The following is a 113,493-nucleotide window of genomic DNA, read 5'->3' as shown; positions in this document are numbered from 1 at the left end:
GGATGCGGGTGCGCGGGTCGTAGGCGGCGAGGGCGTTGCCTGCGGCGAGGGGCGCGGTGTCCAGCGCCTCGGCGAGGGAGGTCCGCTGGTCGACGAGGGCCTGGGTGAGGGGCACCAGATCGGCGACGCTCGCGCGCAGTGGGGCCCGGTTCTCCTCGATGAAGCCCCGTACCAGCCGCAGGGCGGTGCCGAGTTCGCGCAGCGCGGCGGAGAGGTTCTCCTTGTCGTCGGCGAGGAAGCCGGTGACGGTGGCGAGTTGCCGCTCGGCCCGGACCACGGTGCTGTCGTTCTCCTTGAGCATGGTGGTGAAGGTCTGGAGGTGTTCCAGGGTGGTGAAGAGGTCGCCGCTGCTGCGGTCGAGGGTGCGGGCGGCCTTCGCGAACTGGTCGATGGAGTCGCCGATGGCCTTGCCGTTGCCCCGGAGGTTCTTCGCGCCGACGTCCAGCAGCCGGGTCAGGGCGCCGTCGGCGTTGGCGCCGCGCGGGCCGAGGGCGGTGGCCATCTCGGTGAGGGAGGCGTAGAGCTGGTCGATCTCCAGGGGCAGGGCGTTGCGGTCGGCGGGCAGCACGGCGCCGTCACGGAGCCGGGGGCCGCCGGTCCAGGCGGGGGTGAGCTGGACGTACCGGTCGGCGACCACGCTGGGGGCGACGACGACGGCGTGGGCGCCCCGGGGGACGGGGACGCCCTCGTCGACGAGGAGGGTGAGCCGCACCTGTGCGCCGGCGGGTTCGACCGCGTCGACGCTGCCCACCCGGACGCCGAGGATCCGCAGGTCGGAGCCTTCGTAGACGCCGGTGGCGCGGGGGAAGTAGGCGGTGATCCGGGTGGCGCGGGCGTCCTGGACGGCGTCGGCGGTCCAGATCCCGGCGGCGGCGAGGACGGCCAGGGCGACGGCGACGGCGAGGACGCGGCCACGGGTGGTCGGCCGGAGGCGGTCCGTCAGGCGGCGGATCAGGGCGGCCGGTGCTGTGGTCTTCGCGGGTCCGGGGTCCTTCACGGGTCCTGGGGTCATCGGCCGTCTCCTCGGGGCGCGGACCGGGGCGGCTTGCAGGACGTCGGGGGCGGTGTCCCCGGGGGCAGGTAGTAGTCGGGCGGGATGAGTCCGCAGACGTACACGTCGAACCAGCGGCCGTTGCCGACGGCGTTGTTGAGGAGCCGGTAGTACGGTCCGGCCAGCCGCAGCGCCTCCTCCAGGCTCTCGCGGTTGCGGACCAGGACGGCGGTGACCTTGCGCAGCGAGGTCAGGGCGGGCTCCAGCTCATCCCGGTTGTCCCGGACGACGCCGCTGAGCTGGACGCCGAGGTCGCGGGTGCCGGTCAGCAGCCGGTGGATGGCGTCCCGGCGGGCCTGGAGTTCGCCGAGCAGCAGGGAGCCGTCCTTGAGCAGGGTCTCGACGCTGTCCTCCTTGGTGGCGAGGGTGCGGGTGATCCGTCTGCTCTGGGTGAGGAGTCCGGCGAGCTGGGCGTCGCGTTCGGCGACCGTGCGGGAGAGCGCGGCGAGCCCGCCGGCGGCGGTGCGGACGTCGGGGGCGGAGTCCTCGAAGGTGTCGGAGATGGCGCGGAAGCTCTCGGCGAGCTGGTCGGTGTCGATCTCCCCGAGGGTCTCGCCGAGCCCGGTGAACGCCTGGGTGACGTCGTACGGGGAGGTGGTGCGGGAGGTGGGGATGGGCCGGCCGGGGTCCTGGGCGCGGGTGCCGAGCGGGTCGACCGCGAGGTACTTCTCGCCCAGGAGGGTCTTGATGGCGATGGCGGCGGTGCTGGCGTCGCCGATCCAGGCGTCCTCGGTGCGGAAGCGGACCCGGACCCGGCCCTGGTGCAGGCCGACGGCGGTGACCTGGCCGACCTTCACTCCGGCGACACGGACCTCGTCGCCCTCGGTGAGCCCGGCGGCCTCGGTGAAGTCGGCGGTGTAGGTGGTGCCGCCGCCGAGTGCGTCGACGTTGTACGCGCCGGTGGCGAGCAGCGCGAGCAGCAGCAGGCCGGTGAGGCCGACGGCGACGGGGTTGCGTTCGCGCAGGGGCCGCCGCAGCCACGCGGGCGGCTTCCAGGACGTCTTCCGCTTCGGCTTCCCGGTGGGCCGCGCGTCTTCCGGTTCTGTCCCGTCCGGGTTCTGTGTCGTGTCCCTGGTCATCCTCGGCACCTCGGCTCGGTGATGGCGATGCCGGTGGGCGGCGGGCTGCCATCCTCGGTGGTGACCCCGGAGAGCCGCAGTTCGCACTGGTAGAGGTTGAGCCAGGAGCCGTACGACGTGAGCACGGTCAGGGCCCGCATCTTCTGGGGCGTCCGGCGCAGGAAGTTCTCGACGGCGGGCCGGTGCTCGTCCAGCTGCCGGGTGAGCCGCCCCAGTTCGCGGATGTCGCGCCGGAGCGGGGCGCGCCCCTCGGCCAAGAGCCCGGCGGTGGCGGTCGTCAGCTCGCCCATGGCCTCGGTGGCCTCGCCGAGCGGGGCCCGGTCGGCGGCGAAGCCGGTGACCAGCCGGCGCAGGGTCACGATGAGGTCGTTGAAGCCCTTCTCGCGCTCGTTGACGGTGGCGAGCACCGTGTGGAGCCGGTCGATGACCTCCCCGATGACCTTGTCCTTGGCGGCGACGGTGGTGGTGAGGGAGCCGATGTGGCGGATGACGCTGTCGACGGTGCCGCCGTCGCCCTGGAGCACCTTGACGATGGAGCCGGCCAGGTCGTTGATCTCCTTCGGGGAGAGTCCTTCGAAGAGCGGCTGGAAGCCGTTGAAGAGCTGGGTGAGGTCGAGGGCGGGGGTGGTGCGCTCCAGCGGGATGAGCGCCCCGGCGGGCAGTGAGCGGCCGACGGCCCCGGTGCCCTGGTCGAGGTCGATGTAGCGCTGGCCGACCATGTTCAGGTACTTGATGGTCGCGGTGGTGGAGGCGGGCAGCGCGCGTCCCTTCCGGACGCTGAAGCGGACCTCCGCCTCCCGGCGGTCGGCGACCGCGACGGATTCGACCTGGCCGACCTCGACGCCGGCGATCCGTACGCTGTCGCCGGGGATCAGCCCGGTGACGTCGGAGAACCGGGCCCGGTAGGGGGCGGTGTCGCCGACGCCGGTGTTGGCGATGCCGAGGGCCAGGGCGGTGGTGGCGAGCACGGTGACCACGATGAAGATCAGCGATTTGACGAGCGGCGCGGTGAGGGAGCGGCGGGCGGTCACTTCAGCCCCACCTCCGTCCCCCGGTACAGGGGCCCGGTCAGGACGGTGCTCCAGGTGGGCAGCCGCTCCGGGGTGGTGCGCAGCCGGGGTGCCATCAGTTCGTTGAGGAGCCGGGCCTCCTCGGGCGAGTTGGGCAGGCCGAGCGCGGGGGCGCTGCGGGCGGCGGGCGCGGCGCGGCCGGTGAAGGGCACGGAGTAGCAGCGGGGGGCGGCGCCGCCCGGTCCGTACGCGGGCAGGTCCCGGGGGTAGTGGTACTTCCCCAGGGTCTCGACGGGCCGGACCTCGACATGGATGCCGGGTTTGCCGGTGCCCTTGCCGAGGGCCTTGTCCATGGCGGGGACGAAGCCGGAGAGGGTGCGCAGGGTGCACGGGAAGGACGGCGAGTGGCGGGCGAGGAGTTCCAGGGTGGGGCGGCTGACGTCGGCGAGCCGGATCAGGTGTTCCTTGTTGCGCCGGAGGAAGGCGGTGAGCCGGTCGGCGGTCGCGGTGGTGGTCCGGTGCACGGTGTCCAGGGCGGCGCGCTCCTCGGCGAGGGTGGAGCTGGTGGTGGTGAAGTCGGTGAGGGCCCGGACCACGTCGGGGGCGGTGTCGGCGTAGAGGTTGCTGACTTCGACGAGCCGGGCGATGTCCCGGTTGAGGACCGGCAGTCGCGGGTTGAGCCGGCGCAGATGTCCGTCGAGGGTGACGAGGGTGGCGCCCAGTTTGTCGCCGCGTCCGTCGAGGGCCTGGGCGACGGCGGTCAGGGTCGCGGACAGCTTCTCCGGTTTGACGGCGGTGAGCAGCGGCAGCAGCTGGTCGAGGACCTGTTCGAGTTCGATGGCGTTGCGGGAGCGGTCCTGGGGGATGGTGGCGCCCGCGCTCAGGGTGCGGTCGGCTGGGGCCCCGGCGGGGGGTACGAGGGCGACGAACCGCTGTCCGAACAGGGTCGTCGGCAGCATCTGGGCGGTGACGTCGGCGGGGATGCGGCGCAGTTCGCCGGGGTGCAGGGCGAGGGTGAGCCGGGCGCCGGAGCCCTCGGCGCGGATCTCGCGGACCGAGCCGACGACGACGCCCCGCATCTTGACCTCGGCGCCCCGGTGCATCTCGTTGCCGGCGGCGCCGGTGAGCAGGGTGACCGTCACGTCGTCGCTGAACTCCTTCTCGTACACGGCGACGGAGAGCCACACCAGCAGGGCGGGCACGAGCAGGAAGACGACTCCGGCGAGCCTTCTGCGCACGGTCGCGGTCGTCATCCGGCCACCTTCACCGTCGTGGTCGCGCCCCAGATCGCCAGCGACAGGAAGAAGTCGGTGACGCTGATGAGGACGATGGCGTTCCGTACCGAGCGGCCGACGGCCACGCCCACCCCGGCCGGGCCGCCCTCGGCGCGGAAGCCGTAGTAGCAGTGGGCGAGGATCACCATCACGCTGAAGATCAGCACTTTGAGGATGGAGAGCAGGACGTCGTCCGGGGAGAGGAAGAGCTGGAAGTAGTGGTCGTAGGTGCCGGCGGACTGGCCGTTGAAGACCACGGTGATCCAGCGGGAGGCGACGTAGGAGCTGAGCAGCCCGATCGCGTACAGGGGGATGATGGCGACGACGCCGGCGATGATCCGGGTGGTGACGAGGTACGGCAGGGAGCGCACCCCCATCGCCTCCAGCGCGTCGATCTCCTCGTTGATCCGCATGGCGCCGAGCTGGGCGGTGAAGCCGGCGCCGACGGTGGCGGAGAGCGCGAGCCCGGCGACCAGGGGCGCGATCTCGCGGGTGTTGAAGTAGGCGGAGACGAAGCCGGTGAAGGCGGAGGTGCCGATCTGGTTGAGGGCCGCGTACCCCTGGAGTCCGACGACGGTCCCGGTGAAGAGGGTCATGGCGACCATCACACCGATGGTGCCGCCGATGACGCCGAGGCCGCCGCTGCCGAAGGCGACCTCGGCCAGCAGCCGCTGGACCTCGCGGAGATAGCGGCGCAGGGTGCGCGGGATCCACAGCAGCGCCCGGAGGTAGAAGGTGAGCTGGTCGCCGGAGCGGTCCAGCCAGCCGAGGGGGGACACGGCTCAGCCTCCCTTCGGCGGGACGACCTGGAGATAGATCGCCGTAATGATCATGTTGACGAAGAACAGCAGCAGGAAGGTGATGACGACGGACTGGTTGACGGCGTCGCCGACGCCCTTGGGGCCGCCGCGCGGGTTGAGGCCCCGGTGGGCGGCGACGACGCCCGCGATGAAGCCGAAGACCAGCGCCTTGAACTCGCTGATGTAGAGGTCGGGGAGCTGGGCGAGGGCGGAGAAGCTGGCGAGGTAGGCGCCGGGGGTGCCGCCCTGCATGATGACGTTGAAGAAGTAGCCGCCGAGGGTGCCGACGACGGAGATCATGCCGTTGAGCAGGACGGCGACCAGCATGGTGGCGAGCACCCGGGGCACCACCAGGCGCTGGACGGGCGAGACGCCCATGACCTCCATCGCGTCCAGCTCCTCGCGGATCTTGCGCGAGCCGAGGTCGGCGCAGATCGCGGAGCCGCCGGCGCCCGCGATCAGCAGGGCCACGATCAGCGGGCTGGCCTGCTGGATGACGGCGAGGACGCTGGCGCCGCCGGTGAAGGACTGGGCGCCCAGCTGCTGGGTGAGGGAGCCGACCTGAAGGGCGATCACCGCGCCGAAGGGGATGGAGACCAGGGCGGCCGGGAGGATGGTGACGCTGGCGATGAACCAGAACTGTTCGACGAACTCCCGCAGCTGGAAGGGGCGGCGGAAGATCGCGCGGGTGACCTCGGCGGTCAGGGCGAAGAACCGGCCGGTCTCGCGCAGGGGGGCGAGCGCGCGGAGCGGGGCCGGGGGCGGGGGCGGCATCGCGTCGACGGGGGCGGGCTGCTGCTCCGGGGGCGGGGCGGGTCCGTCCCCCGGCACGGGTCCGTCCCCGGGCACGGGCGTGGCCCCGACGGCGGCCGGGTCCCCGGAGTACGGGCCCTGGGGTCCCGGCCCGGGCGTCGGCCCCGGCCCCGGCCCCGGCCCCGGCCCCGTCATCGAGCCACCCCGCCGACGCCGCCGCCCGCCGCCGCCTCGCTCTGCCGGATCGCGGCCCGGGTGGCCTCGGGCAGCTGGTGCCACATCGCCAGGACCCTCTCCCTGCGCCGCGCCACGGCCCTGCGCTCCGGCAGCCCGGGCGAGGGCTCCAGCTGCGGCACCAGCGGGCGCGGCGCTGGCGGCGGCCCGGCCCCCAGCTCCCTGGCGAGGGTGGCGGCGTCCTTCTCCTCCGACATCCCGATCGGCCCCTCCCTGCGTCCCCCCAGGAACTGCGCCACCACCGGTTCCTCGCTGGTGAGCAGGGCCTCGCGGGGGCCGAAGGTGACCAGCCTGCGGCGGAAGAGCATGCCCATGTTGTCGGGGACGGTGGCGGCGATGTCCAGGTTGTGGGTGACGATGAGCATGGTGGCGTCGATCTGGGCGTTGAGGTCGATCAGCAGCTGGGAGAGGTAGGCCGTGCGGACCGGGTCGAGCCCGGAGTCGGGCTCGTCACAGAGGATGATCTGCGGATCGAGGACGAGCGCCCGCGCCAGCCCGGCCCGTTTGCGCATCCCGCCGGAGATCTCGCCCGGCAGCTTCCCCTCCGCGCCGACCAGACCCACCATCTCCATCCGCTCCATGACGATCCGGCGGATCTCCGTCTCCTTCTTGCGGGTGTGCTCGCGCAGCGGGAAGGCGATGTTGTCGAAGAGCGACATCGAGCCGAAGAGCGCGCCGTCCTGGAACATCAGCCCGAAGACCTTGCGGGTCTCGTAGATCTCCCGCTCGGAGCTGTTGACCATGTCGACGCCGTCGATGAGGACCCGGCCGTGTTCGGGTTTGAGCAGCCCGATCACCGACTTGAGGAAGACCGTCTTCCCCGTCCCGGACGGGCCCAGCATGACGCTGACCTCTCCGGCCGGCAGGGTGAGGCTCACGTCCTGCCAGATGTTCTGCTTGCCGAAGGACTTGGTCAGCCCTTCGACGACAACTTCGATTCCCATGGTTCTCCCGCTGCGCTGATGAAGGCTGAGGCCTGTTCGACCGGTGCGGTCGGCCGGTGGAGCTACGGCAGCACGGCGGAGTGCCGGAACCGGGCGAGCTGGCGGCCCGCGTCCGGCAGGAACAGGCCCGGGGCGGTGAGCCCCGCGCTGTACGTGGCGGCGCCGTTCAGCACCAGGCTGTTGCGGCCGGCGGCCGAGGGCAGCCCGGTCTTGAGGTCGATGGCGCCGTTGAGGATGCCGAGGAGTCCGCAGCCCTGGGCGCGCGGGACGGCGAAGGTGCTGTCGCCCTGGGTGTTGCCGGTGAGGGCAAAGCGCAGCATGTCGCCCTCGTCGTCGGGCGTACCGTCGCCCTGGAAGCGCTGGACGGCGAACGCGGGCGCGGTGGTGTTCGCGGGACGCAGCCGGATCGGGTCGGCGGCGGAGCCGATGTAGCACTGGGAGCCGAGGAACGGGTTCTGGAGCCGGACCCGCACCGGCAGGGTGACGATGGGGCGGCCGGTGCCGAGCCCGGCGCCGAGGTCGAAGCCGGTGGGCGCGCCGGCGGATTCGACGGTGGCGGTGACCCGGTTGAGGCTGTTGTCGGTGAGCAGCCGGCAGATGTCGCTGACGACGGGGATGCCACCGGGGCACATCAGTCCGAGGAGCCCGCCGGGTATCTCGGTCGGGGCGCCGCTGATCGCCCCGCCCGGCGGGGGCACGACGGTGAACTCGCCCGTCGTCGTGTTCTGCACCACGCCGAACTGGAGGTCGGTGGCGCCGGTACGGGCGGTGGTGCGGCCGAGGGTGATGGAGCCCGCGGGGGAGGTCGAGGAGACGCAGCTGGCGATGGTCTCCTCGCCGTCGGCGGCGAGCATCGCGGGCGCGTCGACGGGACAGCGGCCGAAGGGGCTCCAGTGGCCGTTGAGCCGGTCCCCGGTGGGGCCCGCCAGGAGGGCCGGGGCGGCGGCGGGTCCCGGCGCGGGCGCGGGCCGGTCGGCGGCGCTCGCGGGGGCGGTGGTGACGAGGGGAAGGGCGGTGACGGCCGCGGTGAGCGCGGCGAGGACGGCGGTACGGATCCGGCGGCCTGCCGGGTGTCCGTCGGGGGCGAGTCTCATGGTGTCCCTCGATCGTGTCGGTTCCGTGGGGTGCGACGGGCCGGGCGGGGTGGCGGGGTGGCGGGGTGCGGCCGCTTCACCGCTCCGCCCGGGGCACCTTGGCGGGTTCATGGCCGGGGGTGCAGTACTCCGGGTCGGGGCGGGGGTTGCCCGAGGCGCAGGGCGCCCCCTGGACCTGTTTGAGGTAGTTGCCGGGGCCGGAGACGGCGGAGGTGAACAGGGGGTCCAGGTCCTCGTCGGCGCCGCAGCCGGTGAACGGCGGGATGGTCACGGTGCCACTGAGGACCCCGCCGGTGACCAGCTGGTAGCCGTCGCCGGGGCCCTTCAGCTCGCCGGTGAGCACGACGTGGTCCCGGGTGTCCCGCGCGGGGTCGGGGTCCTTCGAGTACAGGGAGCCCCGGGTGCGGCAGTTCGGGCCGACGTCCAGGGGGACGCCGTTGACCTCGACGTCGTACAGCCGCAGCGCCAGCGGCACCCGGACCAGGGTGCGGCCGGTGGACTTGGCGAGCAGGATGTCCGAGTCGATGGTCATCGTCTTGAGCTGGGTCAGTTCCATGGTCGCCGTCGTGGGCACCGCGCCGTAGGTGAGGAAGGTGGCGCGGGACGGCGGCATCATCGGCCTGCCCCGGTAGTCGAGTTCGCCGGTGGCGTGCTGGACCAGGTGGAAGCCGTCGGGCCTGGGTTCGATGCGTTTCCACACATCGAGGAGCTGGGTGCAGGAGACGGGGACCCGGGCGGCTCCGTCGAGCTTCTCCACGTTGGAGTAGCCGGTGACGTAGGCGACCATCGCCAGCTCGTCGACGGTGTCGCCGACGCAGGGCGGCGGCTTCGGGGCCCGTTCGGCGGGCAGGGGTTCGATGGCGGGGGCGCGCGGCCGTCCGGCGGAGGCGGAGGGGTCCTGGCCGGGCGCGGGAGCGGAGGGCTCGTCACCGGTGACGGCGACGGTGACGGTCGCGAACGGCCGGCCCGGGTCGCGGGGGGCGCAGTCCACGGTGAGGGTCGCGGGCCGGGTGGGCCTTCCGTCGGCGGTGTACGGGGTGAACTCCAGGGTCAGCGCGCCGGCGGTCAGGGTGAGATCGCCGCCGGCGGGCGGGGTGACGTCGGGGACGGGACCGGTGAACTCCAGCTCCAGCGGCGGGGTCGGCGCATCCGTGGGGACGGGGGTGGCGGGCGGCGCGGAAGGGGGTGCGGGAGGGGGCGACTCCGCGCTGACGGCCTCCGCCGGCTCCTGGGCGGGCGGCCCCGGGGTGCCCCCCGGAGTCCCACCGGCCGCTGTCTCCGACGCTTCCGGCACGGGCGGTGCTTCCGGCACGGGCGGTGTCTCCGGTGTCCCGGGCCGCTCCGGAGGGGTGGGTACGGGGTCGCCCGGCGCGATCGGGACCGGCCCGGCCGCGCCGCCCGTCCAGAGGGCCTCGGCCCGCTGCCCGCCCTGGGCCACGCCGACGGCGAGCCGGCTCGTCACCCCGGCGGTGACCGCCCCGGACCGCGCCAGTTCAGCACGGAAGGCACCCGGCAGGGTGACCGTGACGCTCACCCCGGTGGCCCGGATCCGCTCCCCCGCGCGGGCGGCCGCCGGCAGGGTCGCCCGGATCCGTACGGTCGCGGGCCGCTGCCCCGCCGGGGACGCGCAGAGCCGGTCGGCCACGGTGTCGTACCCCTGGGGGGCCGTGGCCGCGCCGTCGGCGCGGGCCCCCGGGATCACCCCGGCGAGCAGCAGCGCCGCGGCGGCCAGAACACCCCGGGCGCTCCGGCCGCTCCGGACGCCCCGGCCCCTTTGAACCGCCGTGCGGGAGCCGCCCGACGTCTGTGGGCCACGCCCCATCCCGCTCCCCCCTCGCACCGTTGCTGCCGTTCATGCCGTCGCACCGCTCGACAGCGGGGATCGCACGGCGGCCTGGCCGGGCCCGCCGTGCGATCCCCCGGTTCCGGTCCGGCCGGATCAGGTGCCGACGACTGTCGGGCTGGTCGTCCCGCCCACCGGTCCGATCACGCGGTAGCTGCTGGTGAACGTCGGGTGGTCACCGTTGGCGGCGATGCCCGCGCAGCCCGCGCTGGCGTTCGCGACCGTCAGCTGCCGGGTGGCGTTGTTCGAGACGGCCAGCACACCGGTGGAGTTGCGGTAGGTGACGTGCACCTGGCCCACCACGTCGAAGGTGCAGGTCAGCACCGTCAGCCGGGCGTTGATCCCGGAGATGAACCCGGTGGTGGTGCCGGTGGTGGCGTTGTAGTCGGTGCCCCGCAGCTGCCAGGGCGGCGTGGTGTCGGCGATGGGCCGCACCGGACCGATCGGGCTGGTGCAGGGCCGGGCGGTGCTGCCGAAGCTCGCGGTGGTGATGTTGCCGATGTGCCCGGGGTTGCCGGTCGCGTTGAAGAGCGACCCGCCGGCGGCGGCGGTGGGACATGTCAGCGGAATGCCGTTGAGCGACAGGACGGTGTTGGTGGAGGACGCGGAGAAGGTCACCGGTGAGGTGGGACCGACCGTCCAGGTGGTGGGTGCCGCCAGAGCGGGGGCGGCGGAGAGGGCGAGGGCGGCGGTAGCGCCGGTAACGGCTAACGCGGCCTTGGCGAGGGGGTTGCGCACGGGAGGGTCCTTCCGAATTCGTCGGTGAGCCGCACTGTTTGGCCACGCGTTCCACCGCGGTGTGGGGGGAGGGGAGCGGCGGTTCGCGGCACGACCGAATCCCATCGAGCGGTGAGGCAGGGAATCGGCCACCCAGGATCTGTGACGCCGCCAGACGTTACTTGCGGGAAACATGCCGCACAATCCCGCCGTTCATGATTCTCCCGAGGAGATTTTTTCCTCGTGCCCGGGTGAGTGATTCGATGGCGCTCTTTGTCATTCGGTGCGCGTTTTCCCCGTCCGGGCGGGTCTCTCCCGGCGTGGGGCCCGCGCTCCCTGTCACTCGTGGACAGTGCTTCCGCATACGGCCGGACGCCGGAGCCGGCCGGCCGGCAGGAGTGGCGGCACCGGTGGCGCGGCCCGTGGTGCGGACGCGCAGCGCCGGGCCCCGACCACACCGGGTCACACCCGCCGAACCGACCCACGAGTAAGAAGTGGCCGGAAATCTACGCTGCTTTCGATGGAGTCCCGTCGGATTCCCGCGGCGCCCGCCGGGAATTCATCCGAATCGACCGGCCTTCGGCGCCTACGCCCCCTGTTCCCGGCCCCGGCGGTGGCGCGCCCCACGGCCGGGGAGAGCGGTTTCCTGCCCCTTGCGGCCCTGCGGCCCGGAAACGGTGTTCTCGACATCGGCGTTGGTCTATGTTCACCTGCCGTAGCGAAGGGGAGGCAGTCATGCCGGGAACGGTCGGCCCGTCCGACACCGCGGAATCGCTGGGACCGCTGCCGCAGGAGTTCGCGGCGATCATCCGGCCCGAACTGCCGAGCCTGATCAAGGAAATCGGAATCGAGGTCACCCGCGCCTATCCGGAATACGCGCGGCTGCTCAACGGACCGTTCGGGCACGGCATCCGGGTGGGTCTGGAACAGAGCATCCACGTCTTCGTGGACCAGGTCGCCGAACCGTCGGCGCCGTCCGCGCTGCGGGACGAGATGTGCCGGAGATTCGGGCGGTACGAGGCGTACGAGGGCCGCACCCTCGACAGCCTCCAGGGGGCCTACCGGCTGGGCGCCCGGGTGGCGCTGCGCCGGGCCAAGAAGGTCGGCCGCAGCTACGACCTCTCCCCCACCATGATGCTCTCCTTCGCCGACGCCCTCTTCGCCTACGTGGACGAGCTGGAGTCGCTCTCCCGCGAGGGATACCTGGAGGTCCGCTCCCGGGCCGGGGAGCAGAACCAGGTGCTGCGCCGCCGGCTGCTCCATCTGCTGCTCGCCGGGCCGCCGGTGCCGCGCACCGCCGTCGCCGAACTGGCCGACCAGGCGGCCTGGCCGTTCCCCACGCACGTCACCCTGGTCGCGCTGCGCGCCCCCGCGGTGCTGGACCAGGCCGATCTGGACCCCGATGTCCTGGTCGACCCCGGCGATCCGCAGCCGCATCTGCTGGTCCCGGGGCCGGTGGAGGGGGAGCGCAGACGGATGCTGGACCGGGCCCTGTTCGGCAACCGGGCGGCGGTGGGGCTCACGGTCCCCACGGCCGAAGCGCACGACTCCATCCGCTGGGCCCGGCGGACCCTGGAACTGGTGGACGGTGGGGTGGTCGAGGACGGGCCGCTGGTGTTCAGCGCGGACCATCTGGTCCAGCTCTGGCTGCTCTCGGACCCGGCGCTGCTGGACCAGCTCGCCCGGCGGGAGCTGGCCCCGCTGGCGGCGCTCACGCCGTCGCGGCGCGACCGGCTCGTCGACACCCTCCGTATCTGGCTCGACACCCGGGGCACCGCGGCGCAGATGGGCGAGCTGCTGGACGTGCATCCGCAGACCGTGCGCTACCGGATGCGGAATCTGGACGCGGTCCTCGGTGACCGGCTGCGGAACGCGGAGCGGCGGTTCGCGATCGAGGTCGTGCTGCGCGCGCTGCGGCTGGGGGCGCGCTGAAGCAGGGGCCCGCGCGCGCCGGTCGGCCCCGTACCGCGCGGTACCGCCCCGTACCGCCCCGGCCGGGCCCGGTGGCTCGTACGGGGCCACCCCGCCCCGTACCGCCGTGTCCCGGTCCTCTGTGTCCCGTCTTCCGTGACGGCGCCACCGTCCGCCGAGGTCACGGCGGGCGGCCCCTTATCACCGCGTGCCCGTACGGGACAAGCCGCGAAGTGATCGATTCGGGGCCGCCGGAACCACTCGCGTAGGGTGAGTCGTCGTACTGCCGGGGGCAGTGCGCGCGCCGCGGCCGGTCCGCGGGCCGCCCTGTGGCCCGTGCCCCACCGATGCCGCCCCACCGATTTCCGCCCGCCGTCGAACGCGGAGCGGCCGTGCCGGGTAGGGAGGGGTGGGGGCCCGTCCCCCGGCGGCCGCCGGAACAGGCCGGCGGACCGCAGGAACAGAACCGCAGCAGTACCCGGAGCAGAGAAGGACCCGTGCCGTGATTCCCTCGCCCCTCGTCCCCGTGCCCATCCCGGACCGGATCGCCGTGCTCATCGGCGCCTGCATGCCGGAGCGTGTCCTGCGGGCGGAGATCGAGGCGGAGTGCGCCGTCCGCGAGGTGCACCGGTTCCGGGGGCCGCTCTGCGACGAGGACCGGGCCGACCGGGAACACGCCCTGGCCCATCTGGCGCGGGCCAACAAGGTGCTGGGGGCGCACCACCCCGGTCTGGTGATCGGCGCCCGCCGGGGCCACTGAGCCCGGGGCGCCCGCGCCGCCGAAGCGGCCGGGCTCAGTCCAGGAAGGTGCCGTCCACGTAGACCCACGCGCCGTCGACGCGGGCGAAGGTGCTGCGCTCGTGCAGCGCGCCCCGCTGGCCGTGGTGCCGGTAGCGGGCCCGGAAGGTGACCGTGCCCGTGCTGTGGAAGGGCGTCCCCTCGGTGGCGCCGTCGATCTCCAGACCGCTCCAGCGCATGCCCGGGTCCAGCTCCAGTTCCGCCGGCCGGGTCGCGGGGTGCCAGGTGCGGAGCAGGTACTCCGCGTCGCCGGTGACGAAGGCGCTGTAGCGGGAGCGCATCAGGGCCTCGGCCGTGGGGGCGGCCTCCTCCCCCGTGTGGTAGCGGCCGCAGCAGGCGCCGTAGGCGGCGGGCAGGCCGCAGGGGCAGGGCGACAGGGCGGTGAGCGCGGGGGCGGCGGTGCGCCGGGGCCGGGAGCTGCGTCGGGACATACAGCCATTCTCGGCCATTGGACGAACGAGCTGTCCGGTGCCTTCCGGGGCTCCTGGTGGCTCCGTATGCTCCTGCGCCAGTACACCCGGCGTTACCAACGGTAAGGGGTGAGGGGATGGGACGTGTCAGCAGCACTCGGCGCACCTTCGTGACCACGGCCGCGGCGGCCGGCACGGCGGCGGCCGTCACCACCGCCGCGGGACCTGCCCGCGCGGCCGTGCCCACGGCGGCGCCGGGACCCTCTGTCGCCGTCCTCGGCGGCGGCGTCGCCGGGCTCACCGCCGCGCACGAGTTGGCCGAGCGCGGCTTCGCGGTCACCGTGTACGAGCGCCGGGCCCTCGGCGGCAAGGCCCGCAGCATGGGCGTCCCCGGCAGCGCCCGGGGCGGCCGGGCCGAACTGCCCGCCGAACACGGCTTCCGCTTCATCCCCGGCATCTACCACAACCTCCCCGACACGATGCGGCGCGTCCCCTTCCCCGGCAACGCGAACGGCGTCTGGGACAACCTCGTCGCCCCGCCCGAGATGGCGATGGCCCGCACCGGCAAGGAGGACCTGCGCTTCCCCCTCCCGTGGCCGGGGCACCGCCCGCCGGACCTCACCCTGGACGACATCCGGCGGGCCCTGACCGCGCTGCTGGAGACCTTCTCCTCCGTCCCCGTGTGGGAGAGCGCGCACTTCATCAACCGGATGCTGGTCTTCTGCACCAGCTGCGACGAGCGCAGGAACGGCCCGTGGGAGGAGCGGAGCTGGTGGGACTTCACCGGGGCCGCCCGGATGAGCTACGACTACCAGCGGCTGCTGGCCGTCGGCGTCACCCGCAACATCGTCGCCACCAGGGCGGAGGAGGCCAGCACCCGCACGATCGGCACCGTGCTGGAGGCCCTGCTCCTCAACTCCCTCGGCCGGGGCGCCGACGGCCCCGTGGACCGGATCCTCGACGCCCCGACCAACGAGGCGTGGATCGACCCCTGGGTCGCCCACCTCACCTCCCTCGGCGTCGGGTTCCGGGTCGGCTGGACCGTACGGGAGGTGCTGTACGGGTCCGGCCGGGTCACCGGGGTCGCGGTCGAGGACCCGGACGGGGCCCGCCGTACCGTCACCGCCGACCACTACGTCCAGGCGATGCCGGTGGAGCACGCCCGCCGCACGTGGGGCACGGCCCTGCGCGCCGCCGACCCGCAGCTGGCCCGCTGCGACGGGCTGCGCACCGACTGGATGACGGGGATCCAGTTCTATCTGACCGAGCGGGCGCCCCTGGTCGACGGCCATCTCAACTGCGTGGACTCGCCGTGGTCGCTGACCGCGATCCAGCAGGCCCGGCACTGGGCGTCCCACGACTTCCCCGCGGACTTCGGCGACGGCACCGCCGTGGACTGTCTCTCCGTCGACATCTCGGAGTGGAACAAGCCCGGTGTCCTCTACGGACGCACCGCCCGCCAGTGCACCCGCGAGCAGGTCGCCCGCGAGGTGTGGGCGCAGCTCAAGGCCGCGCTGAACGACACCGGGCGCACGGTCCTCAAGGACAGCGCGCTGCACTCGTGGTTCCTGGACCCGGGGGTGTCCGGGCTCGGCACCCCGCACCCCGTCAACGAGGACGAGCTGCTGATCCACCCGGTCGGCACCTGGCGGCTGCGGCCCGCCGCCGTGACCCGGATCCCCAACCTCTTCCTCGCCGGGGACTATGTGGCCGTCGACATCGACCTCGCGACCATGGAGGGCGCCAACGCCTCCGCGCGGGCCGCCGTCAACGGGCTCCTGGACCGGGTGGGGTCGGCGGCCGAGCGGTGCGCGATCGTCCCGCTCTTCCGCCCCCCGGAGCTGGCGGCCGCCAAGCGGCACGACCGGCTGCGGCTGCGGCTGGGCCTGCCCAACCTGCTCGACCTCGGCTAGGCCGTCTCTTACGGATCCTGCGCGGCGAAGGCCCGGGCCCGCTGCATCAGTTCCGGCGGTACGGAGGCGAGCTGGCCGCCGGCGGGCAGTGTCTCCAGCACGGAGGCGATCGCGCTCCGCAGTGTCCGTGTCGCCACCGGGGAGACGGGCCGGTGCGCGCACAGGGCCAGCAGCCGCACCGGCGCCGTGTTCGCGAGGAGGACCAGCGCGTCCCGGGCGCAGGCCCGTACCCCGCCGTCACTGCCGTGGGGCCCGAGCGCCGCCAGCGCGGCCCGGGCCCGCAGCTCCCAGCAGACCGGTTCCAGGGACTCCGACGCCGGGGTCGACAGGACCTGGCACACCACCCGGGCCGGGAGCTTGCCCACGTCGCGGACGAGCTGCCCGAAGACCAGCTGCGCCACCGACGACAGGCTCTCCTGGTCCAGTCCGCTGCCGGGGGCGATGTAGGCGGCGCAGTGCTCGTACTGGACGGAGAGTTCGCCGTCGGGGGCGGCGAGGCCGCTGGCGAGCCAGAGCGAGAGCAGCCCGTGGGCGACGGAGGTGACCCCGCCGGGGGTGCCGACGAACCGGGTGACGGCGGGCGGCAGCCACATGAAGAAGGGGGCGAGGCCGTGCAGGACGACGGCGTCGTTGGGGTCCCCGGACATGGCGAGCCGGTGGGCGACGAGATCGCCGTAGCTGCGGCTCCAGCTCACCCGGCGGCGGCGGTCCTCGTGCTCCGGGGAGCGGCCGAAGAGCCAGTAGGGGTCGACGGGTTCGGCGGAGACCATGCTGACCATGTGCCAGCGGATCGCGAGGTCCCGGCGGTCGCCGTCCCAGGTGCGGATGACCTCCAGGACGGCGACGAAGTCCATCCAGTCGGGCTCCCAGAAGGCGGAGCGCCACTGGAGCACCTGCCGGTTCCAGGCGGCGGCGGGGTCCTCCTCGCCGGCGAACAGTTCGCTCGCCCGTACCTCCCCGGTGACCAGCACGGTCAGGATGAGGATGTTCGCCGAGTAGAGGCCGTGGCGGGCCGAGGTGGTGCGCAGGGCCGGCCGGTAGCCGGCGTACCGGTGCTCGGTGCGGTGGCCGTGTTCCGCCAGCACCGCGATGAGCAGGTCGCCCAGCCGCCGCCGTGACTCCGGCGGGATGGCCTGGATCCGGGCGTGCGCGAACCGCAGGATCTGCCGGGAGGACAGCGGGGCGTACGACAGCAGGACGTACAGGAGGTCGTCGTCGATGGTGGTGCGGCCGACGGAGAGCGCGGGCCGCTGGGCGAGCAGCCCCTCGGCGAGATGGACGGTGAGCCGGGCGGCCAGGTACTCGCCGAAGGTGGCGTGCAGGAACTCGTAGGTCGCCAGCCGCTGTTCGTCGCGGATGGCCTGGGCCCGCTGGACGAAGAAGAACCGGCCGAGGGCTATCTGGCCCTGCCCGAGCGGGGCACGGAATCCGCTCTCGGCGCCCTGGACCGGCGCGGGCCGCCCGAGCAGGGCGGAGAGATCGGACTCGGCCTCGGTGGACGTGAGCCACTGCCGGCTGCGGTTGAGCATGCCGAAGGAGATCAGCGAGAGCCGCTGCAACTCCTGCTCGGCGCGGTCCCGCAGTTCGCGGTCGGTGCAGACGACGGTCGACTTGCGGACCTCGCGCCGGGCGAAGGAGGTCAGCAGTTCCTCGTAGAGCTGGGCCTCGCCGAGGGGGGCTTCACCGTCGGCGTGGCGCTGGAGGGCGTTGTCCGCGCCGTCGTAGAGGGCGAGCATCAGCAGCAGCAGCGGCTGGGAGGCCAGGGTCTCGTGGCGGATGACGATGTCGGTGGGGAGCGGCAGCAGGCCGCGTTCGGTGAGGCGCATCTCGTTGACGCCGTTCCACAGGTCGAGCCAGCGTTCGATCTGGGCGCGGTCGAAGGGCTCCAGGCGCAGCACCACCGAGCCGTCCGGGTAGCGGGCCCGGTCGGCGACGGCGGTCCGGCTGGTGACCAGCGTGTACACGGGCCGCCCCTGGTCGGCCTCGCGCTGCTGGAAGCGGGCGAGGCGGGTGAGGAAGTCGGACTGGCTGACCCCGGTGGCCTGGAGCAGTTCGTCGAAGCCGTCGAAGAGGAGGACGGGGACGGCGCCGCCCGCCGCGCGGACCAGCTCGGGCCAGGTGGCGCGCTCGCCGGTGCCGGCCCGGATGGCGTGCTCGATCTGGTCCTGGACATCGGTGTCGGCGGGCACTTCGCGCAGGATGATCCGCACCGGGAGGAAGCCGGCGGTGGACAGCCGGGCGGCGAGGATCTTCGTCAGGACGGACTTCCCGGCGCCGGGCTGGCCGAGGACGACGAGCGGGGCGTGGGTGCCCGCGAGGGAGGTGAGGGTGCCCGCCAGGTACTCGGTGAGGTCGGTGCGGACCCGTACGTCCTCCCACCACTCCTCCTCGGCGGGGCCGACGGGGTCGTCGGCGACCTGGCGGACCCGGAAGCCGGGGTCGACGTAGCCCTTGCCGAGGGTGGGCAGGGCCACCCCGGCGGGGGCCTGGCCCTCGGCGAGGATGGCCCGTTCGAGGGCGGCCCGGTAGCCGGTGGCGAGCGCGTCGGCGACGCTGTCCAGGGGGCGGTCGGCGGTCAGCCCGGCGAGCGCGGTCTCGATCCCGGTCAGCGCCCGGCGCAGTGCGGTACGGGTGGCCTGGTGCTCGGTCTGCCCCGACCAGAAGCCGAACTCGGGGACGTCCTGGGCGAGGCGCGCGTACAGCTCCTCGTACCGGTCGAGGGCCCGGCCGAGGAACGGCCCGTCGAAGAGGGCGCCGTGGGTCGCCTGCCGCTGGCCGTCGGAGAGCCGCTCCCAGACGGCGAGGCCGCTGAGGAACATCAGCAGCCGGTTGGAGCAGCGGTCGTACCAGATCTCCAGGTCGCGCAGGACGCTCTCGTAGGGGCGGTGGGGCGCGGGCCGGGGCAGGGACGCCATCGGCAGCCGGTCGAGCAGGTCGCCGCTGCCGCCGTCGCCGACGACGGTCAGCTGTTCGTCGCGGGTCAGCTCCAGGTCGGCGAGCCGGAAGGGGAGTTCGACCTCGCCGAGGACCTCGAAGTAGGCGGTGATCACCAGTACGGTGTGGGCGGCGGCGAGCCGCTGGGTGCGGGTGGCGCGGTCGGCTCCGGCGAGCCGGTCGCCCAGGCCGGTGGTCAGATCGCGCCCGAGGCGCAGGATCCTGCCGCGCGCGTCGAACATGGTGAGCACGGCGTCGCTGACTCCGCCGGTGGCCAGCGCCAGCGCGCCGCCGAGCGCCCGGTCGGCGGCGACGAGCCCGCTGCCGTCACCGGTGAGGATCGCGACCGCGTCCCTGTAGTCGAGCAGCCTCCGCCCGCGCACCGGACCACCCCTTGCCTCGCCGTACCGCGTTCGGCGTCCGGTCTACCACGGTGGGTGGACGCCGCGCGGGTCAACGGGCCATCAGGGGCGGCGATGTGCCGGGAAGCACACCGCCGCCGGTGGGCGGGGCCGGGTGCGCGGACGGACGCCGGGTCAGCGGCCCCGGGCGCGCGGATGGCCGTGGCCGACGCGGATCTCGTCGATCTGGAGCTGCCGGTGGAAGCGGGGTACGGACGCGCTCGCCCAGGTGCTGTCGACATCCAGCCGGATCAGGCGGGCGCGGTGGTCGCCGAGGTCGATGAAGCGGACGCCCCGGGCGCTCTCCAGGACCCCGGCGCGGACGGTCTCCCACGTGGTGCCGTCCCGGCTGAGGGAGACGCGGTAGTCCTTGATACGGGCGGAGTCCTCGGCCCGGCCGAAGGTCTCCCGGTTGTACGTGGGGGACCACTCGCGCTGCTGGACCGCCAGGAAGCGGGCCTTCCGTACCCGTCCGAGATCGAGGGTGACGGTGACGGGGACCTGGGCGGCGGAGTCCCAGTAGGTGGTGAAGTCGCCGTCGCTCAGGGCCCCGGCGGGGAAGCCCTCCTTCTGGGAGGTGGCGCCGGCCCGCACGGACCGGGCCGGGTGGAGGCCCTCGCGGCGGCGGTGGGTGTCCACGGTGAAGACGGTGTCGTAGGGGTCCCAGCGGGTGACGCCCTTGATGGTGAGGGTGCCGTCGCGCTGGTCGAAGGCCATGCGCTCGCCGGTGCGCAGATCGGTGACGCGCCGCACCCGGTGGCCGTTGTCGCGGATGCGGATCTCGTCGGCGGTGGCGGGCCGGGTCGTCACATGGACATAGGAGCGGGTGCGGTCCGCACGGCTGACGGTGAGATAGCCGTACGCGCCGTCGTTCCAGGCGCCGGGCTGCATCCCGCCGTGCATATAGCCGCCGCCGTCGACACCGGAGAGCGACTTCCAGATCGGCGGCAGATAGTCCTGCATGAAGTCGGTGAACCGCTGCTGCTGCGGCGGGAAGCGGCCGTCGACCATGGCGGTCAGGTTCATCAGCGACTTGATGGACGTGCCGGCGTTGGCGACGTAGCGGCCGACGTTGAGCCCGGTGGACACCGGCCGGTCCTGGCCGTCGTACCACCAGGCGCCGGTGTCGGGGACCTTGTAGCAGGACTCCGTCAGCCGGGGCATCGGGGTCCAGATCGCGGAGGGCTGGTCGTAGGGCGGGACCATCCCGGTCTTCTGCTCATGGGAGACCATGTCCATGGCAGGAGTGTCCTCGTTGTTGTTGCTGAGCGTCATGTCCGGGCGGAGCCGGCGGATCTGCTCGTAGAGGCCGTGCTGCTCCCAGTACTCGTTGTCGTTGTCGATCCAGAAGCCGGAGAGCTTCGGGTACTCCCGCATGACCTCGAAGAACAGGTCATAGGAGTACTCGCCGAAGCCGGGGCGGGTGGTGAGGTCGACCGGGCGGCCCTTGTGGGCGGAGTAGGCGGCCGAGTCGAGGGTGGTGAAGCCCTGCTCGCTGTGCCACTTGGGGTCGTCGGTCATATAGAGGATGACCTCGACGCCCCGGGCGCGCGCGGCGCGGATCAGCTCGCCGAGGATGTCCCGTTCGGTGGCGCAGCTGCCGGGGATCCGCGAGGGCCAGGGGCGGGCGTAGCCGAGGCGGGAGTGGAAGGTGGCGAGGACGATGTAGCCCGCCCTGAGCTTCCTGGCCTCCTCCACCCAGTAGCGGGCGTCGAAGCCGCCGTCGGTGACGGCCCGCTCCCAGGCGCGGCAGTCGCGGTGCAGGGGGCGGGTGAACATGCCCCAGTGCAGGAAGAGTCCGGCGGTGGCGTCGCGGAGCATCCGCTGGCGGGCCGGGTACGCGGGGGCCTGCGGCGGCGCGGCCCCGGTGGCGGCGGGCCGCGCGGGGGCGGCCCGGGGTCCTGCGGCGGAGGGCGTGGCGAGCAGCAGCCCGCCGAGGAGGGCGAGGACGACCGCCCACAGGGGCCCGGTACGGCGGTTCACGGGTACACCACCTCGGATCCGTTGACGAGGACGTCCCGGATCGTCAGATCGCGGGCGAAGCCGATGCTGTTGGGCTGGGCCATGTTGGTGAAGCGGCAGCGGGCGATGTGCACCCCGGTGAAGGGGTCGGAGTCCAGGCCCTCCAGGTTGATGGCGCGGCGGGCCCCGTCGTGGACCATGTCCTCGACCCGGATGTCCCGGATGACCGCGGGCCTCCCGCCCTGCTGGCCGCCGTAGCGGGTGGTGAGGTAGACGCAGTCCCGGTCGATGGCCCGCCCGGTGAAGCGGCGCACGTACACGCCCTCGATGGAGCCGCCGCGCTTCTTGTTGGTCTTGATGAAGACGGGGTGGCGGGGGTTGAAGCGGCCGGGGAAGTCGAGCGGGTTGATCCGGCAGTCCTCGGCGAACACATTCCGTACCCCGCCGGACATCTCGCTGCCCACCGCGATCCCGCCCCAGCGGCCGGAGAAGACGCAGTCGCGGACGACGATGTCCTCGCTGGGGACGCCGACGCGGTGGCCGTCCTCGTCGCGGCCCGACTTGACCGCTATGGAGTCGTCCTCGGTGTGGAAGCGGCAGCCCGTGATGAGCATGTCGGAGGTGCACTCGGGGTCGACGCCGTCGCTGTTGTTGATGCGGCCGACGACATCGACGTTCCGGAGGGTGACATTGCGGCAGAGGACCGGGTGGATCGTCCACATCGGGGGTTCCAGGATGGTGACGTCCTGGATCAGGATGTTCCGGCAGTCGTAGAACTGGATCATGTTGGGCCGCAGATGGTGGCCGTCGCCGAAGATCCGTTCCGCGACGGGTACGCCCTCGGTGCCCATGCGGCGCAGCTCGGCCTGGTCGGCCAGGGCGTTGCCGCCGGGGTCGCGCCAGCTCTTCCAGGGGCCGTCCATGCCCTGTCCGTCGAGGGTGCCGGGGCCGGTGATGGCGATGTCGTGCCGGCCCCGGGCGTAGACGAAGGACGAGTAGTTCCAGCACTCGGTGCCCTCCCAGCGGGTGAACACCGCCGGGAGGTAGTCCTTCGGGTCCTTCGAGAAGAGGATCGTGCCGCCGCTTTGGACATGGAGTTCCACATTGCTGCGCAGATGGACGGCGCCGGTGAGGAACCGGCCGCGCGGGACGACGACCCGGCCGCCGCCGGCCTGGTGGCAGGCCTTGATGGCGTCCCGGAACGCCTTGGTGTTCTTGGTGCGGCCGTCGCCGACCGCGCCGTGGCGGGTGATGTCGAAGCGGCGGCCGGGGAAGGTGGGGGGACGGATCCGGGCCAGGATCTCCGGGACCCGCTCCCAGGGGTCGCGGGCGAGGCGGTCGACGGTGCTCCGGGCCGCTGCGGCGCCGGGCGCGAGGACGGGCGGGAGCAGCCCGGCGGCGCTCACCGTGCCCGCGACCGCGAGGAAGGTGCGTCGGCTGGTGGAGGGTGTGGACACAGGTCGCCTCTCAGTCGGTCGGCCGGGGGACGGCGATGTTGTCGTAGCGGTCCCAGCCCTGGGAGATCCGGGTGCGGTACTTGTCGGCCTCGGCGGCGTCGCGGATCCATTCCCACTCGCCGGTGGCGCCCTGCTCGGGGTGGGCCCGCATCTCGGCCGTGATCCGCCCGGCCTCGTCGAGACCGGCCCAGATCAGCCGCTGGAGCTTCCCGGTGCGGTGTTCGGCGCCCCGGGTCCAGACGCGGTAGCCGAAGTAGGCGGCGCTGATGGCCTCGTGGAGGCGGGCGGTGAGCACGGTGCGTTCGAAGTACGCGGCGAGCTGCGCGTAGTGGGCGGGGGCCAGGTCGCGTTCGGCCCGCCGGATGTCGCGCAGTGCGGCGCGGGCCACTGTCACCCCGTACCGCTTCTCCTTGAGCACGTCGCGGAGGTAGGCGGTGTTCATGGTGTTGCGGTCGGTGAGCCAGCCGTTGGCGAGGGCGTGGGGGTTCTCGCGGCGCATCACGGCGGAGGTCTTGCAGTAGGCGGGGGCGAGGTGTTCGATCACCCCGGTCCAGAAGTGGTAGCGCTTGTTCACCGTGTGGCGGACGACGGTGTACGGGGGTTCGATCCACTTGCCGGAGTTGCTGCGGTCCCAGCTGTTGCAGTACGGGTCGTAGTCGAGCCGGGAGTGGTTGGCGTTGTTGGTGCCGAGGGTGTACATGACCGAGGTGATGATCTCGGTGGAACGGGCGAGGGCGGCGCCGACCCGGTCGGCCGCGCGCCGGCCGTAAGCGCGGGCGGCCCATGCGCGGTAGAGCGCCTTCGGCCGTACGCGGGGGTCGCGGTCGGCGCGGGCGAGGGCGTAGAGGTTGATCTCGCCGGGGGTGCCGGTGATCCGGGACTCCTGGTAGCGGTCGGTGCGTGCCACATAGCCGATGACGTTCGGCTGTCGCTGGTAGTAGCGCAGCCGGCCGATGTGGTCCTCCAGCAGGGCGCCCGCGATCTTCCCCTGGCCGTGGTACTCGCCGGTGGTGTCGTACTCCACGAGGACGGGCCGCCCGATCCGGGTCACGGTGGTGTCCACGGGGTGGGTGAGGAAGAAGTCGTGCGGCATCGCCTTGATCATGACCTTGGCGGCCCGGTTCTCCACCAGGTCGATCGCCTTGATGGTGCGCTCCATCTCCTGCGGGAAGTAGCCGAAGGTGCGCAGGTAGAGGCCGAGTCCGCGTTCCTCGTCGACGACGTCGGCGACCTGGTCGACCAGATACGCGAGCTTGGCCTCCTCGGTCAGCAGCCGGGTGGAGTGCTGGCGCTCCACGCGGGCGCCGGTCTCGATGAAGGTGAGGACCACGGCGTCGATGTCGGGGACGAGGTCGAGCATCTCCCGGTAGTCGTTCCTGAACCACTCCCAGAAGGCGGGGTTGTCCAGGTCGATGGTGCCGCCGGGGCCGGTGCGGAAGCGCTCGGGGTAGTAGTCGAGCCGGTAGAGGGCGTGGTCCCAGATCGCCACCTCGCCGATGCCCTTCCGGTGGGCGGCGGCGGTGATCCGATTGGCCTGGACGCGGCGCCGCTCCTCCCGTACCTGGCGGAGGTCGTGCACGATGTGGTGGCTGATCTGGAGGTGGTTGATCCGGTACTGGGGTGCGGCGGCCAGGATCTCGTCGGCGCCCCGGTCGCTGTCGGAGAGGATGGTCCAGCCGCGGACGGCGCCGGGCCGGTGGGTGGGGGTCCCGGCGGTCGCGTTGGTCCCGGTGGTCCCGGCGGTCGCGGTGGGCTGGGCGGCCCCGGCCAGGACCAGTACGGCGGCGGCCAGCACGGCGGCCCATGGCCGTGAGATCATGCCCATGACACTCCTCATGGCATCTCGACCCCGTTCACGGTGACCTGGTGCCGGGTCAGACCGTCGGTGAAGACGACGGTGTCGGGCCCCCGCACCCCCGTGAAGTCGCACCGGGAGAGCCGGACCCCGCGCAGCCGGTCCGTCTCAAGGCCCACCAGGTTGAGCACCGCGCGGGCCCCGTCGATCGTGGTGTCGGAGAGCTGGATGTTCCTGACGGAGACGGGCAGGGTGCCGCCCTCGCCGTTGTTGTAGTCCATGGTGACGAAGAGCACGTCGCGCTCCACGGCCCGGCCGGTGAAGCGCCGCACGTACACCCCGTCGATGAAGCCGCCCCGCTTCCGGCTCGCCTTCAGATAGACGGGGTACTTCACGGGATAGTGGCCGGGGAAGTCGGGCGGGTTGATCCGGCAGTCCTCCGCGAAGACGTTCCGTACCCCGCCGGACATCTCGCTGCCCACGGTGACGCCGCCCCAGCGGCCCGAGAAGTCGCACTTCTGGACGACGATGTCCTCGCTCGGTACGCCGACCCGGTGGCCGTCCTCGTCCCGGCCCGCCTTCACCGCGACGCAGTCGTCGTTGGTGTTGAAGCGGCAGCCGGTGATGCGGACGAGCCGTGAGGCCTCGGGGTTCACGCCGTCGGTGTTGTGCAGCAGGCTCTCGACCGTGATGTTCCGGACCGTCACATTGACGCTGAGCACCGGATGGACGGTCCACATCGGCGGGTCGACGATGGTCAGATCGCTCACCAGGACGTCCCGGCACCGGTTGAACTGGATCATCTGCGGCCGCAGATGGCGGCCGGCGCCGAAGACCCGGTCCGCGACGGGCACGCCCTCGCTGCCCATCCGCCGCAGCAGCCGCTGATCGGGGCCCTGGAGGGTCCCGGTGCGGTACCAGCTCTCCCAGGGGCCCCGGCGGGCCTGCCCGTCCAGGATCCCCGATCCGGTGACGGCGACCCCGCGCTGTCCGTGGGCGTAGATCAGGGGGGAGTAGTTCCAGCACTCGGTCCCCTCCCAGCGGGTGCGGACGGCGGGCAGGAAGTCGGCGGGGTCGGGGCTGAAGGCGAGGATCCCACCCTCGCTCACCTGGAGGTCCACCCCGCTGCGCAGGTGGATCGCCCCGGTGACGAACCGCCCGGCGGGGACGACGACATGGCCGCCGCCCGCCCGGTGGCAGGCCCCGACCGCGGCCCGGATCGCGGCCGTGTTCAGGGTGGTGCCGTCGCCGACGGCCCCGAACCGGGTGATGTCGAACCAGCGGCGGGGGAAGCGGGGCGGCCGGATCCGGGCGAGGATGCCCGGCACCCGGCTCCAGCCGGACGGGGCGGCCCCGGCGGCAGGTCCGGCGGCGGTTGCGGGACCGGCGGCGGATGCGGGACGAGCAAGGGGCAGGACGGAGCCCGCCGCCAGCGCGCCGCCGGCCGCGAGGGCCGAACGGCGCGAGGGGTGCGGATGCATGGCGCGTCACCTCTTCACCAGGGGTACGGGGTCGTCAGCGGGCTCGCCGGTCCTCCTGCACCCGGGTCACCAGCTGGGTCGGGTTCACACAGCGCAGCGCGATCACCAGCAGCACCAGCATCGACCCTTGCTGAACGGTGACTCAGTGGAAGGGACATGGCGTCAGGCATCCCTCTAGGTGAGATAGCGCTTACTCAGCCCTGTGCCCGAACAAGGTCCACCCCACCCGGCGCACTGTCAAGAGAGTGCGCCGGTGGAACTGCGGACCCGCAGCTCGACGGGGATGGTCTCGGGCTCGATGTCCTCGCCCCCGGCCATGATCCGGCCCAGCGCCTCCCCCGCCGCCTGCCCCAGCCGGTCGCGCGGAACCGCTACCGTCGTCAGCGGCGGGGCGGCGAAGCGGGCCATGTCGATCTCGTCGAATCCGGTCAGCGAGATGTCGTCGGGGACCCGCACCCCCAGCTCGGAGAAGCGGGCCAGCACCCCGAGGGCCACGAAGTCGTTGTACGCGATCACCGCGGTCGCCCCGCTCTCCAGCGCCGCGGGCGCCACCGCGTACCCCTCGTCCGTGGTGGAGCCGCAGGGCAGCGTGACCACGTCGAGGCCGAACGCCTCCGCGCCGGACAGCGCCCGCAGCCGCTCGCCGTTGGCCCACGCGTGCCGGGGGCCCTCCAGATAGAGCACCCTGCGGTGCCCGAGCCGGGCCAGATGGCCGCAGAGCGCCATGATCCCCCGGAAGAAGTCCACCGTGATGGAGTGCAGCGCCAGGCCCTGCACCTGACGGTTGGTGACCAGCAGCGGGGTGCCCCGGCCCGCCATCGCCGCCAGGTCGGCGCGGGGCATCCGGGGCGAGCAGAGCAACAGCCCGTCCGCGTACCGCAGCAGGTCCTCGGTCAGCTCCCGCTCCACCGCCGGGTCCTCGTTGGAGTCCATGACCAGCACCCGGCCGCCCGCCGAACGGGCCACGGCGGACAGCGCCTTGATGATGTCGTGGAAGTAGGGATTGGCCAGATCGGGCACCAGGACGCCGATGGTCCCCGAGCGGCCGCGCGCGAGGCCCTGCGCGGCGGCGCTGGGCCGGTAGCCGAGGTCGTCCATGGCGGATCGGACCCGCTCGGCGAGGCCCGGGGCGACGGTGTCCACGCCGTTGAGCACCCGGGAGACGGTCGCGACGGACGCCCCGGCCTCCCGCGCGACATCGGCGATCGTGATGCGTTTCGCTCGCTTCGCACGCTTCGAGGCAACCATCAGGACCGCTCTCCTCGGGGGCACACTGCTTGCGCACGGCTGACACACCGGTGAGAAACCGGTTTCCCGCCTCCAGGAACGTAGCAGAGTCCGGGGCGGCAGGAACCGGCACTGCGCGCAATGACCCCTGGCGGGACGGCTGTTGGCGCTCTCTTGCCGTCGCGGGACCCCCGGCGGGGACGCCCTGGGACGCGGGCCCCTCCCCCGTAGCGGAATCCTTCTACCGAAGGCGTCCCCTACGGGGTGATGACCGCCTGCTGCCTCCTCTGCCGGCCCGGGGCCCGCTGCTCGCCGTGGTCACGGTCGCCCGCTGCCGCCGGCGCCGTGCCCAGTCATCCGTGGTCAGGTCCGGGGGGCGCAGGTCAGCCGGGGGGCCGCCCAGTCGATGCGGTCATAGCGGTGGGTGTCGGGGCCGATCGTGCCGACCAGCCGCAGATAGCGGGCGCCCCGCAGCTCCGCGCTGAGCGAAACGGCCGGATCGCGCCAGGTCAGCAGCCCGCTGTCGGCCCGTTTGACGCCGTCCGCCCAGATCTGTGCCGTCGCCGTGCCCTGCTCGGGCTCGCGCGGGTCGCGCTCGTCGTCGATGCCGACGTCCGTGGTCAGACCGGTGCAGCGGCCGTCGAGGAAGTAGACGAGCTGGACGGGGGCGTGGGTGCCGAGCCCCTTGTCGTAGCGGACGCCGTTGACGGTCAGCGCCCGGCCGTCCCCGCCCCTCGGCCCGCCGTTGGACATGTCCCGCTCCACCGGCCCGTATCCGTTGCTCGCCCAGGCCCAGGCGAGGTCGCCCAGGTCCGAGACGCCGGCCGGGACCGGCGCGGGCACGGTCAGGGTGTCGCCGCTGGTACGCCGTACCGCGCCCTGCCCCAGGGCCCGGTAGCCGAGGGCCGCGTCCAGGCGCGCGGCGGAGCCCGGGGGCGCGTCGCCGGGGGCCCGGACCCGCCAGCGCGTGGTCAGGGTCCGCCCCGGCGGGAGCAGCGCGGCGCGCGCCGGGTCGAGTGCCCGTGCCGTCCATCCGGCGGGCGCGGCCAGCTCCAGCCGCGCGGCGAACAGCGGCAGCCGCCCGTCGTTGCGTACGGAGGTCGTCGCGGTGACGGTCCGGCCGGCGGGGACGATGTTCCCGGGGATCCCCTCGGCGTCCGGCGGCAGTTCCAGACCGAGGGTCGCGGCGGGCGGGGCCTGCCACCAGTCGGCGCCCGCCCTGACCCGGTAGACGGCGGTGGCGTGCGCCGGGAGGCTCGCGCTGATCCGGCCGGTGGTGTGGGACTCCCGCCCCTCCCACAGATCGCGGATCACATGGCCGGCCCCGCGGGGCAGCCCCAGTTCGGCGGCGGTGGTGGAGACGGTGGCGGTCTGGTCGGTCTCGTTGAACAGCGCGACCGCGAGATCGCCGCCCCGCAGCGGCTTGGCGAGGACCCAGTGGCCGCCCTCGCCGCGCACCACCCGGGCCTGGACGCCCAGCGGGTCCTGGTCGACGGCGATGACCTCCCGGTTGGCGAGGATCCGCAGTGTCGCCGGGGTCGCCTTGCGCAGGTCGGTGCCGATCAGCAGGGGCGCGGCCATCATGGCCCAGAGGCTGAAGTGGGAGCGGTACTCGGTGTCCGTCATCCCGCCGTTGCCGACCTCCAGCATGTCGGGGTCGTTCCAGTGGCCGGGGCCGGCGTACCGGTCGAGCGGGGCGTTGGCCTTGAACAGGGTCAGCGCGGACTGCCAGCTGTCGTTGATGTCGCCGGTGGTGCGCCACAGATGGCCGACGTCCTTCCCCCACTCCCAGGGCTTGTTCTGGCCCCATTCGCAGAGCGAGTAGACGATGGGGCGGCCGGTGGCGCGCAGCGCGTCCCGCATCTTCGTGTACCGCTCCAGGGCGGGCCGGCCCTGGTTGTTGCAGTTGTCGTACTTGAGGTAGTCGACGCCCCAGTCGGCGAAGGTCCGGGCGTCGATCTCCTCGTGGTCGAGGGCGCCGGGCATGGTCCGGGCGCAGGTCAGGGTGCCGGCGCTGGTGTAGATGCCGAACTTGAGGCCCTTGGAGTGCACATAGTCCGCGAGGGCCTTGATCCCACTGGGGAAGCGGACGGGGTGGTGGGTGAGGCGGCCGTTCGCGTCCCGTGACTCGGCGGCCCAGCAGTCGTCGACGTTGACGTACTCGTACCCGGCGTCCTTGAGGCCGGTGGAGACGAACAGGTCGGCGGTGTCGCGGATCATCTTCTCGTCGATGGCGCAGCCCGTGGAGTTCCAGTTGTTGAAGCCCATGGGCGGGGTGGGCGCCAGGCCGTCCGGGAGCCGGGGGGTGGTGGCCGGGGCGCGGGCGGCGGGCTCCCGTGCGGTGGGCTCGGCGGGGGCGGCCTGGGCGGGGGCGGCGAGCGGGGTGGAGACCATCACGAGCCCCAGGAGTCCCACCAGGGGCCGGAGAGACGCACGCATACGTTCCCTCTCTGTCGGATCTGTCGGTCTGCCTGTCGATCTGCCTGTTGATCGGTCGGCCTCTCGGCCTCTCGGCCTGTCGGTCTATCGCGTCGATCGGTACCGTGCTCGGACCTCGGCGGGGCTCAGCGCCCGGTCGAGGAAGGCCAGGTCGTCCATGCGGCAGGAGCAGGGGTTGCCCTCGCGGGTGTTCTGCGGATAGCTGCCGCCGATCTTGATCCCGCGCGGGTCGCTGGGGGACGCGGTGTCCGGCTCGGGCGGCCCCGCCAGCGCCCACGGGTCGCCGGGGACGACCAAGGAGCCGGTCAGCGGGCGGCCGTCGCGGTAGAGGGCCATGGCGCCGGTGTCGAAGTCGAAGGTGGCCGCCAGATGGACCCAGCGGCCGTGCGGCAGCAGCTGCCGCCAGTCCGCGTCGGCGGCGAAGGTCTGGGAGCCGGCCCCGTCGGCCCGGCGGCCGAGGGCGACCAGTCTCAGCACCCCGTCGACCTTGATCAGTTCCAGCAGGGCACGGACGTCGTGGCCCTGCGAGGTGCCGGAGAGGATCCCGGCGAGGCCGACCGCGCCGTAGTGGTCGGTGGGGTCGGCGGACTGGGAGTTGGGCGCGGGCAGCTCGCCGACCGGCTTGAACCAGCCCATGACGGTCGCCTCGCGGGCGCCGTTGAAGGCCCGCAGCGATGCCACGCCGGCCGGGTCGTACACCCCGGCCTTCCAGTCGTCATTGCCCCGTTCGGCGGGTGTCACCTGCCGGGTTTCGAGGACCCGGCCGCGTACGGGGTCGCGGACCCGCATCAGCTCCCCGCCGTTGACGAGCCGCAGGGCGGTGCCGGAGCGGCCGAGGTCCCGTTCCCGGCCGGGGTCGCCGGGGACGGGGTGGGCGAAGTCGTAGAACGCGACGAGGTGCCGCCCGACACCCCCATCGGGTACGGCCCCGGGCCTGGCCGGTGGCCCGGCGACGGCGGAGCCGGGCACCAGCGGCGGCAGGAGCAGCGCGAGCGCCGCCGTGACCAGGGCGGCCCGGCGCACGGACGGACACACGGACGGACACACGGACGGGCCCCGCCGGGCCTCACGGGACGGTGACCACATCGGTCACCTTCCAGATCCGCCCATTGGCCTTGGAGAGCACATACAGCGCGCCGGAGCGGTCGGTGCCGAACCGGAGGTCGACCCGGCTGTGCCCGGCCAGATCGCGCATCGTGGTCGGCAGGCCGGTGGCACCGTCGACGAGCGGCAGCTGATACGTGGTCGCCGGCGGCCCGCCCCGGCGCATCTCCCGCACGTCCGACGCGAGGATCCGCCCGCCGACACCCTCCGCGTACACGTACACGCCGTGCAGTTCGGGGATCTGCCACCCCCGCTGGACGAAGCCGCCGACCAGTGCGCTGCCACTGTCGCCGCAGGGCCGGTCCGCGCGCGGGGTGTGGTCGAAGGCGGCAACGGGATAGGTGTACCCGTACCGGGCGTCGTCGGCGGGCAGCGGGAAGACCCCGCAGGTGGGGTTGTCCGCCTTGCGGTAGACGAACGGGCCCTCCCGGTTGCTCCAGCCGAAGTTGTCCCCGGGCCGCACCTCGTACACCGCCTCCACCCGGTGCTCACCGACGTTCCCCACGAGCAGCTGCCGCCGGCCGCCGGTGTCCCAGCTGAAGCGGTGCGGATTGCGCAGCCCGTACGCGTAGATCTCGCCGAGCGTGGCCGCCCCGGCGGGGTCCCGGGCGAACGGATTCGCGGGCGGTACGCCGTACTTGCCACCGGGCCCGTCCGTACCCGCCGGGTCGATCCGCAGGATCTTCCCCTGGGGTACGGCCAGATCCTGCGGCACGGTCCCGCCGGCGCCCGCCGCGCCGTCGCCGGCCCCGATGTACAGCAGTCCGTACTCGGCGCTCCCGGGCGCGGCGTTGGGGTTGAAACCGATTTCCTGGATGGTGTGGTAGGTGTTCGCGAAGCCGAGCCGCAGGACCTCGCGGCGGGTCCCGCCGAAGGTCCCGGCCCGGGGATCGGCGGCGGTCCACTGAGTGACGACACTGTGCAACCGGGCCCCGGCCGGCGCGGGCAGATCGGGCACCTTGGTGGTGAGCGCGGCACGGCCCTCGGTGTGCACGGTGTAGAAGACGCCGTTGCGCGCGAACGCCGGGTGGAAGGCGACCGCACCCAGTCCGCTGCCGAGCCCCTGATGGGACCAGAAGTCGGGGCCGACGGCGGCGGCGACGTCCAGATAGGGGCGGGAGGCACCCGTACGGTCGAGGAAGTGCAGGATCCCGTTGAGATCGGGGACGAAGAGCCGCCCGGACCGGTCGGGCACCTCACCGAGATGGGTGATCCGGGCCCAGCGCTTGAGCCGCGCGTCCGTGGGCGGCGGCACCGACTCGGACCTGGGGAGCGTGGCGAACTCGGTGAGCACCAGCGCCTGGCGGGAAGGCGTCGGATCGGGCAGCGGATCCGCGATGGGCACCTCCTCCGCCGCCTGCGCGGACGGCGCGACCAGCGCGACGAGCAGGGCCCCGGCCAGTAACGCCGTCCGGGCTCTTCGTGGCTTGGGCATCCCGTTCACCTCATCGGTCGGGGGCAAGCACGGCAAGCGCTTGCGGAAAGCGCTTTCCCGACAAGCTACAAACCAGAGTTGGCTTCGGCAAGACCTCGGTTCGGTACGGGAACCGCCCTTCGACTCACGCGCGATGGCGGGTGAAGGACACCCCGTCCGCCGAGCGGACCAGCTCCGGGTCCGACCCCAGGGCGTGTTCCGCCACCCGCGCGACCACCGACGCCGGGATGTCGTCCAGCCCGTACGTGCCGTGCGTGTCGTGCGGGAGGACGACATCGAAGCCGTGCGCGACGGCGCCCGCCGCCGTCGCGCTGACGCACATCTCGGAGAGGACCCCGGCGACGACGACCCGCCGCACGCCGCGTTCCGTCAGCAGCGCGGCGAGGCCGGTGCCCTCGAAACCGTCGTCGCCGTCCTTGGCGACGACGTGCTCGCCGGCGGACTCGGCCACGGGCAGCAGGAGTTCCCAGCCGGGGGTGCCCGGCTCGTCGGCCGCGCCCGGTTCGCCGTCGTTGCGGAGGTGGACCACCAGGGCGCCCGCCGCGCGCGCCCGGCCCACGAGGGCGGCCAGCCGAGCGGTGAGCGCCGGCGCGCCGGGGACGGCGTCGGCTCCGGTCAGGAACGCGGTCTGCGCGTCGACCACGATCAGCGCCTGCGCGGGGTCCGCCCGCTCCCGGTACGGCACGGAGATCCAGGCGCCCGCGCGGACGAAGCCCCCGCCGGCCTCCCGGGCCGCGCGCTCCCGCTCGGACACGGTCACCACCTCGTACGATCCATGATCCTTCCACCGTAGCCGACCGGCGCAAAGCCACCGGGCGGCGACCGGATGCGACGGCGCCTCCTTTACGGGCCGTTGGGGCGCGCCTACCCTCCAAAGGCATGTTCCTGACCAGTGCACGACGCCCCCGCAGAGCCCCGCTGCTCGCCGCGAGCGCCCTGCTGGTGGGCTCTCTGTCGCTGAACGCAGCCCCGTCGGCCGCCGCCGGGCAGATGACCGGCCCCGATGTGCGGGCCGCCGCCGAGGTCGTGCCCGTGCAGATCACCGGGCCGGCGGAGAAGCGGTTCAATCTGATCCTGATGGGCGACGGCTACACGGCCGCCGAACTGCCCGCCTTCCGGGCCGACAGGGAACGGCACCTCCAGGTGCTGTGGTCGCTGGAGCCCTTCGCCTCCTACCGTTCGTACATCAACGTCTGGGCGGTGGAGGTCCCGTCGGCGGAGTCCGGCGTGGACTGCGATCCGCGCCTGGACTCGCCCCGCCGGGACACCGCGCTCGGCATGGCCTTCTGGGCGGGCTGCGACCCGGCGGCCGTCCAGCGGGCGCTGACGGTGGACACCGGCGCGGTGGACGCGCTCGCCGCCCTCGTCCCCGGGGCGAGGGCGGCGAACCGCCAGATCGTGGCTCTGGCCAACAGCACCACGTACGGCGGTACCGGCGGCACCCACGCCACGGCGTCCGGCGGCAACGCCCTCTCCTCGCTGATCACCCCGCACGAGCTGGGCCACACCCTGGGCGGGCTCCAGGACGAGTACGACTACTACGCGCGCGGCGTCCCCGGCGGCGCCCACTCCGGCGGTGAGCCGGCGTCCGCGCACCACACCGTCCTGACCGAGCGGCAGATGCGGGAGCGGCGGGTCAAGTGGTGGCGCTGGCTGGGCGAGCGGAGCGAGTCGGGCGGGGTGATCGGCCGGTACGAGGCCGGGCTCTACCGCACCCAGGGCGTCTGGCGGCCGAGCAGGCACTCGATGATGAAGACGCTGGGGTACGCCTTCGACCAGGTCAGCCGGGAGATCATGGTCCAGCGGATCGCGCAGCGGGTGGATCTGCTCCAGGGGCACACCGCGAACGGCGCCCCGGTCGGTAACGACCGGGTGCTGTGGGTGGACACGCTGCATCCGGACGGCGGGGAGCTGTCGGTGGTGTGGCGGGTGGACGGCCGTCCGGTGCCGGGTACGGGCCGCGCGCGGACGCTGGATCTGCGGGTGCTCGGTCTGCGGCCGGGCCGGCACACGGTGACGGCGACGGTCACCGACCCGACGCCGTTCGTCCGGGACCCGGCGATCCGGGGTTCGGCCGCGCTGACCCGTACCGTCTCCTGGTCGGTGGATCCGGCGCTCACCACCGCGTACCGGTGGGTCCCGGCGGTCTTCACGACGCACACCGCGACCGACGCCCCGGTGGGGACGCGGACGGTGGTGTACGCGGACACCACCCATCCCGACGACCGCACCCCGGCGGTGCTGTGGGAGCTGGACGGCCGCCCGGTGCCGAACCCGGGCAACGACCGGGACCTGGATCTGCGTTCACTGCAACTGCCCCCCGGGAGCCACCGGCTGACGGCCCGGATCGCCGGCACCGCCGAGTCGCTGGCCTGGACCGTGGACGCGACCCCCGCCGGGGCGGCGCACGAGTTGTCCGAGCCGCTGCGGACGGTCGAGCGGCCGGGGCGGCCGGTGGAGTACGTCTACGACGGGCCGTTCACGATGAAGCTGACGGCCGGGGACGACGGCGGCGGGGCCGTGGTGATCGAGTTCCGGGTCGACGGCGACGGCTGGCAGACGTACTACGGCTGGCCGACGGACGCGAGCGCCCCGTATCTCTTCACCCCGTCGGGGACGGTGCTCGACGGCCTGGTCCACGGCAAGCTGGGCACCCATCGGGCCGTCCCCTGGGACGACGCCACTCCCGACTACGGAACGCATACGATCGAGTACCGAACGATCGATTCATCGGGTAATATCTCTCCCGCACGCTCCTTCCTGGCCACCCTCGTGCGGCCGTAGTCGCCTGCCCCGTATACGCGCCGGTCCATGACGGCATGACGACGGCGTGCGGGCAGGAGTGCCCGCACGCCGTCGTCGCGTGGTTGTCGATGGTGAGCGGTGGGGTGACCCTCGGATTCCCTGCCGGATGGTCAGGTGAGGAGGAAGTCCGCCTTCCCCGACTTCGCCCCCTGGATGAACGCTTCGATCTCACCGGCCGTGTAGATCAGCGCGGGGCTCTCCGGGTCCGCCGACTGACGCACCGCCACCCGGCCGTCGGCGAGCTTCATGGTCTCGACGCAGTTCCCGCCGTTGCCACCGCTCCACGGCTTGTGCCAGCCGGCCTCGCCGAGGTCGGTGGCCGGCATGCCGTTGTATATCTGATCCATTCACAGCTCCTTGCGAAGACCCCTCAGGATCTCCTTCGTGCGTTGTGCAGTCGCGGCCTGAGCCGCCATGCGGTCCAGGACCTCCAGGTGCGAGGCGACCTCGGGGCGCGCGTCGAGATAGACCGCGCCCGTCAGGTACTCGCTGTAGACCATGTCCGGGAGCTCGGGGACGGCGAACCGGAACAGCACGAACGGGCCGTAGGTGCCCGGGTGGTGGCCGGTCGCGAACTCCGCGATCTGCAAGGTGACATGGGGCAGGTCCATGCCGTCGAGGAGCCTGTCGATCTGGCCCCTCATGACATCGGGACTGCCGACGGGCCTGCGGAGGACCGTCTCGTCCATGATCACCCACAGCTTGGGCGCCTTGGGCTGGGTCAGCAGCGCCTGGCGCTGCATCCTCAGCGCCACATGGCGCTCGATGTCCTCGGGGTCGGTCTGCCCGACGGCTCCGCTGAGCATGATCGCTCGCGCGTAGCCCTCGGTCTGGAGCAGACCGGGGACGAAGTGGGGCTCGTAGGAGCGGATGAGGCTGGCCGCGCCCTCCAGGCTGACGTACATGCTGAACCAGCCCGGCAGCACATCGTGGAACCGCTGCCACCAGCCGGGCTTGTTCGCCTCCTCCGCCAGCTCGATGAAGCCGCGCGCCTCCTCGTCGCCGATCCCGTACGCGCCCAGGAGCAGCTGGACGTACGGGATCTTCAGTGCGACCTCGGCGGTCTCCATGCGGCGGATGGTGCCCGCGGCGACGCGAAGGACCTTGGCGGCCTCCTCGCGCTTGAGCCCGGCGCGCTCCCGCAGGTCCTGCAGGCGCTTGCCGAGGACGACCTGCCCCACGGTGGGGGCGGACCGCGGTTCACTCACTTCGTCGACCTCCCCACGTGCTGTTGCCGAGAAGTCTGCCATGGGCCCGCATCGATGAATACGCCCACTCTGAATTTTTCAGAGTGGGCCTTGCCAAGTTGTCCATTTCAGGGCGACAGTGGTCTGGTGAATCGTGACGCGCTCCACGCACCGCTTCTGGACCCGTGCTCGGGGGTCGACCACCACAGGTACGGCTTCGAGCTGCCGGCGCGCGTCGAGTACGTCTCCAGAGCCCGCCGGCTCGCCCGTGCCCGCCTGGACTGCTGGGGCATCGGCGAGGATGTGCACGACTCCGCGATGCTGGTCCTCTCCGAGCTGGTCACCAACGCCGTGGTGCACAGCGGCAGCCATCTGATCTCCTGCGAGTTGTCGAACGGCGCGGAGCGGCTGCGGATCAGCGTGCGGGACCAGGGCTGCTCGCCCATGGGCCCGCATGTGTGCCACACCCTCGCGGCGGAGGAGCGCGGGCGGGGGCTGCTGCTGGTGGAGGCGGTGTCCGCCGCCTGGGGCGCGCACGAGGCGCACCAGGGGACGGGCCGCACGGTGTGGGCCGAGGTCGCGCGGACGGACCTCGTGCGCGGGGCCCGCCGCGCCGAATTCCCCGGGGCGGTCGCGGGGATGGCCGCGGGGTCCGGTACCACGGCGGTGAAGACGGCCTCGGTGCCCGCCGCGCGTACGGAGTCACGTGCGGAGTCACGGCATCCGGCGGCCGGGCGGGCGGGTGCCGGGCACACCGTGCGCGGTGCGGCGGCCGGGCGGGCTGCGGCCGCCCGGGGGTCGGAGAGACCATGCTGAGGCCCCCGGCACCGCTGCTGACGCCGGGCGGGCGCCCGGAGGCGGAGCGGCCGCTGATCCGGCTGGAGCTGCCGCCGTCGTTCGTGCCCACGCTGGGCTGCGACGCGGTGGGGGTCCCGGCCCGCCATGGACTGGGGCTGCTGGCGCGGCTGCCGCGCAGCGGCTGTGTCTACGCGGACGCCGACTGGTGGTGGTGGATCGTGCCCACCGGCTCCGACGAGGAGCTGACCTGGCCGCTGCCGGCGCACTACGCGCCGGGGGCCCGGGTCCCGGGGGACAGCCCCCAGCTGATCGGCCGCCCCGAGGACGGCAGTCCGTACACGCCGCCCATTCCGCTCTATCTGAACGCCTGCCAGCTGACCGGGGTCGCTCCCCGGTGGGCAGCGGCTGCCGCACCCGGCTGACGCCGCCCGAAGGACCGGCACACCGGCACGTCAGCACGTCGACAGATCAGCACAGCTGCACACCACAGAAGCCAGATTCGCACGGGGGGAGGGGGGAGGGACCAGGCCCCCGCGCGGGGGAAGCCGGGGGCCTGGTCCCGCATCCGGTCCGCGGCCCGCTGCCCCATGGGGGAGGCGGCCGGTGCTCGCGGCCCGGGACGGCGGCACGCCGGAGTTGGGGCTCCGGCGTGCCGCTCACCCATGGACGGGGTCCCGTCGGCGCGGGGGTACGGGGAAGACGCCAGGGCCGCCCGGCCCCCTTCCGGTTCACCACCTCGTACCCCGTCGGATCACGCTCCGGGCCCCGCTCCCCGACCGGTTCGCTGGTGTGGGCCGGGCCCCGCGTGACGATCTTCACGTCCCGGGGGTGCCGGAGGCCCGGAGACCCGCCCGGGCAAGAGCGCGGCCCCCGCCCGGTGAACGGGCGGGGGCCACAGGGGCGGCGGGCCCCGGTCCTCCCCCGCTGGACCGGGACCCGGGCTCCGCCCGGTCCTGGGGTCAGCCGCCGGAGACGGCCCGCAGATGGGCCTTGCCCCGGCGGACCTTGGGCGTGGTGCTTCCCAGGTGCTCGCGGAGCACCAGGGTCATCCGGGTGTATCCCCGGTCCTGGAGGGTCGCCGGGGTCTCGTCCACGATCCGGCACTCGGACCGGCCCCACCGCGGGTCGGGGTGGTGCAGCGGCCGTACGGCGCCGTCGTGGTGGACCGCCGCGGCGCCCGTCACCCGCATCCAGTGCGGCAGTCCGCAGCGGTAGGCGGCGTCCATGATGGGGTCGTCGGCGATCTCCCCGCGAATGGCCTGAAGCACACCGTCGTCCTCGTACCGCTCCAGGGCGGTCTCCAGCTGCGCGAGGAGCGGCAGACACCAGCTCGTCTCGCGGTCGCCGAGGACCGCGCCCGCGTCCGGGTGGAAGAGGACGAAGCGCAGGAAGTTCTGGTCGGGCATCGCCGTCGGGTGCGGGCCCATGCCCTGGAAGAGCGTCTGGAACGCGGGGTTGCTGTGGGTGACGTCCCAGCGGCGGTCGAAGAGCACCGACGGCAGCGGCACGGCGTCCATCATGGCGGCGTAGTCCCGCAGGTACTCCTGGGTGCCGGGGTCCTGGGCGGGCGGCGCACCGCCCGGGACGGCCGCCGCGCTCTGCACGGGCGGCGCGATGGGGGCGTACGGGCGCACCCGGACGGCGGGGAAGGCCGGTCCCGAGGGCCGGGCGGGGCCCATCGCGGAGAGCGACGGCGCCGGGAGGCCTCCGAGCGGCTGCTCGGGCTCGCGGTCCACGGCGAGACGGAACAGCCAGCCGCCCTGCTGGTCGGTCATCTCCAGGGCCTTGACCAGGGCGTAGAGCTTGTCCTCGGTCCAGTCCTCGGAGGGTGTGCCCTCCCAGTCGGTGTACATGCCGACGCTGATGTCGAGCCGGGCGGCCACCTCCGCCACGCTCAGGCCCAGCTCCTCCCTGCGCCCGCGCAGGATGTCCGACAGCCTCCGCGACCGGAGGCTTCCCCGGCCGTTCCCGCTTCCCGTGCCCGTGCAGGCCCGGCGTCCGAGGAGACCCGACCGGCCGGAGCCCGTGTCATGTGTCATCGAGAACGCCACCCTTCTCGAAGTCCCGCTGCGGCAGCGCCCTTTGGATCTTCACCCCGCTCCGCGATCCTGCTACCGGAAGAGAGGTCATGTCAACTATCGTGGCATTCCGCGCCGCTGAACGTCCAGAACGCGCCACAGCTGTGGCAAGACCTGGCTGAGCGACCGAGGACGGGTTAATCTCCGGGCAGCCAACTGTGTGCGGAGCCATCTCGCGTGATCTAGGAGACCCACTGGTGACAGACGGCTTCTTGGTTCCGGGGCCGGCAGCCGCAGGCGCCCTCGCGGCGTCGGTTGCCCGCGTCACCGAACTGGCAAACAGACGCGGAGTGAACCTCGGCGAGATCCTCGACGTGCACCAGCTCTCCGTGGCCTCGGGGGTACCCGCCGACGTCGCCGCCGCCCTGCTCGAAGGGCGGCCCGCCGGCCGGGCCGACCTCCAGACGCGCTTCCTCCAGCGCCTGGACCTGCTGCGCCGTACCCGGCTCAAACCGAACGGCCGCCGCTACACCCAGCAGGAGATCGCCGACGGCGCCGGCATGTCCCGGCAGCAGGCCGGCGCCCTCATCAACGGCGACCGCCGCCCCACCATGGAGCACTGCGACGCCATCCAGCGCTTCTTCCGCGTCCACGCGGGCTTCCTCACCGCCGACGACGCCGACGCGCTCAACAGCGCGCTCCTGCGGACCGAGCAGCGGCTGCTCCAGGAGCACGCGGTCGAGGGCGACCGGCTGGAGCGGCTGCTCCAGGACCACGGCGTGCGCGGCATCGCCTGGCGGGCCGCCCAGCTCCCCACCGACAAGCACCGCGACAAGGTCACCGAATGGCTCGACATGCTCCTGGAGAGCGTCAAGCCGGTGGATCCGGCCGATTCCCCGCAGCGGACGGAAACATGACTGACGGAAAGATGACTTCAGAAAACCTCTGATCCGGGTGCAGGGTTGAGGCCGCAGGCGTGCACGCGGCCGCCGCGGGGGAAAGGAGAACGGTGAGCATTGGCAAGGAGATGCGACGGCTCTGCGGCGAGCTGGTAGCCGGTCTCGATCTGCCCACGCCGGCGGAGCCAGCCGATCTCTACGCCTCGCTCTGCGGCCAGATGAGCGGCCGCCGCGGCCGCCCCGTCCGCTATCGCATGGCCACCTTTCCCCCCGGCACCGCCAGCGGGCTCTGGCTCGACATGACCGACCAGGACCTGATCGTCATCGAGGAACGGACCGCCCCCGACCACCAGCTCGTCATCCTCGGCCACGAGCTGTGGCACATGAACGCCGGGCACTGTTCCCACCACATCGAGGGCGCGGCCGTCGCGGCCCGGCTGCTCTCGGACGAGGCCGACCTCCAGGACACCGTCCTCAAGGTCGTGGCCCGGACCCGGTTCGACCGGAACGAGGAGAACGAGGCCGAGAGCTTCGGCCTGCTGCTCGGCAGCAAATGCCGTTCCTGGCTGGCGGGCTCCGCCGCGCGGGGCCCCCGCCGCCGGGAGGGGCTCGCCGGACGGATCGAGGCTTCCCTGGGATACCGCGGGCCCCAGGGCTGACCCGGTGGTGGAAAGGCCCGTACGCGTCCGGATCCCCGCTCCGGGCTGCCGGGACCCGCTGGAGCCCAAGGCCGGGCGGGACACCGTACGACGGCACAATCTCAGCCTGGTGCTGCGGGCCGTCCGCGACGCGGGCGAGATCACGCGCGCCGGGGTCGCCGCCCGCGTGGGGCTGACCCGCGCCGCCATCTCCTCCCTCGTGGAACAACTCCTGGAGCTGGGCTTCCTCTCCGAGTCCGGCAAGACCTTCAGCGGTCAGGCCGGCCGCCCCGGCACCGTGCTGAAGGTGGCCCGCACCGGGGTCGCCGGAGTCGGGGTGGAGATCGACGCCGCCACCGTGACCGTCTGCGTGGTCGACCTGGCCGGCACCGACCGGGTACGGCTCGTGGAACACCAGGACAACCGGGGCACCCCGCCCGCGCAGGTGCTGCGACGGGCCGCGCAGATCGCCGCGCGGGCCCTCACCTCCGCCGAGGAACAGGACCTGACCCCGGTCGGCGCGGCCCTGGCCCTGCCTGGTCTCGTCGCCTCCGGCACCGTCCGCCAGGCCACCGACCTGGGCTGGTCCCGCGTCCCCGCCGAGGACTCCTTCGCCGCCGCCCTGACCGCGCTGCGGCACCGGCGGCCGGTCCTGCCCGTACGCTCCGAGAACGAGGCCAACCTCGCGGCGCTGGCGGAGCTGTGGTTCGGCGGACTCGGACCCGTCCGCACCTTCCTCTACCTCGGCGGGTCGGTCGGCATCGGCGGCGCCCTGGTCATCGATGGGGAACTGCTGCGCGGGGCGCACGGCTTCGCCGGCGAGATCGGGCACGCCACCGTCGCGGGCGACGGACCCGAGTGCCGCTGCGGCGGGCGCGGCTGCCTGGAGCAGTACGCGGGCCGGCCGGCCCTGCTGCGCGCCGCCGGGATCGACGAGCCGCACGGGGCGAGCGCCGTCGCCGAGCTGGAGCGGCGGGCACGCGGCGGCGACGAGCGGGCCGTCGCGGCACTGGAGCGCGCGGGGCTGATGCTGGGCCGGGTGCTGGCGGGTGCGGTGAACCTGTTCGACCCGGCGGCGGTCGTCCTCGGCGGGATCTACCGTCCCCTCTCCCCCTGGCTCGTCCCCCGCGCGGCGGGCGAGCTGTCGGCCCGGGTCGTGTCCGGGCTCTGGCCGAGAGCCGGGATGCGGCTGCGGCCCTCGTCGTCCGCCGCCGACGCGGCCCGGGGCGCGGCGGCGCTGGTGGTCCACGACGTACTCGCCGATCCGCTGGCGCGCGCGGACCGGGCGCCGGCGCTCTGACGGCGGCCGCGCTTCCGACAGCCGCCGGGGATACGCGTACGGGTACGGGCACGGGCACGGGTCGCCGTGGGCGGGATCCCGGCCGGTCCGCCGCGGCCCGCTCCCGGGCCCGGGACCGCGCCTCACGGGCCCTTACTCCACCGCTCCCCCGGAACCCGCCCGCGACCAGGTGTGATCTTCTTCGTAGACTGTCTGGTACACCTCAAAACCATCCACCGCTCACCCGCCCGCGGTGAGAGGACCAGCCACGCCTTGGGAGGCGAGCATGGGCACCCGCCGCACCTCACTGCCAGGAGTCGGTACCCAGTACGACTTCACCACCGAGGAGGGGCGCCACATCTCGGTCGTCGTGCACCACGACGGCCGGCGCTTCCTCGGCTTCTACGCGTCCGACGACCCCGACGCCTGCCAGCTGGCGGTGCCGCTCTCCTCCGAGGAGGCCACCGCGCTGGCGCACCTGATCGACCCGGAGCCGATCGACGCCGTCCGCACGGACGGGATCGACCTCGTCACCGAGCACATCCCGGTCGGCAGCAAGTCCCCGTACGCGGGACGGCTGCTCGGCGAGACCGCGGCCCGCTCCCGGACCGGCGCCTCCATCGTGGCCGTGCTCCGCCGCACCGGCGCGCACCCGTCGCCGGCCCCGGACTTCCGCCTCGCCATCGGCGACACCCTGGTCGCCGTCGGCACCCGCGAGGGCGTCGACGCGCTCGCCGAGATCATCGCCGGAGGCTGACGGTGCACGAGACCACCACCCTGCTCATAGAACTCGGCGCGATCATCCTGGGGCTCGGGCTGATCGGCCGGTTCGCGGGCCGGATCGGCCTCTCCCCCATTCCGCTCTATCTGCTCGTCGGCCTCGCCTTCGGTACCGGCGGCCTGCTGCCGCTGAGCGCCAGCGAGGACTTCATCGCCGTCGGCGCGGAGATCGGCGTCATCCTGCTGCTGCTCCTGCTCGGGCTGGAGTACAGCGCCTCCGAGCTGGTCGGCAACCTCAAGACGCAGTATCCGTCCGGTCTGGTCGACTTCGTCCTGAACGCGACGCCGGGCGCGGTGGCCGCGCTGCTGCTGGGCTGGGGTCCGGTGGCGGCGGTCGCGCTCGCCGGTGTCACCTGGATCTCCTCCTCCGGTGTGATCGCCAAGGTCCTCACCGACCTGGGCCGGCTGGGCAACCGGGAGACCCCGGTGATCCTCGGCATCCTGGTGATGGAGGACCTGGCGATGGCGGTGTACCTGCCGCTGCTGACGGCCCTGCTCGCGGGCGTCGGGCTCGCGGGCGGCAGCGTCACCCTCCTCATCGCGCTCGGCACCGTGGGCATCGTGCTCTATCTGGCGCTGCGGCACGGCCGGGTCATCAGCCGCGCGGTCTCCTCCGACAACCCGGAGATGCTGCTGCTGGTGGTCCTCGGGCTGACCCTGCTGGTGGCGGGCATCGCCCAGGAACTCCAGGTCTCCGCGGCCGTCGGCGCCTTCCTCGTCGGCATCGCCCTCTCCGGCGAGGTCGCGGAGGGCGCGCGCAGGCTGCTGACCCCGCTGCGGGACCTGTTCGCGGCGGTGTTCTTCGTCTTCTTCGGTCTGTCGACCGATCCGAACGAGATCCCGCCGGTGCTGCTGCCGGCGCTGCTGCTCGCGGTGGTCACGACGGTCACCAAGGTGCTCACCGGCTGGTACGCGGCCCGGCGGGCGGAGATCGGGCCCAAGGGGCGGCTGCGGGCCGGCGGCGCCCTGGTGGCCCGGGGCGAGTTCTCCATCGTGATCGCGGGTCTGGCGGTCGCGACCGAGCCGAGGATCGGTCCGATCGCGACGGCGTACGTCCTGATCCTCGTCATCCTGGGCCCGCTGGCGGCCCGTTGGACGGAGCCGCTGGTGCTGCCGCTGCTCCAGCGCCGGAACGCGGCGGCGGTGGCCGTCCCGGCTGCGGCGGGCGCCGCGGGTGCGGTGGATGTGGCGGGCGCGGCGAGTGCGGCGGAGGTCGCGGGCGCGGCGGACGCGGGCCCGGACCCCACGCCCGGGGCGCCGGAGGGCGACACGCCCTCCCCCACCGGTCCCGGCACCCTGCCGGGGGCCTGACAGCCGGTCGGACGCATACGAGGACCCCGGTCGGCACGTTCACCGTGCGGGCCGGGGTCCTCGCGTACGACGGCTCCCCGCGGGCCCTGCGGCGGGCGGCGTTGTCGGAGCCGTCGCCTACAGTGCGGATGACCGGTCCCCTCGCCCGAGGAGCGCAGCGCATGACCACCGAGTCCGTGCCGGAGTCCGAGCCGACGTCCGCGTCGATGTCCGGGGCCGGGGCCTTCTCCTTGCTGCCCGGTGCGGCCGGCTCGCCCGTGATCCTCCATGTCCCGCACGCGTCGCGCGCGATCCCCGCCGCCGTGCGCTCCGGCATCGTGCTGGACGACGCGGCCCTGGAGCGGGAGTTGGACCACATCACGGACGCCCATACGGACCGGCTGGCCGCGCTCGCCGCGCGGGCCTGCTCCCTCACCCCGTGGCGGTTCGTCAACCGGCTCTCCCGGCTGGTGGTGGACCCCGAGCGGTTTCCCGACGAGCGGGAGGAGATGCTGTCCGTGGGCATGGGCGCGGTCTACACCCGCACCACCCACGGGGAGCGGCTGCGGGATCCGGACGCCGACCCGGCGCCGCTGGTCGACCGGTACTTCACCCCGTACGCGCGGGCCATGACGGCGGCGGTCGAGGACCGTCTCGCGGCCACCGGGCGGGCGGTGGTGGTGGATGTGCACTCGTACCCCTCACGGGCCCTGCCGTACGAGCTGCACGGCACCGGGCCGCGGCCGCCCGTCTGCCTGGGCACGGACTCCTTCCACACCCCGCCCGCGCTGACGGCCCACGCGCGGCGGGCGTTCGCGGGGCTCGGGGGCACGGCCGTCGACACCCCCTTCGCGGGGACGTATGTGCCGCTGCGGTTCCACGGCCGGGAGAGGCGGGTGGAGGCTCTGATGGTGGAGATACGCCGGGACGGGTACATGCGGGAGCCGGGCGGCCCGCCGGGGCCGGGGCTGTCCGCGCTGGCCGGGGCGCTCGCGGAGCTGGTGGACGCGATCGGGGGCGGACCGGGCGGGTGAGGGGCCCGGCCAGGGGCTCGGGCCCCCCAGAGCCCCTGACCGGTGTCCGGGTCCCCGTCCGGTCCCGGTGCGCATGGCACCGGGCTCGGCAGGGGTCCCCATGGGAGGCACGGCCGGCCGCCCCGATCTGTTCAATCCTTCAACGGATCCGTGCCCCTCGGCTTTTGCCGCCCGGCTCAGGAGCGGGTCAGCGGGTCAGTTCCCTGAGCGCGACATTGAGTTCGAGGACGTTGACCCGGGGTTCCCCGATGAAGCCGAGGATCCGTTCGCTGGTGTGCTCGTCGACGAGGGCGCGCACCCGGTCCACGGGGATGTCGTTCCGCGCGGCGACCCGGTGGATCTGGAGCCGGGCGTACTCGGGCGAGATGTGCGGGTCCAGACCGGAGCCGGAGGAGGTGACGGCGTCGGCCGGGACGTCCCCGGGGTCGACCCGGTGGCCGGCGGTGGAGTTGTCGCGGACGACGGCCGCCTTGGCGTCCTTCACCCACTGGATCAGTTCCTCGTTGTCCCCGGAGCGGTTGGTGGCGCCGGAGAGGATGAGGGAGTACTGGGTGTTGACGCTGTTGGTGCCGAGGCCGTTCGAGGGCCGGGGCTGGAACCAGCGGAGGTCGGGCCGGGGGGCCTCCTCGGGGTCGTCCGGGTTCTTCGGCGGCAGCAGGTAGCTCTGGCCGATGAGGGAGGAGCCGACGACCTTGCCGTTGTCCTTGATCTCCGATCCGTCGGCCTTCGCGGGGAAGAGCGTCTGGGCGACGCCGGTCACCGCGAGCGGGTAGAGGACGCCGCAGACCACGGTCAGGACGAGGAGGGCCCGCAGGGCGGCCGTGAGCAGCCGGCCCGTGTTGCGTACAGAGGTGTTCATGGTCGTCACCCGATGCCAGGGATGAGGGAGATGAGCAGGTCGATGATCTTGATGCCGATGAAGGGGGCGATCAGCCCGCCGAGACCGTAGATCCCCAGGTTGCGCCGGAGCATCCGGTCCGCGCTGGTGGGCCGGTAGCGCACGCCCTTGAGGGCGAGCGGGACCAGGGCCACGATGATCAGCGCGTTGAAGATGACGGCCGAGAGGATCGCGGAGTCCGGTGACTCCAGCCGCATGATGTTGAGCTTGTCGAGGCCGGGGTAGGCGGCCGCGAACAGCGCCGGGATGATGGCGAAGTACTTCGCCACGTCGTTGGCGATGGAGAAGGTGGTCAGGGCGCCCCGGGTGATCAGGAGCTGCTTGCCGATCTCCACGATCTCGATCAGCTTGGTGGGGTCGGAGTCGAGGTCCACCATGTTCCCGGCCTCCTTGGCGGCCGAGGTCCCGGTGTTCATCGCCACCCCGACGTCCGCCTGGGCCAGCGCCGGGGCGTCGTTGGTGCCGTCCCCGGTCATGGCGACCAGCTTGCCGCCCGCCTGCTCCCGCTTGATGAGGGCCATCTTGTCCTCGGGGGTGGCCTCCGCGAGGAAGTCGTCCACCCCCGCCTCCTCGGCGATGGCCTTGGCGGTCAGCGGGTTGTCGCCGGTGATCATGACGGTACGGATGCCCATGCGGCGCAGTTCCTCGAACCGTTCGCGCATGCCGTCCTTGACGACGTCCTTGAGGTGGACGACGCCCAGGACGCGGGCCCCTTCGCGGTCCTCGACGGCGACGAGCAGCGGTGTGCCGCCCGCCCCGGCTATGCGGTCGGTGAGGGTGTCGGCGTCGTCGGGGATCGTGCCGCCCGCTTCCCGGACCCAGGCGACGACGGAGCCGGTGGCGCCCTTGCGGATCCTGCGGCCGCCGCTGTCGACGCCGGACATCCGGGTCTGGGCGGTGAAGTCGATCCAGTCGGCGTCGGCCAGGTCGCCCCGGTGGTGCTCGGGGCGGCCGTACTTCTCCTGGGCGAGGACGACGACGGAGCGGCCCTCGGGGGTCTCGTCGGCGAGGGAGGAGAGCTGGGCGGCCTCCGCCAGCTCGGCGACGGTGACGCCCGGGACGGGCACGAACTCGGCGGCCTGCCGGTTGCCGTGGGTGATGGTGCCGGTCTTGTCGAGCAGCAGGGTGGAGACGTCGCCCGCCGCCTCGACGGCCCGCCCGGACATGGCGAGGACGTTCCGCTGCACCAGCCGGTCCATGCCGGCGATGCCGATGGCGGAGAGCAGCGCGCCGATGGTGGTGGGGATCAGGCAGACCAGCAGGGCGGTCAGCACGATCATCGAGGTCTCGTCGTCGGCGCCCGCGTAGACGGCGAACGGCTTGAGGGTGACCACGGCCAGCAGGAAGACGATCGTCAGCGAGGCGAGCAGGATGTTGAGCGCGATCTCGTTGGGCGTCTTCTGCCGGGCGGCGCCCTCGACCAGGTTGATCATGCGGTCGATGAAGGTCTCGCCGGGCTTGGTGGTGATCTTGACGACGATCCGGTCGGAGAGCACCTTCGTCCCGCCGGTGACGGCGCTGCGGTCGCCGCCGGACTCCCGGATGACGGGGGCGGACTCGCCGGTGATGGCGGACTCGTCGACGGAGGCGACGCCTTCGACGACATCGCCGTCACCGGGGATGATGTCCCCGGCCTCGCAGACGACGAGGTCGCCGATGGTGAGGCCGGTGCCGGGCACCAGCACCTCGGTGGTGCCTTCGAGCCGGCGGGCCACGGTGTCGGTCTTGGCCTTGCGCAGGGTGTCGGCCTGGGCCTTGCCCCGGCCCTCGGCGACGGCCTCGGCCAGGTTGGCGAAGATCGTGGTGAGCCAGAGCCAGCCGGTGATGGCCCAGCCGAACCAGTCGGTCGGGTCGGCGACGGCGAGCACGGTGGTGACGACCGAGCCGATCAGCACGACGAACATCACCGGGGACTTGACCATCACCCGGGGGTCCAGCTTGCGCAGGGCTTCGGGGAAGGACTTCAGCATCTGGGCGGGGTCGAACAGACCGCCGCCGACCCGCCCCCCGTCGGGCGCGGACCCGGCCGGCGCTTCGGGGTGCGGCGCCCGGGTGGGAGTGATCGTGCTCATGAAGCGAGCCCTTCGGCGAGCGGTCCCAGCGCCAGCGCCGGGAAGTAGGTGAGGCCGGTGATGATGAGGATCGTGCCGACCAGCAACCCGGTGAACAGGGGCTTCTCCGTGCGCAGGGTGCCGGATGTGGCCGGTACGGGCTTCTGCTCGGCCAGCGAGCCGGCCAGCGCGAGGACGAAGACCATCGGCAGGAAGCGGCCCAGCAGCATCGCGAGTCCGATGGTGGAGTTGAACCACTGGGTGTCGGCGTTGAGCCCGGCGAAGGCCGAGCCGTTGTTGTTGGCGCCCGAGGTGTAGGCGTAGAGGATCTCGGAGAAGCCGTGGGCGCCCGAGTTCGTCATCGAGTTCCCCGGGGTCGGCAGGGCCAGCGCGACGGCGGTGAAGCCGAGGACGAGCGCGGGGGTGACCAGGATGTAGCAGGCGGCGAACTTGATCTCCCGCGTACCGATCTTCTTGCCCAGGTACTCGGGGGTGCGGCCGACCATCAGACCGGCGATGAAGACGGCGATGATCGCCATGATCAGCATGCCGTAGAGGCCGGAGCCCACGCCGCCGGGCGCGATCTCGCCGAGCTGCATCCCGAGCATGGTGATGCCGCCGCCGAAGCCGGTGTACGAGGAGTGGAAGCTGTTGACCGCTCCGGTCGAGGTCAGGGTGGTGGCCACGGCGAAGATCGACGAGCCGGCGACGCCGAAGCGGGTCTCCTTGCCCTCCATCGCGGCGCCCGCCTCCTGGAACGCCTCACCCGGGTGGGCGAACTCGGTCCACATCATCAGGGCGGTGAAGCCGACCCAGATCAGGACCATCGTGCCGAGGATCGCGTACCCCTGGCGGACATTGCCCACCATCTGCCCGAAGGTGCGGGTCAGCGAGAAGGGGATGACGAGGATGAGGAAGATCTCCAGCAGGTTGGAGAGGGCGTTGGGGTTCTCGAAGGGGTGGGCGGAGTTGGCGTTGAAGTAGCCGCCGCCGTTGGTGCCCAGCTCCTTGATGGCCTCCTGGGAGGCGACCGCGCCGCCGTTCCACTCCTGGGTGCCGCCGGCGAACTGGCCGACCTCGTGGATGCCGGCGAAGTTCTGGATGGCGCCGCAGGCGACCAGCAGGACCGCCGCGACCACCGCGATCGGCAGCAGGATCCGGACGGTGCCGCGGACCAGGTCGGACCAGAAGTTGCCCAGCTCACCGGTGCGGGAGCGGGCGAAGCCGCGGACCAGCGCCACGGCGACGGCGATACCGACGGCCGCCGACACGAAGTTCTGCACCGCGAGGCCGCCGGTCTGCACCACATGGCCCATGGCCTGCTCGCCGTAGTACGACTGCCAGTTGGTGTTGGCGACGAAGGACGCGGCGGTGTTGAAGGCCTGGTCGGGGTCGATCGACTGGAATCCGAGCGATCCGGGGAGCGAGCCCTGGAGCCGCTGGAGACCGTAGAGGAAGAGGACGCCGACGGCGGAGAAGGCGAGGACCGCCCGGAGATAGGCGGGCCAGCGCATCTCGGTGCCGGGGCTGGCACCGATCGCCTTGTAGATCCACTTCTCCACCCGGAGGTGCTTGTCCGAGGAGTAGACCCGGGCCATGTAGTCGCCCAGCGGGCGGTGGACCAGGGCGAGTGCCGCCATCAGGGCCAGCAGTTGGAGGACGCCGGCAAGTACGGGACTCATCTGGGCTAGAACCTCTCCGGGTACAGAAGGGCGAGGACGAGATAGCCCAGCAGGGCGACGGCCACGACGAGACCGACGATGTTTTCGGCAGTCACAGCTTGGCCACCCCCTTGGCGACAAGTGCCACCAGCGCGAACACCGCGACCGTGGTGACGACGAAGGCCAGGTCGGCCATCGTGAGCTCCTGAGTGGATTCGGATTCGGACCGTCGGATTCGACCCGCCGGATGCGTGTCCGCCGGGGCGGGCACGGCCCTGCTCGGAGCAGGACGGTTCGAGGAAACCCCTTTTCAGCCAGTGCGCGGCTTTCGTTGACACGTCCCATACGGCCCCGCCGACGCTCTTGACGGAACCATGACGGGCTGCCGGGCGTGGGCGTACGGGCCACCATGGGCACAGGATCCGCAGCGAAGCGGTCCATGGGTGGAGAAATCCACTGATGTACGGAGGCGATGGGCAGCCGGGGACCGGAGTCCGGGCCGGGCCGGGCCGAGCCCGAATCGGGGTCCGGGCCGGGTCCGGGCCGATCGCCGGGAAGGGAACGGTGGCGTTCGAGGTGCAGAGGATGGACAAGGCCCTCGGGGAAGGGGACAGGGACGGGAACGGGGGCGGGAACGGGGGCGCCGACGGCCTCGGGGACCGCTGCCGGACCTGGCTGCTGGACGGCCTGAGCGAGACCGCGGCCCGCCACCCCGGCCCCCACGGCACCCCGCCCCCCGAGCACCGGGGCCACCGCTGGTGGCGGGTGATGTGCCTGACCGGCGTCGACTACTTCTCCACCCTCGGCTACCAGCCCGGGATCGCCGCGCTCGCCGCCGGGCTCCTCTCCCCGCTGGCGACCCTGGTCCTGCTGGCGCTCACCCTCCTGGGCGCACTGCCCGTCTACCGCCGGGTGGCCCGCGAGTCCCCGCACGGCGAGGGCTCCATCGCCATGCTGGAGCGGCTGCTGCCCTGGTGGTCCGGGAAGCTCTTCGTCCTGGTGCTGCTGGGGTTCGCCGCGACCGATTTCATCATCACCATCACCCTGTCGGCGGCGGACGCGGCGGCGCATGTGGTGGAGAACCCGTACGCCCCCGGTTTCCTCCACGGGACCAACGTCTGGATCACCCTCGCCCTCATCGGGCTCCTCGGCGCGGTCTTCCTCAAGGGCTTCCGGGAGGCGATCGGGGTGGCCGTCGCCCTGGTCGCCGTCTATCTCTCCCTCAACGTGGTGGTGCTCGCGGCGGCGGCCTGGCAGGTGCTCCGCGACCCGGTGCTCGTACCCGACTGGTGGGACGCGATGATCGCCGGGCACTCGTCACCCTGGGTGATGATCGGGGTGGCGCTGCTGGTCTTCCCCAAGCTGGCGCTGGGCATGTCCGGCTTCGAGACAGGCGTCGCGGTGATGCCCCAGATCAAGGGGGACCCGACCGACACCGAGCAGCGGCCCGAGGGACGGATCCGCGACACCCGCAAGCTGCTGACCACCGCCGCGCTGATCATGAGCTGTTTCCTGCTGCTGTCGAGCCTGGCGACCACCCTGCTGATCCCCCAGGACGAGTTCAAGGCCGGCGGCCCCGCGAACGGACGCGCCCTCGCCTATCTGGCGCACCGGTACCTCGGGGAGGTGTTCGGCACGTTCTACGACGTGTCCACGATCTGCATCCTCTGGTTCGCGGGCGCGTCGGCCCTCGCCGGGCTGCTCAATCTCGTACCGAGGTTCCTGCCGCGCTACGGCATGGCGCCGGAGTGGACCCGCGCGGTGCGGCCCCTGGTGCTGCTGTTCACCGCGGTCGCGGTGGCGATCACCCTCTACTTCGACGCGAACGTGGACAAGCAGAGCGGCGCGTACGCGACCGGGGTGCTGGTGCTGATGCTGTCGGCGGCGTTCGCCTCGACGGTCGCGGTGCGCCGCCAGGGCCGGGGACGGGCCGCCGCCGGGTTCGGCGCGATCACCGTGGTCTTCGCGTACACCCTGGTCGCCAATGTGATCGAACGCCCGGACGGCATCAAGATCGCGGCGCTCTTCATCGTCGCCATCCTCGTCACGTCCTTCGCGTCACGGGCGCACCGGGCCTTCGAACTCCGGGCGGCGGACGTGGTCCTCGACCCGGAGGCGGCCCGGTACGTCGACGAGGCGGTGGCGGCGGGGAGGCTGCGGATCATCGCGCACGAGCCCTCGGGGAGGACGACCGCCGAGCACCGGATGGAGGAGTACAGCCGCCGGAGGACCCCCGCGCCCGGCGGCCGGTCCACCCTCTTCCTGGAGGTGTTCGTGCGGGACTCGTCGGACTTCACGGCCGATCTGGTCGTCCGGGGGGACGAGCGGTACGGGGTACGCAGGCTGCGGGTCGAGGGCGCGACCGTGCCCAACACCATCGCCGCCGTACTGATGAACATCCGGGACCGCACGGGCGTGCTGCCGCACGCGTACTTCACCTGGACCGAGGGACACCCGGTGAGCAATCTGCTCCGCTTCCTGGTCTTCGGGGAGGGCGAGACCGCCCCGGTGACCCGGGAGGTGCTGCGCCGCGCCGAACCGGATCCGGGGCGCCGTCCGCGGATCCATGTGGGCTGACGCCGCCCGTTCCGATCCCCGGCGGACGACCGGGGGTCCCGTGGTGCTGGGCGTGCCGGGTGGTCTCCGATGGGCCGGGTGGTCTCTGGTTTCGGTGGGCCGGGTGGTTTCCGGTGGGCCAGGTGGTCTCTGGTTTCGGTGAGCCGGGTGGTCCCGGTGAGTCAGGTGGTCTCTGTTTTCGATGGGCCGGATGGTTTCCGGTGGGCCGGGTGGGGGCACCGGGCGGGTGCCCCCACCGCTCAGTGGATCACTGCTGTGTGACACCGCACTTGCGGCACCGCTGCTTACCGCCCCAGCCCACCCATGCGTGGTCGCACTCCCTCAGAATCCACGGTGTCATTGTCCGCTTCCCTTCTGGCGTGTTCCTCCGCGCCCCGCTCCGCCGCCCGTACCCTGGCAGCCGGAGACCCCGCCCGCCCATGGGCCGGGCGGCCCTCCTCCGACAACGGCGGCGGCCTGATCGGTGTGCGCTGCTGAGAGTGTTCCCGCGCCGGGCCGCCCATGGCCCACCCGAGGGGAGCGCACCGGAGCCGACGGCGCACGCCCGCCGGGCCCGCACCCGCCTGGCTGTGCGGCACACGGAAGTCGCCGGCGGACCACCGCCCGGGGGCGCTGGGACCCTCCGGTGTGACACGACTCACGGAACTCCGGCTTCCGGGAGGGCAGTACAGGACATGAGCACTTCATCCGTACCCCGCCGGGGCGTCCTGCGGGCGCTGGCCCTCACGGTCGCCCTCGTCGGCGGCACGATCCCCGCAACGGGCGCCACGGCCCTCGCCGCGCAGCCCGAGACCTTCACCCTCACGATCCACCACCTCGACGGGGCCGGCCGCGCCACGGGCGAGTACACCACCAACGTCCATGGCCTGACCGGGCCGCGCGCGGGCAGGTCCGTCCACCCCCACGACGCCTCCGGCACCACCACCGTCGAACTCCCCCGGGGCCGGTACGCGCTGGACAGCGCCGTGCTCGACGGCCCGTCGGCGCAGCGCGTCGACTGGATCGTGCAGCCGCGCCTCGATCTCGACCGCGACACCACCGTCACCGTCGACGCGCGGACCACCGCTCCCGTCGACGTACGGCCCCCCGACGCCTCCGCCGACCTCTACATGGGCGCGATGATGATGCGGATCGCGCACGACGGCATCGCGTACCACCCGAACGTCAGCGTCAGGAGCGCGGAGTTGCGCGTCGCCCATCTGGGTCCGGACGCCGAGCCCGGGTCGGTGCGGCAGTGGTACGACTCGTACTGGAACGCAGGCAACGCCCGCTACTACGCCCTCGGTTACCACTTCACCGGTGCGCGCGCCCTGACCGGGCTCACCCGGCATCCCTCGGCGGCGGACCTGGCCACCGTCCGGGTCAGCGGCGCCACGCGGCCGGGGAGCACCGGGCACGCCGCTGTCTTCGTGACGCCCCGGCCCGGCCCGGCCGTCGGCTACGGCAACACGATGGCCACGCCCGGCACGTCCACCTTCGTCGTGACGCCGGAGCGCGGCACCTGGGAGTTCGAGTACGCGCCCCGGGACGCGTCCGGTCGGACGACGAAGCGCTACAGCGCCGGCGACATCTCCGTGCGCGCGGGCGGGACCACGGAACTGACCTTCGACAACGGGGTCTTCGGGCCCGACCTCACCGGCCGTCCCGGAGCGGTCCGCGAGGGCGACCGGATCTCCGTCGATGTCCCGCTGCTGGCCGACGGCGCGGGCCATGTGCCGGAGTCGGCGGACGGGGAGGCACCCGTGTTCACGCTGCACCGCGACGGCGTACGGGTCCCTGCGGAGTCGAACACCCCGGGGCGGGCCGGTTTCACCGTGCCTCCGGGGCGGGCCTCCTACCGGCTGACCGGGACGGCGCGGCTGAGCGGCACGCCCGGCACCGCCACCCGTGTGACCTCGGAGTGGACTTTCATGTCCGCCACGACGGGCGGCCCGGCGGCGCTGCCGCTGAGCGCGGTGCGCTTCTCGCCCGGCCTCGGCCCGGACGGCACGGCGCCCGCGGGGACGGACCTGCGGATTCCCGTCACCGTGCAGGGTGCCGCCGCGAACGGACGGATCCGTTCCCTGGTGGTCTCCGCGTCCACGGACGGCGGCGCCACCTGGACCCGGCTGCCCGTCGCGGGCGACGCCGTGACCGTCCCCGGCCCGGGTGCCGGCACCGGTGTGTCCCTGCGGGCGGAGCTGACGGACACCGAGGGGAACACGCTCGTCCAGACGACCGCCGACGCCTACCGCACCCGGTGACCCGTCGGCCGTCGTACGGGGACGGCCGGCCCTGACCGCTGCCGCCCGGCCCGGTCGCCCGCGCGGCGACCGGGCCGGGCACCATGTCCCCCGGGTGTCACCGAGGAGCGGGGACCGGGAGTTGTGAGGGCGTCATGCCGAAGATGTCGGGGTTCGACCAGCGGGCGGTCGCGCTGATCGAGCTGCGGGGGACGCGGAGCGAGCACGAGCTGTTCGGGAACGCGGTGGCGGAGGCGGGGTGGGCGGTGCTGGAGGACCACGGTCCGGTGGCCGCCGAACCGGTCGCTGCCACGCCTGCCGTGTCTGTTACATCTGTTGTGTCTGTTGTATCTGCCGACGAGAGACGCAGGTACACCGTGGACATACGTTTCCCGGGCAGCCGCGTCAACGCGGTGAAGGGGGCACGGGACCGCGTCGAGGTCCTGGCGGACGCCCTGTTGCTCGATCTCACCGTCCTGGTCGTCGACCGCGTGGACCGGGACCCGGTCGACCTCCCCCGGTGGTTCGCCCAGTCCCCGCCCGGCGGCACCGCCCCCGGGGCCGATGCGCCCCGGCTCCGGCGCTGGGCGGACCGGTGGACCCGGTGGCTCGCCGAACGGCTCGGCACCCACGACACCGGCCGCCTCGTCGGTGCCGTCTCCGCCCCGGACGCCCGACGGCTCGCACGGCATCCCCTGCCGGGTGCCCGGCCGCCCGCACCGGAGGCCACCGCCCGCGGCTCCCTGGGTACGGAGCCGTCACGCACCCCCGCCCAGCTGGGCCGGCGCCGCGAGTCGGCCCGGATGGTGACCCGGATGCTGATCGCGGGGGTCGTCCTCCTGTGGGTGGGCGCCCGGATCGCCGACCGGTCGGGCGACGGCCCCGGGGCGTGGTGGGGGTTCGCCCTCGTCGGCCTGGGAGCGGTCTGGGCCATCGCGGCGGCGGCCCGCCGTATGGCGCCCGGCAGACCGCTCCGGGAGACCGTCGCGGCGAGCCTCGTCCCCGCCGTCGTGATCGCCCTGGCCGGTGCGAACATCGTGCGCACCGAACCCGGCGCGGGCTGGGGCTCGCGCGTCATCGCCTACGGCGTGATCGCGGGGGTGGTGTTCAACGGCGTCCGACTGCTGGCCCGCCAGTGGACGTGGCGCCGCACCGCACCCTGGCTGCTGCCGGCCATCCTGCCCGTCTCGGTGGGCCTGGTGCCGCCGCTGGGCATCGGGCTGCACACCTTCTACCTCCATGCCTTCGACCTCTCGCTGGACGACGTGGAGGTGCCTCAGGCGTATCGCTTCCTCGCCACCCTGAAGCTGATGGCCTGTATGAGTCTGTGGCTCGGCGCCCTGGCGCTGCTGGGCTATATGAAGCATCTGCACCTGTATGTGAGGGACCGTCTGCTGGGGAATCTGGTGCTCTTCACCACCGCCCTGACCCTCCTCTACGTCGGCGTGTTCACCCTGGGCATCGCCGCGGCGGACCGGGCGGGCGACGAGGCGAAGAGGGACGCGGCACAGGGGCGTACCCCGTCGGCGTACTTCGGGATCGAACCGGAGTGGGTGTGCGTCCGCCCGATCGGCAGGCCCGCGGACATCCCCGTCGACGGCGGGGAACTGCTGCCGCACCGCCCGTACCTCAGGATCGGCGACGCGGGCGGCACGGTGGTGCTGTGGGACACGGAGGAACGGCAGGCACTGAAGGCTCCGCTGGACAAGCTCCGCGTCCTGCCCGAGGACACCCGCCCCGCCTCCTGCCACCGACCGTCGCCGTCCTGACCGGGCTTCCGGCACGGCGTCCCTTCTCGCCCCTGTCCTGAGGTTTAAGCCACGTCGTTCACCCGTTCGAGTGATCAGTACGGGACGGCTCCCCAAGATGATCATGACAGGGAGATCATTTCTCCGACCGCTTCGTCAGCACCACGGCCACGGAAGGCGCGCGCAGCCATGTCAGTCGACAGCACCCCGGGGAACCCGTTCACGCTCAACACCGACGACCTCGCCAGGCTGGAGGCGATCCGCGAGGGGCTGCTGGACCCGTCGCCGCGCCGGATCGGCCGCCTGGACCAGTGGGGCCTGGCCGACACCTTCGAGACGTACACGCTGACCTCGACGTACGCGGAGGTCTCGATCACCATGGCGGATGGGACGGTGCTCGACGCGGCGCTGAGCGTCCCGCGCGACCTCGCGCCCGGACAGACCTGTCCGGCGGTCGTCCTGCCCGCCCCGCTGATCAACATCGGGCACCGGGCCTACCTCGGCATGTTCCCCCGCTGGGCCCTCGGCGGCTACGCCGTCCTGGCCTACAGCCAGCGCGGCCTGGCCGCCTCCAAGGGCGAGATCCACGTCGCCGGACCGCAGGACGTGGCCGACGCCTCCGAAATCGTCAACTGGCTGGTCGGGCAGGACGCGGTCGACCCGGAACGGATCGGGTTCTTCGGCTCCTCCTACGGCGCCGGGACGAGCCTGCTGACGGCCGCGCGGGACCCGCGGGTCAAGGCCGTGGCCGGCACCAGCGCCTGGGGCGACCTGTTCGCCTCGCTGTACGAGAACGGCACCCGCCACCTCAAGGCCTTCGAGGCGCTCGTGGAGCTGTTCGACGAGGAGCGGTGCTCGCAGGAGTTCCGCGAGGTCATCCAGAAGATCCGCGCCAACACCATCGACGACCAGGTCAGGGAGTTCGCCGAAGCGCGGTCGCCCAGGAACCACCTCGCCGCGTACAACGACAACCGCACGCCGATCCTGCTGACCACCGCCTGGCACGAGACGATCTTCTCCGTGCCCGCCGTCGTCGATCTGTTCACCCGGCTGACGGGCCCCAAGTCGCTGCTCGTCCAGGTCGGCGACCACGGCAACGGTGAGCTTCCCGGCCTGGCCGGCCTCCTCTCCAAGCCCACCGAGATGGCCTACCGCTGGATGGACCACCACCTCGGCGGCAGCGCGGGCGACGGCCGGGAGCCGCGGTTCGGCGTGCGCTCGGAGTACATGCACAACCTCCTGTCCGACCTCCGCCACCCCGACTGGGAGAGCTACGCCCTGCCCCGGCAGCGGTTCCACCTCGCGGACGCTGCCGCCGGCGAGCGCGACGGGCAGCTGACGCCGACCGGACCGCGGCCTGGCTGGTCCCGCTCCGTGAAGGCCACCGGCCGGAGCACCGAGGCCGTCGTCGCCCCGAAGCTGATCCAGACCGGCTTGGCCGAGCGCATGGGCCTGCCCCACGTCTACAGGACGGCCGAGATCGACCGCGGCCTCGCCGCGATCTGGGCCACCGCGCCGCTGGAGCAGGCGATGCGCGTCCAGGGCGACCTGGAGGTTCGGGTGACCGTGAAGCCGCAGGAGAAGAACGCCACGATCGTGGCCTATCTGACGGACTGCGACCCGGCCACCGGCAAGGCCACCATCATCACCCACGCCCCCTGCACCCTCACCAACGAGCAGCCCGGCCAGGCGACCACCGTGGCCTTCCCCCTCCAGCCCGCCCACTACGTCCTCGCCCGGGGGCGCCGGCTCCAGCTGATCATCGACACCCACGACCCGTTCTTCGCCGACGCCAACACCGCGCCGTCGGCCATCGAGATCACCTCCCCGCAGGGCACCGAGTCCTACATCGACATCCCGCTCGGCACCCTGGACTGATCCCTCGGCGTCCGCGGCGTCCGCGGCACCGGAGTGGACCGCCTCCGGGCCGGTCCGGGCGGGGTCGCGGTCCACGATCCCGTACGCAAGGCCGCCGGCACACCCACACCGAACAAGATCTCGAACACAAAAGAACTCTCGGCACGGAGGAATCCGTGCCGAGAGTTCTGTGAAGCCGACCCCGCCCGTCGATCGGGCCCTTCTCGGACGCGCCGGGACCGTTCCGGTCCGTCGAGCCGGACGCCCCACCCGCACGGCCACGGGGCAGTGCACGGACGGGGCGTCGTGGATCTCGCTAGACGTGCTGGGGCGCGTTCAGGGAACGCAACTCGGTCAGTCGGCGCTGGTACAGCGGCCCGGCCACGTGGGCGGCGCGTGCCTCGCTGGGGGCGGACTGCTCGATCAGGTGATGGGCTACGGCCTTGAGGTGTGCCGACCACGCCAGCACATGTTGTTGCGCGGTGCGCCCGCACTCCTGCGGCTCCCCCGGGAGACACAGCGGAAGCGTGGGACCGACCTTGTTCGCGGCGTGCCGGATGTACCCGGCGACGACCGCCCACTCCTCGTCGCTCCGCTGGACGGCATCGGGGGAGGCTTCCGTCCCCCACCTGCCGAAGTCGTCTCCGTGGTCATCCATCTGCGCACCCCAGGGTTCTCGGAGGGTCAAGCGGGTGCGCCGATCGTAGCGGCTTCGGCTCCCGCGTCCGCCTCCCTCGGATCGCAGTGCCCGACCGAGGGAACGCAGGGCTGGCACGGTCCGCACATCGGGAGGAACTGCGGGGGCGTGCAGGACTGCGCCCCCTCCCCGTGCACGGCCGTGATGTCGGCGGTCACCCGGGCCATCTGCGGGCCGCCCCAGATGTCGGCGAGCGGCGTTTCCCGCACGTTGCCGATGGTGAGGAACCGTCCCAGGACGCAGGGCCAGACGTCACCGGTCGGGCCGATGGCGCACTTCTCGTGGGCACAGTGTCCGCACAGGTCGGCGATGGTCGGTGCGGCTCCTCGGCCGGCCCGTCCGAACGCGCGGGTCCGGTCGCCGCCGATCTCTTCGACTCCGAGTGCCACCAGATCCCGCGCGGCCTCCTGGACGCGCTGGCCCGGGTTCACGGCGACGACTCCGCCCCTCAGCGAGATGCCCCGCTCAACCGCCTTGGCGACGTTCGCACGGGTGCGCCTGTGAGACCCCTTGAGCCTGGTCACCGTGTCGTGGTCCTCCGCGCTGTCGGAGTAGTACGACGTTGCCAGCTTGACGCTGCACGCCGTGAAGGTCTCCCACAGCTCGTCGCGGATGTGGGTCAGGTTCGAGAACACCTCGATCGCCAGCCCCGTCCCGTGCGCGTGCTCGATCAGCTCGCGGAGATGGGGGTACAGCGTCGGTTCCCCGCCGATGAACTGCACGTCCCGTGCTCCGATGGCCGAGAGCTGATCGATCGTGTTCTTCCAGTCCGGCACGGTCATCGTGCCGTGCGTCCCCTTGGGGGACGAGTCGGCGTAGCAGTGGTCACAGAATTCGTTGCAGAGTCCCGTCACCTCTCACCACGCGAACTTCAGCGGGTTCCGGACAGCGTGCATGGGGAGACTCCTTACGACGTGGGAATGGTGGTTTCCGCTGAGCGAGGAGCGAGTGTCAGAGGTTGTCCGTCAAGGCGAGCGCCACGGTGGCGAAGCACAGGGCGACCGCGCCGAACGCGAACGTCGGCCACGCGGCGCAGCCGAGGAAGCGTTTGACGACCGTCCATGTCCGCCGGGCGGAACTCCGCGCGGTTGTACGTCGCTGCTCGACGACTGGTGGCCGGATCACGGCTTGCCCCTGCGGCTTCTCTGGTTGACCTCCACGAGCCTGCTCCGCAGGCCGTTCGCGGTCCGCTCCGCCTGCGGCACGTAGTCCGGGCACCGCTCTGATCCACACCGGCACTTCGGCCACCGCAGGGCATCCCCCGGAACGAGGTCTGCTCCCTCCGGGCCGGGGTCGGCTTTCCGTACCAGGAGCACCCCGGCCACTCAGCGTGCTCCGGAGAGACGGGACAGGAATCGTCGGGCCTCAGTGCTGGGCTTCATACCGTTCAGCGTCGGCCTGCGGATGGTCGGCATCCATTGGCCCGGCATGGGCCCCCACATGGGCCAAGGTGTAGGCCACACTGGGTCGATGACGACCGCGATCGGGGCCAACATCAGGCGTCTGCGGAAACAGCGCGGATGGACTCAGGCGCGCTTGGCGTGGGAGCTGTGCCGTGCGGCGGGGGTGCAGGGCAAGCCGGTCAGCGCCCAGGAGATCAGCAGGTGGGAAGCCGGTCGGCGCACTCCGCGCGACTGGCTTCCGTTCCTCGCTGCCGTACTGGGCGTTTCCGTGGACGTGCTCACCGGCCCTCCAGCGCCCCCGGAACCGGCGATGCCGGCGCTGGCCGACTATCTGCCCGAAGGGGACCCGCTGGCCCCTCTCAGTGCCAAGAGCGGGCGTCGCATCGGCGAGGGAGTTGTACTCGACCTGCACCAGAGGGTTCACGGGCTGCGTCTTGCCGATGATGTCGTCTACGGACTGGATCTCATCGGGCGGGCGATGCGGGACCTGCGCGCCGCCATCACCCTCTACCGGGAAGCCCGGTACACCGAGGAGACCGGCCGCCAACTCTTGAGCTTGATCGGTGAGTTTGCGCAGATCGCCGGCTGGATTGCCAGCGACGCGGGGCAGCACACGGAAGCTGAGCGGATCTACCGGCTGGGACTCAGCGCGGCCCAACAAGGTGAGGACCACACCTTGGCCGGGAACCTCGCCGGTTCGCTGGCCTACCAGCTCAGCAACACCGGCCGCGAAGCGGAGGGGCTGGTACTCGCTCGCTCAGCGCTGGCGGAGGCCGGGACGGACGCACCGCCGAAGGCTCGCGCGCTGTACTTCGACCGGGTCGCCTGGGCGTACACGAAAGCCGGGGGGTCTGAGTGCGCGCAGCACGCCATGCGGGCGCTTGGGGAAGCCGGGGAAGCACTGGCCGAGGACAGCGCGGGAACCGAGTCCCCGACCTGGCTGTACTGGGTGGACGCCGGCGAACTCCAGGTCATGGAATCCCGGGTCCACACCGAACTGCATCGACCGCTCCGAGCTGTACCACTCCTGCGGGATGTGCTCAGCCGGTACGACGCGACCCACACGCGGGAACTCGCGCTGTACCTGTCGCGGCTCGCTGTGGCCTACGCCGACGCCAACGAACCAGAGGAGGCGGCGGCGACCGCAGAGCGGGTCATCAGCCTGTCGGCGGACGTGGCCAGCGAGCGGACAGCGGAACGGGGCCGGGTCGTGCTGGCCCGGCTTGCCGAGTACGCACACGTGCCCGAAGTCCAGGCGGTACTCGACAGCGTGGCGTGAGCAGGGGGCCGCGACTCGTTCGCTGGACTCCCCGGCGTGAGACCCCGGAGTCATCATGCGGACGGTGAGCCCGCCACGTTGGTCGTGTACGTCATCGCATGCCAGGTACGTCAAGCACATGATTTAGCTGGGGGAAAGCTTGCGCGCCTGTCTCAGGCGCTATCGGCAAGGTGCCGGCAGGAGAGGCCCGGTGGACTCCGAGGGCCCTGGCAATGGCCGTGGCGCTCTCTCCCCCCCGGCCGCACCTGGCGCGGGCCACGGCTAGCTTGTCGTCGTCCATCAGCAGGCGTCCGCCCACGCTGCCCTTGCGGGCGGCGGTGTCGAGCACTTCCAACATCTTCTGCCGGATGCCCTCCCGCTCCACCTCGGTGGCCACGGCCAGGACGGCGAACACGATCACCCCGCCCCGTTCGGGGCGTACACCCCGGTGAGGGCCGGAGAGGAGTTCCAGTTGGACGCCGTCTTTCTGAAGCATGGACGGCAGAGTCATGAGTTCCGCAGCGTTGCAAGCGAGGCGCTTCATCTTCACCACGGTCAGGATGACCGGCTGATATGGCGCGTATCGACCTGTCGTCCCTGATCCGACCAGGAGATTCGCTCGGCTGTTGGTCGCGTGGTCGATCACGCCACAGCCGGAGAAAGCAGAAAAACCCCAGGTCAACTGGGGTTCTTACTGGTGTCCGAGGGGGGACTTGAACCCCCACGCCCGATAAAGGGCACTAGCACCTCAAGCTAGCGCGTCTGCCATTCCGCCACCCGGACCAGGTGACCGCTTCGGTTTCCCTCGGCGACATGGACAACAATACCAGGGGATCGGAGTGCCCCTCACCCACATATCCCGTGGTCAGCGGGGGGGGCAGGGTCGCCGGGTGAGGTCAGGACGCACCCACCGCGCCCTGACCTCGCCGCAGCGGCGGGCCCCAGGGAGCCGCGACGGGCCAGGACTGACGCGCGGGGGCCACACAATCGGGGAATTCTCACACAGAGCGCTTGGTCGACTACTCATGACGCCGGTCGGCGCCCCAGGTGACGACGGGCACTGGCTCCTGCCCCTGGGGGGCGGCCCTCAGGGGCAGGAGCCCGGTCAGCAGTCCTCGCGGAGCCCGTGGAGGTGGGCGCCAGCCTTGCGGGCGAACGCGAAGGAGTCGACCGGGTTGTCGTGCTCCGCCTGCCAGTGGTGGTCGCGGCGGCCGCCGGGGGTGCCGCCCACTGCTGCCAGGAAGGTGCGGAAGTCGATGTCGCCGTCGCCGACGTCCCGCATACGGTAGCCGTCGCGGGCGGACGCGTCCCGGGTGCCGTCCTTCACATGGAAGAGCGGATAGCGGTCCGGCTGGTCGAGGACATAGCGCAGGGGATCGAAGGGGGCGGGGGTGCCGTCGGGGCGGGTGCCGAAGCGGTGCTGTCCGACGTACGCCCAGAAGATGTCCATCTCCAGGAAGACCAGGTCGGGATCGGTTTCGGCGAGGAGGACGTCGTAGAGGCGGACATCGGGCCGGTCGGTGGCGAAGGAGAATTCCTCGGCGTGGTTGTGCTGGTAGAAACGCATGCCGCGGCGGCGGGCGGCCTCGCCGTAGGTGTTGAAGTCCTCGGCAGCCCGCTTCCACGCGTCGACCGTGGATCCGTATCGGAAGGGCGGCGACGCCGTGCCGATGTGGCGGAGGCCGAGCGTCTGGGCGTCGTCGAGGACCCGGTCCAGGTTCTGGGCGAAGGTGTAGGCATGGGGGTCGGTGGACCAGTAGCCGACGTGGCTGCCTATGGGCCGGAGGCCGTGGTCGCGGGCGAGACGGCGCAGTCCCCGCAGGGTGATCGGTCCTGCGGCGCCCTGGGTGTAGCCGGCGAACTCGATCTCGTCGTAGCCGTGGCGTGCCAGCTCCGCGAAGACGGGGGCGAAGCCGAGGGTGGTGACCTTGTCCCGGAGGGAGTAGAGCTGGATGCCGAGGCGGCCGGGCGGGAGAACGGGGCGGCCTCTCCCCCGGACCGGGCCGGGCACGGGATGGGCGGCGGGCCCTGCGGGCGCGGGGTGGGCGGGTGTGGTGGCCGCGCCCAGCAGCGCGGCGGCCGCACCGCCCGCCGCGACGCCGAGCATGCCGCGACGGCTGAACCTGTGGACAAGTCCGGGATCCCTGTCCCTGCCGATGAGCCTCATTGTGGATAACTCCTCGATGTCGGTGATCCGTGGTTCAGTGGAGACCGGCGAGCCGAAGCAGCAGGGTCTTCACATCGGTGGCCGCGACGCGGCCGTGCACGGCATGGGGGGTGGAGCACAGAATGAGCGGACCTTCGTCCTCGTTCGCGGGGAGGCGGCCATGGCTGCCACGGATAGGTGACGGGTCCAGGGGGACCACCGCCATGCGGTAGCGCAGACCCAGCTTCTTGCGGGCGAGCGCGGCCGCCACCCTGAGCCGCACATAGGGGTCGTCGGGGTCGAGGAACAGCTCGACGGGGTCGTATCCGGGTTTCCGGTGGATCTCGACGAGCCGGGCGAAGTCGGGGGCGCGGATGTCGTCGAGCCAGTAGTAGTAGGTGAACCAGGCGTCGGGTTCGGCGACGGCGACCAGGTCACCGGAGCGGGGGTGGTCCAGGCCCTCGGCCTTCTTTCCCTCGTCGTCGAGGAGCCGTTCCACGCCGGGCAGGCCGGCCAGGACCCGGTGGGCGGCCGCCAGATCGTCGGGGCCCCGCGCGTACACATGGGCGATCTGGTGGTCGGCGACGGCGAACACCCGGGACGCCATCGGGTCCAGGTACTCCATGCCGTCCTGGGTGTGCACCTCCAGCAGTCCCGCGCTGCGCAGAGCACGGTTGATGTCGACGGGGCGGCTCACCGGGGTGATGCCGTACTCGGAGAGCGCGACGACGGTGCGGCCCTGCCGGTCGGCGTCGTCGAGGAGGGGGGCGAGGGCCGCGTCCAGCGCGGCCGCGGCGCGGCGGGCGTGCGGGCCGTCGGGGCCGTGGCGCTGGAGGTCGTAGTCCAGGTGAGGGAGGTAGCACAGGGTCAGATCGGGGTCGTGCGTGGTCATGATGTGGCGGGTGGCGTCCACGATCCACCGGGACGAGACGAGGTCCGCGCCCGGCCCCCAGAAGTGGAACAGGGGGAACGTGCCGAAGCGGCGGGTGAGGTCGTCGTGGAGGCCGGGCGGCCTGGTGTAGCAGTCGGGTTCCTTGCGTCCGTCCGCGTAGTACACGGGGCGGGGAGTGACGGTGATGTCGGTGTCCGCACCCATGGCGTACCACCAGCAGATGTTCGCCACGGTGTAGCCGGGGTGGGCGCGGCGGGCCGCGTCCCACAGCTTGTCGCCGGAGACCAGGCCGTTGTGCTGCCGCCACAGCAGGACCTCGCCGAGGTCCCGGAAGTACCAGCCGTTGCCGACGATGCCGTGTTCGGCGGGGAGCGTCCCGGTGAGGAAGGTGGACTGCGCCGCGCAGGTCACGGCGGGCAGGACGGTACCGAGGGCGGCCTGCGAGCCGGCGGCGGCGAGGGCCCGGAGGCGGGGCATGTGGGCGAGGAGCCGGGGGGTGAGGCCGACGACGTCGAGGACGAGGAGCGGGGTGGGGCGGGGGGCTGGGGAGGGTGGGGAGGGGAGGGGGGAGGGGGCCCCCGGGGGGAGGGGGGTCTGCGGGGCGGCGGCGTCCGTCACGGCAGCTCCTTCAGCCCGAGGTCCGTCAGCAGGTCGCGGGCCAGGGCCAGTTCGGCGGCGATGCCTTCCGCGAGTTGGGCGCGGTTGCGGGGGCGCAGGGCGGGTGGGAGGGCCTGCCAGGTGTAGGTCTCGACTTCGAGGTGGTGGGTGAGGGGGTGGGGGCCGCCGACGAGGGCGGTCAGGGCTTCCTTCAGGACGGGGAGGGTGGTGGTGAGGGGTGGGGCGGGCGGGGTGTGGAGGGGGATGTGGAAGTGGGAGCGCCAGGGGGCTGTGTCGGGGAGGGTCGCTCCGGTGAGGGCTTCGGGGAGGTCGTCGGTGCCGTGGAGGCCGGTGGCGGTGCGGGTGCGGGTCTGGTGGAGGAAGCGGGGTTCGGCGAAGGCGGCGAGGGCGGCGCGGACTTCGGGGAGGTGGGGTTCTTCGGCGTGGAGCGCGGCGGACAGCTGTGCCTTGGGGATGGGTACGCCCGCGTGGGTGAGGGCGGCGATGGCGGGGGCGGGGTCCTCGAAGGCGGTGGCGAGGTGGCAGGTGTCGACGCAGATGCCGATGTGGTCGGAGCCGATGGCGGTGAGGGGGGCGATGGCGTCGGTGGTGGTTTCGACGGCGCAGCCTGGTTCGGGTTCGAGGGCGATCCGGATGTTTCGGCCGGTGAGCTGGTGGAGGGCGTCGAGGCGGCCGGCGAGGGTGGTGAGGGCGGCGCGGGCGGTGGTGTCGGCGGTGGGGTTCCAGTGGGTGCGCCAGCCGAGGGGGAGGGTGGAGATGGTGCCGTCGGTGATGTCGGCGGGGAGGAGGGCGGCGAGGAGGCGGGCGAGGTCGGTGGTGTGGGCGAGGCGTTCGGGATGGGTCCAGTCGGGCCGGTAGACGCGGTGTTTGACCTGGGCGGAGCCGAAGCCCTGGTAGGGGAAGCCGTTGAGGGTGACGACTTCGAGGCCGTGGTGGTCGAGTGCGCGGCGAAGGCCGCGGAGGGCTGCGGGGTCGGTGGTGAGGGCGCGGGCGGCGTCGTGGGCGAGCCAGAGGCCGATGCCGAGGCGATCGCGGCCGAGGCGTTTGCGGACGGGTTCGCAGTGGTCGCGGAGTTGGGCGAGGACCCCGGGGAGGTTTTCGGCGGGGTGGACGTTGGTGCAGTAGGCGAGGTGGACGGTGGTGCCGTCGGGGTGCCGGAAGCGCATCCGTGGTCCCTCATTCCCCGCCGCGGAGAGTTGAGTTGCCGGTGCGGTGGTCGACGGGGGTGTCGGGGGCAGGGGGTTCGAGGCGGAGCCGTCCGCTGAGTCCGTAGAAGGTGGCGGGGTTTCGCCAGAGGACCTGGTCGACGTCGTCGTCGGTGAATCCGGCGGCGAGCATGGCGTCGCCGACGGCGCGGGTCTTGAGGGGGTCGCTCTGTCCCCAGTCGGCGGCGGAGTTGACGAGGATCCGGTCGGTGCCGTGGCTACGGAGGAGGGTGACCATGCGGTGCTCGTCCATCTTGGTGTCGGGGTAGATGGAGAAGCCGAGCCAGCAGCCACTGTCAGTGGCGTCTGCGATGGTGGTTTCGTTGAGGTGGTCGAGGAGGACGCGTTCCGGGGGGAGCGCGGATTCGCCGAGGACGTCGAGGGTGCGGCGGAGTCCGGCGCGTTTGTCACGGTGGGGGGTGTGGATGAGGGCGGGGAGGCCGTGGTCGGCGGCGAGTTGGAGTTGGGTGGCGAGTGCGGTGTCCTCGGCGGGGGTCATGGAGTCGTAGCCGATTTCGCCGACGGCGACGACGTTGTCCTTGACGAGGTAGCGGGGCAGGTCGTCGAGGAGGGGGATGCAGCGGGGGTCGTTGGCCTCCTTGGGGTTGAGGGCGAGGGCGCAGTGGTGGGCGATGCCGTACTGGGCGGCGCGGAAGGGTTCCCAGCCGAGGAGGGAGTCGAAGTAGTCGTGGAAGCTGGCGGGTGAGGTGCGGGGCTGGCCGAGCCAGAAGGAGGGTTCGACGAGGGCGCGGACTCCGGCGGTGTGCATGGCCCGGTAGTCGTCGGTGGTGCGGGAGGTCATGTGGATGTGGGGGTCGAAGATGCGCATCCGTACTCCTCAGGACTCCGTGGGCGGTGTGTCTGTCAGGGTCAGTACGCGGTGGAGGCCGGGGGGTGGGGGGCGGCCGGCGGCGGTTCGTTCGGCGGCGTAGTCGGTGAGCATGCGGTGGAGTTCGCCATCGCCGCGGGCGCGGTGGGCGAGTGAGGCGACGGCGTCGACGGGGACGCCGGTGAAGAGGCATTTGAGGACGGCGTGCCGCCAGGTGTGGGCGTCGAGGTGGCGGGCCGCGTAGGGGCCGACCGCTGCGGCGATGAGGCGGGTGTCGTTGCTGCGGAGGGCGTCGTCGACGAGGGGGACGGCGGCGTCGGGCGGGGTGAGGTGGTCGAGGTGCGGGAGGGCGAGGAGGACGGCGCGGCGTTCGTCGGCGGTGCCGTGGTGGTAGAGGCGGGTGAGGGTGTCGGCGTCGGGGCGGGCGCGGGTGAGCAGCAGGGTGCGGGCGGTGTCGGCGTGCTGGTGTCCGCAGTGGCGGCCGGCGGTGGCGAAGCGGAGTTCCCAGGGGGTGGTGCCGTGGGGGGTGGGGTGGGGGTCGGTGGCTTCGGTGAGGGCCTGGTCGAGCCAGGTGCGGGCGGTGGGGTGGAGTCGGGTGCGGAGGTGATGGGGGTGGTGGGGGTCGGGGGTCATGCCGGTGCTCCGTGGGCGCGGAGGAAGTGGAGTGAGGTGCGGGCGAGTTCGGGGCCCGCGTGGGAGTGGCGGGGCAGTTCGACGACGGTGAGGCCGTGGTAGCCGGTGTCGGTGAGGGCGGCGAGGACGGCGAGGACGGGCGGGAAGTCGATGTCGCCGTCGCCGAAGGGGAGGTGTTCGTGGACGCCTCGGCGCATGTCCTCGATCTGGATGTGGCGGATCCAGGGGGCGGCGGCGCGGACGCAGTCGGCGGGTGACGTGTCCTCCAGGCATTGGCAGTGGCCGATGTCGAGGGTGAGGCCGAGTGCTTCGGGGTTGCCGAGGGTGGTGCGCAGGTGGTGGAAGTCGGCGAGGGTGGCGAGGAGGTGGCCGGGTTCGGGTTCGACGGCGAGGGGGATGCCGGCGTCCTGGGCGGTGTGGAGTGCGGGGGTGAGGGCGTCGGCGAGGCGTTGCCAGGCGGTGTCGGGGTGGGTGCCGTGGGGGGTGGTGCCGCTGAAGCAGTGGACGGCGTGGGCGCCGAGGTCGGTGGCGATGCGGACGGCGGTGGTGAGGAGGGCGGTGCGGGTGGCGCGGGCCCGGGGGTCGGGGTCGAGGAGTGAGGGGCCGTGTTTGTGGCGGGGGTCGAGGATGTAGCGGGCGCCGGTTTCGACGGTGACGGCGAGTCCCAGGCGGTCCAGGGTGCGGGCGGTGTGGCGGACGCGGGTGGGGAGGTCGGGGGCGAGGGGGTCGAGGTGCATGTGGTCGAGGGTGAGGCCGACGCCGTCGTAGCCGAGGTCGGCGAGGAGGGTGAGGGCGTCGTCGAGGCGGAGGTCGGTGAGGCCGTTGGTGCCGTAGCCGAGGCGGAGGGTGCGGGGCGGCGTCGGGCTGGGGGTGGTGCTCATGTGGGGCTCACGGTGCGGGCGAGGGCGCGGGCGGCGGGGGCGAGTCCGAGGAGCGCGAGGGCGGTGGCGGTGCCGGTGGGGGTGGCGCCTCGGGTGGCGAGGGCGGCCTGGAGGGGGACGAGGGCGCGGATGCCGTTGCCGACGGCGCGGCGGGTGAGGGGTGGTGAGGGGTTGAGGGCGGCGTGCAGGAGGGGGGTGGCGGCGGTGTGGAGGTAGCCGGTGGTGAGGGCGGCGCGGAGGAGGCGGCCGGGGGTGTCGGTGGTGGGGGGTGTGCGGGTGGTGTGGGCGGCGATCGCGAGGGTGGTGGCGAGGGCGGCGAGGGGGGCGCGGGTGGATCCGCCGTGGGTTTCGTGCCGGGAGACGGTGGTGACGCCGTGGGTGTGGGCGGCGAGGGCGAGCGCGGAGGGCAGCGCGGTGCGGAGCCGGGGGGTCCGGGTGTGGTTTTGGGGGCGCGGGCCGGCGGGGGGTGTCGGGGGGAGGGTGGCGGCGGCGCCGAGGAGGAGGTCGAGTGCGCGGGCGGCGGCCATGGCGGTGGGGCCGGCGGGGGTGTGTTTGAGGCGGAGGTCGTAGGCCCAGACGGTGGCGGCGAGGGCGGTGGCGGTGGTGAGGGCGGGGCGGCCCGCGCGGGTGGCGAGGGCGAGGCCGGTGGCGGTGAGGGCGACGGCGGCGGTGAGGGCTGCCGTCGGGGTGATGCGGCCCGAGGGGATGGGGCGGGTGGGGCGTTCCCGGGCGTCCTCGGCGCGGTCGGCCCAGTCGTTGAGGGCCATGCCGGCGGTGTAGAGGCACAGGGAGGTGCCGAGGGCGAGGGCGGTGCGGCGGTTGGGGCGGAGGGCGAGGGCGGCGGCGCCGGTGAGGGTGTCGCCGGGGACGGTGGGCAGGGCGGAGATGCGGAGGAGTTCGGCCCAGGCGCGTGCGGTGGCCCGGCGGTCGGGTGGGGTGGTGCGCGGGGGCCGGGGGTCCTGAGGGGGTGGGGGGTTCAGGAGGCGGTGGAGCCGGGTGGCGCGCTGTCGGCGGGGTGCCGGGGCGGGTCGGCTGATCCGTCCGAGAAGGGTGGTCATCGGGCCTCCGCGGGCCGTGGGGTGGGGTGTGTGGGGACGGCGGCGGGGGGCCGGGCGGGCCGGGCCGGGTGGTTCCGGCCTGCCCGCCGCCGTCCGGGGTCATGGCCCGTCAGGGGCGCAGTTCTCTGAGGGTGATGTCGCGGAAGGAGACCCGGTCGCCGGTGCCGTGGTTCTGGAGGCCGAGGTGGCCGTCCGTGAGACTGCGGGCGGGGTCGGTGTTGGTGAAGTCGTTGATCTTGGTCCCGTTGAGGTGGACCTGGAGGCGTTCTCCCCGGACGGTGATCTCGTACGTGTTCCACTGGCCGGGGGGTCGCAGGGCCCGGTCGCGGGCCTTGAGGTCGGCGGAGCGGAAGCCGTAGACGGCGCCGGTGGTGCGGTCGGGGGTGTCGGTGGCGTCGATCTGGATCTCGTATCCCCGGTTGACGGCGGACCAGGGGTCGTCGGAGGCGGGGAAGCCGACGAAGATTCCGGAGTTGTCGTCGCCTTCGACCTTCCAGTCGAGGGTGAGCCGGTAGGAGCGCAGTTCCTTGGCCTGGTACCAGAGGAGTCCCATGCCGCCTTCGGTGCGGAGTTCTCCGTCGGTGACGGTGAAGCGTCCGGGGCCCGCCTGTTTCCAGCCGTTGAGGGTTTTGCCGTTGAAGAGGGGGCGGTCGCCGGTCCGGGGGGTGCAGTCGGCGCGGGTCTGGCCGGTGGCGTAGCGCAGTCCGCCGAGGAGGTGTTGGCGGAAGGCGGGTTCGGCGTAGGACTCGCGGGTGTGGCCGCCGCCGGTGTAGAAGGACCGGCCGCCGCGGTAGGTCTGGCACCAGGCGATGGGGTGGTCGCCCTTCATGGTGCCGCCGGTGTAGGTGGTCTCGTCGAGGGCGGCGAGGATCCGGACGCCGGGGCGCGGGTTGGTGGCGTAGTCGTACCACTCGTCGGTGCGTTCCCATTCCTCGCCGAGGTGCCGGGTGGCGGGGTGGTCGTGGTCCTCGACGCGTACGGTCGCGCGCTGGATGTGGGGGTGGGAGGAGAAGTGGGCGCCGACGAGTCCCCGGTAGAAGGGCCAGTCGTATTCCGTGTCGGCGGCGGCGTGGACGCCCATGAAGCCGCCGCCGCCCGCGATGTACTGCTCAAGGGCGTTCTGCTGGGCGGTGTCGAGGACGTCGCCGGTGGTGGAGAGGAAGACGACGGCGTCGTAGCGGGCGAGGTTGCCGGTGGTGAACTGGGCGGCGGTCTCGGTGGTGTCGACGGTGATGGCGCTGGTGCCGCCGAGTTCTCTGAGTGCGGCGGTGGCGGCGGGGATGGAGTCGTGGCGGTAGCCGGCGGTCCTGGTGAAGACGAGGACGCGCCGAGCGTCGGGGTCGCGCGGCTGGTGGGAGATGGTGAAGTCGTCGAGGTCGTAGAGGGCTCCGGGGCCGCCCTTGAAGACGAGGAAGAGTTCGGTGGTGCGGCGGGGCGCGGTGTGCAGGGGGATGTCGATGTCCTGGAAGGTCTCCCAGCCGCCGGTGACGGGGACGGGGGCGGATCCGAGGATGCGGCCGGTGGCGGAACCGGTGCGGACTTCGAGGTGGCCGCCGGTGCCGCCGGAGGAGATCCGGGCGGTGAGGGTGGTGGCCTTGGCGAGGTGGTAGGGCTTGAAGGAGATCCAGTCGCCGTCGTGGATGTCTCCGACGGTCCTGCCGCCGTTGGCGGTGGGTTTGTCGTACACGCGGATGCCGGCGGAGGAGCCGAAGTGTTCGGCCTGGCGGTGGCGGGGCTGGAGGACGGCCTGGTCGTGGCTGGTCAGGGGGGCCTGGCCGCCGCCTCCGCCGTCGGTGTACTCGGCGTCGAAGACGCCGAAGATGTTGGCGTTGGGGTCGTGGCCGCCGTCGGAGGAGGTCTTGATCGTGCCGGTGCAGCCCTGTGCGGAGGTGATGGGGTGGCCGTGGCTGTCGTGGCCGAGGATGTAGCTGACCTTGACCTTGGCGCAGTCGACGGGTCCGCCGGCTCCGTCTTCGGGGTCGGTGACGGTGACCCGGAAGGGGATCTCGTCGCCGAAGCGGAAGAGGGCGCCGTCGGCGGGGAGGTGGAGGGTGACCTTGGGGGCGGTGTTGCCGACGACGACACGGACACTGGCGGAGCCGGTGCGTCCGCCGGGGTCCCTGGCGGTGACGGTGGCGGTGTAGGTGCCGTTGGCGCGGTAGGTGTGGGTGGGGTGGGCGGCGGTGGAGTGGTGTCCGTCGCCGAAGTCCCACTGGTAGGTGAGGGGGTCGCCGTCGGCGTCGCTGGTTCCGGCGGAGGAGAAGGCGACCTTCAGCGGGGCCTTGCCGGAGGTTCTGGCGGCGGTGGCCTCGGCGACGGGCGAGCGTCCGCCGGTGGCGTTCTCGATGCGGTAGAGGGCGGAGTTGTGGTCGCCGCCGAACCAGGCGGTGCCGTAGTCGAGGACGTAGAGCGCGCCGTCCGGGCCGAAGGTCATGTCCATGACCTGGGTGCCGTTCCAGGGGAAGGCGTGGATGGCTCCGGGGCCGCCGTCGGCGGTGTGTTCGACGCGCCGGATCCAGCGGCGGCCGAACTCCCCGGCGAAGAAGTCCCCGTCGTAGGCCTCGGGGAATTTCACCGGGGAGGGATTGTCCGGGTCGTAGCGGTAGACCGGGCCGCCCATGGGGGATTCGGAGCCGGTGCCGAATGCGGGGACGGAGCCGCCGTCGTAGGGTATCCACGCCGAGCGCGCGGGCGGCAGGTCCCGGAGTCCGGTGTTGTACGGGGAGTCGTTGCGCGGGGCGGCGCAGTCGTACGGGGGGCCGCTCGTGCCGGTGGCGAAGTCGTAGTCGGTGTAGGGCTCTCCGGCGATGCCGCAGAAGGGCCAGCCGTAGTTCCCGGGGCCGGTGATCCTGAGGAAGCCGACCTTTCCGGAGGGGCCGCGCCCCGGCTCGGGGGCCCCGGCGTCGGGCCCGTACTCACCGGCGTAGAGGTGTCCGGTGCGCTGGTCGACGCTGAAGCGGAACGGGTTGCGCAGGCCCATGGCATAGATCTCGGGCCGGGTGTCGGGGGTGCCCGGCGCGAAGAGGTTCCCGTCGGGGACGGTGTAGGAGCCGTCCGCGGCGACCTTGATCCTGAGGATCTTGCCGCGCAGGTCGTCGGTGTTGCCGGAGGTGCGGCGGGCGTCGTACGCGGGGTTGCGGCCGGGCCGTTCGTCGAGGGGGGCGTAGCCGTCGGAGGCGAACGGGTTGGAGTCGTCGCCGGTGGAGAGGTAGAGGTTGCCCTGTGCGTCGAAGTCGATGTCGCCGCCGACATGACAGCAGATGCCCCGGGTGGCGGGGACGTCGAGGATCTTCTTCTCACTGGCGTTGTCGAGAGTGCCGTCGGGCCGCAGGACGAAGCGGGAGAGCCGGTTGACGCCCTCGTAGGGGGCGAAGTCGGCGGGGGTGCCGTCGGTGGGGGCGTCGCCGGGCGGGGTGTCGAGCGGGGGCGCGTAGTAGAGGTAGAGGAAGCGGTTCTCGCGGAATCCGGGGTCGAGCCCTATGCCCTGGAGTCCTTCCTCGTCATGGGTGTAGACGGGGATCTTCCCGACGACGCGGGTGTTGCCGGCGCTGTCGGTGAGCCGGAGTTCGCCGTTGCGCGAGGTGTGCAGGACGCCTCGGTCGGGGAGGACGGCCAGGGACATGGGTTCCCCGGTCTCGGCCGCTCCCTTGGCGAGGGTGACCTGCTGGAACTGTTCGGCGGTCGGGGCGGGGGCCGCCGCGGCGGGGGCGGCGCCCGCGGGCCGGGCGGGGGTGAGGGTGAGGGTTCCGGCGGTGAGCAGGACGCCGGTGACGAGGGCGAGCACGGTTCGGGCGCGTGGTCGTGGGGGCGATCGGTGCACGGGTCACTCCTCTGCTGCACGGGGGCTCCTGCTGGGAGGGCTCCGGTGCGGGTCCAGGTGCGGATACGGGGTCCGGAGCCGGGGGCGTCAGCTCCGGTCGCCGCTGCCGAAGGCGGCGTCGAAGGCGGCCGCGGGCGGTTCGAAGTCGTACTGCTTGAGGTGGGCCAGGGCCTGGGGTGCCCCGGTCAGGCGGTCCATTCCGGCGTCCTCCCACTCCACCGAGATGGGGCCGGCGTAGCCGATGGAGCGGAGCATGCGGAAGACGTCCTCCCAGGGGACGTCGCCGTGACCGGCGGAGACGTAGTCCCAGCCGCGCCGGGGGTCGCCCCAGGGCAGATGGGAGCCGAGGCGTCCGTTGCGGCCGTCGAGGCGTTTACGGGCCTCCTTGCAGTCGACGTGGTAGACGCGGTCGCGGAAGTCGTAGAGGAAGCCGACCGGGTCCAGGTCCTGCCAGACGAAGTGGCTGGGGTCGAAGTTGAGGCCGAAAGCGGGCCGGTTCCCGACGGCGTCGAGGGCACGCCGGGTGGTCCAGTAGTCGTAGGCGATCTCGCCGGGGTGGACCTCGTGGGCGAAGCGGACGCCTTCGGCGTCGAAGACGTCGAGGATCGGGTTCCAGCGGTCGGCGAAGTCGGTGTAGCCGCGTTCGATCATGGCCTCGGGTACCGGCGGGAACAGGGCGACGAGGTGCCAGATGGACGATCCGGTGAAGCCGACGACGGTGTCCACGCCGAAGGCGGCCGCGGCCCGTGCGGTGTCCTGGAGTTCGGCGGCGGCCCGCTGCCGTACGCCTTCGGGGTCGCCGTCGCCCCAGACGCGCGTGGGCAGGATGGCCCGGTGGCGTTCGTCGATGGGGTTGTCGCAGACGGCCTGGCCGACGAGGTGGTTGGAGACGGCCCAGCAGCCGAGGCCGTACCGGTCGAGGAGGGCCCGCCGGCCCGGGAGGTAGCCGGGGTCGGCGAGGGCCTTGTCGACCTCGAAATGATCTCCCCAGCAGGCGAGTTCCAGTCCGTCGTAGCCGAAGTCCCGGGCGAGCCGGCAGACGTCCTCCAGCGGCAGATCGGCCCACTGGCCGGTGAAGAGGGTGAACGGGCGGGGCATGGGTGTCGCCTCCTGAGTGGTCCCTGGTCGATCCCTGGACGAGCCGATGAGCCATGGCCCTGAGCACTCCCCGCGCCGGTCCCGGACGAGGGCGTTCCGGACACGGACGGGGACGGGGACGGTCGGTACGCGGTACACGGCACATGGCACACGGCACGGGCAGCGGAGTCACAGGTACGAGGTACGGGGTACGGGGTACGGAGGAACAGCGTGCGCGGTGGTACGGGCGGGTCAGCCCTGCGGTACGGGGATGTACACGGCGTTGCCCCGGGCGCTCTCCTCCACCGCGGCGAGCACGCGCTGCACCTGGAGCCCGTCCTCGAAGCCGGGTTCGGGGGCGGTCCCCCGGGCGATGGCCTCGATCAGGTCGCGTGCCTGGTGGGTGAAGGTGTGTTCATAGCCGAGCGCGTGACCGGGCGGCCACCACGCCTGAAGATACGGATGATCGGCCTCGGTGACCAGGATGCGCCGGAAGCCGGACGAGGCGGCCGGTTCGGTGTGGTCGTGGAAGGAGAGTTCGTTGAGGCGTTCGAGATCGAAGGCGAGCGAGCCTCGTTCGCCGTTGATCTCGAACCGGAGGGCGTTCTTTCGGCCCGACGCCATCCGGGTCGCCTCGAAGGAGGCGAGCGCTCCCGATGCGAGGCGCCCGTTGAAGAGGGCGGCGTCGTCCACGGTGACGGGGCCGAGGCCGCCGGAGGGGATGCCCCGGCCGCCTCCGGTGGCGGCGGCGAGCAGGGGGCGTTCCGTGACGAAGGTCTCGGCGAGGGCGCTGACGCCGGTCAGCCGCTCCCCCGACAGGTACTGGGCGAGGTCGACGATGTGTGCGCCGAGGTCGCCGAGGGCGCCGGAGCCGGCGTGTTCGCGCTGGAGCCGCCAGGTGAGCGGGGCCCCGGGGTCGACGAGCCAGTCCTGGAGATAGGTGAAGCGCAGGTGCCGCAGGGCGCCGAGGCGGCCCTCGGCGATCAGCCGGCGGGCGTGGGCGACGGCGGGGACCCGCCGGTAGTTGAAGCCGACCATGGCGATGCGGCCCTCGCGCCGGGCGCGGGCGGCGGCGGCGCACATCGCCTCGGCCTCGGCGACGGTGTTGGCGAGGGGTTTCTCGCACAGGACGTGTTTGCCGGCGGCGAGGGCGGCGACGGCGATCTCGGCGTGGAGGTCGCCGGGGGCGCAGATGTCGACCAGGTGCACGTCGTCCCGGGCGATCAGGGCGCGCCAGTCGGTCTCGGCGGCCGCCCAGCCGTGGCGGCGGGCGGCGGCGCGCACGGCCAGGGGGTCGCGGCCCGCGATGGCGGCGAGGACGGGGCGCAGCGGCAGGTCGAAGACGCGGGACACGGTGCGCCAGCCCTGGGAGTGGGCGGCGCCCATGAACGCGTAGCCGATCATGCCGATGCCCAGGGCGGGTGGTGCGGGCGGGCTGTCGCTGCCGCTGTCCTCGGTCGCGTCCGTGCGGTCCATGCGGTTCTCCTCGTCGCCGGTGGGTCGTGGATCTGTGGGGTCCGGAGGGTCAGTTGAAGCCGGTGGGGAGGTACTGGTCGACGTTGTCCTTGGTGACGACGGCGGAGTAGAGGGTGATCGAGGCGGGGATCTCCAGCTCGGACAGGCCGCCGATGCCTTTGCCCTGGGCGACGGCGCGGGCGATGTCGATGGCGGACGCGGCCATGGTCGGCGGGTAGAGGACGGTGGCCTTGAGGACGCTGTTGTCGGCCTTGATGGCGTCCATGGCGGAGCGGGCCCCGGCGCCGCCGACCATGAGGAAGTCCTTCCGTCCGTCCTGGGCGATGGCGCGGAGGGCGCCCACGCCCTGGTCGTCGTCGTGGTTCCACAGGGCGTCGAAGTCGGCTTCGGCCTGAAGCAGCTGGGCCATCCTCGCCTGGCCGGACTCGACGGTGAATTCGGCGGCCTGGCGGGCGACCTTGGTGATGTTGGGGTAGTTCTTGAGGGCGTCGTCGAAGCCCTGGGTGCGCTGGCGGGTGAGTTCGAGGCTGTCGAGGCCGGCGAGTTCGATGACTTTGGCGCGGGGCTTGTCCTTGAGTTGTTCGCCGATGTAACGGCCGGCGTTGAGGCCCATGCCGTAGTTGTCGCCGCCGATCCAGCAGCGGTAGGCCTGGGGCGAGTCGAAGATCCGGTCCAGGTTGACGACGGGGATGCCGGCGCGCATGGCTTCGAGGCCGGTGCGGGTGAGGGCCTTGCCGTCGGCGGGGAGGACGACGAGGACGTCGACCTTCTTGTTGATCAGGGTCTGGATCTGGCCGATCTGGGCGGCGGTGTCGTTGGAGCCCTCGGTGATCTCCAGGGTGACGTCGGGGTACTTCTTCGCCCGGGAGCGCGCGTTGTCGTTGATGGCGTTGAGCCAGCCGTGGTCGGCCTGGGGGCCGGCGAAGCCGATGGTGACGGCTTTGCCGGGGGTGTCGGCGGCGGGGGCGTTCCGGTCATCCGGATTCTCGGACCTGTCCTTCTTCCCGCTGGGTTCGTTGCTGGTGCAGCCGGTGAGCAGGGCCGTGGAGACGGCGGCGGTGCCGAGGAGCAGTCCTCTGCGACTGGGTACGGGGTGTTCCGGCATGGCGGGAGGGGCCCTTCGGGTGGGAGGGACGGGCTGGGGTCAGGGAGGCCGGGGGCAGGGAGGGGGGCAGGGGGGGCAGGGGGGGTCAGGTCTCGCCCCGGGTGCGCAGGGTGCGGTGCTGGACGAGGACAGCGGCGACGATGATGGCCCCCTTGGCGATCTGCTGGACCGCGCTCTCCATGTTGTTGAGGGCGAAGATGTTGGTGATGGTGGTGAAGACGAGGACGCCGAGGACGGAGCCGGTGATGGTGCCCCGGCCGCCGCTGAGGAGGGTGCCGCCGATGATGGCGGCGGCGATGGCGTCGAGTTCGTACAGATTGCCGTTGGTGTTCTGGCCGGAGCCGGAGAGGACGACGAGGAGGAAGGCGGCGATGCCGCAGCAGAGCCCGGAGAGGAGGTAGAGGAGGAGCCGGTGGCGGCGGATGTCGATGCCGGCGAGGCGGGCGGCCTCGGCGTTGCCGCCGACGGCGAGGGTGCGGCGGCCGAAGGTGGTCCGGTTGAACAGCAACCAGCCGAGGACGACGACGGCCGCGAAGACGAGGACCAGGGGCGGGACACCGAGGACGTAGGAGTCCCTGACGCCGAGGTCGAGCACGGATTCGACGGTGACCATCTGGGTCCTGCCGTCGGTGATCTGGAGGGCGAGGCCCCGGGCGGAGGCCAGCATGGCGAGGGTGGCGATGAACGGCACCAGGCCGCCGTAGGCGATCAGTACGCCGTTGACGAGTCCGCAGCCGAGACCGACGGCGACGGCGGTGAAGAGGATGCCGGTGAAGCCGTACTCCTGGGTGGCGACGGTGGTGGCCCATACGGAGGCGAGGGCGACGACGGCGCCGACGGAGAGGTCGATGCCGCCGCCGGTGATGACGAAGGTCATGCCGACGGTGACGACGCCGATGATGGACGCCTGCGTCAGGACGAGCTGGAGGTTGCCGGTGTCGAGGAAGGCGTCCGGTTCGGTGATGCCGCCGACGGCGACCAGGACGGCGAGGACACCGAGCAGGGTGAGGTTGCGGATGTCGGGGCGGAACCCGAGGGGGGTACGGCGGCCCCGGCCGGGCGGGGGTTCCCCGGTGGGGGCGGCGGGCGGGTCGGGGGTGGTGCGGCGGGCCGGGGACGCGGGCTGGGTCATACCGGCGGGCTCCCTTCCATCACCAGGTCGAGTACGCGGTGTTCGTCCAGGTCGCGGGCTTCGGCCGTGTGCACGACGCGGCCTTCGCGCAGGACGAGCACCCGGTCGGCGAGGCCCAGCACCTCGGGGATCTCGCTGGAGACGAGGAGGACGGCCAGTCCGTCGGCGGCGAGGGCGCGGATCACCGCGTACAGCTCGGCGCGTGCTCCGACGTCGACGCCCCGGGTGGGTTCGTCCAGGAGCAGGACCTTGCAGCCGCGCAGCAGCCAGCGGGCGAGGACGGCTTTTTGCTGGTTGCCGCCGGAGAGGGTGCGGACCTGGGCGTCGGGGGTGTCGGGGCGCAGCGAGAGCGAGCGGGTGGCCCGCCGGGCGGCGGCGCGTTCCGCGGCGCGGTCGATCCAGCCGCCCCGGGAGAAGCGGCCGAGGCAGGCGAGGGAGACATTGCGGGTGACGCTCTCGGTGGGCAGCAGGCCCTGGGTCTTGCGTTCCTCGGGGGCGAGCCCGATGCCGGCGCGGACGGCGCGGGGGACGCTGCCGGGGCGCAGGCGTTCCCCGCCGGCGAGGACGGTTCCGGCGGTGGGGCGGCGGGCGCCGTAGATGGTCTCCAGGATCTCGGAGCGGCCGGAGCCGACGAGTCCGGCGAGGCCGACGATCTCCCCGGGCCACAGGTCGAGGTCGAGGGGGGCGAACTCGCCGGCGCGGGTGAGGCCCTGGACGCTGAGCGCGGGGCGGACGGCGGGCGCGGGGGTGGTGCCGGTGGCGCGCACGGGCCGGGGCGGGAAGACGTGACCGACGTCCCGGCCGGTCATGAGGGAGACGACGGCGCGGGCGGGGGTGGTCCTGGCGGGGAGCCCGGCGGCGACGGACCGGCCGTCCTTGAGGACGGTGACGCGGTCGCCGATGCGGCGGATCTCTTCGAGCCGGTGGGAGATGTAGACGACGGCGACGCCTTCGGCGGTGAGGCCCCGGACGATCCGGAAGAGGCCCGCGACCTCGTCGGGGTCGAGCGCGGCGGAGGGTTCGTCCATGACGATGAGCCGGGCGTCGTGGGAGAGGGCGCGGGCCATGGAGACGATCTGGCGCTGGGCGGCGGGCAGGACGCCGACGGGGGCGGCGGGGTCGATCCGGGGGTGGCCGAGGCGTTCGAGGAGGCGGGCGGTCCTGTCCCTGGCCGCCGCGGACCGGACGATGAACCCGGCGGTGGTGGGCTCGTGCCCGAGGTGGATGTTCTCGGCGACGGAGAGCCCGTCGACGAGGTCGAGTTCCTGGTGGAGGGTGGCGATGCCGCGCCGGGTCGCGGCGCTGGGCGAATTGAGGGTGATCTCCTCGCCGCACCAGACGATCCTGCCGCTGTCGGGCCGGTGCGCGCCGGCGAGGACCTTGATGAGGGTGGACTTCCCGGCGCCGTTCTGGCCGAGCAGACAGTGGGTCTCGCCGGCCAGGACGGTCAGGTCGACTCCGTCGAGCGCGCGGACCCCGGGAAAGGACTTGGTGATGCCTTCCATGCTGAGCAGGGGTGGTTCCGGTGCCATGGCGATTCCCCTCGGCGGCGGTGGCGGCCGGTGGGCCGCGTCGCGTGGGTGGGTGGGCGCGGGCGGGGTGTGCCGTACGCGGTCGGGGCGCGGCACGGGGTGTTCGTATCCCGGTGACAGGGTGGTACGGGGCCGGTGCGGACGCGCGGTGGTACAGCGCCGTAGAGAGTCGTACGGGGTCGTACGGATGGGTACGGGGTCACGCCGGGTCGTACGGGTGGTGCGGGTGGTTCCGGTATGGATCCGCCCGGTCGAGCAGGCGGGCAGTGCAGGCAGGCAGTGCGGTCAGGCGGGTGAGAAGAGGTGGTCGCTGATGAGCCGGGCGCCGCCGGTGACCCCGGCGGTCTGCCCCAGCTCGCCCAGCACGATGGGCAGGTTCCCGGTGGCCAGCGGCAGCGACTGGCGGTAGACCTGGGTCCTTATGCTCGCGAGGAGGGTGTGTCCGAGGCCGGTGACCCCGCCGCCGATCACCACGAGCCCCGGGTTGAAGAAGCTGACCAGTCCGGCGATGACCTGGCCGACCCGGTTGCCGCCCGCCCGTATCAGTTCGAGCGCGGTGGTGTCCCCGGCGGCCGCCGCGGCCGCCACGTCGGCGGCGCTCAGCCTCCCCGCCGCCGTCAGCCGGTCGGACAGCTCCGGCGAGCGGCCGGCGCGGGCGGCCTCCTCGGCGTCGCGGGCGAGGGCCGCGCCGCCGAAGTGTGCCTCCAGGCAGCCCTGGTTGCCGCAGGCGCAGGGCCGGCCGCCGGGGTCGACCTGGATGTGCCCGATGTCCCCGGCGCTGCCGGTGGTCCCCCGGTAGACCTGTCCCCCGACGACGATGCCGCACCCTATGCCGGTGCCTATCTTCACGCAGAGGAAGTCGCCGACGGAGCGGGCGACCCCGGCGTGCTGCTCCCCCATGGCCATCAGGTTCACATCGTTGTCGACCATGACGGGGCAGCCGAGGTCCTGGCTGAGGGCCTCGCGGACCGGGAAGCCGTCCCAGCCGGGCATGATCGGGGGTGCGACCGGTACGCCCTCGGGGAAGCGGACCGGCCCGGGGACGCCTATCCCGGCGCCGTCGAAGCCCTCGGCGATGCCGGTGGCGCGGAGCTTGGCCGCCATCGACAGGGCCTGTTCAAAGACGGCGACCGGTCCTTCGCGGACGTCCATGGGGTGGTTGAGATGGCCCAGGACCTCCAGCTCCGCGTTGGTGACGGCGACATCGACCGAGGTGGCCCCGATGTCGATGCCGAGGAAGCGGAGTCCGGGGGCGAGCCGTATGTTGTGCGAGCGTCGGCCGCCCCGGGAGGCGGCGAGCCCGTCGGCGACGATCAGGCCGGTCTCCAGCAGCCGGTCGACCTCGACGGCCAGCTTGGAGCGGGACAGCTCGACCAGATCGCCGAGCTGGGCACGGGAGTTGGGGCCGCCGTCGCGCAGCAGCCGCAGCAGCCGTGCCTGGTGCGTGTTCGCCGGTCGTGCGGTCATCCGTCGCAACGGTCCCTCCCCTCCGCAGGCCGGCGCCCGGAAGTTCCCCGTAGGGGCAGTTCTCCACGGGTTCGGGCGATCCGGCTTTCGAGGGGAACGTAGCAGCGCTTTCCCCGACGGGGAAGAACTTGCGCGGAGTTCGGCGATGACTTCTTCCTCAGTCGGGACAAAGAAGCGGGACGAAGAAGGGGGTACGGGGACACTCAGGAGGTGCGGCGCGCCAGCCGCTCGGTCAGCCGGTCGAGGAAGACGAGCTGCCCGGCGACCAGCCGGATACGTGCCTGGGCCAGGCCGCACCACTCCGCGCGGTCGATCTCGGGGAATTCCTCGGTCCGGCCCGAGTGCGGCGGCCACTCCATGGTGAAGGTGCCGGGCACCACCCGGGAGGTGTCCAGGTCGCCGGCGACCGCCCAGACCGTCACGATCTTGCCGTTCCGCTGCCGGGCCTCACCCAGCGGCAGCCACTCCCCCGCCGGCGGGGCGAGCCCCAGTTCCTCCTCGAACTCCCGCCGCGCGGCGGCCATCGGCTCCTCGTCGGGGGTGTACTCCCCTTTCGGCACCGACCACGCCCGCTCCTGCCGGCCCTGCCAGTACGGCCCGCCCATGTGGCCGAGCAGAACCTCCGTACCGACCGCGTCGGCGGCACCGGCGGTGCCGCCGTCCCGGCCACGGTCCCGGAACAGCAGCAGACCGGCGCTTCTCACCACCGTCATGCCACCAGTCTGCCCCGGCGAAGGCCCGACGGCGGCCCGACGGCGCGCGCCCGCCCAGGGGCAGTGGCCGACTCAGGGGCAGCGGATGATCTGACCCGCGTACGAGAGGTTCCCGCCGAAGCCGAAGAGCAGCACCGGGTCGCCGGACCGGATCTCGCCGCGCTCGACCAGCTTGGCCAGGGCCAGCGGCACAGAGGCGGCGGAGGTGTTGCCGGACTCGACGACATCGCGGGCGACGACGGCGTTGACCGCGCCGATCTTCTGCGCCAGGGGCTCGATGATCCGCAGATTGGCCTGGTGGAGCACGACGGCCGCCAGGTCCTCGGGGGCCACGCCGCCGCGCTCGCAGACCTTGCGGGCGATGGGCGGCAGCTGGGTGGTGGCCCACCGGTAGACGGCCTGGCCCTCCTGCGCGAACACGGGCGGGGTCCCCTCGATCCGTACCGCGTGTCCCATCGACGGGACCGAGCCCCACAGCACCGGGCCGATGCCCGGCTCCTCGCCGTCGCGGACCGCCTCCACGACGGCGGCGCCCGCGCCGTCCCCGACCAGGACGCAGGTGGTGCGGTCGGACCAGTCGGTGACGGCGGTCATCTTGTCCGCGCCGATCACCAGGGCGCGGGTGGCGGCCCCGGCGCGGACCGCGTGGTCGGCCGAGGCGAGGGCGTGGGTGAACCCGGCGCAGACCACGTTCACGTCGATGACGGCCGGCGACTCCATGCCGAGCCGGGCCGCGACCCGGGCGGCCGTGTTCGGCGAGCGGTCGACGGCGGTCGAGGTGGCGACCAGGACGAGATCGATGTCCTGGGGGGTGAGCCCGGCGGAGGCGAGGGCCTTGGCCGCGGCGTGGGCGGCCAGTTCGTCGACCGGTTCGGTGTCCTCGGCCCGGTGGCGGGTGTTGATGCCCACCCGGGTACGGATCCACTCGTCGCTGGTGTCGACCAGCGCCGCCAGGTCGTGATTGGTGAGCACTCCGGCGGGCTGGTAGTGGCCGAGTGCGGCGATGCGTGAGCCGGTCATGTTGCGGGTCCCCTCCGTGCGGGCAGGTGAATTCCCCAGTGTTCGCTGCTACCGACCGGTACGACGGCATGCGACCCCACAGGTTCCACCCGCGTAATTTGGAGCTTCCCGGGGTGTGCCGCAGCCCGCGGGTACCCTCCCCCGTACGCCCCCCACCTGGGGAGTCCTTGCGAACGGGGTTTCCGGAACGGAGCGACACGCAGAGCGACCGGCGCCGTACGGGAGAATGGGACGGGTCCAGCCGGCCACCTCACACGAAGCGGAACCGATACCCATGGGACGCGTCACCGAACGCCGCCGCACCATCCGGATCAGGGACGGCAAGGTCTCCGCCCGCCCCGACACGCTGGTGGCGGAGGAGCCCCTGGAGATCCGCGTGAACGGGCGGGCGCTCGCGATCACCATGCGCACCCCCGGGGACGACTTCGCCCTCGCCACCGGCTTCCTCGTCAGCGAGGGGGTGATCGGGGCGGCGGACGACATCCAGGCGATCACCTACTGCGAGGGTGCGACGGCGGACGGGGTCAACACCTACAACGTGGTCAACGTGCGGCTGGCGCCGGGGGTTCCGGAGCCGGGTCCCGAGCTGGAGCGCCATGTCTACATGACGTCCTCGTGCGGGCTGTGCGGCAAGGCGAGCCTGGACGCGGTCCGGACCGCGACCCGGTTCCCCGTGGCGGACACTCCCCCGCTGCGGCTGACCCCTCAGCTGCTCGCGGAGCTGCCGGACCGGCTGCGGGCGGCGCAGCGGGTGTTCGAGCGGACGGGCGGGCTGCACGCCGCCGCGCTCTTCTCGGAGAGCGGGGAGCTGCTGGACGCGCGGGAGGACGTCGGCCGGCACAACGCGGTCGACAAGCTGATCGGCCGGGCGGTGCGGGACGGGGGGCTGCCGCTGTCCCGGGCGGTGCTGCTGGTGTCGGGGCGGGCCTCGTTCGAGCTGGCGCAGAAGGCGGTGATGGCGGGGGTGCCGGTGCTGGCGGCGGTCTCGGCGCCGTCGTCGCTCGCCGTGGACCTGGCGGCCGAGAGCGGTCTCACCCTGATCGGGTTCCTGCGCGGTACGCAGATGAACGTGTACGCGGGTGCGGAGCGCGTGGTCCTGCCGGAGGAGTGAGCCGCCCCGCGGTTCCGGCCCCGGCCCCCCGGTCCTGACCCCGGCCCCGGCCTCGCGGTCAGCGGCGGTCGGCGGGCGCGGGGATGGTCTGGAGGGTGAGCGCGGCGGGCGGCTCCGCGCGGCCGGGACCGCCCGCGAGGGCCCAGTCGACGACCTCGTCCAGGGCGTCGTCGTCGAGCGCCCATCCGATCCAGGTGGCGCGGGCGCCCCGGCGGCGGGCCTCGGACGCCGGCTGGACCACGATCACATTGGCCTGTCCGCAGGGCCCGAGGCACTCCGTGGTCCGTACCTCGAACCGGCCGTCCGACGCGGCGGCCGCCTCCCGCAGCCTGCGCAGCTGGCCCTCGTGGTCGGTGCCGGGGTGCTTGGCCGCGTTGCCGCAGCAGCAGCCCCGGCAGACGACGAGGGTGCAGGGGCGGGCGGCGCGGGCGCGGAAGGGGCGTATGCCGGAGGTCGTCACCCGGTGATCATCTCAGGCGGTGCGCCAGGCGCGGGAGGAGGCGCCCGCCACACCGGTGGCCGGGACGCGACGGTTGCGCGCCGGTGTCCTGGAAGCGACGGATCCACGGCGGCGGCCGGGCGGTCGCCGGGCCGGTTCCGGCCGGTCGCCGGGCTGTCGCGGGCCTGTCCCGGGGATGTCGAGTTGTGGAGATTCCGTCCCCTTCGCGACCCGTCGCTGCGCCCTGTCGCGCTCCGCCGCAGGTGGCCGAGGTGGTCGGGCTGACCTGTGCCGACGCCGTTCGTCCGCACTTGTTCAAGTGCCACCCGGCGGCCGTCGTCCTGGGGTAGCGTCGCGGCGCCGTGCGGAGCGCCACAAGGAGCAGACCCTTGCGTGACTTCTCTGTCCCTCCCCTGCCGTCGCCGCCCCCGGTCGGCGGCGTGGCCGACGCGGTCTTCGAACGTGCCGAGCGGACTCCGGGCCGGGCGGTGCTGGGGCGCAGGGACGCGGCGGGCCGCTGGTGGGACGTGACCGCCGAGGTCTTCCGCGACGAGGTGCTGGCGCTGGCGAAGGGGCTGCTGGCGGCGGGGGTGCGGTTCGGCGACCGGGTGGCGCTGATGGCCCGTACCCGCTACGAGTGGACGCTGTTCGACTTCGCGATCTGGACGGTGGGCGCCCAGTCGGTGCCCCTGTATCCGACGGCGTCGGCGGAGCAGGTGCTGTGGACGCTGTACGACTCCGGGGTGTACGCGGCTCTCGTGGAGCACGAGGACCACGCCATGACGCTCGGGTCGGTCATCGACCGGCTGCCGGCGCTGAAGCGGCTGTGGCAGCTCGACGCGGGGGCGGTCGGGGAGCTGATGGCGTCCGGCGCGCACATCGACGACGAGGTGGTGCACCGGCACCGGCGGGCGGTGACGCCCGAGTCGCCCGCGACGGTGATCTACACCTCGGGGACCACCGGCCGGCCCCGGGGGTGTGTGATCACCCACGCCAATCTGATGTTCGAGACGGACACCCTGGCGGGGAACTGGCGGTCCCTGTTCCGCTCCCGGCCCGGCGAGGACCCTGCCACGCTGCTCTTCCTGCCGCTGGCGCACGCCTTCGGCCGGGTGGTGGAGGTGGCGGCGGTCCGCAGCGGGGTCAAGTTCGGCCATCAGCCGGTGCTGCGGGCGAGCGCGCTGGTGCCGGAGCTGGCGGCGTTCCGTCCGACGTTCTTCATCGGGGTGCCGTACGTCTTCGAGTCCCTGTTCACGGCGGCCCGGCGGCGGGCGGAGCTGGAGGGCAGGGCGGCGCCGTTCGAGAAGGCGGTGGAGGTGGCGGTGCGGTACGCGCAGGCCGGGGAGGAGCGGGCGTTCGGTCTGGGCCCCGGTCCGTCGGCGGGGCTGCGGGCCCGGCACCAGTTCCTCGACCGGACGGTGTACGGGCGGCTGCGGGCGGCGATGGGCGGCCGGGTGCGGTACGCGATGTCGGGCGGCTCGGGCCTGGCGCGGCGGCTCGGGCTGTTCTTCGCGGGCGCGGGGATCACCGTCTTCGAGGGGTACGGGCTGACGGAGTCGACGGCGGCGGCGACGGCGAACCCGCCGGGGCGGCCCCGTTTCGGCACGGTGGGGCAGCCGCTGCCGGGGACGTCGGTCCATATCGCCGCCGACGGCGAGGTGTGGCTGCGCGGCGGGCATGTCTTCGCCGGGTATCTCGGGGACCGGGACGCCACGGACGGGGTGCTCCGGGACGGCTGGCTGGCGACGGGTGATCTGGGGGCCCTCGACGCGGACGGCTATCTGACGATCACCGGCCGGAAGAAGGAGGTCCTGGTGACCTCGGGCGGCCGGAGCGTGTCGCCGCTGCCGCTGGAGGAGGCGGTGCGTCAGCATCCGCTGGTGGCGCAGTGTCTCGTGGTGGGCGACGACCGGCCGTACGTGGCGGCGCTGGTGACCCTGGACCCGGAGGCGGTGGACCACTGGCTGGCGGTACGGGGGCGGGTGCCGCTGGCTCCGGCGGCGCTGGTGCGCGATCCGGAGTTGGAGACGCAGATCCGGCGGGCGGTGGTCACGGCGAACACGCGGGTGTCGCAGTCGGAGTCGATCCGCACCTTCCGGATCCTGGCGCGTCCGTTCACGCAGGAGCAGGGGCTGGTGACGCCGTCGCTGAAGCTGCGGCGCAGGGCGATCGAGGAGGCGTACGCGCGGGAGGTGGCGGCGCTGTATCCGTGAGCGGGGCCGGTGCGGGAACAGGGGGCGACCGGACACCCCCGTGGGTGCCCGGTCACCTCCCGTTCCCGCCGGTAGCGGTGGCCCCCCGACCCGGGTGGACCGCCCGCGCGGCCGGCGTCTCAGGATCAGGGCGTGCCGGAGCCGTCAGGTTCGAGCTCCACGGAGGGGACCGGTACCGGAACCCGGTCCCTGCCTGCGGGCGTGAATCCGAGCCCCAGGCGGTCCTTGTCGAACGGGGGCTCCGTGTCGGTCCAGGAGTTGCCGAGGACCGTGACGTACGACGTCACATCCCCCTCCTCGAAGTCGCCGTAGGGGCGGGTGCCGGCCACGTTCAGGGTGCCGAGGATGGCTCCGCTGTTCCGGTCGAAGACGAGTCGCTGCTCCCCCTCACCCCTTTCGAAGGGGATCGCGATGCCGTGGCCCTCCCGTCCCGAGCGGTCCCGGACGCTGCCGAGGGTGCGGACCCCTGGCTCCTCGGCGAGCACCCGGTAGGCGGCCGCCCGCAGTTCGGGTCCCACGGGGGCGCCGGCCGCGAGTTCCACGGCCCTGGAGACACGGAAGAGCCGCTCGTTGGCACCGGCCCCGTCGCCGAGCCGCTCGCGCAGTTCCGCCGTGTCCGTGGGGAGCGTCTTCAGCACGGACGGTTCCAGCTCGCGCAGTGAGATGTGGTTCGCCGGACCGCCGGGGGCATCCTGGTGGGTGAGTCCCCAGCCCTGGTAGGTGATGACCCCGTGCGGTGCCTCCCAGCTCTTGGGGGAGCCGGCCGCCAGCCACGCGGCCCGGTCGCCGGGAGTCGCCGGGCGGGCGCCGATGTTGTCGCTCAGGCGCCAGCGGTCGCCGGAGTCCCGCTCCATCCAGACGTGGTCGACGCTACGGTCGTTGATGTCGTAGCCGGGTTTGCCGTCCTTGCCCGGGACACGGTGGACGGCCCCCCTCTCCTGCCGCTGGTGCCAGTAGTCGCCCCGGCCGTCCTGCCGGTGTTCGACCTTTGCGGCGGCACCGAGCAGGAATTCGCGGGCCGTTCCGTCGGTGCCGATACTGAGGCCGGTGGCGGGTGCGCCGGGTCCGCTGTCCCACGGCGGGACGGTGACCGCGATGACGGACGCGGCCACCACCGCGGCCGCCAGGCCCACGCCCCAGCCCGGCCGCCGCCACCGCGGGGTCAGGGGCCGGGTGAGTCCGGCGCGATCGGGTACGGCGTGGGCGGGACGCGCGATGGTGTGGAGTCCGTCGAGCATCGCGCCGGTCAGTTCGCGGTTGCGGACCTCCGGGGGGACGGGGCCGTTCCCGTCGAGGTGGGCGGGGCGGGCGGCGGCGAGCCGTCGCAGCACATCGCGCTCACGTTCCATGGCGGGTTCCTCACACTTCCTCTCGTACCCGTACGGGCCGTACGGGCGTGCTCCAGGCGGGCCGCGCCGGGGCGAGTGGCGCCGGGGCGGCGTCGGCGGCCTTGGTGAGCCGTTTGCGGGCCCGGTGCAGCCGGACCCGCAAGGTGGCCGCCGAGCAGCCGACGACCCGGGCCGCCTCGGCGGGCTTCAGGCCGTGCCAGGCGGTGAGGACCAGGATTTCGCGGTCCTCGTCGGCCAGCGTGGCGAGCGCCGTGAGCAGGGCGTTGCGGTCGGCGACGGCGTCGGCGACATCGCCTTCGCCGGCGGGGGCGGAGCGCTCGGTCCAGTCGCGGAACTCGGCGGCCAGGGACTCCCGTCTGACCTCCGCCCGTACGGTGTCCCGCAGGACGTTGCGGGCCACGCCGAGCAGCCAGGGCAGGGGGTCGGCCGGGAGGTCGGCCCGGCGCCGCCAGGCGACGGTGAACGTCTCGCTCACCACCTCGTCGGCGACCTGCCGGCCGGCCCTGCTGACCACGTAGGCCCATACCCGCCCGCGGCAGGCGTCGTACACCGCGGTAAAGCGGTCGGCTTCATCTGCCACCACCCGCACCTCCGTCATCCGGTTTTCCCTCGGTCACCGGGAAGTGGTCCGGCGCAGGCGATCGTTACAGGCGGAGCGGAAATCCCCGGAACGCGGTGGGCCCGCCGGAGGGGTCCGGCGGGCCCGGGGGGCGCGGGTGGTTCCGGCGGGGTGCCGGGGTGGGGCTATCCGCGGTCGAGGTAGTCGAGGTTGGGGGCGCCGTTCGCGGTGGTGGCGGTGGCGCGGACGGTGTTGTCACCGGCCTTCAGCGGCACGGTGAGCGTGACGTCGCTCCAGGTGGTCCAGGCGCCGGTGCCGTCGAAGGCCCGGTCCGGGGCGACCACGGACCCGTTGACGGACAGGTCCATCGGGCGCCCGGTCGTCGTCCCGTTCGCGTATCGCAGGGTGATGGTGGCGTCGCCAGCGATCGAAGCCGGGACCTTCCATTCGACGTATGCGCCAACAGCATTCGGCGTGTTGACGAATCCGGTGCCGCTGAAGCCGCCGTGGTTGGAGTCGACGGTCGATCCTGCGGTGTACGTGGCGTTCTCGGCCTCGTACCGGACGGCTCCGGCGCCGCCGGGGACGGCCCGGATCAGCCGGGTCTCGCCGGGGCGCAGGACGGCGCTGTAGGAGCCGTCGACGGTGCCGGTGGTGCGGCCGGACCACAGGTCGGTGATCTCGGCGGGGCCGCTGATCCCGGCCTGGGACCAGCTGACGGAGACGGTCTGGTTGCCGGAGGTGCCGGTGTTGAAGAGGGCGATGACGTGGTCGCCGCCGGGCCGGCGTTTGTGCCAGACCTGCTGGGAGCCGGAGTCGACGATCCGGCGGGCGGCGATGCCGTCCTGGTTGACGGCGATCAGGCGCTCGTTGCCGAGGATGGACACGTCGGTCGCGTTGAGCTGGGTGAGGTCGGAGCCGATGAGCAGCGGGGACGCGGCCATCGCCCAGAGGGTCATATGGCTGCGGCGCTGGTCGGCGGTGAGTCCGATCTGGTCGCCGTTGCCGATCTGGAGGGAGTCCAGGTCGTTCCAGCCGCCGGGGCCCGCGTACGGCTGCCAGTTGGCGGCGGAGGTGAACCGCGAGGTGATCTTCCCCCAGTTGGTGAGGGGGAAGCCGCTGCCGTTGGGGCCGGGGCCGCAGTAGCACTCGACGTCGCCCTGGGTGCGCCAGCTGTTGGCGAGCCGGCGCCAGGTGGGGGCGTCGGCGATGGCGAGGTTGTTGGAGAGGGCGTAGGTGATGGGCCGGCCGGTGGCGCGCAGGGCCCGGTCCCAGGCGGCGACGTCGGGTATGTCGTGGCTGCCGACGCCGTCGATCTTGAGGTAGTCGACTCCCCAGTCGGCGAACTGGCGGGCCCAGGAGTTCACGAACTCCTGCGCGCCGGGTTTGCCGTAGTCGATGTAGTACATGTTCTTGCAGTTGTAGTTCTTCTCCTGCCGGGTGGTGTCGGCGATGTCCCTGGCCCGGTAGGGGGTGCCCTCGATGGGGGTGTTGCGGGTGACGGCGTTCTTGGCGATGCCTGGGGTGACGTAGAAGCCGAACTTCAGGCCCTTGGCGTGGATGTAGTCGGCGAGCGCCTTGATCCCGGAGGGGAATTTCGCCGGGTCGACGGCCCAGCGGCCGTAGCTGTCCACTTCAAACCCGTTGGCGTCGCACTTCTGGTAGAAGTCGTCCAGGTTGACATGGATGTATCCCTTGTCCTTGAGGCCGCTGGCGGCGAGGGCGTCGGCCTGGGCCTTCATCTTGGCCTCGGTGGGCCAGCGGCGGACGAAGCTCCAGCTCGACCAGCCCATGGCGGGCCGCAGGGAGAGCCCGTTGTCGGAGGCGGCGGCGGGCGGGGGTGCGGCGGACTGGCCGGCGGCCGCGAGCGGCAGGGCGAGGGCGAGGGTCAGGGCGCAGCGGCCGAGCACGGCTCTGAGGGATGTCATGGGGACTCCACGTCGAGTCGGTCGAGGTTGGGGGCGCCGTTCGCGGTGGTGGCGGTGGCGCGGACGGTGTTGGTCCCGGCCTTCAGCGGCACGGTGAGCGTGACGTCGGTCCAGGTGGTCCAGGCGCCGGTGCCGTCGAAGGCCCGGTTCGCGGCGACCACGGACCCGTTCACGGCGAGGTCCATGGGCCGCCCGGCCGTCGTCCCGTTCGCGTACCGGAACGAGATCCTCGCATCCCGGGCGCGGTCGGAGGGCACGGTCCATTCGACGTATGCGCCACTCGCGTTCGGCGTGTTGACGAATCCGGTGCCGCTGTAACCGGTGTGGTTGGAGTCGACGGTCGATCCCGCGGTGCAGGCGGCGTTCTCGGCCTCGTACCGCTGGGGCGCGGGCCCGGGGCCGCCGGAGCCGGCGTACGCGGTGCCGATCCATGCCTCGTCGATCCGGAGCCGCTTGTGCCGGCTGGTGTCGGTGGTGGCGGCGTGGGTGTTCACGACCTCCAGCCGCACGTGGCGGGCGGTGGTGGCGGGGAGGTCGAGGGTGGTGACGCCGCGCCGGCTCGCCAGGGTGCCGGTCTTCACCGGGCTGCCCCAGCTGGTGCCGTCCTGGCTGACGTAGAGGCGGTAGTCCTTGATCCGGGCGGACTGCTCGGTGGCGGAACGGGCGTAGCTGACGGAGTCCTCGCGCTGGTTGAGGGCGAGATAGCGGACGGTCCGGGCCGTGCCCAGGTCGAAGCGGAGGGAGACGGGGGTGGTGCGGTCGCTGTCCCAGTAGGTGCGGTGGTTCCCGTCGGCCGCCGCCGCGGGCCCGTGCCCGGAGGCCGACGCGCTCGCGCTCATGGTGTACGCGGTGTGCGGCAGGATGCCCTCGCGGCCCGCGGTGGTGACCTTGAGGACGGTGTCGTACGGGTCCCAGCCGCCGAGCCCGGTGAGGGTGAGGGTGCCGCCGCTCTGGCTGTACGTGACGGGGGCGCCGGTGCGCAGATCGCTGACGGCGGTGACCCGGTAGCCGTTGTCGCGCAGCCGGAGGGTGCCGGTGGCCGGCGGGGTGAGGACGTGGACGTAGTGCCGGTCGGGGTCGGCGCGGGCGACGGTGGTGACGCCGTGGGCGCCGTCGTGCCAGAAGCCGGGGGCGAGTCCGCCGTGGAGGTAGCCGCCGCCCTCGGTGCCCACGAGGGATTCCCGGATCCGGTCGAGATAGCCGGCGGCGAAGTCGTTGAAGGCGGCCTGGTTGCTCGGGAATCGTCCGTTGACCTGGGCGGTCTCGGCCATGAGGGCCTTGACGGAGGAGCCGGCGTTGGTGATCAGACGGCCCAGGGTGAGTCGGCGGTCGACGGCGGGGTCGGAGCCGTCGTACCACCAGGCGCCGGTGGCGGGCAGTTTGAAGTCGGCCTCGATCAGCCGGGGTCCGGCGGTATAAATGGCCTGCGGGTAGTCGTACGCCGGGGACATGCCGGTCTTCTGCTCATTGCTGATCATGTCCATGATCGGCGTGTCCTCGTTGTTGTTGCTGAGGGTGTAGTGCGGGCGGCGCTGGTAGATCTTGGCGTAGAGGTTGTTCCGCTCCCAGTACGCGTTGTCGTTGTCGATCCAGAAGCCGGCCAGCTCCGGGTAGCGCTCCATCACCTCGAAGAAGAGGTCGTAGGAGTACTCGCCGAAGCCGTCGCGGGTGTGCAGGTCGACGGTGCGGCCCTTGTGGCGGGAGTACGCGGCCGAGTCGAGCCATTCCTGGCCGCCCTCGGCGTGCCACTGCGGGTCGTCGGTCATGTACAGGATGGTCTTGAGGCCCTGGGCGCGGGCGGCCTCGATCAGCTCGCCGAGGAAGTCCCGCTGGGTCGCGCAGCTGCCGGGGATCCCCGACGGCCAGGGGCGGGCGTAGCCGAGGCGGCTGTGGAAGGTGGCGAGGACGAGGTACTGGGCGTGCAGCTTCCGTGCTTCGCGGACCCAGTAGTCGGCGCTCCAGCCGCCCGCGGTGACATCGCGTTCCCAGGCGGTGCAGCTGGTGTGGGCGGGGGCGGTGCGCAGTCCCCAGTGGAGGAAGAGCCCGGCGGTGGACTGCCGGAGGAAGTCCTGCCGGGGGTGCTCCGTATCGGCGTGGGCGGGGGCCGGGGCGGTGAGCGCGCCGAGGAGCAGCGCGCCCACCGTCAGCAGGGTCGCCCAGGGGCGACGGATCATGCGGGCCCGTCCAGGTAGTCGAGGTTGGGGGCCCCGTTCGCGGTGGTGGCGGTGGCGCGGACGGTGTTGGTCCCTGCGAGGAGGGCGGCGGGGACGGTGACCGTGCGCCAGGTGGTCCAGGCGCCGGTGGCGGGGAAGGGGACGCCGGTGGCGACGGTGGTCCCGTTGACGGTGAGGTCCATGGGGCGGTCGGTGGTGGTGCCGTTGGCGTAGCCGAGGGCGAGGGCGGCGGCTCCCGCGGTGGTGGCGGTCACGGTCCATTCGACGTACGTGCCGACGGCGTTCGGCGTGTTGACGAATCCGGTACCGCTGAAGCCGGTGTGGTTGGAGTCGACCGTCGAACCCGCGGTGTACGTGGCGTTCTCGGCCTCGTGGCGGCGGGGGGTGGGTCCGGTGGGTGCGCAGTCCTGGCTGGAGCCGGTCGCTCCGATCCGCAAGGAGCCGCCGGAGGTGTTGGCGCCGGTGGCGCAGTAGCCGGTGACGGTCTGGAAGAGCAGGTCGGAGGGGCTGCTGCTGCCGCGCTGGGCGGTGAACCGGTCGAAGCGGATGCGGCTGCTGTCGGCGGCGATGACGGCGGGGCGGCCGTCGTTGGCGCCGAAGCGGACCTCGCTGTCGGTGAAGCGGAGGTTCTCGGCGTTGCGGATGTACCAGCCGTAGGCGGGGCGGGTGCCGATGGAGTTGGGGTTGTAGTTGGTGGGCTGGTTGCCGGGCGGGGTGGTGGCCATGGTGCCGTTGCCGCCGGGGACGGTGATGTCGACGTTGTCGAAGGTGATGTTCCTGATGCGGCCGCCGCCGGACTCGCCCCAGAGGGTCGGGGAGAAGCCGGCGGCCTTCCCGTTCGCCCGGACGTCGGTGTACGTGATGTCGCTGATGGAGCCGACCCCGGGGTTGTTGCCGCAGCGTTTGCGGGTGCCGACCTTCTGCATGATGGGCGATTTCACGTCCGTCATGGTGATGTCCCTGTAGTGGACGTCGGAGATCCTGGAGCCGTCCATGGAGACCATGCCGAGGCCGGATTTGTCGGAGCCCTTGATGGTGATCCGCTCGAAGCGGTAGTTGGTGAAGTCGCCGCAGGTCTCGGAGCCGAACATGAGGGCGTTGCAACAGCCGGCGGAGAGATGGGAGTCGCTGACGGTCACATTGCCGTTGGTGAGTTTCGCGCCGAGGGCGTAGTCGCTCTTGAAGGCGAGGGCGTCGTCGTTGGCCTCGTAGTGGGCGTTCGTGATGCGCACGTTCGTGGTGTTGATGACGTTCCAGCCGTCGCGGTCCATGGCGGTGTCGATGACGAGCCGGTCGGAGACGACGTTGTCGCAGTCGTTGATGAGGGCCGCGAAGTGGCCGCCTTCGCGCAGGGTGATGCCGCTCAGGGTGAGGTTGGTGCAGCGGGTCAGCGAGATGATCTTGTCTGCTTCGCCCGGCTTGGGGTTGCCGGTGATGAGGGCGCCGTCGCCGTCGATGACACCGGCGCCGGTGAAGCCGATGTCGGTGAGGTTGTCACCGTAGATCATGGCGTTGTGGAAGTGGCTGTGCCCGTAGTCCTGGTAGTCGTCCCACGGGTTGGGCTCGGGCGCGTCGTAGGTGTCCGCGCCGTTGCCGCTGATGGTGGCGCCCGCGTCGAGGTGGAGCGTGACACGGCTCTTCAGATGGATGGTGTTCTTCGACTCGTAGGTGCCGGGGGTGAAGCGGACGATGCCGCCGCCGGCGCTGTTGGCGGCGGTGATGGCGCGGTTGATGGCTCCGGTGTCGTTGGTGGAGCCGTTGCCGACGGCCCCGTAGGCGCGGACGTCGAACTCGGCCGCGCGGGGCGGGGGCACGGTGACGTGGTCGCCGCCGCGGAGAGGGGCCGCGGGGGTGACGGCCGGAGCCCGGTCGGACGCGGGTGCATTCAGGGGTACGGGCGCGGGTGCGGCGGTGGCCGGGGGCTGGAGCGCGCCCGCGGCCAGGGCCAGGGCGGACACCGCCGTCGCGGCAGCCGCGCGGAGGCTCTTCATGCCGTCCTCCTCAGACGAGCTGGTAGCCACGCAGGTTGGTGAGGAGCAGATGACAGTCCTGGAGGGAGCCGGAGCTGTCGCCGAGGGAGCGGTAGATGCCCCACTTGGGGCGGACCCGGTCCGCCAGGAAGGTGTCGACGCCGGTGCGCGTCGCGTCGACGACGGTGGCGCCGCCCTTCCTGAGGGCCCACCGGACGGCCCCGGAGGTGCCGTCGCCGATCTTGATCTCGAAGTCGACATCGATCCAGCTGTTGTGGAGCGGCTCCAGGTCGGTGCGGCCGACGAGGATGTTCGGCTCAAAGATCTTCAGCTCGATGGTCTGCCGGCCGCCGACCCGCCGCAGGGACTGGACCACGATCGGCGAGGTGCCCGTCCCGGGCTGCTTCATCTGCATGATGTGGGTGAAGGTGGTGGTCGCCTTGAGGCTGCTGGGGATGTACATGGCGTAGCTGATGCGCCAGGTCTCGCCCTGCCGCCAGCTCAGGAAGGTGTTCCCGCTGCGGCAGCCGGTGACCTCGTGGCGCTGGCGGTCGGTGCTGGTGTCCCGGTCCCGGGTGTGCATGGTGAAGCGGAAGTTGTCGCCCTCGGTGGTGATGTGGGGGCCGTAGGAGGTGTGGGAGTCCGCGCGATCGTCCTCCAGGGTCTCGAACGCACGCAGCCCGTCCCGGCTCGCCGACGGAGACCACTTCAGTTGCCAGGCGGCCGCGCTCGCGGGGGTGGCGAGGGCGGGAAGTGCGGGGAGGGCCGCGGCGGCCGCGCCGGTGACGGCCGCGCTCAGAAGGGTCCTGCGTGATGTGTTCATGGTGCTCACCTCACTGCGAGTTGTTCATTCATGATCAAGAACGCGCCGAGGCCGTGGAAGTCGTTGGTCCGGCGTTCGCGCTGTACGTAGGAGGGGTAGTCGCCGACGTTGGTCCCGATGGAGATGTCGGTCAGGTCGGTGCGGCCGTCGGGGCCGAGGGAGATCTTCGCCAGCACTCCCCGGTGGCCGCGCTGGGCGGCGGCCTCGTGGCGGGGGTCCACGTATCCCTGCCGGGCGGCGCGCGAGAGGGCGAAGGCGAACATGCTGGAACAGGACGTCTCGGTCCAGTTGCCGGCCCGGCCGCCCTGGTCGACGACCTGGAACCAGCGGCCGGTCGCCGGGTCCTGGGCCCGCTCGATCCCGGCGGCGAGGTCGCCCAGCCTGATGAAGGAGAGGTACCGGGGGTCGCGGACCCGCTGGTAGACCTGGTACTGGCCGTAGAGGTAGAGCCCGACGGGGTACGACCAGCCGCCGATGGAGGTGGGGGTGTGGCGGGCCATCGTGGACTCGACCATCGCGACGGACCAGTCGGTGCCGGCCGGGCCGCCGTCGACGGTGAATTCCACCCAGCCGCCGGGTGCGTTGTCGTAGTTGACGAAGCCCCGGCCGGTGAACCCGGCGTGGTTGCTCTCGACGGCGCCCCGGTCGGCGCCAGCGTCCTCGGCCTCGTACCGGACGGGGGCCGTGGCGGGATCCCGCGCGGTACGGGTGGGGTGGCCGGGTCCGGTGGCGTACGGGCCTGGGTGGCCGGGTCCCGGGGTGTACGGGCGTGGGCGGCCGGGGCGGTGAGCGTGCCGCCCGCGAGGGCGAGGATCAGCAGGGCGGTGGTGGCGGTGGTCCAGCGCCTCATGGTCCCTCCTGGCGGTAGGTGTACTCCGGTACGGTCGCCGGGGCCTCCACGGGCCGGTGCGGCCGGGCCGCCGACGCGCGGTCCACGAGCGCGCGGACCAGATGGTGGTCGGGCGAGCGGGAGCAGGCGGGGTCGGTCCGTGCGGCGTCGCCGGTGAGGGCGTGGGCCTGGCAGCGGCAGCCGCCGAAGTCCCGGCCGCGCAGCTCGCAGCCGCGGCAGGGCTCCGGCATCCAGGCTTCGCCCCGGTAGCGGTTGAAGGCCGGCGACCGGTACCAGATCCACTCCAGCGGGTGGTCGCGTACGTTCGGCGCCTCCAGCCCCGGGAGGGCGACGGCCGCCGGGCACGGGTGGACGCGGCCGTCGGGGGCGACGGTGAGGGAGAGGGCGCCCCAGCCGCCCATGCAGGGCTTGGCCGTGCCGTCGACGTAGTCGGGCACCACCCACAGCAGCTCCGGGCGGCCCGCGAGCCGGGTGCGCCAGGCGGCCAGGCGGGCGCGGGCGGCGGCGACCTGCTCGCGCGAGGGCAGCAGGGCGTCCCGGTTGCGCAGGGCCCACCCGTAGAACTGGGTGTTGGCGAGTTCGATCCGCTCCGCGCCCCAGGCGATGCCGAGTTCGACGATCGCGTCGAGGGCGTCGAGGTTGGCGCGGTGCAGGACGACGTTGAGGCCGAGCGGCAGTCCGGCGGCGGTGACCAGGCGGGCCGCGCGCTCCTTCGCGGCGAAGGAGCGGACGCCCGCGATGTGCTCGGAGGCCGCCGGGTCGGCGTGCTGCACGGAGAGCTGGACGCTGCGCAGGCCGGCGGCGGTGAGGGCGGCGAGCCGCCGTTCCCCGAGGCCGACGCCGCTGGTGACCAGCTGCGTGTGGATGCCGCAGGCGTCGGCGGCGGCGACGATGGCGGTGAGGTCGCGGCGCAGCAGGGGTTCTCCGCCGGAGAGATGGCTCTGGACGACTCCCAGGCCGGCGGCCTGCCGGAAGACGTCGGCCCACTGCGACGTGGTCAGTTCGTCTGACCGACTGATCAGTTCGACGGGGTTGGAGCAGTAGGCGCAGCGCAGGGGGCAGCCGTGGCTCAGCTCGGCCAGCAGGGCCCAGGGCGGGGCGACAGCCGGGGCCGGAGGCGGGGCGGACGGCAGGGGCGGGGTCACTGGAGCCAGCCCTCCTCGCGGAGCCGGGACAGGAAGGCCGGGACGTCGGTGGCGACCGGGGCGCCGGGGTGGCGGTCCGTCAGTTCGGCGACGATGGCGGCGGTGTCGCGGGTTCCGTCGCAGAGCCGCAGCACGGCTCCGGCGGCGCCCTTGAGGACGACGACCCGTTCGGGGAGCAGCAGCAGGTCGGTGCGGCGGACGCGGTCGTGGCGGAGGACGGCGGATCGGGTGAGGGCGGGCCGCCAGCCGGCGGGGGCCCCGGATGCGGGGGAAGCGGGGGCGGCGGGGGCCTCGGATGCAGGGGAAGCGGGGGCAGGGCTCCGGTCGGCGGGGGCGGTCATCGGCGGGCTCCCGGCGCCGGGGGTCCCGGGGTGTCCCCGGCCACGCCGAGGTCGGTGCCGGTGCCGGCGCCGCTATCGGCGGCGGTGGCGGTGTCGATGGAGTCGAGCAGCGCCCAGAGCACATCGCACTTGAAGCGCAGGGCGGCGACGGCGGCCTCCTGCTGCTCCCGGGTGCGGGCCCAAGCCACCACCAGGGGCAGTGCCTCCGCGCTGTCCCGCCGCCCCTGCCCGATCCGGGTGCGGAAGTAGGCCAGGCCCCCGGCCTCGATCCAGGGGTAGTGGCGTTCGAAGGCGTCGATGCGGGTGCGCATGAGGGTGGGCGCGGCGAGTTCGGTGAGCGAGGCGGCGACGGCTTCGAGCGCGGGGCGGAGCCGGCAGAAGTTGACGTATCCGTCGACGGCGAGCCGGACACCGGGCAGGACCTCGTCGCCGGAGAGCAGCCGGGAGCGGCGGATGCCGGCGGCTTCGCCGAGCCGCAGCCAGCGTTCGATGCCGCCCTCGCCCTCGGTGACGCCGTCGTGGTCCTGGATCCGGCGCAGCCAGGCGCGGCGCAGGGCGCTGTCGTCGAACTTGGCGAGGATCAGGGCGTCCTTGACGGGGATGTGCCGCTGGTAGTGGAAGCGGTTGACGATCCAGCGGCGCAGTTCGGCGGGGGTGAGGGCGCCGTTGTGCATGCGTACGTTGAAGGGGTGGCGGTCGTGGTAGCGCCCGGCGGGCACGGCGCGCAGCCGTGCGGTGAACTCCTCCGGGCCCCACGGCTCACCGGTGCCCGTACGGGGCACAGCGAGGGTGCTCACAGCTCGATCACCATTCGGTCGGCGGCGACTTCGAGTCCCTGGTCGCGCAGCAGCCGGTGCTGGGGGGCGTCCGGGTCCCCGAGGGGGTTGGTGTTGTTGAGGTGGGTGTAGAGGCCGCGGCCGGGCAGCCGGCCGAGGCGGTGTGCGGTGCCGTTCGGGCCGGTGATGGGGAGGTGGCCCATGCCGGTGGCGGTGCGGTGGGAGATGCCGGTGCGGACGGGTTCGTCGTCGTCCCAGAAGGTGCCGTCGACGATGACGCAGTCGGCGGTCTCGGCCGCGCGCTGGAAGGTGTCGCTCCAGCGGGCGAGGGCGGGGGCGTAGAGGAGCCGGCGCCCGGTGGTGGTGGAGCGCAGGAGCAGGGCGCTGACCCAGGCGTCCTGGCCGGGGGCGTCGGGTGGCAGGTCGGCGGCGTAGCGGGGGCGTTTGGCCGAAACGGGCAGGGCCTGGACCTCGATGCCGCTGTCCGGGGCGAGGGGCCGGGGCCCGGTGCCGAATTCGTTCCACCGGACGCTGGTGTAGGGGGCGAGGGTGGTGCCGAGCCGCAGGCGGTCCAGGAGGGCGTGCCGGACCGGGCGGGTGGCCAGCACGTCGAAGCCGTCGGCCTCGCGGAGCCGGGCGATGCCGAGGGTGTGGTCGAGTTCGGCGTCGGTGAGCAGGATTCCGGCCACGGGGGTCTGCCGGGGGCCGGGGCCGGGGCGGAGCGCGGGGGTGTCCTCGATCTGGTCGCCGATGTCGGGGGTGGCGTTGACGAGGTACCACCGGCCGTCCCCGGCGCGCAGGGCGAGGGAGGCGTGCCGGCGGCGCCGGTGCGGATGGGCGCGTGCCCCGGTGCAGCCGGGGCACGCGCAGTTCCACTGGGGCAGTCCGCCACCCGCCGCGGTGCCGAGCACCTGGAGCAGCATGGCGGCCGGTCTCAGTCGGTGAGGTAGTAGGCGGTGACTTCGAGCGCGGTCTCGACCACCTCGTACTCGGGGGTCTCCCATACTTCGGTGGTCTCGGGGGTCTCGGTGTTCATCGGCGCTGTCCTGCCTTCCTGGGGTGCGGGGGTGTGGGGAGTGGTGCAGGATGGTCGTGCGACGAAGCAGGGTGATATGGGTCTGTACGAGGCTGTACGGGCTGTGCCGATCGGTACGGACCTGATCGGTACGGGCCTGATCGGTACAGAGCTGTGCGGACCGGGGCGGCGGGGGACGCGCCCTGGACATCTGTTCACAAGGGCGACCAGAGTTCAGCCATGTGTGTCATAGGGTCGCCTCTTGCGGGGAACCGGTCAATGGCCCGAACGGGGTTCCGGTTCGGATCGCGCCATCCCCGCCCCCGGCCCCGGCCCTGTCCTCGTCGCCCGGGCGCCCCGGTCCCGGAGACCCCCGACGACGTAAGGATCTTCCGCTCGTGACCCAGGTTCCCTCGATCACGCTCAACAACGGCGTCGCCATGCCGCAACTCGGCTTCGGTGTCTGGCAGGTGCCGGACGACGAGGCCACGGCGGTGGTGTCGGCCGCGCTGGCGGCCGGATACCGCAGTGTGGACACGGCGTCCGCGTACCGGAACGAGACGGGGACGGGACGGGCGCTGGCCCGGTCCGGTGTCCCCCGGGACGAACTCTTCGTCACCACCAAGCTGTGGAACACCGATCAGGGGTACGACGCGACCCTGCGCGCCTTCGACGTCTCACTGGAGCGTCTCGGCCTGGACCGGGTGGATCTGTACCTGGTGCACTGGCCGATCCCCTCCGCCGGTCTGTACGTCGACACGTACCGGGCGCTGGAGCGGATCCTCGCGGACGGGCGGGCGCGGGCGATCGGCGTCTCCAACTTCCTGCCGGAGCACCTGGAGCGGCTCCTGGAGGAGACCGGGGTGGTGCCGGCCGTCAATCAGATCGAGTTGCATCCGCAGCTCCAGCAGGCGGCGGCGCGGGCCTTCCACGAGCGGCACGGCATCACGACCGAGGCGTGGTCGCCGCTGGGGCAGGGGCGGGGGCTGCTGGAGGTGCCGACCGTGGTGGCGATCGCGCACAAGCACGGGCGGACCCCGGCGCAGGTGGTGCTGCGCTGGCATCTCCAGCTCGGTGTCGTGGCCATCCCCAAGTCCGCGAACCCGCGGCGGATCGAGGAGAACATCGATCTCTTCGGGTTCACGCTGGACGACGAGGACCTGACGGCCCTGGCGGCACTGGACGAGGGCCGGCGCCTGGGCCCGGACCCGGCGTCCTTCAGCGGCTTCTGACCGCACACTCTCGTACACTTGTTTGAAAACGGCGGAAGCCGACGACCGAGGGGTACGGGAACGTGAGCGGGGCATTTCGACCGGGCCGCTACCGGGTGCGCAACGTCGGCAGCGGGCTGCTGCTGGAGGTCCTCGAAGGGCCGAAGGGCGTCGGTACCGTCGTCCAGCAGGGCGCGGACAGCGGGAGCGCCGCCCAGGAGTGGCGGATCGAGCCCGTCCCCAATGGGAACGGGCTCTACCACTTCACCAGTGTCGCCGGCGGCAGGCGGCTGGACGTGTCCAACGCGTCCACGGAGAACGGCGCCCGGATCCAGCACTGGCGGGCCAACAATTACGGCGCCCAGGAGTGGACCGTCGAACACCATCTGGACGCGCCGGGCACGGTCTCCATCGTCAGCTTCGTCAGCGGGCTGCTGCTGGAGGTGGCCGGCGGCAGCGGCGAGAAGGGGGCCCGGATCCAGCAGTGGGAGGACACCGACGCACCCGGGCAGCAGTGGCGGCTGGAGCCCTGCGACTGATCACCCCGGGCGTCAGCGGCGGGCGTCAGCGGCGGGCGAGGTGCACCGTGCGCACGGACAGCTGGTACAGGTCCGGCCGGAGGAACAGCCCCTGCGGGTCCTCGGGGTCGAGCAGCCGGTCCAGGACGGCGATGTCGTCCGCGGCCAGCAGCCCGCCCATCACCTCGCGCTGCCGGGTGAAGACGTGCACGAGGTGCTCGCGCACGACGGCCGGGACCGGCGCCGGGATGTCCAGCAGGAAGGAGCGGGTGCCCGCCGGGGCGAGGCCCGCGTCCGTGAGCAGGGTGCGCCAGTCCTCGGTCGTGGCGGTGGCCCCCGGCAGGGCGTCCCGCATCTTCTGGAACCACTCGGCGTGGGCGGCGTCGATCCGGGCCTCCAGACCCGGCCGGCCCATCCCGAGGTCCCGGGGCAGGGCACGGGACGGCAGCCCGCCCTCGACCACGGCGAGCAGCCCGCCCGGCCGCAGCAGCCCGCCGAGTTCCGCGAGGGCCGCGCGCTGGTCGCCGACGTGGTGGACGACGTTGCCCGCCCAGACCAGATCGGCGCCGCCCAGGTCGTCCCGCTGCCCCGGGCGGAGCGGCAGTTCGGCGTGGCGGCTTTCGAAGCGGTCGCCGTAGCCGCCGTGGCGGGCCCGGTCCGCCGCACGTTCCAGCAGCTGCGGTGTGGGGTCGACGGCGACCAGCGAGGCGTACGGGAAGGCCTCGGCGAGGACGGCCGTCAGCACCCCGGGGCCGGAGCCGAAGTCCACCACCCGGCGGACGGCGGGTACGGGCAGCAGCTCGCCCATCCAGTCGGCGGCCCGCCGGTACAGGGGGGTCTCCAGCTCGGCGCCGCGCTCCAGGAGCGGGGTCATCTCGTCCCAGTCCAGCAGGCTGTGGTCGTGATCATGAGTCATGGGGACATGGTGGACGCCTGCGGGGCGCGGGCGGAAATACCGTTGCCGTTCCGGCAACCCCGGGGTGCGGCGGGGTACTGCGGGTGGCGGGACACGGCGGACGGCGGGTACGGCGTCAGCGGCGGCCCCGGTACTCCTGCGGGCTGACGCCCCGGACCCGTGTGAAGGCGGCGCTCAGCGCGAACGAACCGCTGTAGCCCACCCGGCGGGCCACCGCGTCGACCGTCGCGTCCGTCTCCCGCAGCAGGTCGGCGGCGAGGTCCAGCCGGTGGCGGGCGAGCCAGCCCATCGGGGGCTCGCCCACGAGACCGGGGAAGCGGCGGGCGAAGTGCGCCCGTCACCGCCGGGGCCTTCACCGCGGTCCTGGCCGGGCTCGGGGTGCCGGAGCCGGAGGCCGCCTGGCTGACCGGGCTCTTCGTGGAGTTGATGGACGGTCACAACTCCGCCGTGACGGGCGATGTCGCCAGGGTTCTGGGGCGGGCGCCCCGGGATCTCGCGGAGTACGCGCGGGACGCGGCGGCGGCGGGGGTCTGGAAGGACTGAGCCGTACGGAGGCGACACCGGCCCGGGGTCGCCTCCGTACACCGGCCCAGGGTCAGTCGCTCGGGTCCGGGGACGGGTCCGGGGGGCGCGCGGCCAGGACCGTGTCGATCGTGTCCGCGTCGGCGGCGCGCTTGTCCGGGCGGTAGCGGACCACCCGGGCGAACCGCAGCGCCACCCCCGCCGGATAGCGCGGCGAGCGCTGCACCCCGTCGTACGCGATCTCCACCACCAGCTCGGGGCGGACCCGGACGGTGAACCCGTCGTCGGAGACGGCGAGTTCCCCCAGGCGCCGCGTCTGCCAGCGCAGTGTCTCGTCGGTGAGGCCCTTGAAGGTCTTGCCCAGCATGACGAAACCGCCGTCGGCGGCGCGGGCCCCGAGGTGGAGGTTGGAGAGCAGTCCGGTCCGGCGGCCATGGCCCCGTTCGGCGGCCAGGACGACGAGATCGAGGGTGTGCACGGGTTTGACCTTGAGCCAGGAGCGTCCCCTGCGGCCCGCCGCGTAGGGCGCGTCCAACGCCTTGACCAGGACGCCTTCGTGGCCCCGGCGCAGCGTTTCCGCGAGGAACTCCTCGGCGGCGGCGAGCTGCCGCGCGTCCTCGGGGTCGGTGACGACCATCCGGCCGACCCGCAGCGGTCCGGGCACCAGCCGCGCGAGCACGGCGTGCCGCTCGTCGGCCGGCAGGTCGACGGTCGACTCGCCGCCGGCGGCCAGCACATCGAAGAAGACCGGTGTCACGGGCAGTGCGGCGCGCGCGGAGCCGACATCGGTCCGGGAGCCCACCCGGGAGGCGAGTTCCTGGAAGGGCACCGGCCTGCCGTCCGCGCCGACCGCGATGGCCTCGCCGTCCAGGACGAACCGGTCGCCGTCGATCCGCAGCGCGGCCTCGGTCACCTCGGGCAGCCGATCGGTGATGTCGTCCAGGGACCGGGTGTGGACCCGGACGGTGCCGCCGTCGCGGTGCACCTGGATCCGGACCCCGTCGAGCTTCTCCTCGACGGCGCAGGGGACGCCGAGTCCGCGCACCGCCTCGGTCACCGACGGCGCCGTACCGGCGAGCATCGGCAGGACCGGGGTGCCGACCGTGAGCCGGAACCGGTCGAGGGCGGCGGGCCCCTCGGCGAACAGGGTGCCCGCCACCCGGGGCAGGGAGCCGTCCATCATGACCGCCCTGCGGACGGCGCTCGCGGGGGCGCCGGCCACGGCGGCGACGGCCTCCAGGGCGAGGGCGTCGAGCGCGCCCTGCCGCACCTCGCCGAGGAGCAGCCGGGTCAGGAACCGCTGCTCCTCCTCGGTGGCGGCGGCCAGCAGCTCCCGCACCAGGCCGACCCGTGCGGCCCGGGATCCGGGGCCCTTCAGTCCGGCGAGCGCGGTCAGCGCGGCGTCGGTCGCGGCGACGGTGAGCACGGGGTCGGCGGCGGGCGGCGGCGGGTCCTTGAGTGCGCTCCAGCCGATGCCGATGCGGCCCTGGGGGAGCCGGCCGGAGAGATAGGAGATGACGAGCGGGACGTCCTCGGGGCGGGTCTCGGTCTCGGCGAAGACCTCGGCCAGCAGGGCGGTCTTGCGGGAGCGGGCGGTGGTGGCGGCCACGGCGCGGGACACGCCGGCGATCCGTGCCAGTGTCACGCCGGCCGCCCCGGGCACTCCTGCCGCCCCGGCCGCACCGGTCGCACCGGGGGTTTCCCGCACTGCCATGCGCCCATGCTGCCCCGCCCCCGACCCTGCCGCATCCGGTGCCGCGCGGGGCCGAGTGCCTGTCCGGCGGCCCCTGCCGGGCTCGCGCGCCCCCTGGCACCGCACTCGCCAAGGGCCCGGCGGCCCGAGCGGCGGGAGCCGTCGGCCGCGCGGGCCTGCCACCCGTACGGCCTTCCCTGCCACGCGGCCACGCACCGGACGACGCGGGTCCACCGGCCCCGCCACCACCGGCCCACGCACCCGTCCGGCACGACGACGGCCCGGCCCTGCCACCACCGCGCGACCGGGCCGCCCACCCTCGTACCGAAGGACACTCCACTCCCCCACAGCCCGGCGGCGCCGAGCGGCGGGGGCCTGCCACCGCAGGAGGGTGGCCCAGGGGCAGGCACCGCACCCGGTCCCGCGCCGAGCCGCCTGCCTCTCGGCGCGCCCTGCGGCGGAGACGGCCCTGTCGTCGGGCACGAACGGCCGGGAGGCCGGGAGGCCGGGAAGCCGGGAAGCCGGGAAGCCGGGAGGCCGGGAGGCCGGGAAGCGCTCCGCCCGGTCGTTCCGGCGACCCGGGTGCCTGACACACGACCTGCCGACCCCTCCCGCGCCCAAGGGCCCCCGGGCAGGCCCCGTGCCGAACGGGCCCACGCGCGGCGGGCGGTGGCCCCGGCGGCCGAAACGCACGTCCCCGTCCCGGGGCCGCGATTTGCCCTTCCCGGTGGTCGCCGGGGCCTCGCCGGGCGGGCGGGCCACGGCGGGCGGAAGCGGGTACGGCATCGGGGACGGCCGGATCCGTACGGACGAACCAGCGGCGTTTCAGGGGGGTTTCGACGCGTACACGGCTTCCGCACCCCCTCAGGCTTCTGGTGTCGCCGGAGCCTGAGGCTTCCCAGGGGTGTCAGTGCCCCGTGACTTGGGAGACCGTCGTCCGCGAACACACTCGCACACAGTACGGTTACGCAGGGGGACGGCCGCCCGGCCCGCGATGAGCGGCGGGCAGGCCGGCGCCGCACCGGTCGGCCGGTGCCGGCAGGACGGGGACGCGGCTCGGACGGGGTGGGGTACGACGGTGCGCGGCGAAGTGGCACGGACGCGCCTATGGTGCGCGCTCCCGGGATACGGACGGGCCCCCGGGCCCCGGCTCCGCACCCCCCGGGAAGCAGGTTCCCAGTGAGTCGGATCAGTATGCTCCTCCCCGCCACGCTGCTGTTCGGGGCGTTCTTCCTCAAGCTGCCCGCGCTGCTGCGCCGGCCCCGGGACCTCCTGCTCGGCTCCGTCTGCGGCCTGCTCTTCCTGGCGGGGCTGGTCTTCCTCCTCGCGGCCGTGCCGACCCTCGAAGCCATCAACGAGTTCTCGGGCGTGCCCAATATCGCCGCGCCGGTCTTCTACTCGGTGCTGACCTCCGTCAGCTGCGCCTGTCTGGTGGTGCTGATCCTGTGGCGCGGCGGCGCCACGCCCCGGACCCGGCGGACGGTCCGCCGGTGGGTCCTCGCGTATCTGGGGGTCGCCGTCGCCATGAACGTCCTGTTCCTCCTCGGGGACGCCCCCGTCGAACGGCTGCGGGACTTCGACACGCACTACGCGACCACCCCGTTCATCCGCGAGATGATCGTGCTCTATCTGCTGGCGCACGCCCTCGCGTCGGTGGGGACGGCCGTGTTCTGCTGGCGGTGGGCCCGTCATGTCGTGGGGGTGCCGCGCGCCGGTCTCGTCCTCGTCGGCTGGGGCTATCTCGTCAACCTCGGCTACGACACCGCCAAGCTGGGCGCCGTCGCCGCCCGCTGGGCCGGGCGGGACTGGGACCGGCTGAGCACCGAGGCGGCCCCGCCGCTGGCCGCGCTGGGCGCCCCGCTGATCGCGGGCGGTTTCGTCCTGCCGCTGGTGGCACGGCACGTCGGTGACCTGCGGCGGGCCGCCCTGCGCTATCTGCGCCTCGGACCGCTCGCCCGGCTGCTGCGCCGTGCCGCGCCCCCCGGGAGCGCCGGTGTGACGATAGGTCCCTGGGCCTCGCTGGAGCTGCGGCTGATCCGCCGGGAGGCCGCGATCCACGACGGGATCATCGGTCTGCGGCCCTACTACGACGAGACGGTGTACGAGGAGGTCTTCGCGCGGGCGCGGGCGCAGGGGCACCCGCCGGAGCGGGCCGGTGTCATGGCGGACGCGGCGATGATCGCCGCGGCCGGGCGGGCGCGGGCGGCGGAACCGGGCCGGACCCTGCTCGGCGACGGGCAGGTGCCCATCCAGCCCGCCACCGGCCCGGACGACCTGGTCCTCATCTCGCGGGCGCTCCGGGGCCCGGCGCTGGTGCACCGGGCACGCAGACGGGCCCTGTCGGACGCCTGACTCGGACCGGTCGAACGCCTGACCGCGTCTGCCGGACCCGGCATGTGCCGCCCCGCACGCGGCCCCTGCCCCTGCCCCCGTCCCCGATCCGCTCCCCGGACCCGCTCCCGGGAGCGGCCCGTCCGGTCACCGGACGTACCTCCTCCAGGATCGCCGCCCGGCCCCACCCAGCGGTATTCCGCCAAAGGTCCTGCGTGTCCACGGCGCCCGGGCCACGCCTGCCGCCGGGCCGCGCGAGGGGCGGCCGATCTCGGCGACACGGCTCCCACCTGCGCAATCTTCCGCAGGTCGGCCCGGTGGGGAACCGACTCCGGTTGGCTGACACGCTGTGAGCCTGTCCGGAAAACTCGCAACGTCGCCAGGACCCCGTCAAGACGCGGCGATCGCTCTGTACGGTGTGGTGCCAGGCTGAGGCCACTGACCGACCCGGGGGAGAGTGTGCATTGGGCACCAGGAGCGCCATGCGCCGACTGCGCGACGACCTCGCACGCGCCCTCGACCAGGCCCGGCCCGCCGATGCGCAGGAGGTGTTCGCCGCGCTCTGCGCCCATCTGGGCGAGCGGCGCGGGCGCCCGGTGGTGCTGCGGCTGGTGGACTTCCCGCCGCAGACCGCGAGCGGGCTCTATCTCGACCTGGAGGACCGCGACGTCATCTGCGTCCAGGCCGGCACCCCGCCGCTCCATCAGCTGATCATCTTCGGGCACGAGGTCTGGCACATGGTCGCCGGGCACGGCGGACACCACGACAGCGGCCCGGCGGCGGCCGCGCGGCTGGCGGCCGAGAGCCTGCCGGGCCCCTCCCCCGAGCCGGGCCGGGACGCGCCGCTGGGCGCTGCCGTGCACAGCCTGGCGGCCCGTACCGACTTCCGGCAGGCCGAGGAGAACGAGGCGGAGGCGTTCGGCCTGGAGCTGGGCGCGCATCTGCGGCACTGGCTGGAGCGGGCGCCCGAGGCGGCAGCCCCCCGTACCTCCGACGCCCAGCGGATCAAGCACCTGCTGGGACACCACCGGGGCTGAACCCCATGCGCAACAGCGACTACTACGTCCCCACCGTCGCCCTGTTCATCGCCTTCGTGGCCAAGCTTCCCGCGGTGCGCCGGGGCCGGCCCGACCCGATGGTGCGGTCCGTACTCGCCCTCCTGTTCACGGCGGCCCTCTGCTTCTTCTTCGCCGCCCCGCCCACCATCGTCCGGGTCAACCGGATCACCGGGGTCACCAATCTGTCGGCGCCGCTGGTCTACTGCATCATGTGCGCCTTCAGCTGCGCGTGCATGGTGCTGATAGTGAACTGGCGGGGCGGCCCCCGGGAGCGGATCCGGCGGGCGTCGCTGACCTGGATCACGTTCTACGGGGTGGTGATCGCGGCGCTGCCGGTGCTGTTCGTCCTGGGCGACACGCCGGTGGAGCGGCTGCGGGACTTCGACACGTACTACGCGACCACCCCGTTCATCCGCGAGTTGGTGGTCACGTATCTGGTGGCGCACATCGTCTCCGCCGTGGTGACGACGGTGCTCTGTCTGCGCTGGGCGCGGGCGGTGGGACAGTGGCTGCGGCTGGGGCTGATCGTGCTGGTGGCGGGGCTGACCCTGAATCTCGCCTTCGGTTTCGCGAAGCTGACGGCGGTGGTGGTGCGGTGGACCGGCAGTGAGTGCGACGCGCTCAGCACCGCTGTGGCGCCGCCGCTGGCCGCGCTGGGCGGGCTGACCCTGACGGCCGGTTTCCTGCTGCCGCTGCTGGGGCCCCGGGCGGAGGGCCTGCTGCGCTCCTGGCGGGCGTACGGGCGCCTCGGCGCGCTCTGGCGGCAGTTGCGCCCGGCCCCCGGGGAGCGCCGCGAGGTGCCGCGTATTCCCTGGTGGGCCCCTGCGGAGCTGCGGCTGACGGTCCGGGAGACGCTGATCCACGACGAACTGCTGCGGCTCCAGCCCTATCTGGACGACCGGGTGCGGCGGCTGGCGTACGAGGCGGCGCTCGGGATCGGGGCGACGGAGCGGCGGGCAGGGATGACGGGCGTGGCGGCGATGGTGGTGGCCGCGGTGGAGGCGCGGCGCTCGGGTTCCTGCCCCGCGTCGGACGAGGAGCACTGTCAGGCGGGCGCGCGGGCGTTGACGGCGGAGCTGGGGCCGGGCCGGGAGCGGCTGGTGCGGTTGTCGGGGGCGCTGGGCCCGCTGCCGGAGCAGGACCACCGGCCGGAGGACCGGGCCGGGGACCGGCCGGAGGGCCGTCCCGGGGGCAGGTCGAAGGGCAGGTCGAAGAGGCGGGCGGAAGGCAGGACGCAGGGCCGGTGGGCATGGCGCCCTTCCGCCGGGCGGGCCGATCGCGCAGAATCCCCTGCGACCCCAGCGGGAGCCCCGGCACCGGGCCCTGCCCCCTCACAGAACGCGGAGACCCGTACGCGATGACGCGCCCCAGCCGCACCGCTTCCGTCCAGCCCCGCAGGGCCGTCGTGATCGGGGGTGGTGTCGCGGGGATGCTCGCGGCCGCCGCCCTGGACGGTTTCGCCGACGAGATCACGGTCGTCGAACGCGATGTGCTGCCCCCGGGCCCGGAGCCGCGCAAGTCGCTGCCCCAGGCCCGGCATACGCATCTGCTCTGGTCGGGCGGGGTGCGGGCGTTCGAGGAACTGCTGCCGGGCATCACCACGCGCTGGCTGGCGGCGGGGGCCCGGCGGATCGCGCTGCCGACGGGATTGGTGACGCTGTCGTCCAAGGGCTGGATACGGCGGTGGCCCGAGATGCAGTTCATGCTCGCCTGCACCCGCGATCTGCTGGACTGGGTGGTCCGGGAGCGGGTGCTGGAGCTGCCGGCGGTGTCGGTGCTCCAGGGGCACACGGTACGGGGCCTCACCGGCACCGCCGGGCGGGTGACGGGGGTGCGGGTGGGCGGCCCGGACGCACAGGAGCTGTCCCTGCCGGCCGATCTGGTGGTGGACGCCTGCGGGCGGGGCTCCCGGGCGCCGGCCTGGCTGCGGGACCTGGGGGTCGGCGACGTCGAGGAGGCGCGGGTCGACTCGGGTCTGGTGTACGCGACCCGGCTCTACCGGGCGCCCGCCGGGAGCGAGGACTTCCCCGTCGTCAACGTGCAGTCGGATCCGGGCAGACCGGTGCCGGGGCGGACGGCGACGCTGGTGCCCGTCGAGGGCGGGCGCTGGATGGTGACCCTGTCGGGCACCCGGGGCGGTGAGCCGCCGGCGGAACCGGAGGCGTTCGAGGCGTTCGCCCGGGACGCGGTGCGCCATCCCGTCGTGGGTGAGCTGATCTCCCGTACCGAACCGCTCGGGGACGTCGTGCTCTCCCGGAGCACGGTCAACCGGCGCCGCTACTTCGAGCGGGTGCCCCACTGGCCGGAGGGTTTCATCGCCGCCGGGGACTCGGTGGCCACCTACAACCCGGTGTACGGCCAGGGCATGACCGTGGCGGCGCAGGGGCTGGTGGGGCTGCGGGGGCTGCTGGGGCGGCTCGCGCTGGACGCGCCGGGGCTCGCCCCGGTGGCTCAGCGGTTCATCGCGGGCCCGGTGGGCACCGCCTGGGACCTGGCGACGGGTCAGGACATCCTCTATCCGGGGGCGGTGGGCCGGCGGCCGGGCCCCGGCACCGGTCTGGCGCACCGCTATGTGGACCGCCTGGTGCGCGCGGCCACCGGGCGGGCCCGGCTCACCCGCGCGTTCATCGACGTGATCACCCTCTCCCGGCCGGTCGCCTCCTGGCTCCACCCGGACGTCGTGGTCGGGGTGGTGCGTGGGCCGGGCCGGCGGCCGCTGACGGGGCCGCCGCTGACGGCGGAGGAGCTGCGGATCGCACGGAGCGGCAGCCGCGCGGCCATGTGACATACCTCACACCAACAGGGTCGTTCATCACGCAGTGGGCCGGGGGGCGGCGTGCGTCGTAGTTGTCGTCACCACGACGACACGCAGCCTCGACCCAGCAGCGAAGGAGCGGCGATGTTCCGCACCGTCGAACAGTCGATCCCGGCCCACCTCATCAGCGGGGCCCCCCGCCCGGCACCCATGACGGTGTGCCTGATCTACAGCGCCGCCGACCCGTTCGCGGTACGGATGGCGTTCCCGGCGGCGGTGGCCCTCAGCGGCACCGAGGTGACCTGGACCTTCGCCCGCTCCCTGCTCGACGAGGGACTACGGGCGGCGGCCGGCCGCGGCGATGTGCGGATCCGGCCCCGCGACAGCACACGGACCCTGGTGGAGCTGCGGTCCGCGGAGGGCACCGCACTGCTGCGGTTCCCCACCGGGCGGCTGCGGCACTTCCTGCTGCACGCCTACGCGGCGGTACCGGCCGGCACCGAGTCCTGCGCGGTGGACCTCGACGGCGGCCTGTCGGCGCTGCTGCGCGGGGCCCGGGACGGCCAGGACTGAACGCGGCGACAACCGGAGGCCGTACTACGGTCGGATCATGACTTCTGTTCTCTCCGACGCCCTCCCCGACACGCGTGTGGGTCCGCTGCTGCGCGGCTGGCGCGAGCGCAGACGGGTGAGCCAGCTGGAACTCGCCCTGCGCGCCGACTCCTCCGCGCGCCACATCAGCTTTGTCGAGACCGGCCGCTCCCGGCCCAGCGAGGAGATGGTGCTGCGGCTCGCCGAACACCTCGACGTGCCCGTCCGGGAACGCAACGCGCTCCTGCTGGCCGCCGGTTACGCGCCCCGCTACAGCGAGACCCCCATGGACGACCCGTCCATGGGGACCCTGCGGGAAGGCATCGACCGCCTGCTGCGCGGATACGAACCGTACCCGGCGCTCGTCGTCGACGCCCTCTACACGGTGGTGGCGGCGAACCGGGGCATCGAGATGCTGATGACAGGGGTGGCACCGGAACTGCTGACCCCGCCGGTGAACGTCATGCGTCTCACGCTCCACCCCCGCGGCCTCGCCCCGAGGATCCTCAACCTGCCCGAGTGGCGGGGGCACCTGCTGCACCAGATGGAACGTCAGATGGCGCTGCTCCGCTCGGACCCGCTGCGATCCCTGTACGAGGAGGTCGCCGCCTACCCCCTGCCCGCGGGGGCGGGCGACGACCCGCGGGCCCCGGGCGACCACCCCTCCTTCGCCCTGCCCATGGTGGTCGAACACCAGGGGCGGATCCTGTCGTTCGTGTCGTCCATCTCGACGTTCAACACCCCGATGGACGTGACCGTCGCCGAGCTGGCCATCGAGACCCTGCTGCCGGCCGACGAGGAGACCGTCCGGGCCCTGCGGGAACTCAGCGCCTGACCGCGCGCAGCGCCGTGTACTGGAGGACGGCGAAGAGGGCGACCACGACCGCCTGGAGCGGGATCCAGACCGCTCCGGCGGTGGTGGGGTCGAACCAGAGGACCGCGGAGACGAAGCTGAGCGCGGCGTACAGCAGATTCGCCTCGACGACGGCGCTCACCGCTCCCCCGGCGGGACTGCGGCGCCCGGCGAGGACCCCGAGGGCGACGGCGTACAGCACCAGGAAGACACCGAGTCCGAGCAGGAAACCGCTGTCCACGCCGAGGAACCGGCCGAGCGGTCCGGAGGCGGCGGCATAGGCCGCGCCGTTGACCCCGGTGACCACCGCGTCCAGGGCGAGGAAACGGCGGAGCGCGAGCTGCGGCTCGGTGGTGCGGGCGATGCCGGTGAGCAGGGTGGCGGACATGGCGGGCGGCCTCCTTGGGGCGCTTGGACCTGGACCCCGTGACGACGGGGGGACCGGAGCCCGGGCGGAGTGCGCCGCCCGGGTTCCGGTGGCTCCAGAGTGCTGCCCCGGTGGGGGGCCGGTCGATTACCCGGGAGGTCATGCCGGGCGACCGGGGCCCGTCGCGGCCGTCAGCGGCCACGCCCCGGATCGGCGTCGGGCGCGGCGGGGGCCGGCGGGGACCCCTCGGCCGGCGGCTGCCGGGTATCGGCGGAAGGCTGCTCGTCGGCGGGCCGGGCGGAACGGGCCACCTCGGCGCGGATCAGGGCGTTGAGCGCGGTGAACGGGTCGATGGGCATGGCTGTGCACCTCGTGCGTGTGGGGGGGGGCTGAACGCTGCTGCGGACGGACAGCGGCCCTCAGCAGCGCAGCACGGCGCGACGCACGGCCGGCGGGGGCGGCGGCAGCGGAGCCCTGCCCCTCCGGGCCGCCGGTGGCCCCTGCCGGGCGGGCAACGCCCAGGGCCCCGCGTCCGGCCCCGGCGCGCCGACACAGGCACGGGCCCGGCCGGACGCCGCCCCCGTCGCATCGCTCTCCTCCGGCTGCCCCGGCGCGTCGAACGGCACCGACACGGGCGCGGGCCGCCCGCTCTCCCCGACCGCGGTACCGGCCCCCTGCGCCAGGCCCACCAGGGCCAGGAGCACCACCAGTGCCAGGGGCGTGCCGCGCACCGCGAGGGCGCGGAGAGCGGTGGCCGGGAGCAGAGGCATGGGGTGTCGGACCTCCTCGACCTGTGACCCTTCCCCATGGCATCGTGGGCCGCCCGCCGTGGCGGGGGATTTCCGCTCCGGCGGGGTACGGGCCATCGGCCGAATGGCCCCGCGCCTGTCCGGGTTCGGCCTTGCGCAGTCCGCCTGCGTCGATACGGGGACATCGCGCTCGTCCGGGGCCGCGCCCTGCCTGACCCGTGTCGGTACGGGGTCCCGCACCCCTTTTCCCCCCGCCGGGGGTACGGTCCGCCTTCGCATGGTCCGTGGGTGGGGGTGCAGGGTCGCCCCCGCAGGGGATCGGCGGACCTACCGGCCCAGTGGGACAGCCGCTTCGCGCTCGCCGACCCCGAGGAGGTGAGCCCGGAGGCCCCGCCAACCCGCACCACCACCCGAGGCCGGGCCGACCCGCACAAATCCAGCCTCGCCGGCGATTGAGGCGCGGGGG

At 73.0% G+C, this 113,493-nt stretch carries 95 protein-coding genes, 1 tRNA gene and 1 pseudogene (1 of these 97 only partly in view); 28 read left to right on the top strand and 69 right to left on the bottom strand.

All coding sequences use genetic code 11. The features are described 5' to 3' along the window. The 10 genes from SYYSPA8_RS29150 to SYYSPA8_RS29105 all read right to left on the bottom strand — a co-directional run. Positions 1-1,012, bottom strand: the 5' portion of a protein-coding gene (locus SYYSPA8_RS29150; RefSeq protein WP_323450364.1) for an MCE family protein. 140 nt of this gene lie to the left of the window's left edge; 1,012 of the gene's 1,152 nt are visible here — the first part of the coding sequence; it begins with the start codon at positions 1,010-1,012; its stop codon lies off the left edge, out of view. Further along, complete coding sequence (locus SYYSPA8_RS29145) at positions 1,009-2,130, bottom strand: MCE family protein (protein ID WP_323450363.1); 1,122 nt, start codon at positions 2,128-2,130, stop codon at positions 1,009-1,011. The genes SYYSPA8_RS29150 and SYYSPA8_RS29145 overlap by 4 nt, the downstream gene beginning before the upstream one ends. Continuing rightward, on the bottom strand, positions 2,127-3,161 hold the full coding sequence (locus SYYSPA8_RS29140) for an MCE family protein (RefSeq protein WP_323450362.1): 1,035 nt from the start codon (positions 3,159-3,161) through the stop codon (positions 2,127-2,129). The genes SYYSPA8_RS29145 and SYYSPA8_RS29140 overlap by 4 nt, the downstream gene beginning before the upstream one ends. After that, complete coding sequence (locus SYYSPA8_RS29135) at positions 3,158-4,393, bottom strand: MCE family protein (protein WP_323450361.1); 1,236 nt, start codon at positions 4,391-4,393, stop codon at positions 3,158-3,160. Before SYYSPA8_RS29135 ends, SYYSPA8_RS29140 begins: the two co-directional genes overlap by 4 nt. Further along, positions 4,390-5,193 (bottom strand): MlaE family ABC transporter permease, encoded by an 804-nt coding sequence (locus SYYSPA8_RS29130; RefSeq protein WP_323450360.1) that lies wholly within the window; start codon positions 5,191-5,193, stop codon positions 4,390-4,392. The genes SYYSPA8_RS29135 and SYYSPA8_RS29130 overlap by 4 nt, the downstream gene beginning before the upstream one ends. A gap of 3 nt (positions 5,194-5,196) precedes the next feature. Beyond that, on the bottom strand, positions 5,197-5,988 hold the full coding sequence (locus SYYSPA8_RS29125) for an MlaE family ABC transporter permease (protein WP_323450487.1): 792 nt from the start codon (positions 5,986-5,988) through the stop codon (positions 5,197-5,199). A 170-nt stretch (positions 5,989-6,158) separates the two neighbouring features. After that, on the bottom strand, positions 6,159-7,145 hold the full coding sequence (locus SYYSPA8_RS29120) for an ABC transporter ATP-binding protein (RefSeq protein WP_323450359.1): 987 nt from the start codon (positions 7,143-7,145) through the stop codon (positions 6,159-6,161). A 62-nt stretch (positions 7,146-7,207) separates the two neighbouring features. Continuing rightward, positions 7,208-8,239, bottom strand: a complete 1,032-nt coding sequence (locus tag SYYSPA8_RS29115; protein ID WP_323450358.1) for a hypothetical protein — start codon at positions 8,237-8,239, stop codon at positions 7,208-7,210. A gap of 76 nt (positions 8,240-8,315) precedes the next feature. Further along, positions 8,316-10,061 (bottom strand): DUF6801 domain-containing protein, encoded by a 1,746-nt coding sequence (locus tag SYYSPA8_RS29110; RefSeq protein WP_323450357.1) that lies wholly within the window; start codon positions 10,059-10,061, stop codon positions 8,316-8,318. Positions 10,062-10,178: 117 nt separating this feature from the next. After that, entirely contained in the window at positions 10,179-10,820 is a 642-nt protein-coding gene (locus SYYSPA8_RS29105; RefSeq protein WP_323450356.1) for a hypothetical protein, read from the bottom strand. Positions 10,821-11,534: 714 nt separating this feature from the next. Between SYYSPA8_RS29105 and SYYSPA8_RS29100 the strand changes: the two genes are divergently transcribed. Both SYYSPA8_RS29100 and SYYSPA8_RS29095 read left to right on the top strand, forming a co-directional pair. Beyond that, complete coding sequence (locus tag SYYSPA8_RS29100) at positions 11,535-12,731, top strand: helix-turn-helix domain-containing protein (RefSeq protein ID WP_323450355.1); 1,197 nt, start codon at positions 11,535-11,537, stop codon at positions 12,729-12,731. 481 nt (positions 12,732-13,212) lie between these two features. After that, on the top strand, positions 13,213-13,470 hold the full coding sequence (locus SYYSPA8_RS29095) for a hypothetical protein (protein ID WP_323450354.1): 258 nt from the start codon (positions 13,213-13,215) through the stop codon (positions 13,468-13,470). Between the two features lie 34 nt (positions 13,471-13,504). Here the strand turns inward: SYYSPA8_RS29095 and SYYSPA8_RS29090 are convergent, their stop codons facing one another. Then, positions 13,505-13,939 carry a YchJ family protein gene (locus tag SYYSPA8_RS29090; protein WP_323450353.1) on the bottom strand — a complete coding sequence of 145 codons (435 nt, stop codon included), beginning with the start codon at positions 13,937-13,939 and terminating at the stop codon, positions 13,505-13,507. Between the two features lie 116 nt (positions 13,940-14,055). Here SYYSPA8_RS29090 and SYYSPA8_RS29085 point away from each other — a divergent pair, with 116 nt between their 5' ends. Then, positions 14,056-15,831, top strand: coding sequence for a hydroxysqualene dehydroxylase (locus SYYSPA8_RS29085; RefSeq protein WP_323450352.1), 1,776 nt, complete (start codon positions 14,056-14,058; stop codon positions 15,829-15,831). A gap of 8 nt (positions 15,832-15,839) precedes the next feature. Here the strand turns inward: SYYSPA8_RS29085 and SYYSPA8_RS29080 are convergent, their stop codons facing one another. The 10 genes from SYYSPA8_RS29080 to SYYSPA8_RS29035 form a co-directional block, all read right to left on the bottom strand. Further along, a complete protein-coding gene (locus tag SYYSPA8_RS29080) occupies positions 15,840-19,148 on the bottom strand; it encodes an NACHT domain-containing protein (protein WP_323450351.1) in 3,309 nt (1,102 codons plus the stop codon). A gap of 153 nt (positions 19,149-19,301) precedes the next feature. After that, positions 19,302-21,149, bottom strand: a complete 1,848-nt coding sequence (locus SYYSPA8_RS29075) for an alpha-L-fucosidase (protein WP_323450350.1) — start codon at positions 21,147-21,149, stop codon at positions 19,302-19,304. Next, a complete protein-coding gene (locus SYYSPA8_RS29070; RefSeq protein WP_323450349.1) occupies positions 21,146-22,585 on the bottom strand; it encodes a glycoside hydrolase family 28 protein in 1,440 nt (479 codons plus the stop codon). Before SYYSPA8_RS29070 ends, SYYSPA8_RS29075 begins: the two co-directional genes overlap by 4 nt. A gap of 10 nt (positions 22,586-22,595) precedes the next feature. Then, positions 22,596-24,404 carry a hypothetical protein gene (locus SYYSPA8_RS29065; RefSeq protein WP_323450348.1) on the bottom strand — a complete coding sequence of 603 codons (1,809 nt, stop codon included), beginning with the start codon at positions 24,402-24,404 and terminating at the stop codon, positions 22,596-22,598. 14 nt (positions 24,405-24,418) lie between these two features. Continuing rightward, positions 24,419-25,861, bottom strand: a complete 1,443-nt coding sequence (locus tag SYYSPA8_RS29060) for a glycoside hydrolase family 28 protein (protein ID WP_323450347.1) — start codon at positions 25,859-25,861, stop codon at positions 24,419-24,421. Between the two features lie 237 nt (positions 25,862-26,098). Further along, complete coding sequence (locus tag SYYSPA8_RS29055) at positions 26,099-27,109, bottom strand: LacI family DNA-binding transcriptional regulator (RefSeq protein ID WP_323450346.1); 1,011 nt, start codon at positions 27,107-27,109, stop codon at positions 26,099-26,101. 342 nt (positions 27,110-27,451) lie between these two features. Beyond that, a complete protein-coding gene (locus SYYSPA8_RS29050; RefSeq protein WP_323450345.1) occupies positions 27,452-29,527 on the bottom strand; it encodes an NPCBM/NEW2 domain-containing protein in 2,076 nt (691 codons plus the stop codon). Between the two features lie 84 nt (positions 29,528-29,611). After that, positions 29,612-30,550, bottom strand: a complete 939-nt coding sequence (locus tag SYYSPA8_RS29045) for a LamG-like jellyroll fold domain-containing protein (protein WP_323450344.1) — start codon at positions 30,548-30,550, stop codon at positions 29,612-29,614. 43 nt (positions 30,551-30,593) lie between these two features. Then, a complete protein-coding gene (locus tag SYYSPA8_RS29040) occupies positions 30,594-32,066 on the bottom strand; it encodes a PQQ-dependent sugar dehydrogenase (protein ID WP_323450343.1) in 1,473 nt (490 codons plus the stop codon). Positions 32,067-32,190: 124 nt separating this feature from the next. Beyond that, complete coding sequence (locus SYYSPA8_RS29035; protein ID WP_323450342.1) at positions 32,191-32,829, bottom strand: isochorismatase family protein; 639 nt, start codon at positions 32,827-32,829, stop codon at positions 32,191-32,193. Between the two features lie 116 nt (positions 32,830-32,945). On the opposite strand from SYYSPA8_RS29035, the gene SYYSPA8_RS29030 reads away from it, so the two are divergent. Then, entirely contained in the window at positions 32,946-34,850 is a 1,905-nt protein-coding gene (locus tag SYYSPA8_RS29030; protein WP_323450341.1) for a M64 family metallopeptidase, read from the top strand. 131 nt (positions 34,851-34,981) lie between these two features. On the opposite strand, the gene SYYSPA8_RS29025 is transcribed toward SYYSPA8_RS29030, so the two are convergent. Then, positions 34,982-35,218: a DUF397 domain-containing protein gene (locus SYYSPA8_RS29025; RefSeq protein ID WP_323450340.1), complete on the bottom strand. Its 237-nt coding sequence runs from the start codon at positions 35,216-35,218 to the stop codon at positions 34,982-34,984. Then, the gene (locus SYYSPA8_RS29020; protein WP_323450339.1) at positions 35,219-36,079 is read right to left on the bottom strand and encodes a helix-turn-helix domain-containing protein; all 861 of its coding nucleotides are present in this window, start codon (positions 36,077-36,079) and stop codon (positions 35,219-35,221) included. A 126-nt stretch (positions 36,080-36,205) separates the two neighbouring features. On the opposite strand from SYYSPA8_RS29020, the gene SYYSPA8_RS29015 reads away from it, so the two are divergent. Both SYYSPA8_RS29015 and SYYSPA8_RS29010 read left to right on the top strand, forming a co-directional pair. Continuing rightward, positions 36,206-36,874: an ATP-binding protein gene (locus tag SYYSPA8_RS29015; RefSeq protein ID WP_323450338.1), complete on the top strand. Its 669-nt coding sequence runs from the start codon at positions 36,206-36,208 to the stop codon at positions 36,872-36,874. Beyond that, a complete protein-coding gene (locus tag SYYSPA8_RS29010) occupies positions 36,868-37,278 on the top strand; it encodes a hypothetical protein (protein ID WP_323450337.1) in 411 nt (136 codons plus the stop codon). Before SYYSPA8_RS29015 ends, SYYSPA8_RS29010 begins: the two co-directional genes overlap by 7 nt. A gap of 537 nt (positions 37,279-37,815) precedes the next feature. Here SYYSPA8_RS29010 and SYYSPA8_RS29005 read toward each other — a convergent pair. Then, positions 37,816-38,895 carry a helix-turn-helix domain-containing protein gene (locus tag SYYSPA8_RS29005; protein ID WP_323450336.1) on the bottom strand — a complete coding sequence of 360 codons (1,080 nt, stop codon included), beginning with the start codon at positions 38,893-38,895 and terminating at the stop codon, positions 37,816-37,818. A gap of 236 nt (positions 38,896-39,131) precedes the next feature. Here SYYSPA8_RS29005 and SYYSPA8_RS29000 point away from each other — a divergent pair, with 236 nt between their 5' ends. From SYYSPA8_RS29000 to SYYSPA8_RS28975, 6 genes are all read left to right on the top strand, one after another. Next, complete coding sequence (locus tag SYYSPA8_RS29000) at positions 39,132-39,791, top strand: helix-turn-helix domain-containing protein (RefSeq protein ID WP_323450335.1); 660 nt, start codon at positions 39,132-39,134, stop codon at positions 39,789-39,791. A 110-nt stretch (positions 39,792-39,901) separates the two neighbouring features. Next, positions 39,902-40,432 (top strand): toxin-antitoxin system, toxin component, encoded by a 531-nt coding sequence (locus tag SYYSPA8_RS28995; protein WP_323450486.1) that lies wholly within the window; start codon positions 39,902-39,904, stop codon positions 40,430-40,432. Between the two features lie 4 nt (positions 40,433-40,436). Further along, entirely contained in the window at positions 40,437-41,711 is a 1,275-nt protein-coding gene (locus SYYSPA8_RS28990) for an ROK family protein (protein WP_323450334.1), read from the top strand. Between the two features lie 265 nt (positions 41,712-41,976). Next, positions 41,977-42,447, top strand: a complete 471-nt coding sequence (locus SYYSPA8_RS28985) for a cation:proton antiporter regulatory subunit (RefSeq protein ID WP_323450333.1) — start codon at positions 41,977-41,979, stop codon at positions 42,445-42,447. Between the two features lie 2 nt (positions 42,448-42,449). Then, positions 42,450-43,781 (top strand): cation:proton antiporter, encoded by a 1,332-nt coding sequence (locus SYYSPA8_RS28980; RefSeq protein ID WP_323450332.1) that lies wholly within the window; start codon positions 42,450-42,452, stop codon positions 43,779-43,781. A 206-nt stretch (positions 43,782-43,987) separates the two neighbouring features. Beyond that, on the top strand, positions 43,988-44,794 hold the full coding sequence (locus SYYSPA8_RS28975; RefSeq protein ID WP_323450485.1) for an N-formylglutamate amidohydrolase: 807 nt from the start codon (positions 43,988-43,990) through the stop codon (positions 44,792-44,794). Between the two features lie 187 nt (positions 44,795-44,981). Here the strand turns inward: SYYSPA8_RS28975 and SYYSPA8_RS28970 are convergent, their stop codons facing one another. The 5 genes from SYYSPA8_RS28970 to SYYSPA8_RS28950 are packed head-to-tail and all read right to left on the bottom strand — an operon-like array spanning position 44,982 to position 49,675. After that, positions 44,982-45,653, bottom strand: coding sequence for a potassium-transporting ATPase subunit C (locus tag SYYSPA8_RS28970; RefSeq protein ID WP_323450331.1), 672 nt, complete (start codon positions 45,651-45,653; stop codon positions 44,982-44,984). A gap of 5 nt (positions 45,654-45,658) precedes the next feature. Further along, the gene (kdpB, locus tag SYYSPA8_RS28965) at positions 45,659-47,764 is read right to left on the bottom strand and encodes a potassium-transporting ATPase subunit KdpB (RefSeq protein WP_323450330.1); all 2,106 of its coding nucleotides are present in this window, start codon (positions 47,762-47,764) and stop codon (positions 45,659-45,661) included. Then, a complete protein-coding gene (gene kdpA / locus SYYSPA8_RS28960) occupies positions 47,761-49,425 on the bottom strand; it encodes a potassium-transporting ATPase subunit KdpA (RefSeq protein WP_323450329.1) in 1,665 nt (554 codons plus the stop codon). Before kdpA ends, kdpB begins: the two co-directional genes overlap by 4 nt. 5 nt (positions 49,426-49,430) lie before the next feature. Next, the gene (gene kdpF, locus SYYSPA8_RS28955) at positions 49,431-49,520 is read right to left on the bottom strand and encodes a K(+)-transporting ATPase subunit F (RefSeq protein WP_078075662.1); all 90 of its coding nucleotides are present in this window, start codon (positions 49,518-49,520) and stop codon (positions 49,431-49,433) included. Next, positions 49,517-49,675, bottom strand: coding sequence for a hypothetical protein (locus tag SYYSPA8_RS28950; RefSeq protein WP_323450328.1), 159 nt, complete (start codon positions 49,673-49,675; stop codon positions 49,517-49,519). Before SYYSPA8_RS28950 ends, kdpF begins: the two co-directional genes overlap by 4 nt. 314 nt (positions 49,676-49,989) lie before the next feature. Between SYYSPA8_RS28950 and SYYSPA8_RS28945 the strand changes: the two genes are divergently transcribed. The 4 genes from SYYSPA8_RS28945 (at position 49,990) to SYYSPA8_RS28930 (ending at position 57,829) form a co-directional block, all read left to right on the top strand. Further along, entirely contained in the window at positions 49,990-51,981 is a 1,992-nt protein-coding gene (locus SYYSPA8_RS28945) for an APC family permease (RefSeq protein ID WP_323450327.1), read from the top strand. Positions 51,982-52,655: 674 nt separating this feature from the next. Continuing rightward, positions 52,656-54,224: a serine protease gene (locus SYYSPA8_RS28940; RefSeq protein WP_323450326.1), complete on the top strand. Its 1,569-nt coding sequence runs from the start codon at positions 52,656-52,658 to the stop codon at positions 54,222-54,224. Between the two features lie 134 nt (positions 54,225-54,358). Further along, positions 54,359-55,972, top strand: a complete 1,614-nt coding sequence (locus SYYSPA8_RS28935; RefSeq protein WP_323450325.1) for a hypothetical protein — start codon at positions 54,359-54,361, stop codon at positions 55,970-55,972. A 168-nt stretch (positions 55,973-56,140) separates the two neighbouring features. Next, positions 56,141-57,829: an alpha/beta fold hydrolase gene (locus tag SYYSPA8_RS28930; protein ID WP_323450324.1), complete on the top strand. Its 1,689-nt coding sequence runs from the start codon at positions 56,141-56,143 to the stop codon at positions 57,827-57,829. Positions 57,830-58,124: 295 nt separating this feature from the next. Here SYYSPA8_RS28930 and SYYSPA8_RS28925 read toward each other — a convergent pair whose 3' ends face one another. The 3 genes from SYYSPA8_RS28925 to SYYSPA8_RS28915 form a co-directional block, all read right to left on the bottom strand. After that, positions 58,125-58,466 carry a hypothetical protein gene (locus SYYSPA8_RS28925; RefSeq protein ID WP_250920660.1) on the bottom strand — a complete coding sequence of 114 codons (342 nt, stop codon included), beginning with the start codon at positions 58,464-58,466 and terminating at the stop codon, positions 58,125-58,127. Positions 58,467-58,492: 26 nt separating this feature from the next. Continuing rightward, on the bottom strand, positions 58,493-59,359 hold the full coding sequence (locus tag SYYSPA8_RS28920) for a radical SAM protein (protein WP_323450323.1): 867 nt from the start codon (positions 59,357-59,359) through the stop codon (positions 58,493-58,495). A gap of 97 nt (positions 59,360-59,456) precedes the next feature. Further along, the gene (locus SYYSPA8_RS28915) at positions 59,457-59,630 is read right to left on the bottom strand and encodes a hypothetical protein (protein ID WP_323450322.1); all 174 of its coding nucleotides are present in this window, start codon (positions 59,628-59,630) and stop codon (positions 59,457-59,459) included. Between the two features lie 345 nt (positions 59,631-59,975). Between SYYSPA8_RS28915 and SYYSPA8_RS28910 the strand changes: the two genes are divergently transcribed. Beyond that, the gene (locus tag SYYSPA8_RS28910) at positions 59,976-61,187 is read left to right on the top strand and encodes a helix-turn-helix transcriptional regulator (RefSeq protein ID WP_323450321.1); all 1,212 of its coding nucleotides are present in this window, start codon (positions 59,976-59,978) and stop codon (positions 61,185-61,187) included. A 91-nt stretch (positions 61,188-61,278) separates the two neighbouring features. Here the strand turns inward: SYYSPA8_RS28910 and SYYSPA8_RS28905 are convergent, their stop codons facing one another. The 18 genes from SYYSPA8_RS28905 to SYYSPA8_RS28820 form a co-directional block, all read right to left on the bottom strand. Beyond that, positions 61,279-61,848, bottom strand: a complete 570-nt coding sequence (locus SYYSPA8_RS28905) for a recombinase family protein (RefSeq protein WP_323450320.1) — start codon at positions 61,846-61,848, stop codon at positions 61,279-61,281. A gap of 13 nt (positions 61,849-61,861) precedes the next feature. Then, positions 61,862-61,949: transfer RNA gene (locus SYYSPA8_RS28900), tRNA-Leu, on the bottom strand. Between the two features lie 322 nt (positions 61,950-62,271). After that, positions 62,272-63,333, bottom strand: coding sequence for a sugar phosphate isomerase/epimerase family protein (locus tag SYYSPA8_RS28895; RefSeq protein ID WP_323450319.1), 1,062 nt, complete (start codon positions 63,331-63,333; stop codon positions 62,272-62,274). Positions 63,334-63,367: 34 nt separating this feature from the next. Continuing rightward, positions 63,368-64,822, bottom strand: coding sequence for an alkaline phosphatase family protein (locus SYYSPA8_RS28890; protein ID WP_323450318.1), 1,455 nt, complete (start codon positions 64,820-64,822; stop codon positions 63,368-63,370). After that, positions 64,819-65,988, bottom strand: a complete 1,170-nt coding sequence (gene eboE, locus SYYSPA8_RS28885; RefSeq protein ID WP_323450317.1) for a metabolite traffic protein EboE — start codon at positions 65,986-65,988, stop codon at positions 64,819-64,821. Before eboE ends, SYYSPA8_RS28890 begins: the two co-directional genes overlap by 4 nt. Before the next feature lie 10 nt (positions 65,989-65,998). Beyond that, the gene (locus SYYSPA8_RS28880; RefSeq protein ID WP_323450316.1) at positions 65,999-66,856 is read right to left on the bottom strand and encodes a TatD family hydrolase; all 858 of its coding nucleotides are present in this window, start codon (positions 66,854-66,856) and stop codon (positions 65,999-66,001) included. A gap of 9 nt (positions 66,857-66,865) precedes the next feature. Then, entirely contained in the window at positions 66,866-67,489 is a 624-nt protein-coding gene (locus SYYSPA8_RS28875; protein ID WP_323450315.1) for an EboA domain-containing protein, read from the bottom strand. Further along, positions 67,486-68,370 carry a sugar phosphate isomerase/epimerase family protein gene (locus SYYSPA8_RS28870; protein WP_323450314.1) on the bottom strand — a complete coding sequence of 295 codons (885 nt, stop codon included), beginning with the start codon at positions 68,368-68,370 and terminating at the stop codon, positions 67,486-67,488. The genes SYYSPA8_RS28875 and SYYSPA8_RS28870 overlap by 4 nt, the downstream gene beginning before the upstream one ends. After that, on the bottom strand, positions 68,367-69,428 hold the full coding sequence (locus tag SYYSPA8_RS28865) for an SCO3242 family prenyltransferase (RefSeq protein WP_323450313.1): 1,062 nt from the start codon (positions 69,426-69,428) through the stop codon (positions 68,367-68,369). Before SYYSPA8_RS28865 ends, SYYSPA8_RS28870 begins: the two co-directional genes overlap by 4 nt. Before the next feature lie 109 nt (positions 69,429-69,537). After that, the gene (locus SYYSPA8_RS28860) at positions 69,538-73,248 is read right to left on the bottom strand and encodes a ThuA domain-containing protein (protein ID WP_323450312.1); all 3,711 of its coding nucleotides are present in this window, start codon (positions 73,246-73,248) and stop codon (positions 69,538-69,540) included. Positions 73,249-73,335: 87 nt separating this feature from the next. After that, complete coding sequence (locus SYYSPA8_RS28855; protein WP_323450311.1) at positions 73,336-74,346, bottom strand: sugar phosphate isomerase/epimerase family protein; 1,011 nt, start codon at positions 74,344-74,346, stop codon at positions 73,336-73,338. Between the two features lie 231 nt (positions 74,347-74,577). Further along, positions 74,578-75,801 carry a Gfo/Idh/MocA family protein gene (locus SYYSPA8_RS28850; RefSeq protein ID WP_323450310.1) on the bottom strand — a complete coding sequence of 408 codons (1,224 nt, stop codon included), beginning with the start codon at positions 75,799-75,801 and terminating at the stop codon, positions 74,578-74,580. Between the two features lie 49 nt (positions 75,802-75,850). Next, the gene (locus SYYSPA8_RS28845; RefSeq protein ID WP_323450309.1) at positions 75,851-76,906 is read right to left on the bottom strand and encodes a substrate-binding domain-containing protein; all 1,056 of its coding nucleotides are present in this window, start codon (positions 76,904-76,906) and stop codon (positions 75,851-75,853) included. 85 nt (positions 76,907-76,991) lie between these two features. After that, positions 76,992-78,038: an ABC transporter permease gene (locus SYYSPA8_RS28840; protein ID WP_323450308.1), complete on the bottom strand. Its 1,047-nt coding sequence runs from the start codon at positions 78,036-78,038 to the stop codon at positions 76,992-76,994. Beyond that, positions 78,035-79,570, bottom strand: a complete 1,536-nt coding sequence (locus SYYSPA8_RS28835) for a sugar ABC transporter ATP-binding protein (RefSeq protein WP_323450307.1) — start codon at positions 79,568-79,570, stop codon at positions 78,035-78,037. Before SYYSPA8_RS28835 ends, SYYSPA8_RS28840 begins: the two co-directional genes overlap by 4 nt. Before the next feature lie 285 nt (positions 79,571-79,855). Further along, positions 79,856-81,037: an ROK family transcriptional regulator gene (locus tag SYYSPA8_RS28830; RefSeq protein ID WP_323450306.1), complete on the bottom strand. Its 1,182-nt coding sequence runs from the start codon at positions 81,035-81,037 to the stop codon at positions 79,856-79,858. A 203-nt stretch (positions 81,038-81,240) separates the two neighbouring features. Further along, entirely contained in the window at positions 81,241-81,750 is a 510-nt protein-coding gene (locus tag SYYSPA8_RS28825) for an NUDIX domain-containing protein (protein ID WP_323450305.1), read from the bottom strand. Between the two features lie 72 nt (positions 81,751-81,822). After that, on the bottom strand, positions 81,823-82,770 hold the full coding sequence (locus tag SYYSPA8_RS28820; RefSeq protein WP_323450304.1) for a beta-ketoacyl-ACP synthase III: 948 nt from the start codon (positions 82,768-82,770) through the stop codon (positions 81,823-81,825). Between the two features lie 274 nt (positions 82,771-83,044). Between SYYSPA8_RS28820 and fdhD the strand changes: the two genes are divergently transcribed. Next, positions 83,045-83,881, top strand: coding sequence for a formate dehydrogenase accessory sulfurtransferase FdhD (gene fdhD / locus SYYSPA8_RS28815; RefSeq protein ID WP_323450303.1), 837 nt, complete (start codon positions 83,045-83,047; stop codon positions 83,879-83,881). A 58-nt stretch (positions 83,882-83,939) separates the two neighbouring features. Here the strand turns inward: fdhD and SYYSPA8_RS28810 are convergent, their stop codons facing one another. Further along, positions 83,940-84,341, bottom strand: a complete 402-nt coding sequence (locus SYYSPA8_RS28810; RefSeq protein WP_323450302.1) for a (2Fe-2S) ferredoxin domain-containing protein — start codon at positions 84,339-84,341, stop codon at positions 83,940-83,942. A 368-nt stretch (positions 84,342-84,709) separates the two neighbouring features. Here SYYSPA8_RS28810 and SYYSPA8_RS28805 point away from each other — a divergent pair, with 368 nt between their 5' ends. Then, positions 84,710-86,533, top strand: coding sequence for an AMP-dependent synthetase/ligase (locus SYYSPA8_RS28805; RefSeq protein ID WP_323450301.1), 1,824 nt, complete (start codon positions 84,710-84,712; stop codon positions 86,531-86,533). Positions 86,534-86,658: 125 nt separating this feature from the next. On the opposite strand, the gene SYYSPA8_RS28800 is transcribed toward SYYSPA8_RS28805, so the two are convergent. The 12 genes from SYYSPA8_RS28800 to pqqA form a co-directional block, all read right to left on the bottom strand. After that, positions 86,659-87,882 (bottom strand): CU044_5270 family protein, encoded by a 1,224-nt coding sequence (locus SYYSPA8_RS28800; RefSeq protein WP_323450300.1) that lies wholly within the window; start codon positions 87,880-87,882, stop codon positions 86,659-86,661. A 10-nt stretch (positions 87,883-87,892) separates the two neighbouring features. Next, a complete protein-coding gene (locus SYYSPA8_RS28795; RefSeq protein WP_323450299.1) occupies positions 87,893-88,462 on the bottom strand; it encodes an RNA polymerase sigma factor in 570 nt (189 codons plus the stop codon). Between the two features lie 164 nt (positions 88,463-88,626). Continuing rightward, positions 88,627-90,369, bottom strand: a complete 1,743-nt coding sequence (locus tag SYYSPA8_RS28790) for a CBM35 domain-containing protein (RefSeq protein ID WP_323450298.1) — start codon at positions 90,367-90,369, stop codon at positions 88,627-88,629. Next, complete coding sequence (locus SYYSPA8_RS28785; protein ID WP_323450297.1) at positions 90,366-92,543, bottom strand: discoidin domain-containing protein; 2,178 nt, start codon at positions 92,541-92,543, stop codon at positions 90,366-90,368. The genes SYYSPA8_RS28790 and SYYSPA8_RS28785 overlap by 4 nt, the downstream gene beginning before the upstream one ends. Next, positions 92,540-94,534, bottom strand: a complete 1,995-nt coding sequence (locus SYYSPA8_RS28780) for a glycosyl hydrolase family 28 protein (RefSeq protein WP_323450296.1) — start codon at positions 94,532-94,534, stop codon at positions 92,540-92,542. Before SYYSPA8_RS28780 ends, SYYSPA8_RS28785 begins: the two co-directional genes overlap by 4 nt. Positions 94,535-94,544: 10 nt before the next feature. Next, positions 94,545-95,336, bottom strand: coding sequence for a Tat pathway signal sequence domain protein (locus tag SYYSPA8_RS28775; protein ID WP_323450295.1), 792 nt, complete (start codon positions 95,334-95,336; stop codon positions 94,545-94,547). 5 nt (positions 95,337-95,341) lie between these two features. Next, positions 95,342-95,902 (bottom strand): glycoside hydrolase family 88 protein, encoded by a 561-nt coding sequence (locus tag SYYSPA8_RS28770; protein ID WP_323450294.1) that lies wholly within the window; start codon positions 95,900-95,902, stop codon positions 95,342-95,344. Between the two features lie 280 nt (positions 95,903-96,182). Then, positions 96,183-97,331 carry a pyrroloquinoline quinone biosynthesis protein PqqE gene (gene pqqE / locus SYYSPA8_RS28765; protein WP_323450293.1) on the bottom strand — a complete coding sequence of 383 codons (1,149 nt, stop codon included), beginning with the start codon at positions 97,329-97,331 and terminating at the stop codon, positions 96,183-96,185. After that, positions 97,328-97,672 (bottom strand): pyrroloquinoline quinone biosynthesis peptide chaperone PqqD, encoded by a 345-nt coding sequence (gene pqqD, locus SYYSPA8_RS28760; protein ID WP_323450292.1) that lies wholly within the window; start codon positions 97,670-97,672, stop codon positions 97,328-97,330. Before pqqD ends, pqqE begins: the two co-directional genes overlap by 4 nt. After that, a complete protein-coding gene (gene pqqC, locus SYYSPA8_RS28755) occupies positions 97,669-98,469 on the bottom strand; it encodes a pyrroloquinoline-quinone synthase PqqC (RefSeq protein WP_323450291.1) in 801 nt (266 codons plus the stop codon). The genes pqqD and pqqC overlap by 4 nt, the downstream gene beginning before the upstream one ends. After that, positions 98,466-99,371, bottom strand: a complete 906-nt coding sequence (gene pqqB / locus SYYSPA8_RS28750; RefSeq protein ID WP_323450290.1) for a pyrroloquinoline quinone biosynthesis protein PqqB — start codon at positions 99,369-99,371, stop codon at positions 98,466-98,468. The genes pqqC and pqqB overlap by 4 nt, the downstream gene beginning before the upstream one ends. A gap of 11 nt (positions 99,372-99,382) precedes the next feature. Next, the gene (pqqA, locus tag SYYSPA8_RS28745) at positions 99,383-99,484 is read right to left on the bottom strand and encodes a pyrroloquinoline quinone precursor peptide PqqA (protein ID WP_323450289.1); all 102 of its coding nucleotides are present in this window, start codon (positions 99,482-99,484) and stop codon (positions 99,383-99,385) included. A gap of 377 nt (positions 99,485-99,861) precedes the next feature. Between pqqA and SYYSPA8_RS28740 the strand changes: the two genes are divergently transcribed. Both SYYSPA8_RS28740 and SYYSPA8_RS28735 read left to right on the top strand, forming a co-directional pair. Then, positions 99,862-100,695: an aldo/keto reductase gene (locus SYYSPA8_RS28740; protein ID WP_323450288.1), complete on the top strand. Its 834-nt coding sequence runs from the start codon at positions 99,862-99,864 to the stop codon at positions 100,693-100,695. Positions 100,696-100,757: 62 nt separating this feature from the next. Continuing rightward, positions 100,758-101,213, top strand: a complete 456-nt coding sequence (locus SYYSPA8_RS28735) for an RICIN domain-containing protein (protein WP_323450287.1) — start codon at positions 100,758-100,760, stop codon at positions 101,211-101,213. A 25-nt stretch (positions 101,214-101,238) separates the two neighbouring features. Here SYYSPA8_RS28735 and SYYSPA8_RS28730 read toward each other — a convergent pair whose 3' ends face one another. Both SYYSPA8_RS28730 and SYYSPA8_RS28725 read right to left on the bottom strand, forming a co-directional pair. Continuing rightward, on the bottom strand, positions 101,239-102,108 hold the full coding sequence (locus tag SYYSPA8_RS28730) for a class I SAM-dependent methyltransferase (RefSeq protein WP_323450286.1): 870 nt from the start codon (positions 102,106-102,108) through the stop codon (positions 101,239-101,241). A 115-nt stretch (positions 102,109-102,223) separates the two neighbouring features. Next, positions 102,224-102,445 (bottom strand): annotated as a pseudogene (locus tag SYYSPA8_RS28725) (helix-turn-helix transcriptional regulator); the annotation flags it as partial. A 41-nt stretch (positions 102,446-102,486) separates the two neighbouring features. Here SYYSPA8_RS28725 and SYYSPA8_RS28720 point away from each other — a divergent pair. Beyond that, positions 102,487-102,651 (top strand): hypothetical protein, encoded by a 165-nt coding sequence (locus SYYSPA8_RS28720; protein WP_323450285.1) that lies wholly within the window; start codon positions 102,487-102,489, stop codon positions 102,649-102,651. Positions 102,652-102,703: 52 nt separating this feature from the next. Here SYYSPA8_RS28720 and SYYSPA8_RS28715 read toward each other — a convergent pair whose 3' ends face one another. Further along, the gene (locus SYYSPA8_RS28715; protein ID WP_323450484.1) at positions 102,704-104,275 is read right to left on the bottom strand and encodes an ATP-dependent DNA ligase; all 1,572 of its coding nucleotides are present in this window, start codon (positions 104,273-104,275) and stop codon (positions 102,704-102,706) included. Positions 104,276-105,502: 1,227 nt separating this feature from the next. Here SYYSPA8_RS28715 and SYYSPA8_RS28710 point away from each other — a divergent pair. The 6 genes from SYYSPA8_RS28710 (at position 105,503) to SYYSPA8_RS28685 (ending at position 111,893) form a co-directional block, all read left to right on the top strand. Next, a complete protein-coding gene (locus SYYSPA8_RS28710; protein ID WP_323450284.1) occupies positions 105,503-106,675 on the top strand; it encodes an MAB_1171c family putative transporter in 1,173 nt (390 codons plus the stop codon). A 461-nt stretch (positions 106,676-107,136) separates the two neighbouring features. Beyond that, positions 107,137-107,691, top strand: coding sequence for a hypothetical protein (locus SYYSPA8_RS28705; protein WP_323450283.1), 555 nt, complete (start codon positions 107,137-107,139; stop codon positions 107,689-107,691). 5 nt (positions 107,692-107,696) lie between these two features. After that, entirely contained in the window at positions 107,697-109,073 is a 1,377-nt protein-coding gene (locus SYYSPA8_RS28700) for an MAB_1171c family putative transporter (protein WP_323450282.1), read from the top strand. Next, positions 109,070-110,497: a pyridine nucleotide-disulfide oxidoreductase gene (locus tag SYYSPA8_RS28695; RefSeq protein ID WP_323450281.1), complete on the top strand. Its 1,428-nt coding sequence runs from the start codon at positions 109,070-109,072 to the stop codon at positions 110,495-110,497. Before SYYSPA8_RS28700 ends, SYYSPA8_RS28695 begins: the two co-directional genes overlap by 4 nt. A gap of 114 nt (positions 110,498-110,611) precedes the next feature. Then, the gene (locus tag SYYSPA8_RS28690; RefSeq protein WP_323450280.1) at positions 110,612-111,040 is read left to right on the top strand and encodes an SsgA family sporulation/cell division regulator; all 429 of its coding nucleotides are present in this window, start codon (positions 110,612-110,614) and stop codon (positions 111,038-111,040) included. Positions 111,041-111,077: 37 nt separating this feature from the next. After that, positions 111,078-111,893 (top strand): helix-turn-helix domain-containing protein, encoded by an 816-nt coding sequence (locus tag SYYSPA8_RS28685; protein ID WP_323450279.1) that lies wholly within the window; start codon positions 111,078-111,080, stop codon positions 111,891-111,893. Here SYYSPA8_RS28685 and SYYSPA8_RS28680 read toward each other — a convergent pair. The 3 genes from SYYSPA8_RS28680 to SYYSPA8_RS28670 form a co-directional block, all read right to left on the bottom strand. Then, positions 111,883-112,299, bottom strand: a complete 417-nt coding sequence (locus SYYSPA8_RS28680; protein ID WP_323450278.1) for a hypothetical protein — start codon at positions 112,297-112,299, stop codon at positions 111,883-111,885. The two genes, SYYSPA8_RS28685 and SYYSPA8_RS28680, sit on opposite strands and share 11 nt — an antisense overlap. Positions 112,300-112,469: 170 nt before the next feature. Beyond that, positions 112,470-112,637: a hypothetical protein gene (locus SYYSPA8_RS28675; protein WP_323450277.1), complete on the bottom strand. Its 168-nt coding sequence runs from the start codon at positions 112,635-112,637 to the stop codon at positions 112,470-112,472. Between the two features lie 60 nt (positions 112,638-112,697). Then, entirely contained in the window at positions 112,698-113,048 is a 351-nt protein-coding gene (locus tag SYYSPA8_RS28670) for a hypothetical protein (RefSeq protein WP_323450276.1), read from the bottom strand. Positions 113,049-113,493: the final 445 nt, after the last annotated feature.

The organism is Streptomyces yaizuensis, assembly GCF_034961445.1.
Lineage (GTDB): Bacteria > Actinomycetota > Actinomycetes > Streptomycetales > Streptomycetaceae > Streptomyces > Streptomyces yaizuensis.
This window is presented reverse-complemented; position numbering and strand designations above follow the sequence as displayed.

What these genes read in the sequence shown, in the direction of transcription:
- SYYSPA8_RS29145 (WP_323450363.1), bottom strand. Translation starts at nt 2,130, where the DNA reads ATGACCAGGGACACGACACAGAACCCGGACGGGACAGAACCGGAAGAC.
- SYYSPA8_RS29135 (WP_323450361.1), bottom strand. Translation starts at nt 4,393, where the DNA reads ATGACGACCGCGACCGTGCGCAGAAGGCTCGCCGGAGTCGTCTTCCTG.
- SYYSPA8_RS29125 (WP_323450487.1), bottom strand. Translation starts at nt 5,988, where the DNA reads ATGCCGCCCCCGCCCCCGGCCCCGCTCCGCGCGCTCGCCCCCCTGCGC.
- SYYSPA8_RS29120 (WP_323450359.1), bottom strand. Translation starts at nt 7,145, where the DNA reads ATGGGAATCGAAGTTGTCGTCGAAGGGCTGACCAAGTCCTTCGGCAAG.
- SYYSPA8_RS29115 (WP_323450358.1), bottom strand. Translation starts at nt 8,239, where the DNA reads ATGAGACTCGCCCCCGACGGACACCCGGCAGGCCGCCGGATCCGTACC.
- SYYSPA8_RS29110 (WP_323450357.1), bottom strand. Translation starts at nt 10,061, where the DNA reads ATGGGGCGTGGCCCACAGACGTCGGGCGGCTCCCGCACGGCGGTTCAA.
- SYYSPA8_RS29100 (WP_323450355.1), top strand. Translation starts at nt 11,535, where the DNA reads ATGCCGGGAACGGTCGGCCCGTCCGACACCGCGGAATCGCTGGGACCG.
- SYYSPA8_RS29090 (WP_323450353.1), bottom strand. Translation starts at nt 13,939, where the DNA reads ATGTCCCGACGCAGCTCCCGGCCCCGGCGCACCGCCGCCCCCGCGCTC.
- SYYSPA8_RS29085 (WP_323450352.1), top strand. Translation starts at nt 14,056, where the DNA reads ATGGGACGTGTCAGCAGCACTCGGCGCACCTTCGTGACCACGGCCGCG.
- SYYSPA8_RS29065 (WP_323450348.1), bottom strand. Translation starts at nt 24,404, where the DNA reads ATGATCTCACGGCCATGGGCCGCCGTGCTGGCCGCCGCCGTACTGGTC.
- SYYSPA8_RS29060 (WP_323450347.1), bottom strand. Translation starts at nt 25,861, where the DNA reads ATGCATCCGCACCCCTCGCGCCGTTCGGCCCTCGCGGCCGGCGGCGCG.
- SYYSPA8_RS29055 (WP_323450346.1), bottom strand. Translation starts at nt 27,109, where the DNA reads ATGGTTGCCTCGAAGCGTGCGAAGCGAGCGAAACGCATCACGATCGCC.
- SYYSPA8_RS29050 (WP_323450345.1), bottom strand. Translation starts at nt 29,527, where the DNA reads ATGCGTGCGTCTCTCCGGCCCCTGGTGGGACTCCTGGGGCTCGTGATG.
- SYYSPA8_RS29040 (WP_323450343.1), bottom strand. Translation starts at nt 32,066, where the DNA reads ATGCCCAAGCCACGAAGAGCCCGGACGGCGTTACTGGCCGGGGCCCTG.
- SYYSPA8_RS29030 (WP_323450341.1), top strand. Translation starts at nt 32,946, where the DNA reads ATGTTCCTGACCAGTGCACGACGCCCCCGCAGAGCCCCGCTGCTCGCC.
- SYYSPA8_RS29025 (WP_323450340.1), bottom strand. Translation starts at nt 35,218, where the DNA reads ATGGATCAGATATACAACGGCATGCCGGCCACCGACCTCGGCGAGGCC.
- SYYSPA8_RS29010 (WP_323450337.1), top strand. Translation starts at nt 36,868, where the DNA reads ATGCTGAGGCCCCCGGCACCGCTGCTGACGCCGGGCGGGCGCCCGGAG.
- SYYSPA8_RS29005 (WP_323450336.1), bottom strand. Translation starts at nt 38,895, where the DNA reads ATGACACATGACACGGGCTCCGGCCGGTCGGGTCTCCTCGGACGCCGG.
- SYYSPA8_RS28995 (WP_323450486.1), top strand. Translation starts at nt 39,902, where the DNA reads ATGCGACGGCTCTGCGGCGAGCTGGTAGCCGGTCTCGATCTGCCCACG.
- SYYSPA8_RS28985 (WP_323450333.1), top strand. Translation starts at nt 41,977, where the DNA reads ATGGGCACCCGCCGCACCTCACTGCCAGGAGTCGGTACCCAGTACGAC.
- SYYSPA8_RS28975 (WP_323450485.1), top strand. Translation starts at nt 43,988, where the DNA reads ATGTCCGGGGCCGGGGCCTTCTCCTTGCTGCCCGGTGCGGCCGGCTCG.
- SYYSPA8_RS28970 (WP_323450331.1), bottom strand. Translation starts at nt 45,653, where the DNA reads ATGAACACCTCTGTACGCAACACGGGCCGGCTGCTCACGGCCGCCCTG.
- kdpB (WP_323450330.1), bottom strand. Translation starts at nt 47,764, where the DNA reads ATGAGCACGATCACTCCCACCCGGGCGCCGCACCCCGAAGCGCCGGCC.
- kdpA (WP_323450329.1), bottom strand. Translation starts at nt 49,425, where the DNA reads ATGAGTCCCGTACTTGCCGGCGTCCTCCAACTGCTGGCCCTGATGGCG.
- SYYSPA8_RS28945 (WP_323450327.1), top strand. Translation starts at nt 49,990, where the DNA reads ATGGACAAGGCCCTCGGGGAAGGGGACAGGGACGGGAACGGGGGCGGG.
- SYYSPA8_RS28940 (WP_323450326.1), top strand. Translation starts at nt 52,656, where the DNA reads ATGAGCACTTCATCCGTACCCCGCCGGGGCGTCCTGCGGGCGCTGGCC.
- SYYSPA8_RS28935 (WP_323450325.1), top strand. Translation starts at nt 54,359, where the DNA reads ATGCCGAAGATGTCGGGGTTCGACCAGCGGGCGGTCGCGCTGATCGAG.
- SYYSPA8_RS28930 (WP_323450324.1), top strand. Translation starts at nt 56,141, where the DNA reads ATGTCAGTCGACAGCACCCCGGGGAACCCGTTCACGCTCAACACCGAC.
- SYYSPA8_RS28925 (WP_250920660.1), bottom strand. Translation starts at nt 58,466, where the DNA reads ATGGATGACCACGGAGACGACTTCGGCAGGTGGGGGACGGAAGCCTCC.
- SYYSPA8_RS28910 (WP_323450321.1), top strand. Translation starts at nt 59,976, where the DNA reads ATGACGACCGCGATCGGGGCCAACATCAGGCGTCTGCGGAAACAGCGC.
- SYYSPA8_RS28895 (WP_323450319.1), bottom strand. Translation starts at nt 63,333, where the DNA reads ATGAGGCTCATCGGCAGGGACAGGGATCCCGGACTTGTCCACAGGTTC.
- eboE (WP_323450317.1), bottom strand. Translation starts at nt 65,988, where the DNA reads ATGCGCTTCCGGCACCCCGACGGCACCACCGTCCACCTCGCCTACTGC.
- SYYSPA8_RS28880 (WP_323450316.1), bottom strand. Translation starts at nt 66,856, where the DNA reads ATGCGCATCTTCGACCCCCACATCCACATGACCTCCCGCACCACCGAC.
- SYYSPA8_RS28875 (WP_323450315.1), bottom strand. Translation starts at nt 67,489, where the DNA reads ATGACCCCCGACCCCCACCACCCCCATCACCTCCGCACCCGACTCCAC.
- SYYSPA8_RS28870 (WP_323450314.1), bottom strand. Translation starts at nt 68,370, where the DNA reads ATGAGCACCACCCCCAGCCCGACGCCGCCCCGCACCCTCCGCCTCGGC.
- SYYSPA8_RS28865 (WP_323450313.1), bottom strand. Translation starts at nt 69,428, where the DNA reads ATGACCACCCTTCTCGGACGGATCAGCCGACCCGCCCCGGCACCCCGC.
- SYYSPA8_RS28855 (WP_323450311.1), bottom strand. Translation starts at nt 74,346, where the DNA reads ATGCCCCGCCCGTTCACCCTCTTCACCGGCCAGTGGGCCGATCTGCCG.
- SYYSPA8_RS28850 (WP_323450310.1), bottom strand. Translation starts at nt 75,801, where the DNA reads ATGGACCGCACGGACGCGACCGAGGACAGCGGCAGCGACAGCCCGCCC.
- SYYSPA8_RS28845 (WP_323450309.1), bottom strand. Translation starts at nt 76,906, where the DNA reads ATGCCGGAACACCCCGTACCCAGTCGCAGAGGACTGCTCCTCGGCACC.
- SYYSPA8_RS28840 (WP_323450308.1), bottom strand. Translation starts at nt 78,038, where the DNA reads ATGACCCAGCCCGCGTCCCCGGCCCGCCGCACCACCCCCGACCCGCCC.
- SYYSPA8_RS28835 (WP_323450307.1), bottom strand. Translation starts at nt 79,570, where the DNA reads ATGGCACCGGAACCACCCCTGCTCAGCATGGAAGGCATCACCAAGTCC.
- SYYSPA8_RS28830 (WP_323450306.1), bottom strand. Translation starts at nt 81,037, where the DNA reads ATGACCGCACGACCGGCGAACACGCACCAGGCACGGCTGCTGCGGCTG.
- SYYSPA8_RS28825 (WP_323450305.1), bottom strand. Translation starts at nt 81,750, where the DNA reads ATGACGGTGGTGAGAAGCGCCGGTCTGCTGCTGTTCCGGGACCGTGGC.
- SYYSPA8_RS28820 (WP_323450304.1), bottom strand. Translation starts at nt 82,770, where the DNA reads ATGACCGGCTCACGCATCGCCGCACTCGGCCACTACCAGCCCGCCGGA.
- fdhD (WP_323450303.1), top strand. Translation starts at nt 83,045, where the DNA reads ATGGGACGCGTCACCGAACGCCGCCGCACCATCCGGATCAGGGACGGC.
- SYYSPA8_RS28800 (WP_323450300.1), bottom strand. Translation starts at nt 87,882, where the DNA reads ATGGAACGTGAGCGCGATGTGCTGCGACGGCTCGCCGCCGCCCGCCCC.
- SYYSPA8_RS28790 (WP_323450298.1), bottom strand. Translation starts at nt 90,369, where the DNA reads ATGACATCCCTCAGAGCCGTGCTCGGCCGCTGCGCCCTGACCCTCGCC.
- SYYSPA8_RS28785 (WP_323450297.1), bottom strand. Translation starts at nt 92,543, where the DNA reads ATGATCCGTCGCCCCTGGGCGACCCTGCTGACGGTGGGCGCGCTGCTC.
- SYYSPA8_RS28780 (WP_323450296.1), bottom strand. Translation starts at nt 94,534, where the DNA reads ATGAAGAGCCTCCGCGCGGCTGCCGCGACGGCGGTGTCCGCCCTGGCC.
- SYYSPA8_RS28775 (WP_323450295.1), bottom strand. Translation starts at nt 95,336, where the DNA reads ATGAACACATCACGCAGGACCCTTCTGAGCGCGGCCGTCACCGGCGCG.
- pqqD (WP_323450292.1), bottom strand. Translation starts at nt 97,672, where the DNA reads ATGACCGCCCCCGCCGACCGGAGCCCTGCCCCCGCTTCCCCTGCATCC.
- pqqB (WP_323450290.1), bottom strand. Translation starts at nt 99,371, where the DNA reads ATGCTGCTCCAGGTGCTCGGCACCGCGGCGGGTGGCGGACTGCCCCAG.
- pqqA (WP_323450289.1), bottom strand. Translation starts at nt 99,484, where the DNA reads ATGAACACCGAGACCCCCGAGACCACCGAAGTATGGGAGACCCCCGAG.
- SYYSPA8_RS28730 (WP_323450286.1), bottom strand. Translation starts at nt 102,108, where the DNA reads ATGACTCATGATCACGACCACAGCCTGCTGGACTGGGACGAGATGACC.
- SYYSPA8_RS28705 (WP_323450283.1), top strand. Translation starts at nt 107,137, where the DNA reads ATGCGCCGACTGCGCGACGACCTCGCACGCGCCCTCGACCAGGCCCGG.
- SYYSPA8_RS28700 (WP_323450282.1), top strand. Translation starts at nt 107,697, where the DNA reads ATGCGCAACAGCGACTACTACGTCCCCACCGTCGCCCTGTTCATCGCC.
- SYYSPA8_RS28695 (WP_323450281.1), top strand. Translation starts at nt 109,070, where the DNA reads ATGACGCGCCCCAGCCGCACCGCTTCCGTCCAGCCCCGCAGGGCCGTC.
- SYYSPA8_RS28690 (WP_323450280.1), top strand. Translation starts at nt 110,612, where the DNA reads ATGTTCCGCACCGTCGAACAGTCGATCCCGGCCCACCTCATCAGCGGG.
- SYYSPA8_RS28685 (WP_323450279.1), top strand. Translation starts at nt 111,078, where the DNA reads ATGACTTCTGTTCTCTCCGACGCCCTCCCCGACACGCGTGTGGGTCCG.
- SYYSPA8_RS28680 (WP_323450278.1), bottom strand. Translation starts at nt 112,299, where the DNA reads ATGTCCGCCACCCTGCTCACCGGCATCGCCCGCACCACCGAGCCGCAG.
- SYYSPA8_RS28675 (WP_323450277.1), bottom strand. Translation starts at nt 112,637, where the DNA reads ATGCCCATCGACCCGTTCACCGCGCTCAACGCCCTGATCCGCGCCGAG.
- SYYSPA8_RS28670 (WP_323450276.1), bottom strand. Translation starts at nt 113,048, where the DNA reads ATGCCTCTGCTCCCGGCCACCGCTCTCCGCGCCCTCGCGGTGCGCGGC.